The 115343-nt window shown below is 49.0% G+C and carries 98 protein-coding genes, 4 tRNA genes and 2 pseudogenes (2 of these 104 only partly in view); 44 read left to right on the forward strand and 60 right to left on the reverse strand.

Annotated elements, in window-relative coordinates:
- From MESINF_RS04515 to MESINF_RS04525, 3 genes are all read right to left on the reverse strand, one after another.
- Nucleotides 1-1183 carry the 5' portion of a glycosyltransferase gene (locus MESINF_RS04515; protein WP_169698732.1) on the reverse strand. The gene continues 269 nt to the left of window position 1, outside the view, so only the first 1183 of its 1452 coding nucleotides appear in the window; it begins with the start codon at nt 1181-1183; its stop codon lies beyond the left edge, outside the window.
- 3 nt (nt 1184-1186) lie between these two features.
- Entirely contained in the window at nt 1187-2113 is a 927-nt protein-coding gene (locus tag MESINF_RS04520) for a carbohydrate kinase family protein (RefSeq protein ID WP_169698733.1), read from the reverse strand.
- 174 nt (nt 2114-2287) lie between these two features.
- Nucleotides 2288-3223 (reverse strand): radical SAM protein, encoded by a 936-nt coding sequence (locus tag MESINF_RS04525; protein ID WP_169698734.1) that lies wholly within the window; start codon nt 3221-3223, stop codon nt 2288-2290.
- Nucleotides 3224-3538: 315 nt separating this feature from the next.
- Here MESINF_RS04525 and MESINF_RS04530 point away from each other — a divergent pair, with 315 nt between their 5' ends.
- Nucleotides 3539-4630 carry a hypothetical protein gene (locus tag MESINF_RS04530; RefSeq protein WP_169698735.1) on the forward strand — a complete coding sequence of 364 codons (1092 nt, stop codon included), beginning with the start codon at nt 3539-3541 and terminating at the stop codon, nt 4628-4630.
- A gap of 30 nt (nt 4631-4660) precedes the next feature.
- Here MESINF_RS04530 and MESINF_RS13770 read toward each other — a convergent pair.
- The 11 genes and pseudogenes from MESINF_RS13770 to MESINF_RS04580 form a co-directional block, all read right to left on the reverse strand.
- A pseudogene (locus tag MESINF_RS13770) lies at nt 4661-4759 on the reverse strand (radical SAM protein); the annotation flags it as partial.
- A 33-nt stretch (nt 4760-4792) separates the two neighbouring features.
- Nucleotides 4793-6250 carry a formylglycine-generating enzyme family protein gene (locus MESINF_RS04535; protein ID WP_169698736.1) on the reverse strand — a complete coding sequence of 486 codons (1458 nt, stop codon included), beginning with the start codon at nt 6248-6250 and terminating at the stop codon, nt 4793-4795.
- Between the two features lie 157 nt (nt 6251-6407).
- Entirely contained in the window at nt 6408-7859 is a 1452-nt protein-coding gene (locus MESINF_RS04540; RefSeq protein ID WP_169698737.1) for a formylglycine-generating enzyme family protein, read from the reverse strand.
- A 166-nt stretch (nt 7860-8025) separates the two neighbouring features.
- Nucleotides 8026-9498, reverse strand: a complete 1473-nt coding sequence (locus tag MESINF_RS13650; RefSeq protein ID WP_231936865.1) for a formylglycine-generating enzyme family protein — start codon at nt 9496-9498, stop codon at nt 8026-8028.
- A gap of 16 nt (nt 9499-9514) precedes the next feature.
- On the reverse strand, nt 9515-10681 hold the full coding sequence (locus MESINF_RS04550; protein ID WP_169698738.1) for a hypothetical protein: 1167 nt from the start codon (nt 10679-10681) through the stop codon (nt 9515-9517).
- Nucleotides 10668-11564: a hypothetical protein gene (locus MESINF_RS04555; protein ID WP_169698739.1), complete on the reverse strand. Its 897-nt coding sequence runs from the start codon at nt 11562-11564 to the stop codon at nt 10668-10670. The genes MESINF_RS04550 and MESINF_RS04555 overlap by 14 nt, the downstream gene beginning before the upstream one ends.
- Nucleotides 11551-12879 (reverse strand): hypothetical protein, encoded by a 1329-nt coding sequence (locus MESINF_RS04560; protein ID WP_169698740.1) that lies wholly within the window; start codon nt 12877-12879, stop codon nt 11551-11553. Before MESINF_RS04560 ends, MESINF_RS04555 begins: the two co-directional genes overlap by 14 nt.
- Before the next feature lie 377 nt (nt 12880-13256).
- Nucleotides 13257-14525, reverse strand: coding sequence for a group II intron reverse transcriptase/maturase (ltrA, locus tag MESINF_RS04565; RefSeq protein ID WP_169700841.1), 1269 nt, complete (start codon nt 14523-14525; stop codon nt 13257-13259).
- 196 nt (nt 14526-14721) lie between these two features.
- Complete coding sequence (locus MESINF_RS04570; RefSeq protein WP_169698557.1) at nt 14722-14859, reverse strand: hypothetical protein; 138 nt, start codon at nt 14857-14859, stop codon at nt 14722-14724.
- A gap of 997 nt (nt 14860-15856) precedes the next feature.
- Nucleotides 15857-17125: a group II intron reverse transcriptase/maturase gene (gene ltrA / locus MESINF_RS04575; RefSeq protein ID WP_169700843.1), complete on the reverse strand. Its 1269-nt coding sequence runs from the start codon at nt 17123-17125 to the stop codon at nt 15857-15859.
- 196 nt (nt 17126-17321) lie between these two features.
- A complete protein-coding gene (locus MESINF_RS04580; RefSeq protein ID WP_169698557.1) occupies nt 17322-17459 on the reverse strand; it encodes a hypothetical protein in 138 nt (45 codons plus the stop codon).
- Nucleotides 17460-18023: 564 nt separating this feature from the next.
- Here MESINF_RS04580 and MESINF_RS04585 point away from each other — a divergent pair.
- Nucleotides 18024-19292, forward strand: a complete 1269-nt coding sequence (locus tag MESINF_RS04585) for a patatin-like phospholipase family protein (protein WP_169698741.1) — start codon at nt 18024-18026, stop codon at nt 19290-19292.
- A gap of 15 nt (nt 19293-19307) precedes the next feature.
- On the opposite strand, the gene MESINF_RS04590 is transcribed toward MESINF_RS04585, so the two are convergent.
- The 14 genes and pseudogenes from MESINF_RS04590 to MESINF_RS04655 form a co-directional block, all read right to left on the reverse strand.
- The gene (locus MESINF_RS04590; protein WP_169698742.1) at nt 19308-20714 is read right to left on the reverse strand and encodes a rhamnulokinase; all 1407 of its coding nucleotides are present in this window, start codon (nt 20712-20714) and stop codon (nt 19308-19310) included.
- A gap of 6 nt (nt 20715-20720) precedes the next feature.
- Nucleotides 20721-21704: a carbohydrate kinase family protein gene (locus MESINF_RS04595; RefSeq protein ID WP_169698743.1), complete on the reverse strand. Its 984-nt coding sequence runs from the start codon at nt 21702-21704 to the stop codon at nt 20721-20723.
- Nucleotides 21701-22348, reverse strand: coding sequence for a transaldolase family protein (locus MESINF_RS04600; protein ID WP_169698744.1), 648 nt, complete (start codon nt 22346-22348; stop codon nt 21701-21703). The genes MESINF_RS04595 and MESINF_RS04600 overlap by 4 nt, the downstream gene beginning before the upstream one ends.
- A gap of 23 nt (nt 22349-22371) precedes the next feature.
- Entirely contained in the window at nt 22372-23790 is a 1419-nt protein-coding gene (locus MESINF_RS04605; protein ID WP_169698745.1) for an L-fucose/L-arabinose isomerase family protein, read from the reverse strand.
- Nucleotides 23791-23841: 51 nt separating this feature from the next.
- Nucleotides 23842-24876 (reverse strand): LacI family DNA-binding transcriptional regulator, encoded by a 1035-nt coding sequence (locus MESINF_RS04610; RefSeq protein WP_231936867.1) that lies wholly within the window; start codon nt 24874-24876, stop codon nt 23842-23844.
- A gap of 117 nt (nt 24877-24993) precedes the next feature.
- Complete coding sequence (locus tag MESINF_RS04615; protein ID WP_169698747.1) at nt 24994-25749, reverse strand: IclR family transcriptional regulator; 756 nt, start codon at nt 25747-25749, stop codon at nt 24994-24996.
- A gap of 21 nt (nt 25750-25770) precedes the next feature.
- The gene (locus MESINF_RS04620; RefSeq protein WP_169698748.1) at nt 25771-27066 is read right to left on the reverse strand and encodes a TRAP transporter large permease; all 1296 of its coding nucleotides are present in this window, start codon (nt 27064-27066) and stop codon (nt 25771-25773) included.
- Complete coding sequence (locus MESINF_RS04625) at nt 27057-27587, reverse strand: TRAP transporter small permease (RefSeq protein WP_169698749.1); 531 nt, start codon at nt 27585-27587, stop codon at nt 27057-27059. The genes MESINF_RS04620 and MESINF_RS04625 overlap by 10 nt, the downstream gene beginning before the upstream one ends.
- 67 nt (nt 27588-27654) lie before the next feature.
- Nucleotides 27655-28656, reverse strand: a complete 1002-nt coding sequence (locus MESINF_RS04630; protein WP_169698750.1) for a DctP family TRAP transporter solute-binding subunit — start codon at nt 28654-28656, stop codon at nt 27655-27657.
- A 34-nt stretch (nt 28657-28690) separates the two neighbouring features.
- Complete coding sequence (gene dapA, locus MESINF_RS04635; protein WP_169698751.1) at nt 28691-29608, reverse strand: 4-hydroxy-tetrahydrodipicolinate synthase; 918 nt, start codon at nt 29606-29608, stop codon at nt 28691-28693.
- A 342-nt stretch (nt 29609-29950) separates the two neighbouring features.
- The gene (locus tag MESINF_RS04640) at nt 29951-30355 is read right to left on the reverse strand and encodes a DUF4332 domain-containing protein (RefSeq protein ID WP_169698752.1); all 405 of its coding nucleotides are present in this window, start codon (nt 30353-30355) and stop codon (nt 29951-29953) included.
- Nucleotides 30356-30441: 86 nt separating this feature from the next.
- Nucleotides 30442-30902: pseudogene (locus MESINF_RS13775) on the reverse strand (DUF937 domain-containing protein).
- A 779-nt stretch (nt 30903-31681) separates the two neighbouring features.
- Nucleotides 31682-31954, reverse strand: coding sequence for a hypothetical protein (locus MESINF_RS04650; protein WP_169698753.1), 273 nt, complete (start codon nt 31952-31954; stop codon nt 31682-31684).
- 212 nt (nt 31955-32166) lie between these two features.
- On the reverse strand, nt 32167-32637 hold the full coding sequence (locus MESINF_RS04655; protein ID WP_169698754.1) for a GyrI-like domain-containing protein: 471 nt from the start codon (nt 32635-32637) through the stop codon (nt 32167-32169).
- Between the two features lie 635 nt (nt 32638-33272).
- On the opposite strand from MESINF_RS04655, the gene MESINF_RS04660 reads away from it, so the two are divergent.
- The 8 genes from MESINF_RS04660 (at nt 33273) to MESINF_RS04695 (ending at nt 42257) form a co-directional block, all read left to right on the forward strand.
- A complete protein-coding gene (locus tag MESINF_RS04660) occupies nt 33273-34037 on the forward strand; it encodes a DeoR/GlpR family DNA-binding transcription regulator (protein WP_169698755.1) in 765 nt (254 codons plus the stop codon).
- A gap of 28 nt (nt 34038-34065) precedes the next feature.
- Nucleotides 34066-35088: an extracellular solute-binding protein gene (locus MESINF_RS04665; RefSeq protein WP_169698756.1), complete on the forward strand. Its 1023-nt coding sequence runs from the start codon at nt 34066-34068 to the stop codon at nt 35086-35088.
- Between the two features lie 62 nt (nt 35089-35150).
- Complete coding sequence (locus tag MESINF_RS04670; RefSeq protein WP_169698757.1) at nt 35151-36254, forward strand: ABC transporter ATP-binding protein; 1104 nt, start codon at nt 35151-35153, stop codon at nt 36252-36254.
- Nucleotides 36251-37948: an ABC transporter permease gene (locus MESINF_RS04675; RefSeq protein WP_169698758.1), complete on the forward strand. Its 1698-nt coding sequence runs from the start codon at nt 36251-36253 to the stop codon at nt 37946-37948. The genes MESINF_RS04670 and MESINF_RS04675 overlap by 4 nt, the downstream gene beginning before the upstream one ends.
- 11 nt (nt 37949-37959) lie before the next feature.
- Nucleotides 37960-38907 carry an amidohydrolase family protein gene (locus MESINF_RS04680; RefSeq protein ID WP_169698759.1) on the forward strand — a complete coding sequence of 316 codons (948 nt, stop codon included), beginning with the start codon at nt 37960-37962 and terminating at the stop codon, nt 38905-38907.
- 2 nt (nt 38908-38909) lie between these two features.
- Nucleotides 38910-40250, forward strand: a complete 1341-nt coding sequence (gene melA, locus MESINF_RS04685) for an alpha-galactosidase (protein ID WP_169698760.1) — start codon at nt 38910-38912, stop codon at nt 40248-40250.
- Nucleotides 40251-40275: 25 nt separating this feature from the next.
- Entirely contained in the window at nt 40276-41295 is a 1020-nt protein-coding gene (locus tag MESINF_RS04690) for an SIS domain-containing protein (RefSeq protein ID WP_169698761.1), read from the forward strand.
- Nucleotides 41295-42257: a BadF/BadG/BcrA/BcrD ATPase family protein gene (locus MESINF_RS04695; RefSeq protein ID WP_169698762.1), complete on the forward strand. Its 963-nt coding sequence runs from the start codon at nt 41295-41297 to the stop codon at nt 42255-42257. Before MESINF_RS04690 ends, MESINF_RS04695 begins: the two co-directional genes overlap by 1 nt.
- A gap of 673 nt (nt 42258-42930) precedes the next feature.
- Here MESINF_RS04695 and MESINF_RS04700 read toward each other — a convergent pair.
- Nucleotides 42931-43497, reverse strand: a complete 567-nt coding sequence (locus tag MESINF_RS04700; RefSeq protein ID WP_169698763.1) for a hypothetical protein — start codon at nt 43495-43497, stop codon at nt 42931-42933.
- Nucleotides 43498-43772: 275 nt separating this feature from the next.
- On the opposite strand from MESINF_RS04700, the gene MESINF_RS04705 reads away from it, so the two are divergent.
- From MESINF_RS04705 to MESINF_RS04810, 22 genes are all read left to right on the forward strand, one after another.
- Nucleotides 43773-45305 (forward strand): ABC transporter substrate-binding protein, encoded by a 1533-nt coding sequence (locus tag MESINF_RS04705; protein ID WP_169698764.1) that lies wholly within the window; start codon nt 43773-43775, stop codon nt 45303-45305.
- Between the two features lie 76 nt (nt 45306-45381).
- Nucleotides 45382-46356, forward strand: a complete 975-nt coding sequence (locus tag MESINF_RS04710; RefSeq protein WP_197712710.1) for an ABC transporter permease — start codon at nt 45382-45384, stop codon at nt 46354-46356.
- 12 nt (nt 46357-46368) lie between these two features.
- Nucleotides 46369-47244, forward strand: a complete 876-nt coding sequence (locus tag MESINF_RS04715) for an ABC transporter permease (protein WP_169698765.1) — start codon at nt 46369-46371, stop codon at nt 47242-47244.
- A gap of 1 nt (nt 47245) precedes the next feature.
- Nucleotides 47246-48211 (forward strand): ABC transporter ATP-binding protein, encoded by a 966-nt coding sequence (locus tag MESINF_RS04720; protein WP_169698766.1) that lies wholly within the window; start codon nt 47246-47248, stop codon nt 48209-48211.
- Nucleotides 48204-49166: an oligopeptide/dipeptide ABC transporter ATP-binding protein gene (locus MESINF_RS04725; RefSeq protein ID WP_169698767.1), complete on the forward strand. Its 963-nt coding sequence runs from the start codon at nt 48204-48206 to the stop codon at nt 49164-49166. Before MESINF_RS04720 ends, MESINF_RS04725 begins: the two co-directional genes overlap by 8 nt.
- Before the next feature lie 12 nt (nt 49167-49178).
- The gene (locus MESINF_RS04730; protein WP_169698768.1) at nt 49179-50555 is read left to right on the forward strand and encodes a M14 family zinc carboxypeptidase; all 1377 of its coding nucleotides are present in this window, start codon (nt 49179-49181) and stop codon (nt 50553-50555) included.
- 145 nt (nt 50556-50700) lie between these two features.
- On the forward strand, nt 50701-51756 hold the full coding sequence (locus MESINF_RS04735) for a tyrosine-protein phosphatase (protein ID WP_169698769.1): 1056 nt from the start codon (nt 50701-50703) through the stop codon (nt 51754-51756).
- A 94-nt stretch (nt 51757-51850) separates the two neighbouring features.
- On the forward strand, nt 51851-52405 hold the full coding sequence (locus tag MESINF_RS04740) for a phosphatase PAP2 family protein (RefSeq protein ID WP_169698770.1): 555 nt from the start codon (nt 51851-51853) through the stop codon (nt 52403-52405).
- Nucleotides 52406-52408: 3 nt separating this feature from the next.
- Nucleotides 52409-54289: a beta-L-arabinofuranosidase domain-containing protein gene (locus MESINF_RS04745; RefSeq protein ID WP_169698771.1), complete on the forward strand. Its 1881-nt coding sequence runs from the start codon at nt 52409-52411 to the stop codon at nt 54287-54289.
- A gap of 350 nt (nt 54290-54639) precedes the next feature.
- Nucleotides 54640-55470 (forward strand): TrmB family transcriptional regulator, encoded by an 831-nt coding sequence (locus MESINF_RS04750; protein ID WP_169698772.1) that lies wholly within the window; start codon nt 54640-54642, stop codon nt 55468-55470.
- Between the two features lie 15 nt (nt 55471-55485).
- On the forward strand, nt 55486-56559 hold the full coding sequence (locus MESINF_RS04755; protein WP_169698773.1) for a uroporphyrinogen decarboxylase family protein: 1074 nt from the start codon (nt 55486-55488) through the stop codon (nt 56557-56559).
- A 25-nt stretch (nt 56560-56584) separates the two neighbouring features.
- Nucleotides 56585-58897 carry an extracellular solute-binding protein gene (locus tag MESINF_RS04760; protein WP_169698774.1) on the forward strand — a complete coding sequence of 771 codons (2313 nt, stop codon included), beginning with the start codon at nt 56585-56587 and terminating at the stop codon, nt 58895-58897.
- Nucleotides 58898-58920: 23 nt separating this feature from the next.
- Nucleotides 58921-59754 carry a sugar ABC transporter permease gene (locus MESINF_RS04765; RefSeq protein ID WP_169698775.1) on the forward strand — a complete coding sequence of 278 codons (834 nt, stop codon included), beginning with the start codon at nt 58921-58923 and terminating at the stop codon, nt 59752-59754.
- A 12-nt stretch (nt 59755-59766) separates the two neighbouring features.
- Nucleotides 59767-61464 carry a glycoside hydrolase family 13 protein gene (locus MESINF_RS04770; protein WP_169698776.1) on the forward strand — a complete coding sequence of 566 codons (1698 nt, stop codon included), beginning with the start codon at nt 59767-59769 and terminating at the stop codon, nt 61462-61464.
- 62 nt (nt 61465-61526) lie between these two features.
- Nucleotides 61527-62666: a hypothetical protein gene (locus MESINF_RS04775; protein WP_169698777.1), complete on the forward strand. Its 1140-nt coding sequence runs from the start codon at nt 61527-61529 to the stop codon at nt 62664-62666.
- A gap of 136 nt (nt 62667-62802) precedes the next feature.
- On the forward strand, nt 62803-63216 hold the full coding sequence (locus MESINF_RS04780; protein ID WP_231936903.1) for a Fur family transcriptional regulator: 414 nt from the start codon (nt 62803-62805) through the stop codon (nt 63214-63216).
- Nucleotides 63213-64097 (forward strand): metal ABC transporter substrate-binding protein, encoded by an 885-nt coding sequence (locus MESINF_RS04785; protein WP_231936868.1) that lies wholly within the window; start codon nt 63213-63215, stop codon nt 64095-64097. Before MESINF_RS04780 ends, MESINF_RS04785 begins: the two co-directional genes overlap by 4 nt.
- A 4-nt stretch (nt 64098-64101) precedes the next feature.
- Entirely contained in the window at nt 64102-64833 is a 732-nt protein-coding gene (locus MESINF_RS04790; protein ID WP_169698779.1) for a metal ABC transporter ATP-binding protein, read from the forward strand.
- Nucleotides 64830-65663, forward strand: coding sequence for a metal ABC transporter permease (locus tag MESINF_RS04795; protein WP_169698780.1), 834 nt, complete (start codon nt 64830-64832; stop codon nt 65661-65663). The genes MESINF_RS04790 and MESINF_RS04795 overlap by 4 nt, the downstream gene beginning before the upstream one ends.
- Before the next feature lie 96 nt (nt 65664-65759).
- The gene (locus MESINF_RS04800; RefSeq protein ID WP_169698781.1) at nt 65760-66317 is read left to right on the forward strand and encodes a TetR/AcrR family transcriptional regulator; all 558 of its coding nucleotides are present in this window, start codon (nt 65760-65762) and stop codon (nt 66315-66317) included.
- A 345-nt stretch (nt 66318-66662) separates the two neighbouring features.
- Complete coding sequence (locus MESINF_RS04805; RefSeq protein WP_169698782.1) at nt 66663-67460, forward strand: MBL fold metallo-hydrolase; 798 nt, start codon at nt 66663-66665, stop codon at nt 67458-67460.
- Between the two features lie 49 nt (nt 67461-67509).
- Nucleotides 67510-68346, forward strand: coding sequence for an MBL fold metallo-hydrolase (locus MESINF_RS04810; protein WP_169698783.1), 837 nt, complete (start codon nt 67510-67512; stop codon nt 68344-68346).
- Nucleotides 68347-68379: 33 nt separating this feature from the next.
- Here MESINF_RS04810 and MESINF_RS04815 read toward each other — a convergent pair whose 3' ends face one another.
- Together MESINF_RS04815 and MESINF_RS04820 are read right to left on the reverse strand one after the other, a co-directional pair.
- Complete coding sequence (locus tag MESINF_RS04815; RefSeq protein ID WP_169698784.1) at nt 68380-69375, reverse strand: NAD-dependent epimerase/dehydratase family protein; 996 nt, start codon at nt 69373-69375, stop codon at nt 68380-68382.
- Nucleotides 69372-69857, reverse strand: coding sequence for a MarR family winged helix-turn-helix transcriptional regulator (locus MESINF_RS04820; protein WP_169698785.1), 486 nt, complete (start codon nt 69855-69857; stop codon nt 69372-69374). Before MESINF_RS04820 ends, MESINF_RS04815 begins: the two co-directional genes overlap by 4 nt.
- 123 nt (nt 69858-69980) lie before the next feature.
- Between MESINF_RS04820 and MESINF_RS04825 the strand changes: the two genes are divergently transcribed.
- Complete coding sequence (locus MESINF_RS04825; RefSeq protein ID WP_169698786.1) at nt 69981-72068, forward strand: efflux RND transporter permease subunit; 2088 nt, start codon at nt 69981-69983, stop codon at nt 72066-72068.
- On the opposite strand, the gene MESINF_RS04830 is transcribed toward MESINF_RS04825, so the two are convergent.
- Complete coding sequence (locus MESINF_RS04830; RefSeq protein ID WP_169698787.1) at nt 72058-73251, reverse strand: alpha/beta hydrolase family protein; 1194 nt, start codon at nt 73249-73251, stop codon at nt 72058-72060. The genes MESINF_RS04825 and MESINF_RS04830 overlap by 11 nt on opposite strands.
- Nucleotides 73252-73434: 183 nt before the next feature.
- Between MESINF_RS04830 and MESINF_RS04835 the strand changes: the two genes are divergently transcribed.
- Complete coding sequence (locus tag MESINF_RS04835; protein WP_169698788.1) at nt 73435-74367, forward strand: helix-turn-helix transcriptional regulator; 933 nt, start codon at nt 73435-73437, stop codon at nt 74365-74367.
- A gap of 69 nt (nt 74368-74436) precedes the next feature.
- Nucleotides 74437-74784: a DUF3795 domain-containing protein gene (locus tag MESINF_RS04840; protein WP_231936904.1), complete on the forward strand. Its 348-nt coding sequence runs from the start codon at nt 74437-74439 to the stop codon at nt 74782-74784.
- Nucleotides 74785-75035: 251 nt separating this feature from the next.
- On the opposite strand, the gene MESINF_RS04845 is transcribed toward MESINF_RS04840, so the two are convergent.
- The 6 genes from MESINF_RS04845 to MESINF_RS04870 form a co-directional block, all read right to left on the reverse strand.
- The gene (locus MESINF_RS04845; RefSeq protein ID WP_169698790.1) at nt 75036-76049 is read right to left on the reverse strand and encodes a dienelactone hydrolase family protein; all 1014 of its coding nucleotides are present in this window, start codon (nt 76047-76049) and stop codon (nt 75036-75038) included.
- Complete coding sequence (locus MESINF_RS04850; RefSeq protein ID WP_169698791.1) at nt 76046-77383, reverse strand: ATP-binding cassette domain-containing protein; 1338 nt, start codon at nt 77381-77383, stop codon at nt 76046-76048. Before MESINF_RS04850 ends, MESINF_RS04845 begins: the two co-directional genes overlap by 4 nt.
- Before the next feature lie 90 nt (nt 77384-77473).
- Nucleotides 77474-78517, reverse strand: a complete 1044-nt coding sequence (locus MESINF_RS04855) for a beta clamp domain-containing protein (protein ID WP_169698792.1) — start codon at nt 78515-78517, stop codon at nt 77474-77476.
- A gap of 8 nt (nt 78518-78525) precedes the next feature.
- Nucleotides 78526-82764, reverse strand: coding sequence for a PolC-type DNA polymerase III (locus MESINF_RS04860; RefSeq protein WP_169698793.1), 4239 nt, complete (start codon nt 82762-82764; stop codon nt 78526-78528).
- Nucleotides 82761-83291: a crossover junction endodeoxyribonuclease RuvC gene (gene ruvC, locus MESINF_RS04865; protein WP_169698794.1), complete on the reverse strand. Its 531-nt coding sequence runs from the start codon at nt 83289-83291 to the stop codon at nt 82761-82763. Before ruvC ends, MESINF_RS04860 begins: the two co-directional genes overlap by 4 nt.
- A gap of 396 nt (nt 83292-83687) precedes the next feature.
- Nucleotides 83688-83765, reverse strand: a tRNA-Asp gene (locus MESINF_RS04870).
- An 875-nt stretch (nt 83766-84640) separates the two neighbouring features.
- On the opposite strand from MESINF_RS04870, the gene MESINF_RS04875 reads away from it, so the two are divergent.
- Together MESINF_RS04875 and MESINF_RS04880 are read left to right on the forward strand one after the other, a co-directional pair.
- Nucleotides 84641-85927, forward strand: a complete 1287-nt coding sequence (locus MESINF_RS04875) for a peroxiredoxin (RefSeq protein WP_169698795.1) — start codon at nt 84641-84643, stop codon at nt 85925-85927.
- A 353-nt stretch (nt 85928-86280) separates the two neighbouring features.
- Nucleotides 86281-86357: transfer RNA gene (locus tag MESINF_RS04880), tRNA-Cys, on the forward strand.
- Here MESINF_RS04880 and MESINF_RS04885 read toward each other — a convergent pair.
- Entirely contained in the window at nt 86336-86854 is a 519-nt protein-coding gene (locus tag MESINF_RS04885; RefSeq protein ID WP_169698796.1) for a nucleoside-triphosphatase, read from the reverse strand. The two genes, MESINF_RS04880 and MESINF_RS04885, sit on opposite strands and share 22 nt — an antisense overlap.
- Before the next feature lie 354 nt (nt 86855-87208).
- On the opposite strand from MESINF_RS04885, the gene MESINF_RS04890 reads away from it, so the two are divergent.
- Entirely contained in the window at nt 87209-88213 is a 1005-nt protein-coding gene (locus MESINF_RS04890) for a glycosyltransferase family 4 protein (RefSeq protein WP_169698797.1), read from the forward strand.
- Nucleotides 88210-89220, forward strand: coding sequence for a lysylphosphatidylglycerol synthase transmembrane domain-containing protein (locus MESINF_RS04895; protein ID WP_169698798.1), 1011 nt, complete (start codon nt 88210-88212; stop codon nt 89218-89220). The genes MESINF_RS04890 and MESINF_RS04895 overlap by 4 nt, the downstream gene beginning before the upstream one ends.
- Here the strand turns inward: MESINF_RS04895 and MESINF_RS04900 are convergent.
- Nucleotides 89204-90415: a glycosyltransferase family 4 protein gene (locus MESINF_RS04900; RefSeq protein WP_231936870.1), complete on the reverse strand. Its 1212-nt coding sequence runs from the start codon at nt 90413-90415 to the stop codon at nt 89204-89206. The genes MESINF_RS04895 and MESINF_RS04900 overlap by 17 nt on opposite strands.
- A gap of 150 nt (nt 90416-90565) precedes the next feature.
- On the opposite strand from MESINF_RS04900, the gene MESINF_RS04905 reads away from it, so the two are divergent.
- Nucleotides 90566-90640, forward strand: a tRNA-Gln gene (locus MESINF_RS04905).
- Between the two features lie 15 nt (nt 90641-90655).
- Here MESINF_RS04905 and MESINF_RS04910 read toward each other — a convergent pair.
- The 7 genes from MESINF_RS04910 to surE form a co-directional block, all read right to left on the reverse strand.
- Nucleotides 90656-91288 carry a ComF family protein gene (locus tag MESINF_RS04910; protein WP_231936871.1) on the reverse strand — a complete coding sequence of 211 codons (633 nt, stop codon included), beginning with the start codon at nt 91286-91288 and terminating at the stop codon, nt 90656-90658.
- Complete coding sequence (locus MESINF_RS04915) at nt 91285-93843, reverse strand: ATP-dependent DNA helicase (RefSeq protein WP_169698799.1); 2559 nt, start codon at nt 93841-93843, stop codon at nt 91285-91287. The genes MESINF_RS04910 and MESINF_RS04915 overlap by 4 nt, the downstream gene beginning before the upstream one ends.
- Before the next feature lie 52 nt (nt 93844-93895).
- Nucleotides 93896-93983, reverse strand: a tRNA-Leu gene (locus MESINF_RS04920).
- Between the two features lie 66 nt (nt 93984-94049).
- On the reverse strand, nt 94050-94265 hold the full coding sequence (locus tag MESINF_RS04925; RefSeq protein WP_169698800.1) for a heavy-metal-associated domain-containing protein: 216 nt from the start codon (nt 94263-94265) through the stop codon (nt 94050-94052).
- 3 nt (nt 94266-94268) lie between these two features.
- Nucleotides 94269-95201: a methionyl-tRNA formyltransferase gene (gene fmt / locus MESINF_RS04930; RefSeq protein WP_169698801.1), complete on the reverse strand. Its 933-nt coding sequence runs from the start codon at nt 95199-95201 to the stop codon at nt 94269-94271.
- A gap of 5 nt (nt 95202-95206) precedes the next feature.
- A complete protein-coding gene (gene def / locus MESINF_RS04935; RefSeq protein ID WP_169698802.1) occupies nt 95207-95695 on the reverse strand; it encodes a peptide deformylase in 489 nt (162 codons plus the stop codon).
- Nucleotides 95692-96459: a 5'/3'-nucleotidase SurE gene (gene surE / locus MESINF_RS04940; RefSeq protein ID WP_169698803.1), complete on the reverse strand. Its 768-nt coding sequence runs from the start codon at nt 96457-96459 to the stop codon at nt 95692-95694. The genes def and surE overlap by 4 nt, the downstream gene beginning before the upstream one ends.
- Before the next feature lie 109 nt (nt 96460-96568).
- Here surE and MESINF_RS04945 point away from each other — a divergent pair, with 109 nt between their 5' ends.
- Nucleotides 96569-97219: an HD domain-containing protein gene (locus MESINF_RS04945; RefSeq protein WP_231936872.1), complete on the forward strand. Its 651-nt coding sequence runs from the start codon at nt 96569-96571 to the stop codon at nt 97217-97219.
- A 4-nt stretch (nt 97220-97223) separates the two neighbouring features.
- On the opposite strand, the gene MESINF_RS04950 is transcribed toward MESINF_RS04945, so the two are convergent.
- Genes MESINF_RS04950 through MESINF_RS04965 form a run of 4 tightly spaced genes read right to left on the reverse strand, consistent with a single transcriptional unit; the run spans nt 97224 to nt 98824 of the window.
- Nucleotides 97224-97493: an acylphosphatase gene (locus MESINF_RS04950; protein ID WP_169698805.1), complete on the reverse strand. Its 270-nt coding sequence runs from the start codon at nt 97491-97493 to the stop codon at nt 97224-97226.
- Nucleotides 97490-98131, reverse strand: coding sequence for a lactate utilization protein (locus tag MESINF_RS04955; RefSeq protein WP_169698806.1), 642 nt, complete (start codon nt 98129-98131; stop codon nt 97490-97492). Before MESINF_RS04955 ends, MESINF_RS04950 begins: the two co-directional genes overlap by 4 nt.
- 27 nt (nt 98132-98158) lie before the next feature.
- The gene (locus MESINF_RS04960; RefSeq protein ID WP_169698807.1) at nt 98159-98509 is read right to left on the reverse strand and encodes a hypothetical protein; all 351 of its coding nucleotides are present in this window, start codon (nt 98507-98509) and stop codon (nt 98159-98161) included.
- The gene (locus MESINF_RS04965; protein ID WP_169698808.1) at nt 98510-98824 is read right to left on the reverse strand and encodes an SCP2 sterol-binding domain-containing protein; all 315 of its coding nucleotides are present in this window, start codon (nt 98822-98824) and stop codon (nt 98510-98512) included. It abuts the gene before it with no gap.
- Between the two features lie 87 nt (nt 98825-98911).
- On the opposite strand from MESINF_RS04965, the gene MESINF_RS04970 reads away from it, so the two are divergent.
- Entirely contained in the window at nt 98912-101149 is a 2238-nt protein-coding gene (locus MESINF_RS04970; RefSeq protein ID WP_169698809.1) for a glycoside hydrolase family 31 protein, read from the forward strand.
- Here MESINF_RS04970 and MESINF_RS04975 read toward each other — a convergent pair.
- On the reverse strand, nt 101138-103609 hold the full coding sequence (locus tag MESINF_RS04975) for a gluzincin family metallopeptidase (RefSeq protein ID WP_169698810.1): 2472 nt from the start codon (nt 103607-103609) through the stop codon (nt 101138-101140). The two genes, MESINF_RS04970 and MESINF_RS04975, sit on opposite strands and share 12 nt — an antisense overlap.
- A gap of 114 nt (nt 103610-103723) precedes the next feature.
- Between MESINF_RS04975 and MESINF_RS04980 the strand changes: the two genes are divergently transcribed.
- Nucleotides 103724-104650, forward strand: a complete 927-nt coding sequence (locus MESINF_RS04980) for a DMT family transporter (protein WP_169698811.1) — start codon at nt 103724-103726, stop codon at nt 104648-104650.
- Entirely contained in the window at nt 104647-106650 is a 2004-nt protein-coding gene (locus MESINF_RS04985; protein WP_169698812.1) for a glycoside hydrolase family 13 protein, read from the forward strand. The genes MESINF_RS04980 and MESINF_RS04985 overlap by 4 nt, the downstream gene beginning before the upstream one ends.
- A gap of 46 nt (nt 106651-106696) precedes the next feature.
- On the opposite strand, the gene MESINF_RS04990 is transcribed toward MESINF_RS04985, so the two are convergent.
- The 8 genes from MESINF_RS04990 to MESINF_RS05025 all read right to left on the reverse strand — a co-directional run.
- The gene (locus MESINF_RS04990) at nt 106697-108529 is read right to left on the reverse strand and encodes a glycoside hydrolase family 36 protein (RefSeq protein WP_169698813.1); all 1833 of its coding nucleotides are present in this window, start codon (nt 108527-108529) and stop codon (nt 106697-106699) included.
- A 161-nt stretch (nt 108530-108690) separates the two neighbouring features.
- Nucleotides 108691-109170, reverse strand: a complete 480-nt coding sequence (locus tag MESINF_RS04995; RefSeq protein ID WP_169698814.1) for an LURP-one-related/scramblase family protein — start codon at nt 109168-109170, stop codon at nt 108691-108693.
- Nucleotides 109167-110312: a trans-sulfuration enzyme family protein gene (locus tag MESINF_RS05000; protein ID WP_169698815.1), complete on the reverse strand. Its 1146-nt coding sequence runs from the start codon at nt 110310-110312 to the stop codon at nt 109167-109169. The genes MESINF_RS04995 and MESINF_RS05000 overlap by 4 nt, the downstream gene beginning before the upstream one ends.
- Complete coding sequence (locus MESINF_RS05005; RefSeq protein ID WP_169698816.1) at nt 110309-111322, reverse strand: Gfo/Idh/MocA family protein; 1014 nt, start codon at nt 111320-111322, stop codon at nt 110309-110311. Before MESINF_RS05005 ends, MESINF_RS05000 begins: the two co-directional genes overlap by 4 nt.
- A gap of 61 nt (nt 111323-111383) precedes the next feature.
- Nucleotides 111384-112472 (reverse strand): galactokinase, encoded by a 1089-nt coding sequence (galK, locus tag MESINF_RS05010; protein ID WP_231936873.1) that lies wholly within the window; start codon nt 112470-112472, stop codon nt 111384-111386.
- Nucleotides 112469-113428 carry a galactose-1-phosphate uridylyltransferase gene (galT, locus tag MESINF_RS05015; protein ID WP_169698818.1) on the reverse strand — a complete coding sequence of 320 codons (960 nt, stop codon included), beginning with the start codon at nt 113426-113428 and terminating at the stop codon, nt 112469-112471. Before galT ends, galK begins: the two co-directional genes overlap by 4 nt.
- 106 nt (nt 113429-113534) lie before the next feature.
- Complete coding sequence (locus tag MESINF_RS05020) at nt 113535-113774, reverse strand: glutaredoxin family protein (protein ID WP_169698819.1); 240 nt, start codon at nt 113772-113774, stop codon at nt 113535-113537.
- Between the two features lie 131 nt (nt 113775-113905).
- Nucleotides 113906-115343 carry the 3' portion of a DUF2207 family protein gene (locus tag MESINF_RS05025; protein WP_169698820.1) on the reverse strand. 164 nt of this gene lie beyond the right edge of the window, so the window shows 1438 of its 1602 coding nt (coding positions 165-1602); the start codon falls outside the window, past its right edge — the gene reads right to left on this strand; it ends in the stop codon at nt 113906-113908.

The raw sequence follows: 115343 nt of genomic DNA on the forward strand, positions 1-115343 counted from the left end.
CGTTCAAGCTCTCGGATGGACCGCCATTCGATGTGGCAACTACCGGTAATCCGCAGGCCATGGCCTCGATCGATGCAAGACCGAAAGGTTCATACAGAGAAGTCAAAGCAAAGATCGATCTCAACTTGCCAGCGACTCTGTACAGGGCGGCCAGCTCGAGCTGGCTTTCGATGTTGAGAAAGAGAACCTTTTTCTCCACGCCGTTTCTTCTGACGATCTCGATAATCTCGGAAAGAACTGCTCTTTCGGGGTCATCTGTCTTTTCGTACTCATCGTACGGATTTTCCATGCCCCTCACGACTATCAGGAGATTACTGGCTTCATTCAATGCTATATCTTTTGAAAAGGCCCTTACGAGGCCAGTGTGGTTTTTCTTGGGTTCCAGTCTGCTCGAGACGATTATCAGGGGCAGATTCTGTCTCGAAGGCTCCACAAAACCTTTCAAAGCTGAAGTTAGCTTCTCCTCGACACGTGCGTCCAAGTCGGTAGGTTCCGACTTGAAGATCGAAGTGTTCACGCCGGGGGGCACGACTCTGAATTTGGAATCATCCCCAATATTGACGAAATCCCTGTAAAGCCTGTGGCTGTACTGCTGATAACGCTCCATTGAGGTGGAAACAAAGTTGACGGCCGAACACTTCATGGCAATTCTTTCGGCAGCTATCCGGTAAGAAAAATTGTATTTCTCTTCGAGACGGGCTCTATCTTCACCGGCCTGGAGAAGCTTTTCGAGCTTCTGTGCACCGAGCGAATGAGCGGTGAAAGAATAAGGGATACCTGTATCCTTGAAAAGCATCGCTCCGACCAGGCCGCCATCACCGTAATGGGCGGTTATAAAGCTGGGCATGGTTCTGTCCTGACGGTAGAAATCGATTATCCCCTTTCTAAACTGGTCCAGATATGGCCAGAGCTTTTCCTTTTTCAGGAAGCCTTCGGGCCCGAACGGGATTCTTATGATCCTCACATTTTCGACACCGGGATACGAATCCATATCGCCCGCGAACTCCGGCCAATCGGGGTCCGTTATTCTTCGAGTGATTATATCGCAGCTGATACCCAGTCCGGACATCGCGACGGCCAGTTCTTTGACATACACGAGCTGTCCACCAAAATCGGGATGGGTTGTCCAGTAACTGTCGCGCGAGTCGAAATTCCCCTGTGGATTGATAAATGCTACTCTCATGCTTCAACACCTCTCATAAATCGTCTTTAATTCCTCGATCGCAGGGAGTTGCGTGTCTTTTCCTTCGTGTTCTATTCTAAAGGCGGCACACATGTTTCCGTACCGGGCTGCCCCGAAGATATCTTTCCCATCGAGCAATCCCCTGTATAGGCCAGACCAAAAGGCATCTCCGGCACCGGTAGTATCGACGACCCTTCGAGCGCAGGGAGCGATCTCTTCGACCCTGAAACCGTTCGAGACGACCGAACCGCGCTTGCCGAGAGTCAGTATCACGTTTTTCGCCCCAAATCCGTGAAAGAGGTCTAAGTACTCTTTCGGTTGCATCTCACCGAAGATATGCCGCGCGTCGTCGTCTGAGGGCTTGACAATGTAAATATATCTCAACATCTCCTTGATGAAGGCAGGTCCGTCGTGTCCATACTCCCAGAGAACCTTCCGATAGTTGGGATCGAGCGAGATCTTTATCCCTTTTTCTGCAGCTTTCTTAACAATTGAGACGGTCGTCTCGCGGGCCGGTGAAAGGGAGAGTGGCCAGGAAGTGAGATGAAGAAACTGCACACCATCGAGAAACCGATCTATCTCCAAGGGAGGCTCCAGCATAAAATCCGCGTCGCGCAGGGCCAAAAATTGCGGAGTCGAGTCGGACCGCGATACTATCACGAACGAAGTGTGCCTCCTTCTATCAAGTTGAATGTATGAAACATCGATCCCCTTCTTCGAAAGAAGATCGATATAGGCACGGCCAAAGGGGTCGTCCCCGACTCTTGAAAGTATAGTGGAATCGACATCGAGATCGCGCAGATTGAAAACGAGGTTGCCCGGCGAGCCTGCAAAGAACCTGTTGAAGCTCTTCGCCCGTGAAAGATCGCTGACCTGTGTATCGGAGATAAAATCTATGAGTAGCTCACCGATCACCGCAACTCTTCCCAACGGAAAGCCCTCCCTTCCATGATTCAAGTTTATCATTATGGCCGACAAATACGTAAAGCCTTTGCAGTGACTCATCGGAGGCATATCATAGAAGACGGGTAATTGAAAGAGTAGATCGCTTTTAAGATGAGCCAAGAAAAAGGTTTGATGTTGCAGAACGCTATCCTTTTCCTTTTATAAGATCGACCTGTATCTGTAGAAGATTTTCCCGACGTATTCACACCTTTCCACATCGCCTCTAGAAGATAGTTTTTCAAAAAAAACTTCGGCCGAACCCGGACCGAACCGCGAGCGAAGAAGGCTTTCTATATCTTCTTGCGACATGGGGTGCCGCTTTATGATCTCGATAACGGTGCTCTCCGCATCACTTTCGCGCGATAGAAAATTGCTAACTGGCATATTCTCGATGCTCGTAGCACCCAATAATTCACGCGCAAGTTTCAAAGTAGCGATATCCGGTATTTTGACGCCATCTTCGGCCGGTGGTCTTGCAGGAACATTTATATACACTCTCTCCGTTTTGACTCTGGAAATACGCTCCTTCAAAAGCATAAGAGACTCTTCGTCGTCGTTATAACCCTTTACGAGCATGACCTCTAGCCATAACTCTCCGTCGAACTTTCTGGAAAAGTCCACCAGGCCTTCGTAAACCTCTTCATACTCGAGCTTTCCGAGCGGTCTGTTGATGCATCTGAAACTTTCCTGGTCGTAAGCGTCAAGTGTCGGCATCACGATATCGAAACCAGAGATCTCGTCCCTGAGGTCTTCGTCGAAGAGAAGCGATCCGTTGGTGATCAGCACGAGTGGTTTGAAAGTCAACTTCCTGATCGCTTCTGCCAGTTGATCAAGGGGTCTGTAAAGTGTGGGTTCGCCCTCGCCCACGACAGTTACAACGTCGAAACTCTCATCGCCCTTCTCGTTCACGAAATCCCTGACCTGGTTTATTATCTCCCCGGGAGGGTAGAAACTCGTGCGGGTGTTAGTCATGTTTGTCGTTCTTCCAAGCTGGCAATAAATACATGAATAATTGCAGGTCTTGAAGGGAATCGTTGACACGCCCAGCGACCTGCCCAATCTCCGCGAAGGCACAACACCGTACACGTGAGTCATGAAAGCAACCTCTCTTTACAACAAAAGATCCATAGATATTATATCACCACATATATGTCTGAGACATATATTTGTAATCATATCTTTTACATTGAAAAAGAGAGCTTGTTGCATCTGTAAGGAAAGACTATAAGCGATTTTCCGGATGTTACTGCGGAAAAACTTTTAGTGGAGAATGGTTGTTTGTACGAACAAAATGTTTACTGGTTGGGTATGAACATTTTTCCAATTCTTCCTTTCTCGATGAATAACGACTATTTCTTAAGTCAAACATATAAGTCTAGATTGTAGAATTGAAGTGAATGGAGGTGGATTATGAAAAGATTGGCTTTAGCGACGCTGATAGTTTTTTTCTCCAGCATGGCGGCAGCCTTTTATGGTAGTTTTGGAGGAGAGAGGAGCGAAGAACTTCTCGATGTTATTAGAGTTTCCGATACGTTCATTGCTGTGGGCTTCTCCGAGCATTACGAAGAACCTTATATCGAGACGCTAGCGATTAAGCTTGACCTGGATGGAGGAGTTTTGTGGACAAAGGAGTTCGGTAGCATGGGCGATGACCTGGGGAGATGTGTTGTCGCGATAGACGATAACCATTATTTCTTGGTATCGCGAACCGAAAGCGCTGGAAATGCAAAACTCCTAATAGCTATGATTAACGGGGAAGGCGATCTCATATGGCAGAAGAACCATGGTAAGAACAGTGATTATTCTCCGTGGAGCGTCATTAACACCGGAGATGGCTTTGTCGTTGCAGGACAGTGCGCTACCGATAGGAATTACTTTCAGGCCAGTTTATTGAAAATTGAAACCTCCGGTAAAATCGTCTGGGAGAAGGATTTCGGCAAGAATGATTTCGACGCCGCGATCGATGTAATTCTGCTTTCAGATGGAAAATTGCTCGTTACGGGATATAGCTGGGTCGAAGATCATCAGTACCTCTGGCTTGCAAAACTGGATTCAACGGGAAGGCTTATCTGGCAAAAGCTTTTGGGCAAAAAGGATGGGTTGCATCTCGAAGGAAGGGGTCTTGCCGAAGTCGAGAACGGTTATTTGGTGGCCGGTGTTGCGAGCGATTTTTCGGGGTCGGCCTATATTGCTAAGGTTGATCCATCGGGAGAACTTCTCAACGAGGTCTTTCTAGACGATAAATTCCCCGCCGTTCTGGCGCTTGCAAAAGATAATGAAAGCTATGTTGCGCTACTTTCATTCGTAACCGTCGCTGAGGAAGGATTTGGACTGGTTCGAATCAACGAGGACGGAGAGATCATACAAGAGAAGGTTTTCAAGGTTGGATCTTTCGAGCCGCATTCGTTCGCCAGACTGGATTCGGGTAAATTTCTCGTGGTCGGAACGAGATCAAATGACTCAAAAGGAAGACAGGCTTACTGGACATCGGCAGAATTCTAAGATTACCGAAGAATCGCTGAAAGAGCTGCTATAAATACAGGGATAATTGCAGGTCTTGAAGGGAATCGTTGACACACCCAGCGACCTGCCCAATTTTTGCGAGGGCACAACACCGTATATATGAGTCATGAAGAGCACCCCCCATATTAAATAGAGCTCAAATTACTGCACCGTCCTGCAAATACGGAAGCCCAGATAGTGGCTCGTGTAAGTAGGGGTGTAGAAGCTGCGGTAAGCCACACGCGCGACCGCCTCAATGTTGACCCAACTACCGCTACGATACACCCGGTTGGAACCATTGTTGCTATTATAAGAGTTTGTCTGTGCCGAGCTCGAGTATGAAACATACCAGTCACTACACCACTCCCATACATTTCCAGACATATCATAGATCCCCAGCTCGTTAGGTAACTTCTTCCCAACTTCCTGTGTCTTGCTTCCCGAGTTCGAAGTGTACCAGGCTACGTCATTAACGTTGTCGCTGCCAGCAAACTTGTAACCCCTGCTCTTGTTCCCTCCTCTTGCCGCGTATTCCCATTCGGCCTCTGTCGGCAGTCTGTAGCCTACTACCTTCGACGGATCAGTCGTTATCCTTCCGTCTTTATCCAGCAGATTTCCGTTGCTGTCATACGCCTTCGGAAGTTTCTCCTTCTCGCTCAGCCAGTTGCAGTATGCTACCGCATCGTTCCAACTGACGTTAATTACAGGTCTGGTTTCCCTTCCCCAGTTATTGTCGGATGGCTTGCTTCTTCCTGTTGCTTCACAGAAAATGTCGTATTCTTCGAAAGTCACTTCATACTTGCCTATATAGAAGTCATATGTGAAAGTCACTGTATGAACCGGTTTCTCATCACTATATCCGTCTCCCCATGTATCTCCCATCGTGAAACTGCCTTTCTCCACAAGTACCATGTTTTGAAGATCATTAGTTGCTACCTGAGAAGAAATCGGTTCTATGTCTCCAGATGTGTTTTCTTTCAAGAAAACAATGCTCTTTATCTTTCCGGGCGATACTCCAAGCTCACTTCCAGACAACAACCTGAACACTATGAAATCATCCTTTATCGTTCCCTTTATCTCAGATCCACCTTCAAACTTCACTTTCGTAAGTACGTTCCCGTCTCCCTCGAACTCCATGCTTATGAGGTTATCCGTCTTTATCTTGATCTCTGCATATGATGATTGCACTGTTGCCTGAGTAGATAGTACCTCTCCATAGAACTGATCTCCTGTCTTGAGTGAGACATGTACTATGCTCTGATCCACAGTCCGTTTCTGGTTATACATGTCTATCCTGCTTATGAAATCTTTATGGAACTTGAGGGGTGACCCTTCGAACTCAAGTGTGATGTACTCATCCAGAAGAAAACCGCTGAAGGTTTCTCTCTCATATACGGTAGAAAGAGTAGTAGCCATGCTTCCTGGTGCTGGGAAGACTATCTCTTTCACGAAAGTGACCGGTATCTTGAACTCCCCGTAGTCTGTTATGAAAGAGATACTCTCCATGCTTATCTCACATTCGATCACATCTCCATTCCTCATCTGGATTCTAGCTCCCGTATTCGCTATTACCAGAACAGAGAGCAAAAGGACCGAGACTACTATCATGGCTTTCTTCATTTCTCTTCCCCCTTCTTGACTCAAGGCTTTCATAGCAGTTGAATAGTCCGGTTTCTCATTATCTGTGTCTTCTCGCGCTTGCGGGCTACTCCGTGCCCGGCGCTCGAAGCCACAGTAAGCAGTAAAGGGTAATAACGTAAAAAGGCTAAAGTGTAAATCAGGGCACCGTCCTGCAAATACGGAAGCCGAGGCCGTAGTACGTGTAAGTGGGGCTGCTGTTGCCGCGAAGCGCTACCCGCACGCGCGTCGCAATGCTGTTCCAGCTACCGCCACGAAGCACCCGGTAGGAACCACTATTGTTATACGGATTCGTCTGTGCAGAACTGGAGTAGCTTCCCTTCCAGTCGCTGCACCACTCCCACACGTTTCCAGACATATCGTACAGCCCCAGCTCGTTAGGTAACTTCTTTCCAACTTCCTGGGTCTTGCTTCCCGAGTTCGAAGTGTACCAGGCTACGTCACCGACGTTATCGCTACCGGAATACTTGTATCCGTTGCTCTTGTTCCCACCTCTGGCTGCGTATTCCCATTCGGCTTCGGTCGGCAACCTGTAACCGACGACCTTCGACGGATCGCTCGTTATTCTTCCGTCTTTGTCCAGCAAATTCCCGTTATTGTCATATGCCTTCGGAAGTTTCTCCTTCTCGCTCAGCCAGTTGCAGTATGCTATTGCATCCCACCAGCTCACGTTTATTACAGGTCTCTTTCCCCTTCCCCAACCGTTATCAGATGGTTTGCTCCTACCCATAGCCTCACAGAAAGCGTCGTATTCGTCGAATGTAGTCTCATACTTGCCCATGTAGAAGTCGTAGGTGAACGTGACCTTGTGGGTTGGTTTTTCATCACTTTCTCCTCCACCCCACGTGTCGCCCATCGTGAAACTGCCTTTATCTACAAACACCATGTTACCTGAAGTCTGAAAGAAACTTGAAGAGGAAACCTGAATAACTCCGGATTCTGTTTTCTTTAGAAACAGTATGCTCTTTATCTTTCCGGGTGATACTCCAAGCTCGCTTCCAGATAACAGCCTGAATACTATGAAATCATCCTTTATCGTTCCATTCATTTCGCTGCCATTATTGATCTTTATCTTTGTCAGTACATTCCCTTCTCCTTCGAACTCCATTCCTTCTATGTCCTCTGTGGCTATTTCCAATTCTACATACGATGTCTGTATCTTTACAACGGGAGAAAGCATCTCTCCATAGAACTGGTCTCCTGTCTTCAGATATACCTGAACGAGTTCTTGAGTGATTATCCGACTATCGTTGTATATGTTTATTCTGTTTATCGCATCTTTATGGAATCTGATTGGATTGCCAAGCAGTGAGATTGATATGTACTCGTCCAGAAGAAAGCCACCGAAGGTTTCATTGGGAAAGACCGTGTTCAGAGTCGTTACCCTATTACCCGGAGCAGGAAATACTATCTCTTTCACGAAAGAGACCGGTATCTTGAACTCCCCGTAGTCTGTTATGAACGAGATGTTCTCCATGCTTATCTCACACTCGATCACATCTCCATTCCTCATCTGGATTCTCGCCCCTGTATTCGCTATCACCATAACAGAGAGCAAAAGGACCGAGACTACTATCATGGCTTTCTTCATTTCTCTTCCCCCTCTTGTTTACCAAAGCTTTCAATGCATTCAAATGGTTTAGTTTCTCAGTATCTGACTATTATCTGCGTCTTCTTGCGCCTCTGGGGCACAAGCCCACGCCCCGGCGCTCGAAGCCGCAGCACAGGGTAAAAATGTATAAAGGCTAGAGTGTAAATCAGGGCACCGTCCTGCAAATACGAAACCCGAGGTCGTTGTACGTGTAAGTGGGCGAGTAGCTGAAGCGAATCGCTACCCGTACGTCCGTCGCATTGCTGCTCCAGCCACCGCCACGAACCGCCCGGCGGGAACCGACAGTGCTATTGTAAAAATCAGTCTTCGCGGTACTCGTATATGAGGCATAGTAATCCGAACACCATTCCCATACATTTCCGCTCATATCGTATAAACCCAGACTGTTCGGCTTTTTCATGCCCACCGGTTGAGGTTTTTGTTCTGAGTTAGATGAATACCATGCTATTTCGTCTATATCATCGCTTCCCGAGTATCTGTATCTGTCTTTATTCGGTCCACCTCTAGCCGCGTATTCCCATTCCGCTTCTGTCGGCAATCTATATCCGATAACCTTAGAGGGATTTGTCGTTACGTTTCCATCTTCATCTAGGAAGTTTCCCTCGTTATCATATGCTTTTGGAAGGCCTTCTTTTTCGCTCAACCAGTTGCAATATGCTATCGCCTCCAACCAGCTGACATTTATGACAGGTCTCTGGCCTCTCCCCCAGCCTTCATCTGAAGGTCTCTGCATTCCAGCGTCTATGAAGAAGTCGTCGTACTCATCGAAAGTGACTTCATACTTACCTATATAGAAATCATAAGTGAAGGTAACTTTCGAAAGAGGCGTTTCTTTGCCATCCGATATATCCCCGAGAGTGAAACTGCCTTTCTCCACAAGCACCATATTGTGGGGTATCTCTACAGGTGCTTCCTCCCCGGGAAGAAAATCGGGAAACTCTTTTACTTCCGGCGCTTCGGCCAGCTCCATAGTAGAGAAGTCTATTGCTCTGATCTTTCCCGGGGCTATACTGAGCTCTGCCCCGGAGAGTAGCCTGACTACTATGAAGTCGTCTTTCACGATACCTCGCATCTCAGAACCACTTTTTAGGGTCGTTTTTGTGAGGACATTACCTTCTCCTTCGAATTCCATCATGGTTATGTTGTCCATACTCAGCGTAAAAATACCATACGATGTTTGAACGCCGAGTTCTTGCGAGAGCATCTTTGCGTAGAATTGCTCGCCGGTTTTCAGCATTACCTGAACGGCTCCCCCGGTTATCTCCTTATCCTCTACCAGGAGCTCGACCCAGCTAACGGTGTCCTTGTGAAACCTTACAGCCATGCCTTCAAATTCGGCGTTGATATATTCTTCCAGAAGGAAGCCCCTGAAGATCTCGTTTTTGTGGATAGTCTTCAGAGATGTGATGATAGTCCCGGAGGTGGGGAAGACTATCGCCTTAACGAACTCCATCGGCATTTGGAACTCGCCATAATCACTTATGAAGGAAATTCTATCCATTGTGACGTTACACTCGATTATGTCGCTGTTTCTCATACGCAGTCTCGCCGGTATAGAAGCTCCCAGGAGCGCGGTAGCGCAGATCAGCATTATCACAACAAAGATTATTCTTCTCACGGAAATCACACACCTTTCAGAAATCGACGGATATCTTCTTCGCTTTCTTGAGGAGCTCCTTATTCAGTGTTATTCGCCATACAAGCCTCTGGGGCTGGACGTTGATCTTCAGGACTCCCGGCTCTATGTATAGTGGGGCAGGGGCTATGATTACCTGGTTACTCTTCTGGCCTGTATAAATCATCCCAAGCCCTGGGGCATTGAGAAGCAGACCACCCTGAGCAAGATTTTTCAAATCACTGCTGAAGAGAATACTTCCCATTTCATCTTTCAAAGTGAGAAGAAATTCGTAACTCCGAATAGAATCGACATGTCTTTTGAACTGCTCCCAGACTGAGTACTCAATATCGTCTTTCGCTGAAAAGAAATACGTTTTTAGAGATATCTTTCGATCATTTCTTTCTTCAAGAACCCTAACAACGTACCGGCAATCCTGATCGTTAATGAGGCTGGATAGTTCCACTCTCAGCCAGCTGTCTGCCTGTTCGAGTTTCATGGCCTGTGTTATCTGTTTTGACGCTACCATATCCAAGATTTCCGAAAGCTCATTTATCAGGCCTTTAAAGCTTTCAACATCCGGTTCTAGATCTACCGTTACTTCCAGTACTGCATTTTCATCGTCGGTGCTTACGATAGCTGTGGTTATTTCGCCAATCCTCCAGAACCCTTTTGGAGTATCGAAATCGTTCAGAATGGATTCAGTGAGTTTCGCTGCGTTTTCCACCGTCTGTGTATTTGCTTCGAAGAGTGCAAGCAATTTGTCACCCTGGAAATCTTTCACACCTATCCTGTTCCTGAGCATGGTAGCTTCGAGTGCCCTGAGCCTTACATTCGCAATTATCGTAATCTCAACCATCCCAGATAACTCAGAAATGGAGGTTATTTCGTAGTCTTTTATGTATGCTCTGCTGAAGGTCAAAATGTTTTCCTTGAACTCTTCGGTGTAAACAAGACCCGATGCGTCTATTGTGAGGCTTGAATCAAGACTTGAGTAAGATCTGACCAGGATTCCCGTTGCAAGCTCAAGCGAATGTTTAATCGCGTTATCCGTCGCCTCTTCAAGAGTGTTTCCGTAACCGATCGCCACAATCTCAACCGTATCGTCTGTACTTGCAAATACGGGTAAAGTAATGAGGATCGCTATTATCAATAAGAGATATTTGTAGCTATTATTTTTTGTCATACTCTTCAAACCTTTCTTCAAGAGTCTTGTTCAGTGGATTTACCTGCATTCCGTATGCCCAGTAACTGAAGGCCTTGTCTCTCTCATCGACAATTATAAATATATCTCCGGCAAGAAGGAATTCATCATCTCCAAAAGCTTTGGCCGAGAAGATTTCTCTGGCATCTTCGGGGAGTTTGTTTATTATCCTGGCGGCTTTTTCTTCATTTCCGAGATGGATTTGTACAGCCGCGCCGTAGAGCCAGACTCTCCACATGCTTATCTGACCTATTTTCAGAATGGCTGCATTTGAGTCGATATAATCAATAACATCGGCCGTATTCTGCAGAGGTTCTGTGTCAACAAGCACATCCAGTCTTTTTATGTAGTAATCGATGAATTTATTTATGAGACCATCGGGCTGGATAGCTAGATTGTTTTGCTTCACGATCACTATCGTGCCAACCCATTCGTCACCGGAAGCCAGACGTATGAGCTCCGTGCTGGAGACCGAAATGAGCAGGTTTTTCAAAGAGTACGGCAGAAAGTAGAGGTTTATTATTTCGCTCAGATTGTGAACCCTGGAAAGCTGTCTTAAAAAGGGAATTGCAACCGATCTGGAAGCGAGATCCCGGGTTGTGTCTTTTATGCCGTCTCTGGTGAGCGGCTGTTCTTCTCCTGTGAAAAATGAGAAAGAGACTCCCACAAGGGAGTCTCCGTAAGATATTCCGCCGCAGTAAAAGCGATTTATAGTGGTCAGGCTCTTTTCCAGATCGCCAGCGATTTCGTTTTCGAGGCCCGCAATTTCGGTTAACTTCAGTAAAGCTCCCGAAATCGAAGCAGATAATCCCACCCCGGCCAGGAATACTATCAAGGCAATAGAAAAAAATTTAGTACTTGTCATCACTGCTCACCGGACCGGTCGGACCTTGAGGGTTCTCGCTCGTTCCACTCTCTTTCTTTTCCCCTGTCGTGGTTTCTTTTATCGGCTGTTCAGTAACAACTGGTTTTCCTTCCATGGCTGCAATTATTTGCTGCATAGGCAATTCTAGCTCCGGGTAGTAAACAGCTATAGCAAATACCCATCCATAACCGTTCTTCTCAATCGACTCTTCCATAGCTATCCTTATCATAGTTCCCGCCGGTACAATACCAGATGAAACTGACTCGTAGTTCTTATCTCTACTGAACAAGTTGAGAAACTCGCTTGACATGGTCTCAGCGACGCTGTCGGATCTTGAATTCCTTAGTTCATCGGCTTTAGTAATTACTTCATCCATGTTTTCAAACTCTGCCCGGAGCGTCCTTTCTTCAAATCCGCTCTTCCAGATATTTATGTCTCCCTTCAAGATATCTACCAGAGTTTGTGTAGCTCTCATTCTTGCAGTTTCGATTGCAGCTTTTTTGTATTCGTTAGCCAAGACTTCGTTGGAACTGTGTCGCGCAATCGCCGAACCAAAAGCGACTACAGCCGTTGTGCCAGCTTCGGGGACATAAATGACTTTTCCCCCAATAGGGGGAACTATACCGGCTTCAATATCGTTGAGTATGAACTGGAGGGAAGTCGCAAGATCCGCAGAAGAAATCACTCCATCTGAAACCTGGTTAACGGCGGCGAGTGTCTTCGGAGAAATCACGATACTCACATAGACTTTTCCACTCTTCTCGCCAGCTATGTCTTTAACTTCGTAAGTCACATAACCCCTGAGCATAGCCTCTACTACCTGCTCAACCTTTTCAAACTGAAATTCGTAGAACCCACCAATATTCTTTTCCGTGTCGTCTAAAGATACTATAGAACTCTCCAAAGCCTTTTTCTTTCGGGTGAAATAACCATTCAACCCTTGAGCCAGATAGCCCTTGGCAAGATAGTAAGCGGTCATGTAAGCTGCTCTCTTCGCTATCAGGGTAGCGTTTATGTTTTCATACACACTGTAGCTGGAAGTTGCCCCGGCAATATAGCCAGTTCCTGACGGAAAGACTACCGCCTTGAATCCATCTCCCTGTTGCTCTTCCCAGATAAGTTTTGAAGCATAATTAAAACCATCCTGAAGATCAAGCGAAACCACTTCATCGTCTGCGCTGCTTGTAACCGACGCTGTTTCACTCAGTTCAGTCGATCCACCCTGGACAGGTGGGAGAAAATCATCCACACTGATAGCCAATGCACAGGAAATCACCAGTAAGAAAAGAGAAACCAGTACCAGAGCTTTTCTCATAACGTTACCTCCCTATGTTAGATAGAAGAACCTTGTATACAAACTATGACAAATGATCCTACAAAAGACTTAAATAAGAATCAGTCCGGCAATCTAGAATCAGTCGATATACTTTACAGAAAAAGATAATGATTTTTTCGTAACCAATAATATGATAGCACCTTCATATACTATTTCAGCATTAATACTTAGTACGGTTTTATCTTTTTGGGAGTCTTAGGGAGGCCTTAAAACAATAGCCAGTCGCCTCGGGAGACTGATCTGCTTTCTAACAGTTGTTAGCGATAGATTGTGCTGTTGGCAAGAGCGATCGAGTAGGAGAGGGGCGGAGCCCCTCGTCCTCTCACAGAACCGTGCGTACGGGCCTCGTACACGGCTCATGGATCGAGTATCGGATACTTCGACAGGGGATGATAGTACGATGTCATATCGAATAAGTTCATCTCTTCAAAGAACCTGTTGGGAATGGCGTAATTGACTGCTTTTGTGTGAGAAGAGCGCCATTTGTTCATTCTCAAATTGACTTTCTCTTCCCATCCAGCCCTTCTAAGGACTCTGTTCAGTTTCTTTGTGCTCTTCCACTGGTGTAGTATGATGGCTCTAAGCCTTCTCCTTATCCAGCTCAAAAGCCCTCTCAAGGTAGATTGTAAGTCTACTATCCTGAAATAGCTGGCAAATCCTCTCAACAGTGGATTTAGCTCTTTCACTATTTCCTTTACCGGTGTGCTCTGGTTCCTTCTTGTAAGTCCCTTGACCTTTCCCTTGAACCTTTTCAATCTGGATTTCTCTATCCCAACTCTCTCGCCTTTTATTTCGAAGCCAAGAAAGTGAAAGCCCTCCTCCAGTGTTGTGATTCTCGTCTTGTTTCTGTTGACCTTGAGCTTCATGTCAATCTCCAGTATGTTGATCGCGATTGCCAGAAACTCTCGGGCTTCTTCCTGGGTTTTCGAGAAGATTAATATGTCGTCTGCATATCTGACTATCCTTATTCCTCTGGCTTTCATCTTCTGGTCGAACTCGTCCAGGTAGATGTTCGCCAGCAGGGGACTTATTACACTACCCTGTGGACTGCCAGTTTCTGTTGCCTTCCAGACTCCATCTTCCATTACTCCGCTCTTCAGCATTGCGCGTATGAGTTTGAGTATCTTTCCATCACTCACTCTCTCTGCTACGGAGTCTATTATCTTCTCATGATCCAGAGTGTCGAAACATTTGCTCAGGTCAAGTTCCACTACATTGCACAGACCGTATTTGGATGCAAAAGCTTTCGCCTTCTCCACCGCCTGCCAGGCATTTCTTCCCTTTCTGTAACCGTAACTGGAGGGGTGGAATCTTTCCTCGAATATAGGTTCCAGTATCTCCTTGAGAGATTGTTGTACCACCCTGTCTCTCACAGCAGGTATTCCCAATTGCCTTGTTTTACCATCTGCTTTTGGGATTTCTACTCTCCTGAGTGGCATGGGCATGTACTCACCGCTCTTGATTTCTTCGGATAATCTCTCGATTTCTTCGAGGAGTTTCTCCCCGAATGATTTTACGGTTACTCCGTCTATCCCAGGAGCTCCTCTGTTGGAGTTTACCCTGTGATAGGCTTTCAATAGGTTCTTCTTCGAATAGACTTTGTCGATTAGACTGTAATACTTCATCTCTTTCTCCTGCATGCTCCCTTCCAACAGCTCCAGCCTCAGATATTGTTGCGACAATTAATGACTGGCTTCTCTACCCTCCCGGGAATATGTACCTTGTCTTTAACTGTCTGACCTAAGTCTCTTCACTGTCTTCCGATCACATTTCTTCGATCCTTCTCCCCTTCGCAAGTGATGGAGCCTTTCGACCTCATCATCACCCCCTTGGCTTATAGCCAAGGTCCCTTCTCCTTTCGGAGAGGTTCTTCACTACTACGGGTTCATCTGCCATCCTCCTGAGCTTTCCCTTAACTTGGATCTCCTCCTTGCTAACGGTTACCCCTTTCGGACTCATGAGGACTTCCCCGGGTAAGATACACCACTTTCATCCGAATCCTGCCATCCGAACCTTTACAGCTGGAGTCAGGGCTTTCCCTTATCTCGCAGGGTTACCCTCTGTAACGGCCATCTCTGGTTCACTTTCGTTCAGTTCCGGACTTTGCCTCGGGCTTCCTTCAGATTCACCGTTACCAGTGACACCCTTGCCTCTGGCTAATGCTTCTTTGACTCCCCACATTCGGGTCTTTCACCCTATAGTTGTGTACCATGCCGGGCGCACGGGATTCTGAGTCAAGCTCAGAATGACGGGAAGGGAGTAAGACTGTCATCCCGTAGTGTCCCCATGGAGCCTGCCCTGAAATGCTCCTATTCAGGGTCATCCCGTAGTGCTCCTATACGGGATCTCGCTCTTACCAGGAACCAACAACGAACAACCAACAACCGCTCTTATCATCCCAATATGGTTCTCGCTCAGAAGAGCCGTCCTTCGTTGTTCGTCCCAGATCATGGACCCGTCCTTGGAAGAGGAGTTTCTCGTTCCGACGCTGCGAGTCCAGGTTCCTCGCTCTTGGTTCAAGACAGAGGAAAGAGCGGGATTCTGAGTCAAGCTCAGAATGACGGGAAGGAAGGAAAGACTGTCATCCCGTGGTGTCCCCGTACTGTCATCCCGTAGTGTTCCTATACGGGATCTCGTTCTTACCAGGAACCAACAACGAACAACCAACAACCGCTCTTATCATCCCAATATGGTTCTCGCTCAACGGTTGGATCACCGACGATACGCACGTCGGTTTCTCCAGTTTCCATCCCACTATGGTTCTCGCTCAGAAGAGCCGTCCTTCGTTGTTCGTCCCAGATCATGGACCCGTCCTTGGAAGAGGAGTTTCTCGTTCCGACGCTGCGAGTCCAGGTTCCTCGCTCTTGGTTCAAGACAGAGGAAAGAGCATCGAGTAGGAGAGGGGCGGAGCCCCTCGTCCTCTCACAGAACCGTGCGTACGGGCCTCGTACACGGCTCATGGATCGAGTATCGGATACTTCGACAGGGGATGATAGTACGATGTCATATCGAATAAGTTCATCTCTTCAAAGAACCTGTTGGGAATGGCGTAATTGACTGCTTTTGTGTGAGAAGAGCGCCATTTGTTCATTCTCAAATTGACTTTCTCTTCCCATCCAGCCCTTCTAAGGACTCTGTTCAGTTTCTTTGTGCTCTTCCACTGGTGTAGTATGATGGCTCTAAGCCTTCTCCTTATCCAGCTCAAAAGCCCTCTCAAGGTAGATTGTAAGTCTACTATCCTGAAATAGCTGGCAAATCCTCTCAACAGTGGATTTAGCTCTTTCACTATTTCCTTTACCGGTGTGCTCTGGTTCCTTCTTGTAAGTCCCTTGACCTTTCCCTTGAACCTTTTCAATCTGGATTTCTCTATCCCAACTCTCTCGCCTTTTGTTTCGAAGCCAAGAAAGTGAAAGCCCTCCTCCAGTGTTGTGATTCTCGTCTTGTTTCTGTTGACCTTGAGCTTCATGTCAATCTCCAGTATGTTGATCGCGATTGCCAGAAACTCTCGGGCTTCTTCCTGGGTTTTCGAGAAGATTAATATGTCGTCTGCATATCTGACTATCCTTATTCCTCTGGCTTTCATCTTCTGGTCGAACTCGTCCAGGTAGATGTTCGCCAGCAGGGGACTTATTACACTACCCTGTGGACTGCCAGTTTCTGTTGCCTTCCAGACTCCATCTTCCATTACTCCGCTCTTCAGCATTGCGCGTATGAGTTTGAGTATCTTTCCATCACTCACTCTCTCTGCTACGGAGTCTATTATCTTCTCATGATCCAGAGTGTCGAAACATTTGCTCAGGTCAAGTTCCACTACATTGCACAGACCGTATTTGGATGCAAAAGCTTTCGCCTTCTCCACCGCCTGCCAGGCATTTCTTCCCTTTCTGTAACCGTAACTGGAGGGGTGGAATCTTTCCTCGAATATAGGTTCCAGTATCTCCTTGAGAGATTGTTGTACCACCCTGTCTCTCACAGCAGGTATTCCCAATTGCCTTGTTTTACCATCTGCTTTTGGGATTTCTACTCTCCTGAGTGGCATGGGCATGTACTCACCGCTCTTGATTTCTTCGGATAATCTCTCGATTTCTTCGAGGAGTTTCTCCCCGAATGATTTTACGGTTACTCCGTCTATCCCAGGAGCTCCTCTGTTGGAGTTTACCCTGTGATAGGCTTTCAATAGGTTCTTCTTCGAATAGACTTTGTCGATTAGACTGTAATACTTCATCTCTTTCTCCTGCATGCTCCCTTCCAACAGCTCCAGCCTCAGATATTGTTGCGACAATTAATGACTGGCTTCTCTACCCTCCCGGGAATATGTACCTTGTCTTTAACTGTCTGACCTAAGTCTCTTCACTGTCTTCCGATCACATTTCTTCGATCCTTCTCCCCTTCGCAAGTGATGGAGCCTTTCGACCTCATCATCACCCCCTTGGCTTATAGCCAAGGTCCCTTCTCCTTTCGGAGAGGTTCTTCACTACTACGGGTTCATCTGCCATCCTCCTGAGCTTTCCCTTAACTTGGATCTCCTCCTTGCTAACGGTTACCCCTTTCGGACTCATGAGGACTTCCCCGGGTAAGATACACCACTTTCATCCGAATCCTGCCATCCGAACCTTTACAGCTGGAGTCAGGGCTTTCCCTTATCTCGCAGGGTTACCCTCTGTAACGGCCATCTCTGGTTCACTTTCGTTCAGTTCCGGACTTTGCCTCGGGCTTCCTTCAGATTCACCGTTACCAGTGACACCCTTGCCTCTGGCTAATGCTTCTTTGACTCCCCACATTCGGGTCTTTCACCCTATAGTTGTGTACCATGCCGGGCGCACGTGATTCTGAGTCAAGCTCAGAATGACGGGAAGGAGGAAGGACTGTCATCCCGTAGTGCTCTTATACGGGATCTCGCTCAGAAGAGCCGTCCTTCGTTGTTCGTCCCAGATCATGGACCCGTCCTTCGTGCAGTTCCTCGTTCCGACGCTGCGAGTCCAGGCTCCTCGTTCCTGGTTCAAGACAGAGGAAAGAGCGGAGATGGCGGATCGGAGTCCGGCATGACGGGAAGGAGGAAGGACGGTTCCAGTTAGGGTGGTATTTGTCCTCGCTTCAGATAGAATTGAATCGAGGTGATTGCGGTGGGCAGAATCGAGTTCTCGGAAAGGCTATTAAAAAAGGAAGAACGGATCGAATTCAAAGGCAAAATTGGACTGGTTCTTTCAGGAGGCGGTGCCCGCGGGTCATATCAGATAGGTGTCTGGAAGGCTTTGAAGGATTCCAGGATCGAGATCGGAGGAGTTTACGGAACTTCGGTGGGCGCTTTGAACTCCGTCGCGATTTCCATGAACAAGTTTCGCGACACACGCGACCTGTGGCTGAAGATCAACATGGATAGAGTCGTCAAAGGAAGCTTCAGCAACAACCTTGTGGGAAAGATATTCGAAGCCTTGAAAGCCGGTGGTTTCGATGCTTCTCCGCTCAGGGAAAGTTTCAACGCTTTATTGAACGAAGAAGCCGTTAGGAAGAGCAAGATCAATATGGGAATAGTCGTCTTCTCTCTTACGGATATGGAGCCAAAAGAGCTCTATATAGAGGATATTCCCTCCGGCCATCTGGCCGATTACGTTCTTGCCAGCGCGAACCACCCTGTCTTCAGAAGGGAGACTATCAGGTCAGAGAAATTCATTGATGGCGGAGTTTACAGAAACATTCCGGTCAATATGGCAATCAACAAGGGCTTCAAGGAGATTATCGTAGTCGATCTTGGCCCCAAGAGGCTGCGGGATATGCTTTCGCTCTCTTCATTAGAGAGATCGGAGGAGATCACCCAGCTTGTGATTACGCCGACCGAGAACTACGGTGATGTGCTGGATTTCGACCCTGAGGTTTCGGCAAACTATATGCGCGAAGGTTATCTCGACTGTTTGAAAGCCCTTGGCCTTGTGAAGGGCGAAAGGTACTACATTCACGCTCCTGACGATGCTTTCGGTGCGGCCCTTTTGACCATGACAAAACCCAAGAAAGTGGAAATGCTGAAAGTTTTCGGTATAGAACCCTGGCAGACGGAATCGACCCATCACTTCTATTACGGTCAGTTGTTGCCTGTTCTGCAGGATTTCTTCAAATCAACGGTACCCCTAGATACTGTGATCGCCCTTCTGGAGAGCATGGCGAAAATCGCCGGATTACCACAACTGACACTTTATTCGATTCCCTCGATGATGGCAGAAATAGCGGACTGCGATATCGACCTCTTCAAAGGTCACAGATATAACGATATAGATGTCGAAAGAATCGCGAGGCTCATCAAATTTGCTGTTGACAATTTTGTGCCGGAAAAACTGGAGGGAAGTCAGTACAGAGCTTTCAAAGAGGGGTTCGCAGAGCTTTTTCCCGAGCAAGAGTAGTGTTCGACTGTCTTTTCAAGGGTTTCGCGGTTCGTAAGACCGCATTTCGAAGGATCTTTTCAGCAATTCGATCGATTCTCGGAAATCCTTCAGTTCGCCGAGTGCGAGCATCTGAACGATTATGTTGCCTATCGCCGTACCCTCTGCCGGTCCGGCGGTGACGGGAAGACCCGTGAAATCGGCTATCAGCTGGCAGAGCAGTTGGTTCTTGACTCCCCCGCCCACTATGTGAAGCCCGTCGAGCCCGCCGGTAAACCTTTCCAGCTCTTTTCTGGTCAGCTCCGTCATTGCCGCTATGCCTTCCAGAGCCGTTCTTACTATTTCACCCCTGGTGGAAGGTATCGGACCATTTTCGGCGCACTCCTCAAGAATCGCCCTTTCCATGCTTGCCGGTCTCTTGAAACGTGGCGATTCAACGTCTATCTTTCCGGAGAACGGTCTTGCCTCCCCGGCCATACGCACAAGCGAGGGGTAGTCCAGCGACGGGTCTTTCGCTTTCCACTCTCTAAGAAGTTCCTGCACCAGCCAAAGCCCCGTGGCGTTTTTCAAAAGCCTGTATTTGCCTCCATAGCAGCCTTCGTTGGCGAAATTCAGTTCCAGCACTTCTCTGTCGCGGACTGGTGCGTCAAGCACCACGCCTTCAAGACACCAGGTCCCCGCGCTCACGAACATCGTTCTCCCGGAGAGGGGTATGGAAGCGACAGCCGAGGCGGTGTCGTGGGTGGCCGGGAGAACGACTTTCAAAGTGGTGCCAAGTTCTCTGGAAAGCGAGGGTGTAAGTCTTCCGACAACGGTGCCAGCCGGGACGATCGGGGTGAATATATCCGGCAGTGAAAAGAAGTCTATTATTTCTTCGCACCAATCTCCGACTGCGGGGTCGAAGATCTGGGTGGTGGTCGCGAAAGTGAATTCCGTTAGTTTCTCTCCACTCAAAAAGTAAGAGATCAAGGAGGAAATCGAAAGGAGAGAGTCGGCCTCTTTTAGAGCGCTATAACCTCTCCTTTTCATCGAAATGAGCTGAAAAAGCGTGTTGAACGGTTGGAACTGCGTCGGGGATCTCTCAAAGAGCCAGTCCCTTCCGGCGAGTCCGATGGCGTACTCCATCGAATCATCGCCGAACATATCCCTGTAATGTCGGGGATTGCCCAGAAGCTCTCCGGAGCCGTCCAGCAGACCGAAATCCACCCCCCATGTGTCCACGCCTACGCTCTGGAGCTCGACTCCGGAGTCGATTGCCTTGATGATGCTCTCCAGAGTGCTTTCATAGAGCGACAGGATGTTCCAGTGAGTCCGTCCGTTTACGGAAATCGGTCTGTTTGTAAAGCGCGAAACCTCTTCGATCGACAGTCTATCACCGTCGTATCTGCCGATGAAGGCTTTGCCACCAGAGGCACCGATATCGACAGCGAGAAAACCTTTCAAGCGGGATCACCTTCGATGGGACTGAAGAAATTCCCCGATCTCGTTCCCGGATGGCATGGCGTTTGCCGCTCCGTACCTGGTCGCTACGATCGCCGCGCCGGCGTTGGCGAATCTCAAGACCCCTCCGAGCGTTTCAAAGTCAAGGGCTTTGAACTGTTCATCCGTGAGCGAGTAGAGTCTGGATATGACGGCAGCCATGAACGAATCGCCGCAGCCGGTCGTCTCAGCCACTTCGACCTTGAATCCCTCCTCGCTTATGAACCGTCCCTGCCAAAAGGCCACGGCTCCTTTACTGCCGAGCGTGACCAGCACCAGCTCGTCACGACCGACCCCCAGGCTCTCAACCGCCTTTTCAACGCCGCCTTTTCCCGCTATGTATTCCAGATCCTCGTCGCTCAATTTCAGGATATCCACCCGGCGCATTATCTCCCTTAGCTTTCTTCTGAAGATATTATGATCGACGACCGCATTTTTTCTCACGTTCGGATCGAAAGAGGTTCTCACTCCAGCCTTTTTGAACCTCTCGAAAAGATCGATATAGGTAGAAGCCGACGGCTCATCCAGAAGGGCGATGGAACCGAAATGAAAAAACGAGAAACTCTCGGGTGAGAGGTCCTTCAACTCGTCTTTGCGCAGCGATATATCCGCGGCGTGGTCTCTGTAAAATCTGAACTCGGGCTTTCCTTCGCTGTCAAGTGCTGCGAAGGCTAGCGTGGTTTTGGTTCCGCTTTCTCTGACTATATAATCGGTCCTTATCCCAAGTTCATCCAGATATTCGATAAGAGACTCTCCGAACTCATCGCAACCGATCTTCGAAAGAAAGGCCGTGGGAACTCCGAGTTTCTGAAGACCTGCCGCTATATTGAAAGGTGCACCACCCGGTCTCTTTTCGAACAGGGTGGTGCCTCCCAGCCCCTGCATGCGGTCTCTTGAGATAAAATCGTAAACTATCTCTCCCGCACAGAGAACCGGTTTGGATTCTTGATTCATAGTTTGAAGTCTCCCTCGAATCTGTTCAAATCATCGGCAGGGAAGCTTCCCTTAATGTACTCTTCGGCGATATCCACGGGAAGAGTGAGGTCGTGAACTCCCAGTGCCAGTAACAAGTTGGCGCTCTCTATATCCTTTATGCTGGCCGCTATTATGTGCGGGGCGTTGGAGTGCCATCCTCCGACTTCGAGCATCTCTTCGATTCTTTCCTCAGCGTCTATACCGGACTTTATCATTCTTTCGTAGTAAACGGCGACGTACTCTACTTCCATGCTCAGTGCGGCATAGTACTGCTGAACGGTATAAACGGCGGTCGCACAAACCCCAACACCCATTTCGTTTAATTCGGGTACGATGGCCGAAGCCTTTTGGGGGTCCCAGGGAAGCTTTATGGTGAAGATTTCAGGGTCGAAGTCGCTCTTCTTGAGGAACTCTCTTACTTTCTGGATCCAGTTGCTGGAGAGTATACTTCCCTGCACGAAGTGTCTCTCGCCGGGAACTTTTGAAAGGAACTTCATGGTGTCCATCATTCCCCAGCCCGGTCTATCTCGTTTTATTATCGTCGGGTTTGTTGTTAAGCCGGCAAAGACCGGTTCCTTGACCAGTTGAACCGCTTTCTCGCATATTCCATCTATGTATATCATCTCAGTGTCTCCTCCCTTCCAGTTTACTCTCCGAGTATCTGGTAATCGATTCCCTTTATATCACAGAACTGTACGAGTTCTTCAACGTAATCTCCGTACACCCCGTGGATGTGGTTGCAGGGGTAGTACTTGAGGAATGTGTCCATATCAGTATCGAGTTTGACATAGGCATGAGGCCACTGGATCTGAACTTCCTCAGAGAGTTTCTTCTCCTGTGCGGCCGAAAGCTTGACAAACTCTCCAGGCACGATGGTCATCACATACTCTCCGTCCTGCCTGGCCAGCCTTGCCAGAGTCACCCTGCCCGGTGCGGCGAAATGCTTGACGGCAGCTCCTCCGGCGGGGAAGTAGAAATCTTCGGGATAGAACACCACGTTCTTCAGATTCTCTTCGGGATTGAGAGATCTGCCTGCGAAGTAAGTCGCGTGGGTGCCGGAATTACAGAGATCCAAAAGATTCTCCTCTTCGAAGTAGTGTCGAACGTCCGCGAAGAGGACCGGTTCCTGTGCGATGTGTTTGAATATCTCCATCGTGAGGGCTCCGTCCATATCGGTCTCGGTAGCCGCGACAATCGGGTCCTTCATACCGTGCCAGTCGTAAGGATCGTTCAGGAAGGCCTCGACAACGTCCATGGTCGCGTAATTGTTGGTCATCTCCGGCTGGCCTTTGAAGCCGACGAAGTCCAGTTCGTACTCTTTTATTATATCCACAGCCGCTTCGTACAGCGCGATCTGTTTCTCAAGTTTTTCCGGCGTCAGCTGCTTGCCGTCGTATTCGACAGTTGCGAGTTTCTCGAGCCACTCTCTGGCTTTCTTCGTGACCTCTTTAGAGACCTTTTCGGCCCTCACTACGAGCTCGTACTGGTCGATCTGTTCGACGTCAATTCCGAACTCTTTGAGCCATTGGTCACCGTTGGAGGAGGCAGTGTACATACCCATTGGGCGGCCGCCGAACATCCCGTACCTTTCGCCCTTCAACCTCGCCGCGGCCGATGCCGCCCTGACGAAGTGCATCACTTTTTCTATAACATCAGGGTCCTCGGGGTTTCCCCAGACTCTTTCGGGAGTTATTCCTACCTGCTCCAGAGCTCCTGCAGCAGCTAGAAGACCTACCATGCCGGGGTAGGCCGGGTTTATCTGACCGTACGCCAGATACGGACCGGGGGCGTACAGAGAGGCCATCACCGTCAGATGGGGCCAGCACCAGATGGCGTAGTTGAATATAGTCGCCTCGACTTCGGCCTTCATCATCTCTTTTCCGGCCTTCTTTGCAAGCGATGGCTTCCAGACTATCTCCGAAGCCACTACGACCTCTACCTCGCCCGTGGCTTCGAGCGCTCTCACCAACCGGCTCTGGAACTCTCTGTTCATATCGATGAGATCTCTATGCACGAAATCTCTACCGTCGGAAAACGTAATAATCCCTACTCTTCTCTTCTTCATGCTCCTCCTCCTTTTATGCCTTAAACAGTGGCGATCATCATAACCGTTTTACTATTTTCCTGCCGGAGAGGCCACAGAACACCTTTCCAGTAGCTCGGCCTTCAACACGACCCTGGTCTGCTCCCCACGGTCCCCGTCTATCCTGCCGAGAAGTAATGTGGCGGCTATCTTCCCCATATCCACGACAGGCTGTCTGATAGTCGTCACCGGTGGATCTATGAGCTCATTCAGAGATGAATCGTCAAAGCCCATAAGGGAAAGATCGGCCGGTATATCCAGGCCGAGTTCACGGGCCGCCCTGACTACCGTCTCATTCAGGTACTGGTTGGTGGATATCACTGCCGTCGGTCTATCGGCAAGCGTCAATATCGACCTCAGCTTATCTAACGAGACGGAATAATTCACCATGTCCTCCAGAACCCACCTGTCGTCGGGATGTATTCCCAGAATTGCACAGGCCTTTTTGAATCCCGAGTACCTCTCTTCTATCGTATAGATACCTCTTTTATGAAGACAGAGCGCAATTCTTTCGTGGCCACGATCTTTCAGATAGAAAACACCGTTCATTATCGCCTGCTCGTTGTCAAGGGTCACAGAGTCTATGTTGCTAATCCCTTCGATGAGCCTGTCGTAGAAGACCACGTGAATTCCAGAGTTCATAGCCTTTTTGTAAAAGGTACCGTTGTTGTTTCCCTCCCTATCCTGATAAGGAGAAGAGATGATGCCTTCCACCCCGTGTTCCATGAGCCACCTTATATATATCTCTTCTTTTTTCGAATCCTCACCCGTGTTACAAACTATGAACTTGAATTCGCGTGGAAAGAGGACCGTTTCGACTCCACCCATGAACTCCAGGAAGAAGGGATTTCTAATATCGGAAACGATGAGACCGATAGTCTTGGTTTTTCTTGTTCTCAGGGACTTTGCGGATGAATTGGGGACATAATTCAACTGTGAAGCAACTTTGCGGATCCTTTCGCGGAGATCGCCACCGACGCCCGGTCCATTCGACAGAGCCCTCGACACGGTCGAAGGCGATATTCCGAGACTCTTTGCGATGTCTTTGATCGTAGTTTTTCCGGCCACAACAAACCTCCGCAAACGTTTGCGTACAATTGCATTATACAATCAACCTCCATGAAAAGCAAAGATCTTGATTGTACGGTCGGATTTCCAGCTGATAGCGACTCGTGGCCGGCAATTTCAGATATCGGCCCTGTAACCTAGGGCGAAGGAGATTCTCGAGACCACTTCCCTCAACAATTTTGAATATCGTTCAATGATCTCCTCACCCATTCTGAAGGCCGGACCGGAAATACTTATGGAGGCGACAACTTCTTTAGAAGAATCGAAAATCGGTGCACCTACGCAGACAACGCCATCTTCGTTTTCTCCGCTATCGATTGCCGTTCCCCTTGATCTGATATTCGCAAGTTCTTCTCTCAGAGCATCTTTGTCTATGATTGTTTTCGAAGTGCGACGAACCAGCTGCAGCAAATTCACCAGTCTTTCGCGTTCGCTTTCAGGGAGAAAGGCGAGAATCGCCTTTCCAACGGCAGTACAATAGAGCGGGGCCCGTTTTCCAATGAATAGCTTGGTGTGCAGAGACTTCACGCTTTCAAATCCTTCAATTGAAACGACTTCAGTTCCGTCGAGGATTCCCATATGAATCGTTTCACCGGTTTGCTGATGAAGCTCTTCCATCTCGGCGAACGCAACGTCTTTGAGTCTCATAGAGGATAGATATTGGCTGCCCAATTCGAACAGCCTTATCCCAATCCTGTAAGAAGATGTCGAGCGATCCTTCTCAAGGATATGCTCTTCGCACAGAGCCTCTGCGATTCTATAAACTGTCGCCTTTGGAAGGCCGCTTTTTTTTGTAAGGTCGTCAAGACTCAACCTGGATTCGGAAAGGTTGAATGAACTGATTATTTTTACTATTCTTTCGACACTCTGCATCTTCAATCCCCGTTTCTAAATTCAATGTGCGTACCCCAATAACCTTGGAAGCCACAGAACAAAATCCGACCAGTAAGTTATTATTACCAGTCCCATAACTTCGATGGGTATCCAGTATTTTAGCATCTCTTTAAAAACCTTCCCAACGGGCGTTTTGCTTATAGCACTTGTGATAAACCCGGTTTGCCCATAAGGGGGCGTGTCAAGCGCCAGCATCAAATTGAAGGTAGTTACTATTCCGAAGTGAATGGGGTCGATTCCCACAGCTTTGACGAGCGGGAAAACTATTGGTATCACTACCAGTTGTATGACGGATACGTCGAAGAACATTCCGAGAATGAAGAAGAGAACGTTCACGCTCAGCAGCAGAACCCAGGCGCTGGAAAGAAATCCCATATTGACAAATGCATTTGTTAGCAACGAAGGTATCTCCTCCCTCGCAAGCACATATTTCACAACGAAGGCTCCGGCAATCATAAAACTTATGGCGCCGATGTTATAAACGGTTCTGAGCATTATTTTTCTCAATTTTTTCAAACCAAGTGTACGATAAATAAATATACTGACTAGAATCGAATAGGCAACAAGAACGGCCGCTGATTCTGTCGGGGTGAAGATGCCGCCATAGATCCCCGCAAGCAAGATCACAGGCGCAAACAACGCCGGTAAAGATCTTAAGAAGCTCTTGGCGAGTATTTTCAAAGGATACCGCTTTCCCACCGGATAGTTTCTCTTCTTCGATAGATAAAAGACCATCCCGGCTTCCAGGAGACCTAGAAGAAGTCCCGGCACAACCCCGGCAATAAACAAGTATCCCAAAGAGGTGCCGGTAAGCATGGCGTAGATGACCATGGGAATGCTCGGTGGGATGAGAGGAGCGATCGTGGCAGATGCACAGGTTACAGCGCAAGAGAAAGGCCCGTCGTAACCGTCGTCCATCATGGCCTTGATCTCTATGGTTCCAAGACCCGAGACATCGGCAATTTCCGAACCGCTCATTCCAGCGAAGATTATGCTTGCCCCAATATTCGCGTATGCAAGACCCCCGCGCATACCTCCGAGAAGTTGCTTCAAGAAGCCGAATAACCTATCGGTTATCTCCGTATCGTTCATAATGTTCGCGGCGAAGATGAACATGGGAACTGCCAGGAGAACATCCTGCGCCCTCAGCTCAATAGCCATTATGTCCAGAAAGATCCCCAGGTCCATACCAGAGGTAACGAAGTAAGCGAAACCTCCCATTATCATTCCAAACGCGATCGGGTATCCGAGAGCGAAGGTTATACCGAATATTAAGAAGAACAGTATCAAACCCATGGTTCAACCTCCCTCGGTAAAGCTTTCCCGGAGAATAACTCTATGAAGCTTTTAACGATCCAGATCACGTTGTGAATGAAAGTGAGGATCATGAATATTGGGAAACATATGAATAGATAAGTCCAGGGAATTCTCAAAACTTCGGACTTGATGATCTTATAGAAAAATACATCACCAAGTACGGGCATCAGTGTCACTATCAACATTATGCAGAAAAATAGATCGAACAGTATCTGTAGAATCAACTGGACCTTTCTGGGAAGTTTTAAGAATATTATATCGAACTTTATGTGCGCATCGAACTTCCTGGCGTAAGGCGCACCGAGAAATATAGTCCAGATGAAACTATACTGAGCTATCTCAAATAACTCAGGTGAAGGACTGCTGAAGACATACCTAAGTATGACCTGAAAGAAGACGCTGAGGAAAAGTAATCCGAGAAACAGCACTCCACCCCACGATTCTATCAAATTCAGCAAGATTTGAACTATCTTGAAAAATACCGAAAAGAATTTCTTCATGGTAATCCCCCAACGAAAGCAGCCTGGGTCCGGCCACAGGCCGGACTCAGGTGATTCTCATCAGAAACTAGTTCGTAGGATAAGATTGGATGGTTTCGTACATTCCTTTACCCCAAGCCTTATCGAATTTCTCCTGAGAATAATACTCCCTGGCAAATTTCATGAAGGCTTCTTTATCGGGCACAATTATCTCCATCTTGTAGTCGTCAACAAACTGCTTGAGCAGTCTAGATTCTTGCTCCAGTACGAGGTAGTTCATGTAGTATCGGGCAACTTCAAGCGCCTTAATAATATAAGTCTTATACTCAAAGGGAAGCGATTGCCAAAACTTTTCATTAATTACCGGGTTTATCATTCCTATTGAGTGATCGGTTAGAATTATGTACTTCGTAACCTCGACGAATAGCGCCGATAAGTCGGTCGGGAGTGGATTGTCCTGCCCGTCTATCGTCCCAAGTTTCAACGCTAAATAGACCTCGCCGAAGCCCATAGGTGTCGGATTGCTTCCAATAGCTTTACCCATGTCCATGAAAGCCTCGTTGTTTGGCATCCTTATCTTCATGCTTTTCAGATCTTCGGGCTTATAAACCGGGCCGGCCTTCGCGGTAGTGTTCAACTGTCTCATTCCGAGGTACCATGTATCAAGAACTCTCATTCCGGTCTTGGATGCCAACTCTTCGAACCAGGCCTTTACCATTGGGCTGTTCATGACCGAGTACATGTGATCTAGGTCTTTGAAGATATAAGCTGCATTCAGTACGCCCATCTTCGGCATATTACCCAGATCGGCGAACCATGATGGAGCACCGTCGCCTGCCATTTCTAGGTCTCCCCTCATTACCGCCAGAAGCGATGTTTGCTGATCTCCAAGTTGACCCGAATGGAAGACTTTGACAACTATCTTTCCCCCGCTCAGGTTCTCGACAACCTCTGCAAACTTGTTCATGGCGAGGACCTGCGGTTGAGTCGGTGCGGCGACTGTGTTGAAACGAATGGTGTAAGTATCACTAGAGGCAAAGCAAACGCACACTACTAAAAAAATGAATGATGCAAAAAACCATCTTTTCATTGCCAAACCCCCTTTTGTTTTTAGTTTCTGTAGCTCAGGAAATCTTTCCGAATTTTCTCAGAGTATCTTTTAAAACAGCTACCTCGTCCTCTTCTATTTCCATGAGAGGTGGTCTAACTCTCGAGACATCCAGACCCGAGTGAAGCGCAAAGGCCTTCTTAACTGCGGGCAAAGGATTCGTCAGGCGTCTGTTTCTACCAAAGAATGCGCTGAACAATTCATAGAGTTGTTTAAAACTATTTGATGCTTTTATCGCATCGCCAGAAAGAAATTCCTCTATCATGCTTCTCATCATGTCGCCTATGACATGGGACCCACCGCTTATAACCCCGATTCCCCCCTGGCTCATCACGGAAAGAACCATTAGATCGTCTCCTGAATATATAGCCAACTTTCCTTTAGTCGCTTTCAGAAAGGCCGAAGTCTGCAATGGGTTGATTCCGGCTTCGTCCTTCACGGCTATGATGTTCTCAAATTCCGTAAGCTTCGCCAGAGTTGCAGGTTCGATATTTGAAGCCGTGAAAAGCGGAATATTGTACACCATTATCGGCAGATCTGTAGATTTGCAAACTTGAGAGAAGTGATAGTATATTCCTTCCTGAGTGGGATGACAGTAATAGGGCACGACCACCATTGCCGCATCGTAGCCTAATCTGGCAGCTTCTTTGGTAAGCTCAACCGTTTCATGTGTATTTGCCGTTCCCGTCCCCGCAATCAACGGAATCCTGTTACCGACCTCTTCTTTTACCTCGGCAAAAAGCCTGACTTTTTCTTCAAAGCTCATCGTGTAAAACTCACCGTTTGTTCCCGCTATAACAAGTGAATCGCAGTATTTCCTATCGATCAAATAGCTGGCTATTCTTCTCGTTTTTTCATAATCGATGGAATAGTCTTTTGCGAAAGCCGTGCTCATTGGTATAAGGATTCTTCCAAACTTTCCCACAACATCCATGAATATTCCTCCTATATATTTCATTCAATGGAACAACATTTCTTTTAATGAAATTATACTCATTCACTAAAAGAAAACTGAGACCGATGAGGTTCGAATACGAACGATTTAGAGTTACAACGGTCAAAAGAAAGGCGTGGTTCTCGAATTCCTATCCATTAATTGTCTGTACTCATTGTTTATCAGGATCGTATATACGAAATTGTAGAAAACTAGTTCAGTCAAGATCTGGCCCAGGATGATCTTAAATGAAATTGAAAAAGAAAAGGTAGGACCCAGAGGTCCTACCTTTCATGCCCGGATTACCATAAAGTGTCAGGAAGATCGAATCATCGAACCCGATCAGTATTGAAGAACTCGAGGTAGTTTTTTGGCCTGCTCCACCCACTTTATGATCTGCTTTTTGGCCGGAAGAGCCTCAACCAGTTTCTCCTTTTCGTTAACCTCGATCATCTTCAAATAAAGGTTCTCGGGGTTTCGCTTCGACAATTCCGGTACGGTATCGACTCCAACGGCTTCCAGAAGTTTGGAATACTTACCGCCTACCCCGCGAATTCTGATCAAGTCGGCATGATTGGACCAGGTAAGAATCTTCTCTTCAGGAATCCCGGTTTTCTTTGTGAGTTCTGTCCGGGCTTTTTTTGTTGCACAGGCTTCTAGAAGAGATTCTACTGAAACTATGCCAATCGCTTTCAACTTATTCTCGATTGCGGGTTCGATTCCCCTAATTATACCCAGTTTTGTCACAGACTCTCCTCCTCTCTTAAAACGTATTGAACATAGACAGATACGGATTTTGTTAGTTGATCAGCCGCTTGCTATTTGCACTGAAATCATTTCTTCTTGAACATCTTCCCGAACAGGTTCCCCACATCGTCGATAATGTTTCCATCTTTGTTGCCGTCAAGAAAGCCGGCCGCCACTCCCATCATTCCGCTGTTTCCCTGACTGGCAATGTTAGACAACAGACCGGTTATTCCAGAAGCGTCAAGGTTCTCTTTCTTCTTTTCCTGCCCGAGGAAACCCATCAGAAGCGGAGCTAGCTGAGACATTAGGCCGGCAACCTGATTCGTTTTCAAGCCGGTCTCTTTCGCAAGACTTTTCTCAACCTGTTTTTCCTTGCGGAAAATATGTGACTGAGCATTTTTAAACCGTCATCTTTATTTACTCCGTTCAGAAAACCGGTAATATCGCTGACATTGTCATCCTTGTGTTGGTCCAAAGCCTTAGCCAGTGATGCGGCACCTTCAGTAGTGGAGGAGTTTTTTAGCAGCCCCTGAAGAAATGTCGGCAATCCGATCTCTGCAAGCCTTTACACCTTTTCAGGGCTTACACCAACAGACTCGCCTAATTTCGCTGCCGTACTTTTTTCGCTTAGCTGCTTGGAAAGCGTATCGAAAAGGCTCATCTTTTTCCCCCTTTTTAAAAATAAGTAACATCAAACTTATTATACTTCTTAATTCAAAATTGCCATAGCTAATGAGAGAGGTTCGAAAAAGCCAGGATCTGAAACCTCATGGTGATCGATGGTTGACACGTCATTAAGAGAGTAATAGCGTTAAGAACAGTCCTTCGTAGTTCTTCGATCGTTTCAGACCTCTTACCCTACCCCGTACAACTAATCTATTATTGAGAGAAGGCAAGACGGACGATATGCGAGGATTCTTGTCTTCTGGTGAACGAAGCGAACTACTAATGCACTCCTTTCCGTTTTCTGGTTAAGGACCACGTGATAAAGAGAATCACATCTGATCGCTGCCTGATCGTGCCGATGCCCTGAATCAATCTTATTTTTATGGCAGATGGCGCGACTATGGACTAGCTTACCCAGGCCTAACTCAAAGGTAAGTGGGCTAATTTGTCAAAGTTCACTATATAGAGAGTTGGTAATTTCTACACCTTTTGACATGTAATTCGACAAGACGAAGAAGAAATTGCTGAATGAATTCTGGTACAGTTCAATACTTAAATATTGACTGACAGGGTTTTGAAGTCTGTTGTCCCAGATCTTATTGTCAAAATAACAAGGGCCCTTTTGGGCCCTTGATTTGAGTTAGTAGGGGTTTTTAGCAGTTACAGCTGTGCCGCTTTTCCGAATCCTCTGCCTAGTCCCGGTCCCTTTATACCAGAGGCGCCATGCCTGTAGCCTGTTCCGTCCTGCGCATTCTTTAGTTCTCTTACACCGTCGTTCGGGCAGTTGTCGTTGATTCCGTCGCCATCAGCATCCACGAAGTTTTCACAGGTTGGCTCCTGGACTCTCTGCATCGCTTTCGTTCCGTAACCTACTGCCAGCGTCATTCCAGCAATTAGAAGAACCGCTATTGCAATCAACACTATCTTTTTCATTTCTTACACCTCCATATGATTTTTAGTACATTCCCAGTCTACGGCGCGCTTCTTAGAGTCAGCTTAACAGCCGCTTAGAGATTGCTTAGAGATTTGAAGAGCCTTTATTGCGGTTAGAGAGATAACGAGAAGAACGAGATCCCGTATAGGATCACTACGGGATGACAGTACGGAACCACAACGGGACGGCGGTTATTTAGGTGTGGTGTCTCTTATTCAGGATTTTTAAGGGGCATTACTATCTTTGTGAGGTGCTGGCTTTCTGGAAATTCTGGACCGTTATAATAATGCTCATAAACTACTCCGGTGGGAATGAATCCGTTCTTTATTATCCATTCGGCCATCTCGCTGTACACCGATTCCATCTGGGCATAAGGACCCATAAAGATAGAGAAAACGTTCAAGCCCTCGGGAATCGATCCCTGAACGATATCACCCCTTCCGGGAAGTTTCGATGAGACGGGAAAACCTATCTCGACATCGAGATTTTGCGTATCCATGTTGTGATAGGCAACGAATGGGATATCTGCCGGAAATTCTCCCAGTTCGCCGAGATAAGCCGTGATCTCTCCGTAGCTCTTTCCTATCAGTCCGGGTAGATTTTGAACGCTCGTCGTTGCACGTACTACAAGCGTTGACTGTTCGCTCCGTTTCAGTATTCCGATCGTAGATACCCTTGGCATTTTTGTCCCCCTTTGCACCTCGTTTTGAAGTGCCCTTTGTAGTATCTATTTCTCGAATCTCTAAGCTGTTCGATTATATGCGGCAACTACATTCAGAATACTACATTTCTCTGGAATTTCCACAGACCCAAAGATCGAGCGCCGTTTAGTATTTCGGGTATATCACCACGTCGCTTTTGAGAAAGTCCCAGGCTGGGTTGTTTCTTGAACCCTGAAGCAGCCTCGATATCTTCCCAATGGACTATCCTTTTCTAAAATCTAGTTTTCGCATATACTCTTTGTCAACCATCATGAGCATCTCCTTGTCCCCGCTTTCTTTTTGTGTGTGCTTAAAGAATAGCAGGGTAAGTGGTACTCGGGGTGGTCCATTTTTCGATTATCGTTCTTCTTCTATGTAGTCCACTTTCAGTTTACCGTTACACACCCAAATGCCTCATAATTTCAACTTACAAAACCTAGTATTACAGCGTCAGATATAGCTAGATATAGCTAGACGATTTTAGCTAAGTTAGATTGGCTTTCATAGATAATAATCGAATGAGAATAGATTTTCATAATTCTTATCGATCATATATAATCATGAATATACTAAAAATATAATCATTTATGACTTTATATGACTAGGAAAGATTTCTATGCTCACAGATGAAAGAAAACTGAAGATAGTTGATTTCTTAAAGAGGCACCAGGCAGCAACTACCGAAGAACTTGTAAATCACTTCGCCGTATCTGGTAGCACCATCAGGCGAGATCTAGATTCACTTGCGAAGATGAAGCTTATAGTTCGAACTCACAACGGTGCAATGATATTGGCTCCAAACGTTGATAGAAGTTTCGCAGTTTCGTACAACATAATGAAAGACGAGAAACGACAGATAGCAAAAGCTGCAGCGAAACTTATAAATGAGAAAGATTTTGTGGCAATCAGTGGCGGTTCAACTGCTTACTATCTTGCTGAACAGCTAATAAGCTCGCCCATTGGAGACCTAACAATACTCACAAACTCTATTAATATTATGACGCTGATATTAGAGAGTAACAAATCATTCGATTTGATCGTGGCGGGTGGAGTGCCTATGAAGGGCTCTTATGAATGCGTCGGGGAGATAACTCTGAGCACAATCAGGCGTTTTAACATAGATAAGTTCTTTATGGGCGTCAACGGAATATCAATCGAAGGGGGAATTTCCTTTAACAATCAAGAAGAAGCGGCTGTTGCTAGAGAAATCTGTAACCGGTCGAGTAAGGTTATAGTGATTGCCGATAGCACGAAATTTGGGATCACAAAGAGAATGAAGGTAATGGACATTGAAGATGTGGACATTTTCGTTACCGACAAGCTTGATAAGAAGCGAAAGGAGGAATTTGAAAAGGTAATCCGCACATTAATAACTAATTAAGCTCCAAATCCTTTAGAGGAGGTTTAGTATGAAGAGAACGATTCTGGTTATGATGATTATGGTTCTGGTATCTGTTTTTGCGTTTGCAGTATCTCTTGAAAACAAGCTGATCATCTACACCTGCCATGGTGAAGAAATGCCCGGGGCCTTCAAGCAGTACTTTGAAGAGGCTTATCCCGGTGTAACCGTTGAGTTCCTGGCGATGGGTGCTCAAGACATGTATGACCGCGTCAAAGCCGAACGCAGCAATCCCCAGGCGGATATTCTATGGGGTGGACCGACAAATATCTTCCTGCTTGAAAAGCAAGATGGACTACTCGAGAAGTATGTTCCATCTTTTGACAGATCTGTTCCTAAAGAGTATAAAGACGTCGATGGGTTTTTCTACGGTCAATTCCTTACACCTCCAGCGATAGTCTATAACACTGAAACTCTTGCCGAAAAGGATGTGCCTCAAGACTGGGACGACTTACTAGATCCAAAGTACAAGGGTCAAATAACGATACGCTATCCTCTAGCTTCGGGAACGATGAGAACGGTTTACTCTGCGATGATATGGAGGTACTACAAAGTCGATGGCAATCCCCAGAGAGGTTACGAATGGCTTAAAAAGCTCGATGCAAATACCAAAGATTACACTTCACACTCTTCGGTAATGTTCACGAACCTTGTCAGGGGACTTGCCAAGATAAGCATATGGAACTTCTCGGATGCAATGCTACAGAAAACTCTGAATGGATATCCATTCGGTGTTGTACTCCCCAAAAGTGGAACTCCTGTAATAGTAGACAATATAGCTATTGTAAAGAACGCCAAGCACCCTGAAGCTGCAAAGGCTTTTGTCGAATTCGTCGGGACGAAACAGTCATCAGTGATGATGGCACACCAGTATTTCAGAATACCTGTAAGAACCGATGTCGATAAGGCGGTTCTTCCTTCATGGATGAAGGTCGAGATAGTGCCCATGGACATCGATTGGGTGGCTTTTGCTGAACTCTCCCCAATGTGGATGGAGTACTGGGACGAGAACATAAAGGGAAGAGGCAACTGATATATTTTGGCCGGGTACCTTGAGTACCCGGCATATTTGTAATCAATATTGGAGGGAGAGCAATGGCCAAAGTCACTTTTAAAAACGTCTCGAAGAGATTTGAAAAAGTTATCGCCGTCGATAATGTGAACTTCCACATAAACGACGGTGAGTTTTTCACTCTTCTGGGCCCTTCCGGTTGCGGTAAGACGACTACTCTTAGAATGGTTGCTGGTTTCTACTACCCCAGTGATGGGAAAGTCTTCTTCAACGATAGGGATGTTACTTATCTTGTTCCCGAAGCCAGGAATACAGGAATGGTTTTTCAGAACTACGCTTTGTTTCCTCATATGACAGTGTATGAGAACATAGCGTACGGGCTTCAAGTAAGAAAAATTAAAGGGAAGATTATGAAAGATAAGATATATGATGTTCTGAATCTAGTTCAGATGAACGGTTACGAAAACAGGAAGATCGCTCAGCTCTCGGGTGGACAACAGCAGCGCGTTGCACTTGCAAGAGCTTTGGTGATAAGACCCGATATTCTTCTGCTGGATGAACCTCTCTCCAATTTGGACACAAAACTGAGGAAAACCACTTCTGAAGAGCTCAGAAAGCTTCAGAAACAACTCGGTATAACTGCAATATACGTAACTCATGATCAGGAAGAAGCCTTCTCCGTTTCGGATAGAGTCGCTGTCTTGAACCTTGGCAAAATTCATCAGATTGATTCTCCAACGAGGATATTCAACTATCCTGAAGACAGGTTTGTAGCAGAATTCCTCGGTAACGTCAACCTATTCGAAGCCACAGTATCAACAATAGATAGCGAAAATATAACTCTGTCTGTTCCATTCTCTGAAAGAGCCATCGTTGCGAGCAGAGCGAGACAGCGACAGGATTGGACTTTCGCCATTTCGGAGAAAGTTGACGTGATGATCCACACAAACCAGTTGCAGCTGGTGAAGAAATCCGAAGGGACTAATCACATTACCGGACGACTGCTTATGAAAATGTTCAATGGGTTGATCTGGAATTTTGACGTTGAAACGGTTAATGTGCAATGGCGAGTCTCTCAATTCAACTATGCAACCGTGAACTACTCTGATTTCGTAACCGGTCGGGAGGCTTCTCTATACCTTCCTCCAAGGGAGATTTATCTAATCAAGCGGAGGGAAGGGGTATGAAGCTTCTTTCAAGAGAGAGATTTCGCTACTGGACCGCACTCCCGCTTTTTGCAGTGCTCGTGGGTTATATTCTTTATCCGCTGATCCGTGTTTTTATTGAAAGTCTTACAGACAGATCGGGAAATCTGTCGCTTGCCAACTACATAGCCTTCTTCGATCCACAGCGTCCATCAAACATAGAAGCTCTACTTACAAGTCTTGGGCTTGCCTTTGCTTCTGTTCTGGTAGCGGCTCTGGTAGGAGTTCCTCTTGCTTTCCTTCTAACTAAGTATCGCTTCCCTGGAAGCAGGATATTGTCAAGTCTCGTGATTATTCCGATGGTCTTTCCTCCTCTTATTAGCGTTTTGGCCTATATATTCCTTTACGGCGAAGCTGGTTTTATACCTCGCGGCCTGCAGAATCTGTTTGGCTTGAGCAGCCCACCATTCTACATAAAGGGAATCGGAGGCATTCTAGTCATACATGCATATACAATGTTCATTTACTTTTATATGCTAACCTCTTCAGCTTTGAAAAAGATCGATTCATCAATAGATGAAGCTGCCAGAAATCTCGGAGGTAAGTTCTGGTTCAGATTCCGAAAGATAACCTTTCCCCTCATCACACCGGGTCTGGTAGGAGCTTCCTTACTAGTCTTCATGATAGCAATGGCCTCATTCAGTGCACCGTTTCTACTTGGCGGCAGAAATAGATTTCTCAGTCTGCAAATATACATTTCTAAACTCAACGGGAACATGGAAATGGCCGCAACGCAATCAACGATACTGGCCTTAATATGTTTTATCTTCCTTTTATTTATTAGATATGTTTCTCAAAAAAGAGACTATAAGATGGTTTCAAAAGGTGTAAGCAATGCCACTTCAGATATTAAGAGCAGGTTAGGAAAGTGGGGAGCAATGACAATATCTATCTTGATTCTTATTATGTTGAGTCTTCCCCAGGTGACTCTCCTTATAATTTCGCTTGTACCAATTGGCACATGGACGCACCAGACTTTTCCTCCGAAATACTCTTTTATCAACTACATTGAGATCTTCAGTAATCCGAGATTCTTCAATTCTATAAAGAATAGCCTTATAATGTCTTCGATAGCCACTCTTGTTGCAGTAATTATCGGCAGTCTCGTAGCATATTTCCTTTCGAAGAAAGATTTTAAGTCTCGCTGGGCAATGGAAATTCTTGCCATGCTTCCCTGGGCCCTTCCGGGAACCATCATCGCAATCAACCTCATAATAACATTTAACAGACCCACCTTCCTTACCGGTGGTCAAATCCTTGTAGGCACATATTTCATCTTGCCTATTGCATATATGATAAGGAACATACCTCTTCTGGTAAGGTCGACGTTTGCAGTTTTTGAACAGCTAGACGAATCTCTCGAAGAGGCCGGAAGAAATCTTGGAGGGAACTGGTTCTATGTGTTTAGAAGGGTGATTTTCCCAAACATTCTACCCGGAATAATCTCCGGGGCGTTGCTAACTCTTGTGGCAAATATTGGAGAATTCACCTCTTCGGTAATGCTCTATACTTACCATAACAAACCGATGTCGATGGAAATTCTCGACCAGATGCAGAGATTCAACTTTGGTGCTGCAGCAGCACTCGGAATTCTTCAAGTAGTACTGATGGCAGCTGTAATGCTTATTACAAACAGGTACCTCGGAAACAAGCGAGGTGCGGTGGTCTACTTCTAGGGAGGCTATGGATGCCCTATAACGGTTTTAGAATACTCGATTTTCACGCTCACTTTCCTACAAACTCTGGAGAGAGGCTTAATGCTTCGCTCGAGGATGAGTATCTCGATAGATTCGACAGCGAAAAACTGAAACACCTTTCAGCGCTTGGTTATGCTACTGAAAAAAAGAGGTGGGCGGCCTGGAACATGCAACCTCCTTTCAAGGAGAGGCTTGAGGATACCGAGATTATGAAATTGTGGGATGAGGACAGAAAAAATAAGAACATTGATGAAATAGTCTTTGTTACTGGGGGTGGAAATGAGAACCTCTCGGCACTTGTAAGCGCATACGAGAATTTCTCCGGTTTTGCCCATCATAGTCCTGAAGAAAAGGATGCTCCACTCAAGCTCGAAAAAGCAATAAAGGATTTTGGTCTGAAGGGATACAAGATTCTCGCTCCCACAGTTGGGATACCTCTTAACGACAGACGCTTCTTCTCTTTGTGGCAGAAGGCCGAAGAACTAAAGATTCCAGTTCTTATTCACTTTGGCATCTTCGGAGGCGGGGCTGGCTACGCAGGAAGGCTGAACTGCAATCCTCTAATTCTAGAGGATGTTGCGAAAGGTTTTCCTTATTTGAATTTCGTTATTCCTCACTTTGGAGCTGGATATATGAGGGAACTTCTTTTACTTGGATGGAGCTGCCCTAACATCTATACGGATACATCAGGCTCCAATCAGTGGATCAAATGGTTACCCTACGAAATGGACAAAAAAACTGTTCTCCGTAGGTTTATAGAAACTTTCGGTACGAGAAGGGTAATATTCGGCACTGACTCCTCATTCCTTCCGAGAGGTTTCATAATCGATTATCTCAAAGAATGGATGATTATCGTGAATGAATTAAATTTGAAAGATGGCGATATTGCAGATATATTCTACAACAACGGCCATCGTCTCATATATGGTGGTGAGTAGGTTTGAAGATATCTATAATCGGTGCCGGAAGTATAATATTCACCAGAAAACTCATTAAAGACTTGCTTTCGTACCCTGATCTGCGTAATGTAAAGATCTCTCTAATGGATATAGACAGCGAAAGGCTTGATATCACCGGAAAGATCGTTGAAGAGCTAATTATAGAAGCCGGAAGTAACACTAGGATTGTCAAGACAACCGATCTGGAAAGCGCTGTCGAGAAATCGGATTTTGTAATCAACACTGTACAGATTGGTGGTCAGGCCGCCACAGAGATTGACTTCGACATCCCCGAAAAGTACGGCCTCAAACAGACTATAGCCGATACACACGGTGTCGGTGGTATCTTTAGATTCTTGAGAACAGTTCCTTTCTTGAGAAAACTGGTAAGCGTAGTAGAGAGAAAGGCACCGGGAGCTCTATTGATAAACTTCACGAACCCTATGTCTATGTGTATGTGGTATATAAAGTCTATCAGCGACCAGCCAGCAATTGGATTGTGTCATTCAGTGCCACATACAGTGAGGCAGATAGCTGGATACATTGGCCTTGATAGCCGCGATATCAACTTCTCAATTGCAGGTATTAATCACATGGCCTGGGTTTTAGAACTCTCAGACGGAGGAAGAGACCTGTATCCATTATTAAGAGAAGCAATGGAGAATCCGGCAATCTCCGCTATGGATCCAGTCCGTTTCGATATAATGAAGAGATTCTCATACTTCGTTACGGAATCATCCGAGCACATGTCCGAATATGTGCCGTTCTACATAAAGAATCCTGCGGAAATCGACAGGTTGAAGATTCCCATTCGCGAATACCTGAAACGCCTTGAGAGACATGCAAAAGCCTACGAAATCTACAAAGATGTGTATATAAAGGGATTGACTTATAGAAAAAGTGAGGGGGAAATCCTTTACCCGCAATACTTCGGCGCAGAGACTAGCGCCGAAGAGGCGACAAAGGAATATGCTATTGAGATAATCGACTCGCTTGTGAATTCCCACACACGCGAAGTTTACGCAATTGTAGAGAACAGAGGAGCTATCGAGAATCTTCCCTTTACTGCACAGGTCGAAGTTCCATGTATCGTCAACGGGAATGGGATAAGACCCGTCTGCATTGGAGCGCTTCCCACTCAGCTAGCAGCCCTGAATATGTCACAGATTCAGGTACAGCAACTTGCTGTCAAGGGCGCGCTGGAAGGGTCGAAAGATTGCATAAAGTATGCGCTGATGCTTGACCCCCTGGCATCTTCCATACTGACAACAAAAGAGATTTCCGATATGACAGAAGAGCTGTTCCAGGCGCATGCTGTCTATCTTGACGAAATTTTTAATTGAAGGGCAATGAAAGGGGATTATAGCATTGATAACAAAAAAGGAAATTCTTGAACAACCGCAGAAACATAAAATTGTTGCAGCGAGATACAGTGATCTCGCCAGGCCTTTAATAGATCTAATAAATCATACTAACCCTAAATCTATCGACTTTGTCGGATGTGGGACTTCTTATTTTCTCGCCATGGGCTGCTCAATGCAACTTGAAAGGCTCTCACGAGGAAAAATTAGATCGTCTTTCTATAGTGGTTCGGAGATAATGCTAGGTCTGAAACGTCCGGCGAAAAATAGTCTGCTGGTTGGGCTATCCAGATCAGGTTCATCTTCGGAGACTATATTGGCTCTACAAAAAGGTCGTTCAATAGGAAACACAACCGCTTCGATAACATGCGAACCGGGAAGCGAGATGCGAGGAGTATCAGATATCTCCGTTGAACTTGATTTTATCAATGAAGAGGCCATAGTGATGACGAAGTCCTTCACGTCTATGGCCTTTTTCGTGAGTGCTCTTGCTCGGGAGTTATTCGTTCCAGAACATCTGGATGATTATCTTCTGGCAATTCCAGAGTCTTCAAGTATCACTCTTGAAAACTCCCGGAAACTCATTAATGGTTACTACATCTTCGATATAAACCATTTTGTTTTTCTGGGTTACGAAGAGTATTTTGCGGCTTCAATGGAAGGACTGATAAAAGTGACAGAATCATCTCTTATAGAGGCCGACTGCTACCAAACACTCGAATATAGACATGGTCCGAAATCGAAGGTAAGACGCGAAACACTGGCGGTAATCTCCGTGAACCCTCTGGCGACCAACGAAGAATTGTCTGTGGCAAAAGAGATAGATCTTCTTGGCGGAAAATCAATCATAATCTCCGGCGAACATATGCCTGAATTTGATCAGATAAACACGTTCTACCATGGAAAGGATTTTGGTGATTGGTTTCTCAGAGTAATACCCCTCCAGTTGTTAGGCATAGAGAAGGCCCTGGCTAAAAAGCTTGATCCAGATAACCCAAAAAATCTGACAAAGGTTGTAAGACTATAATGGAATATTTTCTAGGTGTAGATGGCGGGGGTACCCACACAAGGTCGCTAGTTGTTTCGGAAGACCTATCGGTAATCGGCAGTGGTTTTGCTGGTCCGGCAGATATCCTAAGTATGGGCAAGGATAGTGTCCGTAATAACCTAGTGCATGCGATTGAAGCTTCTCTTGCTAGTGTAAACATAAGCATCGAACAGATAGTGAGCTCATGTTTCGGTATGCCAACTTACTTGGACGGTGTTGGTACGGACGAAGCTATTAACTCTCTTATAAAAAAGGTATTCCCTGGACTTACTGTAATTGTGAACGATGTTCAACTCGCACTTGAAGCCTCATTCCCGATGAAAAGTGGTGCGATAATGCTCAGCGGCACAGGTGCCATGCTCATGTTTAGGAACGCATCCAATGAGATTCATAGAATAGATGGTTGGGGAGAACTAGCTGGTGATATGGGAAGCGGTTACTATATAGGCCTCAAAGCACTGCAAACAGCATTCAAACAATTTGATGGAAGGATCAAAAACAAGAAACTTTTAGAAGCAATCATGAGAGAAATTGGTGTTTTTGATATAAGAGAGGTAATAAATCATAGCTTTAACGGTTCAAGAAAACTCGTGGCAAGCCTTTCAAAAATTGTGTGTTCTGTTGCCAATGAAGAAGATGCTATCTCAAAGGCGCTTCTGGAAGATGCTACCAACGAACTTCTGATTACTATTTTTGCAGTTAAGGATCTCACAGATTCTCTGCCAATTGAAATTGCCCTCTCTGGTGGCGTCTTTAAGTGTTCTTATCTAAGAGAAAGAGTTGAGAAAACAATTCTGGCAGATAAAGATCTGAAACTTGTGAATTCGGAGTTTGACAACATATGGGGAGCAATCTTCCTCGCAATAAGCAATGTAAAAGATCGGAGATTTTTGCAAGATTTCATCGATAAACTCAGGAGTTTATCAGCACATCATAAATAGAGTTGAACTCGAATACCCAAGAAAATACATTTGAATTCAGTGGGAGAAAAGCCTTACGAAAAGGTAGAAAAAAACAACTGGGAATAATGCTCATTCTTCCGCTTATGTATAACCTGATAATTATGAATCTTAGTTCACGTAATATCTGACGATGAAAGACGTGTAAATCATAAAAATACCACGCTTGATCTATTACACCATATCTAGTAAACAAATCAGCACAATTGAGGTAATCCAGAATAGAATCGTTGAGCACGAACTTCGAGAAGGCAAGAATAACAACCGTTAGAAATAGTGCCGTTATTCTGGGCAAGAGATCATCTCTGCCACCTTTTCTGGGAGTTTCCACTCTGAACACCTCTTTCATTTTCTGAAAGAGCCTCTCTATCTTCCATCGCTTTGAATATGTCTGTTAGTGATTCTCTCCCAGCATCTGAATATCCCCTTTTTGCCTGAGATTATTCAAATGTTAGTCCACAATTTCTCCCAATGCTTTTTTCACATTTTCTACCGGCGTTTTTCTTATTTTACTGTTGATGTCGACACCTCGTTTTGAAGTGCCCTTTGTAGTATCTATTTCTCGAATCTCTAAGCTGTTCGATTATATGCGGCAACTACATTCAGAATATTACATTTCTCTGGAATTTCCACAGACCCAAAGATCGAGCGCCGTTTAGTATTTCGGGTATATCACCACGTCGCTTTTGAGAAAGTCCCAGGCTGGGTTGTTTCGAAAGTCGAAGGAGAATCCCCTGAAATTAACCGTCAGCTTCTCGAGTTCTACGCGGTTTTTTACTACCATCTTGTCGGTATATATGAAAACCCTGATTTCTGAGTCGCCTGCAACGCTAATAGTCTCGGTAATTTCAAAGCCTTCATTCAGAAGTACGAGGATCGAGACCTTCATTTCACTTATGGTTATGTCGAAGGAGCCAAAGGTGATCGCACGGTCCGTGTTGTTTCTGATGTTCATCACGAAAACGGGATAACTTCCGTCGGCCACGACGAACCGGTCTCGATACATAGATCTAGAGCGATCGTGCTGGGCGGCCGAACCATCCGTGTTCATCATCCAGCAAAAGAACTCTTCGTCCACCGGATGGCAAATGGCGGTCACGGTTCCATCTTTCCGATACAGATAGGCGCCCTGTCCGATGATGTCGAAAGCATGAACCGCACTGGCCAGAGACTGCGGATACAACGCCATTAAAGAACTTATGAACGAGATCTGAAAAAGCAAGACGGGTATCCGGTTTCGTGATCTTTCTAGTTGTCCTCTCATGAGAATATGATACACCGATCCGCAATATTTAGCTTATGAAACGATATTCGCCAAATAAAGTTATTTATGTTCTTCCATCGCTCATATACTCTCGATAACTCATCTAAAGTTCCGATTTCATAACTTTATAATTACCAATGATCCTGTCGGTCGTTGTTGTGATAGTATGATTAGCAAAGTTGGGCAAATTCTTCAGAATTTTCCACATCATTTCTACCAAGGGGAGGTGCTCTATGAGAAAGTTATTTGTGTTCCTGCTACTTTCTACCTGTTTCTTCGCGGCTTTTGCGCTCGCGGCTCAAACACTGGTGGTCGCCTATATGGGCGATCCTATATGGTTCAATCCTTGCGCCAAAACCGACGACTACGGCGCGGCTATTAACAGAAACATCTTCGATCAGCTAGTTGCACAGGATGTCAATTATGATCTGGTTCCCCAGCTGGCGACCAGTTGGGAAGTCTCCGAAGACGGTAAGGAATACACGTTCTATCTGAGAAAAGGTGTGAAGTGGCATGACGGGGAACCCTTCACTTCCAGAGACGTTAAGTACACGCTCGAATCTATCGTGACAAATAAGGGTTCGGCTTACAACAACGTGGCGATGATCACGGAAGTTGTCTGTCCAGATGATTACACCGCCGTGGTCAAGTTGCAGGATCCATACGCTCCGTTTATTCCCTTCCTTGCATGGTACGGAACGCAGATAATGCCGGCCCACCTGTACGAAGGAACTGACTGGAACGACAATCCGGCCAACCAGAAACCGGTGGGCACGGGACCATTCAAATTCGTCGAGTGGGTCAAGGGAGACCATGTGACTCTCACCAAGAACGAAGAGTACTGGGGTGAGGGACCGTATGTAGATAGGCTGATCTTCAAGATCATTCCCGATCCAAACACCGCTCTGCAGGCTTTCCTGAATGGCGAAGCCGATATCGACCAGAACAGGCCTGGCTTCAATACACTTTCGATCCTCAAGATGAATCCCGAGGTCAACGTTGTGATCAATCCCTCTCCGAGTAGATACTATCTCGGATTCAACCTCACCGATCCAGCAAGACCGACGACCAACCTCAAGGTCAGGCAGGCTATCTCCTGCGCGATAAACAAACAGGCCATCGTCGATAAGGTTCTCGGCGGTTTTGGAGGGATCGGTGAATATTTCTACACTCCGGCCATTCCATGGGCTGTCGATACTAATGTTAAGGCGGCCCTTTACGACCCGGCCAAAGCCGACAAACTGCTGGACGAGGCGGGTTACACAAGGGGTAACGACGGCTGGAGGTTCGCGCTCGATCTTCTCTACTTCCAGGGCGCCGATTGGACTGACATGGCCGCCGTTATCAAGGAGAACCTTGAAAAAGTCGGTATAAAGGTCAACCTGGGCGAATACGAGATCGCCACATGGATCGAGAAGGTTCTGAACGCGCACAACTACGATATCGCCCTTCTCAACGGTTTCCAGGGCCCCGATCCGGCGAACCTCACAATGAGGGTGGCGACCGGCGGCAGTCTAAACATAATGGGCTATTCGAACGAAGTCGTCGATTGGAACCTCAAGGAAGCGGCCAAGATCTCTGATATCGAGCTGAGGAAGCCTTACTATTACGCGGCCCAAGCGCAGCTGGCGGCAGATGCTCCCTTCGTTCCACTGGCCGAAGTTTCATACATTTACATCTTCAAGACTTACGTCGAAGGAATGGATATAGAGAATCCGGGAAAGATAGGTACCGGAAGTTACGCGTTGACCAAGCTCAATTTCTAGCAGGCTGAACTTTCAGGGGCGGTCTTTCCGCAGCCCGGACGGATCGCCCCGCCTGTTTTTTTCTGGAGGTGTTACTTTGTCTTCCTTTGCGAGATATATCATAAGGAGAAGTCTCAGTATTGTTCCCATGGTTCTCCTTATCATTGCTTTGAATTTCTTCATTATCCACCTGGCCCCGGGCAACCCGGCGCAGCTCATCTCCGGTCTCGAACAACCCTCCGTAGAAGTGGTGAAGGCTCTCGAGGAGCAATACGGTCTGGACAAGCCGCTTGTGCTTCAGCTGGGTCTGTATTACAAGAATATCTTCCAGGGAAACCTCGGTTATTCCTTCATATACGGCACCAGCGTGAACGGACTGATCGCGGAGAGGATCGGCGCCACGATTTTACTCACGGTTTCGGCGGCAGTGATAGCCTTCGCTCTCGGAACGCTGATAGCGGTCCTGGTGGGTCGAAGAAAGACCAGGATACTTGACTCGATCTTCTCCGTTCTTTCCTACGTTTTTTATGCCATGCCCTCCTTCTGGCTGGCGCTCGTTATGATACTCCTCTTTTCTTCGACCTTCAAATTGTTTCCGACTTCGGGGATGTTCAACGTCAGGGCCAGTTACGAAGGCTGGGCCAAGATATGGGACATTCTGCACCACCTTTTTCTTCCCTGCCTGACTCTGGCTCTGATCCAGATTCCAGTTTTCTTCAGGGTTACCAGGTCCTCTATAGACCAGGTCAATCAGGACGAGTACATAACGACGTTTACCGCTATCGGCCTTCCTCGGAAAAAGATATACAGGAAGTACGTTCTCAAGAACGCCATATTACCGGGGATCACTATCTTCGGCTTGACCCTCGGATATTCAATAGCCGGCGCGGCGCTCGTGGAGATCGTCTTCGCATGGCCCGGAATGGGCAGATTGATGCTGGATGCGGTCTTCAGAAGGGATTATAATCTGCTGCTCGGTATCTATTTCGTGATGGCCGTCTGTATCTGTGTGGCCATACTTCTCACCGATGTGGTTTACGCGTTTGTAGATCCCAGAATAAGGTATCAGTAGAGGGGTTTTGTTATGATAGTAGAAAATCAAATCTCGTTGAGCAAAAGAGAGAATAAATCACTTAAATACGCGAGGAGTTACTTCTCCAGCGTCAAGGGGACAATAGGGTTCTCGCTGTTGCTTATCTTTGTCTTCATGGCGATCTTTGCGCCGGTGATCGCGCCTTACAGCCCCGACGAGATGACAGACGACGTTCTCAAACCGCCGTCGGCCAAACATCTCTTCGGAACCGACCACCTGGGAAGAGATATTTACAGCCGGGTCGTCTTCGGCTCGAGGATCTCGCTTTCAGTAGGCTTCGTAGCGGCCGGCCTTTCGGCCGTGATCGGTGTTTTGATCGGCTCTTTCTCGGGCTTTTACGGAGGAATCACCGACGATATAGTGAGCAAGATAGTGGATACTTTTCTGATGATCCCATCCTTCTTTTTGATTCTGATCATCGTCTCGATCTTCGGAAGCAACATACTCTACATAATGTTCGTGATAGGACTGACCACCTGGCCGGGAAATGCCAGGCTCATGAGGGCTCAGGCGCTCTCGATAAGGGAGCGGACCTTCATCATGGTGGCCAGATCGACCGGTGAGTCCAGGATCAGGATACTGTTCGGTCACGTTATCCCGAACGGCGTTTTTCCTGTGATAGCCAATTCGGCTCTCCAGATGGGCGGAGCCATACTGACCGAGGCCTCGTTGAGTTTTCTCGGTCTGGGAGATCCGAACCTCACCAGCTGGGGAAAGTTGATCTTTCAGGGAAGGCCGTACATGACTTTTGCGCCCTGGATGATAATCATTCCGGGTATCTTCGTCGTCCTCGCCGTTCTGGCTTTCTCTTTCATAGGAGATGGCCTCCAGTTCACGTTCAATCCCAAAAACAGGAAGGGTGAATAATATGCCTTTGCTTCAGATGAAGAACGTGAATATAAATTACAGACTGAAGAACAGACAGGTGAGGGCCGTGCGCGACTTCACGCTGGATATAAACGAGGGAGACATAGTAGGAGTGATAGGCGAATCGGGATCTGGAAAGAGCACGCTCGCACACGGTCTGATGCGTATTCTCCCGGGAAATGGTTACTTGGAGGCTTCGACGATTACTCTTAACGGCAAGGATATACTGAACATCTCCGATAGCGAGTTCAGGAAATTGCGCTGGGTGGAGATGTCCATCGTCTTCCAGAAAGCCATGAGTGCCCTCAGCCCGGTACACAAGATATTCGGCCAGATGTACGATGCCATTCTCGCCCATAAACCCGAGACGGGAAAAGAAGAGGCGATCAAGAAGCTGGAGAAGCTACTGGCGGTGGTCAACCTGCCCCGCAAGGCGCTCGATATGTATCCCCACGAACTGAGCGGGGGAATGATGCAGAGGATGATGATATCTCTGGGCCTTATATTCAACCCGAAATTGGTGATTCTGGACGAGGTGACCACTGCGCTGGATGTTATAACCCAGGGTCAACTTTTGGATGAAATCAAGAGACTGGTCAAAGAGTTCGGCCTGACGGTCATGATGATCACACACGATATAGGAGTTGTGAACGAGCTCTGCACGAAGATAGCGATTCTTTACGCCGGCGAGCTCCTCGAATACGGCGACGTGAAGGATGTCATCTTCAAGCCTCTCAACCCCTACACAAAGGCGCTCGTAGAGTCCCACCCCGATCTCAATCCGCATGGCGGCGGACTGAGGGGTATTCCCGGCACACTCCCCGATCTATCGAACCCGCCGGAGGGGTGTATCTTCTACGACAGGTGCACCTGCAGATTGGATCGTTGTAGAGAAGAAAAGCCGGAGTTGAGGGATTTCAACAACAGAAAAGTGAAGTGTTTTAAGGCCGGTGAGTTTAATGGATAAAGATATTCTACAGGTCAAAGATCTTGTCAAGTACTTCCCTGTTAGAAAGTTCGGGAAGAAGCAGTATGTGAAGGCCGTCGACGGTTTGAACTTCTCGATAAAAGACGGCGAGATATTCGGCGTTCTCGGCGAGAGCGGTTGTGGAAAGACGACGCTCGGGCGCGTGATCAACAGACTGGAACACGAGCAGAGCGGGACGATCGAGTTCATGGGCGGGACGATATCCGGCAAAGAATACAGGAAGGATCGCCATTTCAGAAGAAGGATGCAGATGATATTTCAGAACCCATACGACTCTTTCGATCCACGGGTGATAATATACAGAAGCATGGACCTGCCCATGAAGATAAACGCGGTCGAGTCCGACGGCAGGAAGAGGCTGGAGAGAATAATCGAGACGATGAACCACGCCAAACTGACACCGGCCGAAAGTCTCCTCACCAGATACCCGCACGAGTTAAGCGGTGGCCAGCTCCAGAGGATATCCATAATACGCTCGATGCTCCTCAATCCGAAGTTCATAATCGCCGACGAATGCGTCTCGATGCTCGACGTTTCTGTGAGGGCCGGCGTTTTGAATTTGCTTCTAACGATTCAAAAAGAGCTGAAATCTTCGATGCTCTTTATCACGCACGATATCTCCGTTGCAACGTACCTATGTCAGAGGATCATGGTCCTCTACGCCGGAAAGATAATGGAGATAGCCTCGAGCGACGATATTCTCAAAAACCCCCTTCACCCCTACTCGAAGGCGCTCGTGTCTTACTCGCCGACCATAAGCAAGGAAGAGAAGATGAGATACACCATAACCGGGGAGGTGGTGACTCCGATCGATCCGCCCCCGGGCTGCAGATTCGCCTCCAGATGTCCTATCGCCAAGGAGGAGTGCACCGAAAGAGAGCCTGAACTGAGATATATTGCTAATGATAGACAGGTCGCATGTCATTTCGTATGAATGGAGGTCATTATGGACGCTATCAAGGAAGTAATCAAGAACGTACCGGAGTACACTTTCTTCAAGACGGTCGATGAGCTGAACGAATCCAGCAGGGAACTGGCCGAAAAGCACCCAGAAATCGCCAGTTTCTACCAGATCGGGAACTCGATGGCCGGCGATCCCATCTACTGTTTGAAGATCGGAAAAGGCTCGAAGGCGATACTCATGTATGGCTTTCCCCACCCTAACGAACCGATAGGCAGCATGGTGCTGGATTATCTCTCCTGGCAGCTGGCGGAAAACGAGGCTTTCAGGAATAAGTTCGAGGATGTCAGCTGGTACATAGTCAAGGCCGCCGACAACGACGGGGCGAAGCTGAATGAAGGCTGGTTCAAGGGTCCATACACGCCGCTCAACTACGCGCTGAACTTTTACAGGCCAGCCGGTTACCAGCAGGTGGAGTGGACCTTCCCCATCAAATACAAGACGCTCGATAACAACGATCCGATTCCCGAAACGAAGGCACTCATGAAGATCATAGAAGAAGTGAAACCGATCTTTATATACAGCCTGCACAACGCCGGTTTCGGAGGAGTTTACAACTACATCTCCGAGGACGCCCCGATTCTCTACCCGATATTCGAAAAGGCCTACACCGATCTGGACATCCCCGCGGCCCTCGGGGAACCCGAGATGCCCTACGCGGTCAAATTCGCCGATGCCGTTTACAAAATGCCGACGACCGTTGACACTTATGAATTCTACGCCGCTAACTCCGATAAGGATCCGGCCGAGATCATTGGCAAATGCGGAACCTGCAGTTACGATTACGGGAGACTCTTTAACGAGAAGGTCTTCGAGCTTGTCTGCGAAGTCCCCTATTACTACAACCCGAAGATAGAAGACCTATCTTTGACAGAGTTCGTGAGGCGTGACCTAGTTCTGGCAAATCTGGAGGATATGAAGTCTAATTATCAGAAGATCAAAGATATCTATTTCCCACTGAAGGAGAAGATAACCATAGAATCTCCCCTGAAAACGGCCCTCGATCATTTCATCGAATCGGCCGACAAACACCTGCCCGTGCAAGAAAACTGGGCAAAGACTGCCAAAGAGCTGGACGCAAAAGCGACTGTGGCCGAAGCCTTCGACAACGGGCCAGTCTCGAAGACTTACAAGATGCTGATGTGGGGTATGTTGAGAAGAATTTTGCTCCTCAACTTCGAAAAGACTGGCGAGCGTGAATTGAAAGAGGCCGCGGAAAAAGTGTACAAACAGATGAAGGAGATGAGCGACGCTCTGGAAGGCGAGCTCGACTATGTGGTGATACCAATAAAAAAGCTGGTGCAGATCCAGCTTATGAGCGGACTTTACGCGGCATTGTACGCCATCGAGAAGAACTCGTAGTAGAAGCTGTGCTTATTTTCTGATTCCCGCTCCATTTTCTGTGGCGGACCCGATAACCGGGTCCGCTTTTTTGTTAGAATTCTATGATGATATAATTGTCTTGCTCAGATTAAGTTCAACTTCATCAACAGGCAGGAGGTGCGAGATGCTAAAGAAGTTCGTTTTGATCTGTGTGCTTGTTGTTCTCTCCGCAATGGTATTCGCGGGAATAATAGGCCACGTGAAGGAAGTGGACAAGTACGGAAACGTGCACACGGATATACCGGTGGAAGCTGTCGTTTATGCGGCCATAGAAGCCGGCGATATGGTCTCGATCGGGATCGGGGAGACCACCATTGTAGTCCCGTTCGTCACCACCTACGGCGATGTGGACAGGGGAAGCGCGCTTGCTAGATACTCCGGCGATCACGTCCTTCTAGCCATCAATTACGGAAACTTCGCCCAGACTTACGGCCTTGAAGTCGGCGAAATGATTAGAATGGCCCTGGTTGAAAAGGGCGCCTACAAGGAAGAGCTCGAGATACGCCACCTGGTGAGGACGGATCTGCGGAGCGATTACGCGAGCGACGAGGTTTTCGCCAACTTCAGGGAGGTTACGATAGGAAATATTGCCCCCCACAGACTCTACAGGTGTTCTCATCCATCCATCGACGATCCCAGGGCACCCTACGCGGCGGCCCTTGTGGAGGCCGCTGGCATAAAGACCGTGATCAATCTCTCCGACTCCGACGAAGAGCTGGCGGCCAATTATGCCTATTCACAGTATTACAGATCGATCGGCGAGGCGGGGAATTTGATTAACCTGAACATGGGAGTCGATCTACTCAGCGACGAATTTTCCCAGAAGCTCAAGACGGGCCTACTTTTCATGATCGAGAAGGAACCGCCATACCTGGTGCACTGCGTTGAGGGCAAGGACAGGGCCGGGATGGTTGCAGCCCTTCTTGGGGCGATAATGGACGCGAAGACCGGCGAGATATACGCCGATTACGTCAAATCTTACGAGAACTACTACAAGGTCGCGCCCGGAACGCTTGCCTACGAAGCCGTTGAGGGGATCATAGCCGATATATTCGTCGCGATGAACGACGGTAATCCTGTCGATGACTCCAACATCAAAGAGGTCGCGCTTAACTATCTGAAGACTAGAGTCGGACTGAGCGATACCCAGATAGCCGCTCTGCAGGCCAAGTTGAAGTAATACAAAACCCTTGAATTATCGAAGGCGGCCCACCGGGCCGCCTTTTTCTGTTGTATAATTGGCCTGATTTTAACCTGTTTGTCGGGAGGTTTCTATGTGGCATGGGTTGAATGGGCTGGAGCTCTCTTTGATGAACTGGCTGGTTTCGCCGATCGAGGGAGCTTTTATGGACTTGTTGATGTCTTTCTTTCTCTTCCTGGCCAGAGGCTCGCTGGTCTGGATTCTTCTGACCGTTTTTCTATTCTTCGATAAGAGGTACAGAAGAACCGGCTATCTGACTTCGGCCGGTCTGGCGATTGCGCTTTTACTGAGCTTCGTAATCTTGAAACCGATTCTCGCCAGAACCAGGCCCTTCCTCCTGCTGGAAGGGTACAGCCTTATATTCCCTATGCCCGAGACATATTCCTTTCCTTCCTCGCAGGTCACGGTCGCCTTCGCTTATGTGGTGATGACCTGGAAGAGCGTGAAGTCGCTGAGAATACCGGTTCTCACGATCGCTTCGCTCGTTTCGCTTTCCAAGATATACGTGTACTTCAACTACTTCTCCGATGTGGTCGCGGGAGTCTTTCTGGGCGTTTTCTGCGGCTGGTTTGCCGTGAAACTCTTCGAAAAGTACACCGTGGTGAGACCGGAGCTTCCCGAGAGGTGAGATATGAGCTTGAAGAGACTCCTCTACGGTAGCATCGTACCACGGGGTTGGCTCTTTGAAGAGGCAACGCGAAACTTGAAGGGCCTGGTCGGAGAACTCGACGATCTTGTTCCGGGAATAATCAGGGACGACGAGATCTATGGCCGCAACAGATTGACCGGTGCTGTGAAATCGAAAGATCTCGGGACCGTGGCCCAGGATCAGGAGTGGGAGGTACAGTACCTCTGGTGGAACAGTGAGTCGCAATCCAACTGGCTGGACGGACTGATAAGACACGCCTACCTGGTCGGAAATGCCATATACATAGAGAAGGCGAAGAAGTATTTGTACAGGGTTCTTATGGCGCAGGACGACGACGGGTACATTGGTATCTACGCCAGAGACCTCAGATTCGACTTCAAAGGAGAGAACGGCGAACTCTGGGCCCAGGCGACCTTCCTTCGCGCCGCTCTGGGTTATTATGAACTCACCGGAGAACGTGAAGTACTCGAGAGAGTGATGAGAGCTTTCGATCTTACGATGAAGGTCTATTCGGAGAGAAACCCCTTCGACCTCGAGAAGGCTTACGCCGGCGCCAGTCACGGACTGGCCTTTACCGACGTCTGTTACGGACTCTTCGGATTGATAGGGGATGAGAAGTACCTCCATTTTGCCGGCCGGCTGGTCGATTTCTACAACCGGGCCCGGCTTTCGGAGGAAGACATAAGGGAGGACAACCTCCTCGATTACGATTACAGATTCAAAGGGCACGGTGTTCACACCTACGAAGGTTTGAGGTCTTTGATCATAGCCAACATGCCAGACGGACGGTACAACCGCGCAATAGAAGCGTATCTTCACAGATTGAACTTCATCACGACTCCTTCTGGTGCTCCAATAGGCGATGAATGGATCTGGGGAAGAAGCGCCGATGCTACGGAGACGGGGTACGAATTCTGCTCGATCCAGGAGCTACTCCACAGCTATCTCACTCTTCTCGAAGCGACGGGCGATCTCCGCTGGGCCGACAGGGCCGAATGGCTTTACTACAACGCGGCACACGGGGCCGTGAATCCCTGCAAAAGCCAGATAGCTTACTGCAAGAGCGACAATTCGTACGCAATGAACGGTCATGCCGGCGGAAGGGGAAGTGAGAACGATCTGCGCTACAAATACTCTCCCGCTCATCAGGATGTAGCCGTCTGTTGTGCGCCGAACGCCGGCAGGGTACTTCCCTATTTCACCGGTTCGATGTACATGAAGAGTAGTCACGGCCTTCTAGTGACGCTCTACGGACCATCTAGAGTCGAGACGTCGGTCGATGGAATCGCCGTCACCCTTGAACAGATCACATCCTACCCCTTCGACTTGAACATCGAACTTCGCGTAACCGCCGCCGTGCGAAGCGACTTTAAGATCCTTCTCAAAAAACCTTTCTGGGCCGAAAAGATGAAAGTTGAAGCCGTCGGTGCAAAGATCGAAGATTACGTTGATTCGATCGCGGTTTCGAAAGATTGGAAACAGGACAGAATACTCATTGAGTTCACAGGCAGAATAAACGAGCGCCTTGATCTTAAGGGCGAAGTCTATTATTCTTACGGACCACTCCTTTACGCGATGGAAATCGAATCGATAGAAAAGACCGGACGCCTTTATGGCAAGGGCTTTGAAGACAGCCTCTTCCTGCCGAGAGACCGCTCCTGCCTTGAACTTTGCGCAACGGAAAAGACACTCGAAAGCCTTACCGTATCAAGCGATAAACATTCCGGGGACTTCACAGATCCGCCCCTGGTGAGCGGAAAGTTTCTGGATAGAAGATCCGGCGAAGAAAAGACTGTATCCTTGAAACCAATAGGCTCGACGATACTCAGAAAGACAACCTTCAAAAAGTGTACATTTCTGTGACTCTTGAAGAGCCGTCCTTCGAAAGAGAGGGAGAAGAGAGAGTAAAAGAGAGAGATTGAATATATGTGAGAATTCTCGCCTTCTAGTGAGCGGAGCGATCTCTCGAGCTCTTTCTTTAGTGTTTTGTCAACGCGCAACCCACCACTCACCATGTTCCTCTTACTATCATCTGAATTCATGATTTTTCTAGATACGGACTCGTTTAATGATGATATTACGCAATATCCCTCCCCCATTCTTCCAGACCGTCTCCCAAGGGCCGTAATAGCCGGATGAAATTTACATCCATGATGCTACAATGATAGTAGTAATGGCTATTACTACTAAGTGATTTTGACTGGTGGTGGCTTATGAACGAGCTGAAGATACTGAGGGAATTGGGTTTCTCGCTCAACGAGGCTAAATGTTATATTGCACTCCACAAGAGCAGCCCAATGACCGGTTACGAGGTCGCTAAAAAGGCCAAGATAACCCGGACCATGGTCTATGACATCTTGCAGAGGCTGGAGAGAAAGGGCAGCATCAATGTGATAGAGGGTAACCCGAAGTTGTACTCGGCCGTGAGCTACAAAAAACTTATCGCCTCTCTCAGGAAGGATTACACGGAAAAGCTCGACGATCTCGAGAGTTCCCTGGAAAAGATCACTCGCGAGGTGGATGCCGACAACTATATACTGAACCTCTCCAACCACGCCGAGATGCTCAACCTCATCGCGAACGCCATCAAAGAGGCGAAACGGGAGATCTATCTCTCGCTCTGGGATTCAGAGGCCGCACTCTTCGAAAACGAGCTTAGAGAGGCCAACGGAAGGGGTGTGAAGATATATATTTTCTCCTTTTGCAAGATGCCCTTCGATTTCGGCGTCCAGTTCACCTACAAGATGAAAAACGCGAACATGAACTTTCCAAGGCGCAGGATAATAGCCGTGTTTGACAGAGAATTCATGGTTATGGGCGAGGGGAATTCCAACATAAACGAGATAGGTATAACCACGCGCAATATCATGCTTATGGAGATGTCTATCGACCAGATGCTTCTGGATATTATACTTCTCTCCATCTTGAGGAAGGGAGGGTACATCTGGGACGGGATCGATGTCGGGGAGTACTACGACAACGTCCAGAAATTTTTCAAATCAATAGAGTTGCCGGTCGATCTGCCTTTGAGGGTAGATGAGTGATAAGGAGTGAATACAGTGTTTAGGGAATTGGATCATTATAAACCCGATATCGACAAAACGATAGCGATGATGGAAAAGACTTATGAAGACGCGCTTAGCCACAGCGGAGGCAACGTCACGATAAGGGCCCTCCCCGGGTGCGACGTGGAGCATTATTCCAGGCTCGATCTCACCCGCTACAATTACAGGGACGATATCGGCCTGTACGCGCGCGACCTTTGCGGTCTTATGAGCGAATCATTCGAGAAACGCAGAGCCGTCGATGACAACATGATACCTTCGGTTTCACCGGTTCTGGGGATCGGAGATTATTCGGCCTTCGTATGCGGGGACATAGAGTTTCACAAAGATACGAGCTGGTCAAAACCGGTACTGGGAGAGATAAAGGATTTCCGGAGGCTGCCCGAGATCGGAACTTCCTTCTGGTACGGGAACTTTCTGGACATCTGCGAGGAGATACTGAAACTCTCCTCCGGCGCCGGCATTCCATTCATGAAGGGCTTCTTCTCTCCGCTCGATCTTGCAGCCGCACTCAGGGGAGAGGCGATCTACACCGATTTCTACGAGTCTCCCGAAGAGCTGCACGAACTCCTCAATTACTGCGCCGATGCAACGATAAAATTCGCCGAAGACGTTTACGCGCTGGCCAGGAGGTACCTCAGTGGTAGCAAGTATGGGATGTGGTTGATCGATGAATGCATATATATGTCGGAGGATATCGCCTGCATGATATCTCCCAGGTTGTACAGGAAGTTCTGCGCGCCATACACACAGAGAGTCATCGATCATTTCGGCACCGGTCATATGCATTGTCATTCAAGAGCGCTTTACCTGGTGAAAGAGATTTGTTCGCTCGAGAAGGTGGCCAGCCTCTGGATCGCCACCGATCCCAATCAGCCGAGGCCGATAGACAATATAGGACGACTCGTGGAAGATTCGCGCGGTGTTTGTCTTGCCATCGACTGCGATTCCTTCGATGAGATAGTGGCGAACATGGAGACGATGAAAAGGGGGAACGTCTCTATCTGCCTCCCGGTAGAGGGAGTGGAAGAGGCTGTGAGGGTTACCGAGGAGTTCGAAAAGCTCTGAAGATCGTGTGCGAGGGGATAGTCCTATGAGAGGGTTCAGGTTCGTAGTCATTGTTCAGGCCGCCTTGCTGCTGGGTGCGACGCTTTTCGCGGCTCCAGGCGGTGACGGTTCGACCATACGTATCTGGTTCAGCCATATCGAACCGGAAAACCTTGCCATGGTCGCAATCGCCGAGGAGTTCACCTCTCTTACAGGGATCAAGGTCGAAGTGATTGGCCGACGCTCAATATTCGACGCTCCCAGAGATCTGGCTAACAATGCGGAACTCGACGATCGGCCGGACATAATCCTGATGCAGGCCCCGGATATTGGCAACATGGTCGCTTCCGGGCTGATCGTGCCCCTGAAAATAGACGACGAACTCAGAAAGCGTTATCTCGATGCGACTTTCGAAGCCTTCACCTATAACAACAGATGCTACGGTATAGGTTATTCACTAGATACTTCCGGACTCATATACAACAGGGACCTCATAAGTGAGTCGGAGCTGCCAGAAACCTGGGACGACTTTTTCAGGATCGCTGAGGCTCTCACTTTGAGAAACGGCGATGGGAAGATAGTTCAGTACGGTACCCTGCTCAACCCAAAGGACATGTGGTTCAACTACCCTATAATAAAAGACTACGGAGGCTACTACTACGGCAAGGCACCCAACGGCGATTACAATCCCTACGACGTCGGTTTGGACAATGACTGCATGCTAGATTACGTGAACAAAATGAAGGAGCTGCAGAAGAAGGGATTGACACTTGCCAACGAAAACGGTACCGAAAGCCATATATCGGCCGAATTCGCCAACGGGAGGGCCGCCATGATACTCTACGGTCTCTGGAACGCGTCGATCTACCAGAGCATGGGTATCAATTACGGCATCGCTCCTCTGCCTAAAGGGCGAAACGGAGAGGTTTCCAAACCACTGGCCACGGTTCAGGGTTTTGTAGTTAACAGGTTCACCAGAAACATGGAGGCTGTGGAGAGCTTTCTGGAGTTCGTGCTCAGGGACGAGAACCAGCAAAAGCTTATCGAGGCCGGTAACAGGGCCGAAAAGAAGACGGGCGAGAGGAACCCTTGCAATATCTCGGTCATCGAGAGCGATTACGTGAGCAAGGACCCGATACTTTCATCTTTGAGCGCAATAGGATTCAACTGTGAACCCTTCCCGAACATACCCGAAGGCACGATCTGGTATAACTACACCTCGACGGCCTTCAGAACTATTTTCTACGGGGACAAGTCGGGGAATCAGGTAGATGCGAAAGAGAAGTTGACCGAGCTTGCCAACAAGATCAGGGGCGATGTGGCCGTCATGAACAAAGTCCCGGAGAAGATAGAGATACCCTCCGGCTATCTTGTCTTTTTCACCTCGCTCGCCGCGGCAGCCTTCGTTTTTTTACTGGTCTGGCGAAGGCGGCTCGCCTCAACGGACACGGTAGGGGATAGTTATGGCAGAAAGGAGAGCTTCGTGGCCTGGCTGATGTTGGCACCGCTCTTCTTTCTCCTTTCGATGTTCTACATCTTCCCCGTCTTTCACAACATATACCTCTCGCTGACCAATTACAGTGGCATCAATCTGAGAGACTACGGAATCGTCGGGTTTTCGAACTATGCGGAAATCTTCTCGACAGGTATCAACGGCCTGATATCGATGATAATCTGGACCGTCACCTTCGCGGCCACGGTTGTGGGGCTCTCTTTTCTGGCCGGGACAATGCTGGCGGTGGTCCTGGATAAAGTCAAGGTGAGAATTGCCAAGATCTACAAGATCGTTTTCATACTCCCCTGGGTAGTGCCAAGCGTTATAACACTCCTGATGTGGCGTGGAATGCTTGAGAGCGACGGGCTCGTGAATCGTATGCTCGGCATACTGGGCATGCCATCCGTTCCGTGGCTCACGAGTTCCTTCTTCGCAAAGTTGAGCTGTATATTCGTCATGACCTGGTTTTCCTTTCCATACTTCATGGTTATCTCGTCGGGTGTGTTGAAGTCTATACCGAGAGACTACTACGAAGTGGCGAAGATAGCCGGAGCGGGCAACACATTCATATTCTTCAAGATCACAATGCCGCTTGTGTTCAAAGCTCTTTTTCCCATGATGATAATGTCGTTCATAATGCAGTTCAACCAGTTCGGAGTCTATCTATTGACCCAGGGAGGTCCCCCGGGCGATGTCCTCGGCTCTCCCGGATCGACCGATCTGCTGATAACCTATGTTTTCAATACGGCCTTCAACACCAAGAGATACTCGCTGGCGGCTGCATATTCGGTGATAATCTTCTGTTTCGTCGGGTTGTTCGCCTTCGTATCTCTGAAAATAGGAAAGAGAAAGATGTACGAGTAATCCCAGAGCGAGGTGGTGATACGGTGGGTTGGACAAAGGCGAAGACCGGCAGGGTATTTATCCATCTATTTCTGGCCGTGCTGGCCGTTATTACCGTGATACCCTTTTTCTACGTTGTGATCATATCCTTCGGTAAGAACGTCATAGATACCGGCGCCTTCGCGATCACGGAGCTTACGCTGGACAACTACGCGAGACTTTTCGGCGAGACGCGCTTCGTGAACTGGATAGTGAACTCGCTCCTTCTAGCAGCGGTTACGATGGTTGTGGCCGTTTTCGTCGTCTCGATCTGTGTTTATGCCTTCTCGAGGTTGAGATTCTACGGTAGAGTCGGACTGTTCAATTTCATCCTGCTGGTTCAAATCTTTCCATTGACACTGTCGATGGTCTCTATCTTCAAGATCTTCGTAGCACTCGGCCTTCTCAACAAACTGGAAGGATTGATTCTTGCCGACTCGGCCTTCGCTTCGGCCGGCCTAGTGATACTGGCCAAAGGGTACTTCGACACTATCCCTTACTCGCTAGATGAAGCGGCTATGATCGATGGGGCCGGCAAGTTCAAGATTCTGACCAGTATCACGCTGCCTCTGGCAAAACCGATGATAGCCATCGTTGCAATACAGAGTTTCGTAATTGCTTACAACGAATACGTCATCGCCAGCACTGTGATGACTCAAAAGCTAGAAGCCATGCCACTGGCAGTTGGACTGCAGAGTATGATAGTCGGCCAGTTCGGGATCAACTGGAGCGTTTACTGCGCTGGCGCGGTGCTCGGAAGCATACCCATGCTCGTGCTGTTCTACTCGCTTCAAAAGTACTTTATAGGCGGATTGACCGAGGGAAGCGTGAAGTCATAAAAGGAGACAGAGATGGAGAGAGCCGCTATTTACCACATATCCGAACACAACTACGCCTACGCCGTCGACGGCGACACTCTGGCTGTTAGATTGAGGGCGAAGAAGAACGATCTGGAGAGAGTCGTGGTCCATTACAAGAACCTCTATGACCACACATCCCGGCCAAAAGAACTCTCCATGGAGAAGATACTCTCGGACGGGATCTCCGATCTGTTCGAGGCGAGAATCATTGTGAAGGAAAAGAGATTTAAATATTACTTCGAGCTTTTTTCACCGGGGGAGAGAATCTTCTACACTTCCGACGGCTTTCTCGAGTCCGTCGATGAGAAGAACTGCTTCTTCTACCCTTACATAAACGACGACGATATTTTCAGGCCGCCCTCATGGGCCGAAGGGGAGATTATTTACCAGATATTCGTCGATAGATTCTACGACGGAGACCCTTCCAACAATCCGCCTGGCACGATCCCGTTCGGTACGCCTCCGGGCAGAGAGAGCTACTACGGCGGAGATCTAGAGGGGGTCATCCTGAAACTCGATTACGTGGCCGGTCTGGGGGCCAAGATCATCTATCTAAACCCAATCTTTCTCTCGAACTCTTACCACAAGTACGACATAGTCGATTACTACAGCATAGATGGCACTTTTGGAAAGGCCGAAGACCTCGCGCGGCTGGTGGAGGCGGCACACGAAAGGGGTATGAAGGTGGTTCTAGATGGAGTCTTCAACCATTGCAGTTCGTCCAATCCTCTTTTTATGGATGTCCTCGAGAGACAGTCGGAATCAAAATACAGGGACTGGTTCTGTATAAAACGCTTCCCGATAGACGCGAGCGGCAAGAATTACGATACTTTCGCCGGCCTCGTTCCCGGGATGCCGCGACTGAACACGTGCAACCCCGAGGTGATACGTTACATAACCGATGTCGTTCTCCACTGGACTAAGCTCTTCAAACTCGACGGCTGGCGCCTCGACGTCGCCGACGAAGTATCGCACTCTCTCTGGATAAATCTCAGGAGAGAACTGAAGGCCCTCTCTCCGGACATTCTCTTGATCGGGGAGATATGGAACCATTCCTCCCGGTGGTTACAGGGGAGAGAGATGGACACGGCCACCAACTACAAGTTCATGAGGGCGCTGCACGAATTCGTCGCGGGCAAGATAGAGGCGCACTCATTCTGGGAAAGGGTTAGCGCCAACAAGATGCTTTACAGATCCTGTCTGTACAACTATCTGGTCAATCTGGTGGGCAGCCACGACACAACGAGGTGTAGAACGATCCTGGGAAGCGATGAACTCCACGTTCTGGCGATGGCCGTCAATTTGGCATTCGAGGGCATGCCGCTGATTTATTACGGAGACGAAGTCTGCATGGAGGGTGGTTTCGATCCGGATAACCGCAGAGCGATGAAATGGGAAGACGTGAATAGCGATTGCGCGAGAAGGATAGGAGAGCTGTCACGTTTCAGGGCGGGGAGTATCGTACTGAAGAAAGGTTCAATTACCCCCATAGAGGTCGGCCGGAGAATTCTGGCCTTCTGCAGGGAGTTCGAGGGGGAGCGGATTTATTTCGTGGCCAATTTCGATGGGAGAGAGTGCGTTCTCGAAGGTCCCTGGAGAGACGCACAAGTGAAACTGGGGGAGGGTTCTCTCGAAGACGGGAGACTCACACTCGAGAGCGGGAGATATGTCTTACTGGGCTATAAATGACATCCGGTCAATCCGACAGGATGACAACAGCACTCGAAGGAACATAAAAGGGAGGTAGGAAAATGGGAAGAAAATTGCTTAGAGTCTTTGGACTGGCTGTGGTCCTGTGTATGCTGCTGGGTTCATCCACCTTGCTGTCACAGAGCTATTACCTCGGCACGAGTGCCAACGGTTATCAGGTGCCGCGTGACGGCGGTCTCAAACTCGAGCCGATACCGGGCAAAGAGAATTGGTACGCGATTACGATCGATTTCAACGAAGACAACAGGGATCCGATGTACGACGGCCATTACTACAAAGTCACAGACGGGACGTGGAATGCCGACGGTTGTTGGGGAGTGGATAACTACGCCTTTCAGCCGGCACCGGTGAAGAAGCTGAAGGACGGTACGGTGGTCGGCCTGGGTTCGATCTATATCCAGGAGAACTGCAGGCTCCAGATACTGTTCGATGCTAATACCAAAACAATCTATGACGACTACCTCCAGAGATTCCCGACGCCGAGGATCTACGGAGATTTCAACGAAGCGATGGGTAGAGGCGCCAACTGGAGCATGACGGACGAAAGTGCGCTGGTGCTTACCGATCCTAACGCCGACGGTGTATTCAACGGCTTCTACAAGTTGCCTGCCTATACCGGAAGCGGAGACGGCTACATGATGGTAACGGTTCTGTCCACCAGGTTCAACACGCAGTATTATTTCTTCGGGGCCGTCGAGCAGTACAAATTCGACGGAACGCCTGCCGGTATGGGCATGGCGAGTTATCTAAAGCCTCTGGTCGATACGATCTACGAATTCCAGTACGACGGTTCGACCCACGTAACAACCTTTACAGAATGCGTGACCGATCAGGTTGTGCAGCTTCCCTTGCCTGTTGTATACGGGGATTTCAATGGCTGGAACATAGAGGGGCCCAAAGCCATCACCCTCGCGAAGGATGGAGAGAACACATACTCGACAGTTCTGAAGCTTCCGGCTTACACCGGCGAAGGATCGGGCTACATGATGCTGGTATGTCTCTCCAAAAAGTTTTACAACGACCAGTGGGGAATGAGATGGGGAGCGGAAGAGCAGTACATATTCGACGGAACCCGGGCCGGAATGGGCCAGGTCAGCTATCTAAAACCGTCTGCGGAGACCTCTTACAAACTAACCTACAACTCCCTGACTCACGTAACCACAGTCGAAGAAGTGAAGTGAAAGGATCCGAAATCTTGCAGGCCCGGCTGGGTACTACCCACCCGGGCCTTTTTCTTTTCGAATACCCGCTTGACAACACACAGTGTCCGTGTGAAAATATATTGCAAATGATTTGCGCAAAAATATGGCAAGGATGGTGTTGGTTTTGAAACGACTGACGACCCTCAGGAAGAGCGTTCTGGATATAATAGACAGCTCGAGCGCCCCGCTGAACGCCGAGAACATACACGGCAAGTTGCGAGACCGGCCCGATCTTTCGAGTGTTTACAGAAGTCTCTCCTTTCTCGAGGAGAGGGGATTGATCAGATCGGTCTCCTTCGAATGTGAAACACGGTATTATTTCGGGGCCGGAAAGGAACCGGTCCACTTCATACACTGCAAGAAGTGTCACAGGACCGAGTCATTCCACGGATGTTTCGCCACGGAGTTGGAAGAGTCGGTCAGAGACGATCACGATTTCACGATCACCGATCACGTCTTCTATTTCATAGGCATCTGCGGTGATTGCAAGAGAAAGATGATGGAAGAATTGGAAGGAGGAAAACTGTGAGAAGAGTTATACCGTTCTTCTTGTTGATTCTTCTCGTCGCGACTTCCGTTATCGCCTTGAAAGTCACGACGACCATAAATCCTTATTACATGATTGTACGGGACATAGTCGGGGATAGGGCCGAGGTGAGTCTTCTGATCGGACCGGGACAGAATCCCCACGTCTTTTCTCCTACAATTTCGGATGTGAAAAGGCTGAACGAGGCCGATCTGGTGGTGGCGAACGGATTGGAGCTGGAGGTCTTTCTAGAAAACACGCTCGAGGAGCTTACTAGAAAGGGCAAGAGAGTTCTTCTGGCGGGAGAATCGGTTCCTCCGTCACTTCTGAGCGAAGAGGAGGATGGAAATGGTGAAGCCGCCACGCTCCACAGTCATTCGATCAACCCACACGTCTGGCTCGATCCGCTCTTGCTGGTTGACTACATAATCCCCGTGATCGTCGAGACCTTGACAGAAATAGACCCGGCTAACGGCCTTTACTACGGTGAAAACGCCGAAAAGATCTCCGGGCGGTTGATGTATTTCTACGGAGAGGCCGGAATGTATCTGGAGCAGTTCAGGGGCGGTGTGGTCATTGTGTCCCATCCCAGTTTCTTTTACTTTTTCGACCGTTTCGGGATAATGCTTGAACCCATTTTCGAAGGTGTGGGTGACGAACCGTCGATACAGGAGTTGAAAAGGCTCATCGATTTCGCCAGATCCGGGAAAGTGATAGGAATCTTCTCGGAGTACCAGCAATCGAAGAGGTCCGTGGAAATACTGACCAGAGAGACCTCCGTCGGGAGCGGTTCGCTCGACCCGCTGGGTATTTCGAGAACCGACATAATAGACCATTTTCGCTGGAATTTGGAGGAGATGAAAAAAGCCTTTGGAGAGAGATAGAGATATGATACTTCAAGTTGAGGACCTGTCATATAAAATTGGTTCCACATGGATACTGCGAGGCGTCTCATTCAACCTTTCAAGGGGCGAGTTCGCAGGAATAATAGGCCCGAACGGTGCGGGGAAAACCACTCTAATAAAGGCTATAGTCGGCGACCTGAGCGATTACGCCGGCAGAATAAAGGTTACCGGCCGGGTGGGATATCTCCCACAGAATCCCGAAAGAAACAGGGACTTCCCTATAAGCGTCAGGGAGGTGGTAGCCATGGGTCTCTACAAAGAACGCGGCCCCTTTAAGCGTTTCTCAAAGAGCGAGTGGAACAGGGTCGATGCTCTCCTCAAGACGACGGGAATAGAGGAACTAGGAAAGAGGAGAGCCGGAACGCTTTCGGGAGGAGAGTACCAGAGACTTATGCTTGCCAGAGCGCTGGTCTCCAGTCCGGAGCTCCTAATACTGGACGAACCGGAGGCCGGTGTGGACGAGATGGGAAAGTCTTCCTTTTACCGCCTTCTGGAAAAGCTGAAAAACGAGAAAAACATGGGCATACTCATGGTCAGCCACGATATAGGGATGGTCTTCGAGGCCTGCGACACGATCATGTGTATCAACAAGACGCTACACTGCCACACTTCTGCCGATATGATCTCTCCAGAACAGCTACAATCGGCCTTTTCCAGCGATCTAGATCTTTTCATACGCTCAAGAGACCACTTTGAAAGGGAACACAGATTATGATAGCTCAGTTCATAGGAGACGTTGTAAGTTACGAGTTTCTAAGAAACGCGATGATCGCCGCAATCCTGGTGAGTACCCTGACGGGTATTTTCTCCAGCGTTGTGGTGTTGCGAAAGATAGAATTCATAGGCGACGGAGCGGCACACGCGACTTTCGGAGGGATAGCCTTCGGCCTGCTGCTCGGCGCCAATTATATAGTTATGGCCGCCCTTACTGCCGTGGTCTTCGCGGTCGTGGTGAGTTACTTCACCAGGAGGAACAGGCTGTCCGAAAGCAGCGTCATAGGCATGCTTCTTCCCCTTTCGATGTCGCTGGGAGTCATCGCCCTCTCTTTCGTGAGAGGCTACACTCCTGACGTGATGGGCCTCTTCTTCGGCAACATACTGCTAGTAACAGCGGCCGATGTCTGGCTGCTGGCCGGCGCGAACCTGGGCACTGTAATCTTCTTCTCGCTATTCTTCAGGGAGATCCTTTACTACGCCTACGACGAAAAGATGGCCAGACATTACGGCGTCCCCGTGGCCTTCGTTCATTACGGAACGCTTATCGGTATAAGCTTGAGTGTTGTAAGCTCCGTGAAGATCGCCGGGATAATCCTGGTCACTGCCTTCCTCATAATTCCAGCGGTTTCGGCCAGGCTTCTCGCCAGATCTCTCAGATCGATGATCTCGATCTCGGTCGCTCTCGGGGTTGTAGCCAGCGTGCTCGGGATGTTTTTCTCCTACATTCTGAACATGCCCCCCGGTCCGGTGATAGTGGTTCTGCTGTTCATTCAATTCCTCTCCATACTTTCTGTGAAAAAACTGTTTGGCTCGAAAGAAAGCGATTAAGAGGGGCCGGTTCATCTATAATGGTTGACTTACAAAGTTTATTGAACTATAATTCATTTAAACGAATGGCAGTTCATTAAAAAGAAGTTGATACTGGTGCCTAAAATCATAAGAGACGTTGAAGAAAAGATACTTAAGGCCGCCTGCGAGCTCTTTCAGGAGAACGGTTATCGCAACTGCGACATGAAGTCTATAGCGGCGAAGGCCGGCACGGCAGTCGGAAATATTTACAGATACTACCGGTCCAAGGATGAACTCTTTGTTGAATCTATGAAGTCCTCGCTTATGACCGAGATAGATCTGCTAGAAAGAACCGTCGATTCTTCGCAATCGGCCAGAGAAAAGCTATTGAAATTTCTGGAGGGTCTTTACGGAATAATGGAGAAAAAGATAGATCTTTTCGAGGAGTATGTGACCGAGAGGGAGACTTTGCCAGGAATAAACCTCGAGATCCTTCTAGAAAATAGGCTGGTAGAGATTCTCGGCGAGCTGGAGTCCATTCCGGAAGGGTGTGAAGACCGTGCGGCCGTCTGTCTTATGGTGAGCATACTGGTGATGTTGAGGCACTTCCCAGGAGAAGGTGAAAAGAACCTTCGCTTTATGGAGTTTATGCTAAATGGTCTTCTAGTGAAACACGAGGTGAGAGATATATAAGAGGTCTGGACATCTTTTGTATTCGTCCGGCGGGCTTAAGATACCGAAAAAATCTTCGATTTCCTCTTCATAAAACATTTCGAGAACGAACTTCGCCTTTCGCAAGTGACACAAACGCTGTCGCAAGATACACATCGGGTGCCTGGGACGATATACGCGGGCAATAATACTGGCCTGGAATATGATAGCAATTACGGAATGTCGGACGAATGTGCTAATATGGTCATAGAGTCCAACCAGGACAGGTGTCTCGACTGGCGGCCGATGAAGAACTACAGCTCCGATGGTAGGTAAACTGGAGCGGGATAGGTCGGCTGCGGTTATGAAAATCGCGGAGGTGCGACGATGAGGATCACGGTTCTCTGTAACGATAAGGCCCTCGAAGGGTTCAGATCGGAACATGGCATTTCGTTGCTGGTGGAAGACCGCGATAAGATTTACCTCTTCGACACCGGATCGACGGACGTTGCCGTTTATAACGCTATAAAGATGGGTATCGATCTCTCGAAAATAGACGCCATAATCATAAGCCACGGCCACGACGATCATCTTGGCGGTCTTGCCAACTTGCTGAGACTCACCGGAGGTAAACCCGTTTACGCCGGGAACGGCGCTTACATCCATAAATACAGCGACTCAACCTTCGGCAGTCCGGTTTATGGCAGGGAGTTCTGTGAAAGTCTCGGTGCTTCTTTCAAATTTGTTACCGAAGACCTCGAGCTTTACGATGGAGTGTTTTTGTTGACGGCAGTCCCCTTCGAAACCGGTGAAAGACCTCAAGAAAAGTTCAACATCATGGTCAACGGCCAGAGGAAACGAGACCTCTTCGAAGACGAACTGACACTTCTTATAGTAATCAACAGCAGGGGAACGGTTATAACCGGTTGCTCGCACAGGGGTATAGGTAACATACTGAACCGGGCCGGCAGGTACTGCCGTGTGAAAAACGTTGTGGGCGGTCTCCATCTTGCTCACAAGAGCCTTGCGGAACTCGACGGGGATATCGATTACCTTAAGAGATTCAATATCGAAAGTTACCACATAGGTCACTGTACAGGCGATAAAGCCATCGAGACTATAATGAACAAAACCCCGGCTACCGTTGAGGAGCTCATGGGCGGCCAGATATTCGAGGTGTTTTAATTTTTGAATATAGATCTAGAATCAATCATGTATTCAGTCGGAGGAACGTATGCAGATACTTTTTCTTGGAACCGCGGCCTACGAAGGTTTTCCCAATCCATTTTGCGAAGGAGACAACTGCTCTGCCGTAAGAGGGGGACGGTGCGAATCTTTCAGATTGACCTCGGCGGTGTTGTTGAACAACGATCTACTCATCGATTTCGGGCCCAACATAATGGCCGGCACTCAAAAGAGCAATGTAAGTCTTTTCAATGTGGCGACTTTGCTGGTTACACACTCTCACTCGGACCATCTCTATCTTCCCAACTTCGGCTTCAGGAAGATTCCCTATAACCGTTCTTACGAGCGATTACCGGTGATGACCGTTCTCTCGAACTCCACGGTTCTGGGCAGAATCGCCGAGGCCACTTATTACGACCCGGAAAAAACGGTGCTTCTGGAGGCCTCCCCCTTCGAGAAAATGAAAGTCAACGGCTACACGGTAACTCCAATACCCGCGGTTCACAAGGCTGCCGAGGGCGAGACGCCGCTTATATATATAATCGAGAGGGATGGAACTTCGCTCTTTTACGCCACCGACACCGGTCCCCTAGACGACGAATGCATGGAGAGAATCTCGAAGACTCTCACCAAACCTGTGGACATGATCGCCCTTGATGCGACCATGGGACTGTTGGAGAGCAATATCTTCCCGTACCACCACAGTTTCTATCAGCTTATAGATACCGTCAGAGCGATGATGGAATTCAATATACTGAACGACGGGAGCAGGATTTACGCGCACCACTTCTCCCACGCTGCCAATCCTCCTCACGAAGAACTCGAGAAGCTTTACGCTTCGCACGGCATAAGCGTTACCTTCGATGGATTGAGGGTGGAGCTGTGAAGTTCCGCAGAGACTCAACCGGCCGGGAAGAGCTCACCCGGATGCGTGTCTGATGATCCCGTAACTGTAAAGCCATTCCACGGCGTCTCTCAAAGACTCCGAGACCTTCCTGGGAGTGTGACCCAATGCCTTGGCCGCCTTTTCGTGGGAGTACCTGTAGTTTCTCGTAAGCGTGTGAACCGTGTAGGGAGTGAAGCAGGCTTTGCTCTTCGATAGCATGTAATAAATAGTGGTCAAGGCCGAAAGAATGTATGCTGTGGTGCTTCTGAGAAAAGTACCTACCCTCTTTATTCCCGTAATCTGGTGGAGTATGTCGGTAAGCTCTCGAATCGAAACCACCTCGCCGCCAAGAATATAGACCTCTCCCGCTTTCGCTTTCTTCGAGGCTTCTATCTCGGACTTCACCACGTCGCGCACATCGACGAAATCGAATGATCCTTCGATCCCCACTCTCAACTTGCCCGAGGCGAAGAGTCTTATCATGTTTCCCATTTCCGACAGCTTATAGTCGAAGGGGCCTATGATCCCGGTCGGACAGAGCACGACGGCGTTCAGTCCCTCTCTTGCGGCCGTCAAAACACTGAGCACAGCTTCGGCTTTGGATTTCCCGTAAACCCCACTAGTGCGTGCAGGATTGAAGGGGACGTTTTCATCTATGAGACTCCCGGGTTCCAGCTCGGTGAAGGCATGGATCGAGCTGGTGTAGATCAACTTTTCCACCCGCTGAACCCTGCAGGCGTGGATCACGTTTTCCGTGCCGCCTATGTTGACGCCTCTTACCTGCTTCTTCATCGTGGGCATTATTGAGATGAGCGCGGCCAGATGATAGACAATATCTATTTCTTTGCAGGCAGCGATCACGAAGTCTCTGTCCCTTATATCACCCCGAAGTATCTCCACTCCGGGAAGATCGATCATAGAGACATCCTCTCCGGGAAGAGCCATGGCCCTTACTCTCTCGCCCTGGTTCACCAGCTCCTTGACGAGAACGTTGCCCACATGGCCGGTAGAACCCGTCACCAGTATCACGGCTGAGCACTCCCGCGGTTGCCGGTTGTGTCGGCGTACCATTTTTCGACGACGATGCCAGTTATTCTCTCGAAGCCCTCGGTGATGATCGCGAGATCTTCGGGACTGACGTTCTTCACGAAGATGGCGATCAGCTCCGAAAAGCTTGACAGGAAGCTTCTATAAAGAGCCGAACCTTTTTCTGTGAGATTGATCATGATTACCCTTCGGTCTTCCCCTGAACGGACTCGAGCGAGGTAACCCTTTTTTTCCATATCGTCCACAAGAAGAGTGATGTTACTCTTGGTCATAGAATATTCCTTCGCCAGCGAAGACATATTCTGTGGCCCTTTGAGTGCGACATATAAAAGGATGTAAAGCTCTATCGTCTTCATTTCTTCTGCTTCTATACTGAAAGAGAAGAACTTCGTGAAGTTCCTGATTAAATCGAAAACGGCCTCCAGTATCTTTTCTGGACTGATTTCCTTACCTCCCCCACTCATTGCTACACCTCCTCTGAAGTAATTATAACAGTTTAATAATTTAACTATCAACAAATTTTACTGTACATAAACATCACTATTCTAATAAGAATAGTAAAATTCTACTAAAGGGGGCCGTCCGTTATGATCAATCGAAAGATCTCTCTATTCATAATCGTTCTGTTCGCAGTTGCCACGGTGGTGATGGGTCTCTTTCTTCTGAAGTTGGAGATCAATGTATCCAGCGAATTTCTTCTTCCAGAGGAGTCCCCTTCCAGAGAAAATATGAGGAATATGGAAAGCCTTTTCGGAAAAGAGAAGCAGATCATCCTAGTGGTCAAGACCGACGGTCTCTTCGAGAGGGAAAACTCTCTCAAGATCTACGACTTTCTCCAGAAACTCTCCTCGATCGAAGGAGTCGTGAGTTACAACTCTTATCAAGATGCGGCCAAAGTAAGCCTGATAGGAGGCACGAACGTCCAGCCTTACTTCAAGGAAGGTCTTCCGGCGGAAAACGCCCGCGAGATACTCGACAACCCGCTCTACATGGACAACCTTCTGGATGAGGGAGGAAAAGTTGCGCTCATACCGATAAACGTGGCGGACGGAGCCGATGTAAAAGCCATCTTGAAAGTGGCCAGCGACTCGCTCGAGGGCATGGAGTTCCACGCCAGCGGCGAACCGGTAGTCGATGAGGAGTTGAACGGTTCTATTCTATCGCTCATGGTGGTATATCCCCCTATCCTCTTCGGCCTCATTTGCTTCATCTATTACCTGCGGTTGGGAAGCTTTCGCGCGGCGGTAATCCCTTCGATCCTTTCTATCATCGCCGCCCTCTGGACCTACGGGTTGGGTGTCATTATCGGTTTCGATATCAACATTCTTACATCCACGGTGGGGCTTTTCATAGTAATCATATCTTCGTCTTACGGGCTTCATTTCATAGATAGATATATCACCAACAGGAGGATCCTGGAAAGGCATCTGGCTCTCAAGCGCACCGTGCGCGAGGAACTCATCCCGGTCTTCCTCTCGGCGCTCACGACGGCGGTCGGCTTTCTGACATTTCTTGTCAGTAGCCTGGAAGCCTTCCGGCAACTGGGTATAATGGTTTCGCTCGGAATTATGTTGAGCTCGGCGCTGGTCCTGGTGGCACTTCCAGCTTTTATCTTTTTCGTAGATCTTCCTGCGGCCGCAAGAAAGCTCCACTTCAAGGGCCGAACACACGACAAAACAATAAAGGCAGACAAAATCATACTCATCGCGATCATCATCTTTTCGGTCATCTCGCCCTTCTTAGTCTCTAGAATTGAAAGGAACTTCGACCAGTTCGATTATTTCAGGAAAAGTTCTACGATCGTGAAGTCTGCCGAGACTATCAGAGAGGAGTTCGGCTGGAATATGCCTTTTTACGTCGTTTTGAACAAGAACAGCCTCTTCACCGGTAGCGATGCACAGACCATATCGAAGCTAATAGTCGAAATAGAAGAACTTCCCCAGGTCAGGGGAGTTTCCTCGATAATGGATGTCTCGAAGGCCTTCAACATACCGCTGCCACTACTTCAGCTGTCGGCGCGCAGCGGCGATCTACCCGTTCAGCAATACATGGTGGGCAACTCGATAAGACTACTGGTCAAGACTCCAAACACCGATGCCGTCAGTTCCCAGCAACTCGAAGATGAATTGAAAGAAATCCTCAAGGATTACTCTCAGTACTCTCCATATGTAGCCTCACCCCTCTTGATAATATCCGGTGTCAACAGCGAGATCCTCGCCAGCCAGGTGAGCACGATCGTATGGGCCCTGATAGTTATAACTCTGCTCCTGATAGTTGTCTTCAGGTCCTTCAAGTTGGCGTTAGTGTCGGTTCTGCCGATCGCCTTATCGGTATTCTTCAATTTCTCTTACATGGCTATACTGGGCATTAAGCTGGAGATTTCTACCGCAATTGTCGCGGGAATACTGCTTGGGATGACCATAGATTACGCGATCCATCTCGTCAACAGGTTCACAGAGACGAAAGATATATACAGGGCTAGACAGGAAGTCAGGCCGGCGATATTTTCCAACACCTTAGCGCTGGCGGGGGGCTTCGCAACACTCGTGTTCGCTCCTCTGAGGTTATTTTCTGGGCTTGGATTGCTTCTTGCCATCGGCATGGTTACCGGCGCCATTCTGACTCTCGCATTGATACCACATACAATCAGGAACTCGAAAAAGCCTATTCGTTGATCTGCCTGTCTCCTATGAAGAGCTTCACATCATTGCGAGAGAGTAAAGTCTCCAGGAACTCCTTTTCTGACCTCTCGCCGAAGGCGTACTCGAGAAAACTGTTTATGGATTTGTATAGGTATTCCTCGCCACCGCTGGTCATGAAAGTGCCGGTGAAGCCCAGGTAATGGGCCAGCGGCGACAGATGGTCCAGCATCGCAAAATCCGGGTGGTTGGCGTTAGGTAGCTTTAGGAGATACGGTTTAACCTCACCACTATTTGTCAGAAGGTGAAGATTCCCCGCCTCTTCTCTCTCCAGCCAATTGCCAGTTTCCATAATGAGAGTCGGTATATTCATCCCCACCTTGAGTTCATCGTCGGTCATTACGAAGAGCGCCGGGTCGAAGGAGATCAGCGCATCGATTCTCTTCTCAAACAGCGAGAGGAAATGAACCACGCCTCCACCGCCGGAATGACCGAAGACCGCTATTCTATCGGTATCTAAAAAGCCTAACGGGAGCCTGTCACCGTCGGCCATGTTTTCCAACTCATCGATAACGAAGGAAAAATCGTCGGCCATCAGTTCCATACCAAGCCTTACGCCCTCTTCGAAGCTATGTGCGCCGGGAAATTGTTCGGCCCTCTCTCTGGAAAAATGAACCTGTGTACCATCGGAGAACTCCACGACGGCCGCCGAGTAAGGGTGTTCGATACCTATCACCACGTATCCCCTGCTGGCGAGATACTCCGCAAAAGAGAAGTAGAGGGGTACGATGGCCGGAGTACCGGGTGAAAATATCACCACGGGAGCACCACCTTCGATCATGAGAGGTTTGGCTTCAATGTAGGAGTTAGATTTCACAGTTCTGAGGTGCTGGAAAATAATCGCCGGCAGATCGTAGTTGCTGGCCAGGCTGTTTATGAACAAAGGAGCGTTCCTGAGCCAGGGACTTCTCCTGTTGCCAGACGTGTCTGCTGCCGGGTACCAAACATCCACGACCAGCCTCCTGGACATGGTAACGTCGGCGAAGGGGTCCTGTCTGGATTTGTCTTCGAGCTCGATTATCTTCAATCCCACATCGTACCTGCCTCCGGGAGAGGGCCATGTCACGGTTGGAAAGAGATAAACCATCAGACCGACGATGGCTGCCAGAGAGAGTCCTATGAGAATACCGGTATCTATATTTCCCTTTTTTCTCTTCACAAGTATCACCTCAACTCAATTATCGCATAAAAAATATCGGAAAACAGCGCCTCGACAAAACCATAGCAGAAATTACCATTATGATCGTTGATTTGCGGCCGTATCTGATAGCGCGGTTCATATACTGTAAAATGATGAGAGAATACAGTTGTTCACGAAATCAGTTAGTCTGGAGAGACCTTTATGAGAGTGGAGAGATTGCTGGGAATCACCATAGTCCTGCTTGGCAGGAGAAGGGTTCCGGTTCGCGAATTGGCCGAGAGGTTCAGCGTCTCGTGCAGGACGATACACAGGGATCTCGATGCACTGTCGATGGCCGGTATCCCCGTGGTCACGGTTCGCGGAAGCGGTGGAGGCGTCGAAATAATGGAAGGATACAGACTCTCCAGCACCCTCTTTAACCAGGACGAACTGCTCTCGTCGATCGTCGCCCTAGAAGGACTGGGAAAGGCTCTCGACAGCGGCTCCATAACGAGCGCGCTCGAAAAGATAAAGGGGCTTCTCTCGAGAGAAGAGCAGGAAAGTATAGAGAAGGGAAGATCTCTCTTTCTGGATATCTCGCCATGGTTCTCCAGCAAGATAGAGGAACATATGCTGTCTCAGATCAGAGAAGCCATTTCGAAAAGCCTTCTTATCTCCTTCAGATACATGAACAACAAAGGCCAAGAATCGACCAGAAGAGTGGAACCCATGTCGCTCGTTTTCAAAGGCTATACATGGTATCTTTACGGGTATTGCCTGCTAAGGGACGATTACAGGTTCTTCAAGCTCTCCCGCATGGATGAACTTGAGATAACCTTGGAGAGTTTTATGCGCAGGGAGAAAGAGCTCGAAAAGAGGCGCGTGGAAAATTCCATCGACTGGCAGGAAAAACTGGAAAGGATAGTCATGAAGATCTCCTCGAAGGTCCGGGCAAGGGCCGTAGATATTTTTGGAAGGAAGGCAATCAAATTTATACCCGACGGCACCGGACTTGTGGAGGTTTTCTGGCCGCTAGACGAATGGGTATATTCTACAATCCTCTCTTTTGGAGCGGATATAATCGTTATCGAGCCCGAGTCTCTCAAAGACGAGATAAAGAAGAGACTGATATCCTCATTGAATAGGTATACATAAATTCCAAATATGACTAACTTATGTCATATTATTTCTGATATTATCCTCTCGGAGGTGATCGATGTGAAGATGTTAGCTTTCTGTGGAATCGATTGTGCGAATTGTCCAGCATACATCGCGACTTTCGAAAACAACGACCGGTTGAGGATCGAAACGGCCGCAAAGTGGTCGGAGATGTTTCGCTCTTCCTTAAAGAAGGAAGACATAAACTGTATGGGTTGCCACAGTGGCGGCCCTTTGTTCTCCTACTGCAACGAATGCGGGATAAGGAAATGCGCGCTGGAACAGAAAATCAAAGAAACTTGCGCCGAGTGCTCCGATTACTCCTGTCAATTGCTCACAGAGTTCCATAAAATGCTTCAGGACGAAAAGAAGCTTCTCGACAGGTTGCACTCGGAGATAGAAATGCGCAGCTGAACGGGGATATCGAGTCTCCCCGGTTCCGGCAAAAAATATTTAAGCCGGATATTCGAGAGAACGGGGGTGTGTCCATTTTGGAAAGAGAACGTTTCGATCGTTCGAGGAAATCAGCTAAAGAGTTCGGTGGCGTAGTGTATATATCTTTCGCCGCACCGGAAAAGAGATACTCTGCCATTACAAATATCCGATTAATTTAGTCATAAACCGAAAAAAGGCCGGAGACTCTTGAAAGCACCCTCCGGCCTTTTTTATTTCCTAGGGTTCCACTCTATGCCGGGCTTAATCGTTTCCAGTAGTCTCAATTTCCTTCTGGCTTCCTTTATACCCATCTTCTTGAGTATGAACTTGCCCAGGGCGTATTCGAAGGGAAACCACGATACATGGCCTATAGGGATTATGTACCTTCTGGGTCTTTTGAAAGCCTCCCACAACTGTTTCCTCGTCTGGTAGGGAAGGGTTTTGTCGAAGAGCGCTTCGATCATGGTCACCCTGTTCCGGTCGCTGAACCCGGCGTAGGCTAAAGGGTCTATCTTGAGGAGCGGGTGGAGATCGGATTCAATCAACTGCCTGACGCTGGAGAATTCACGCAACCTGTTAACATCTCTTTTGAAGCGTTCTTCGAGACGCTTCTCATCGTTTAGAAAGCCTTCCGATCCCAGCCCTCTGGCGAATGAACCTCTCAGGGATTTGAGAACGGGAGAGCCCCATATTATCCGGGCCATGTTGCCGCCGACCGTCATCAGAATCATGCTCTTGATCCTGTCGTCCAGAGCGTTCACTATGGTTGCCACCATCCCTCCCAGACAGTAACCGAAGAGACAGTTGTTGTCCCACCAGATCTTCTCCTGCTGAAGAAAATCGATCGTCGAGAGTGTATCCACGACCGCCTGTTCCCAGAACTTCACGAGTCTGGACAGATCATGGGAGAAGTAATCTTTGCCGCTCGTGGAGCCTGAGGCGGTTCTGGTGTAGTTCCCCGGGAGGATCATTACTGTGGCCTGAAGCCCGGCGCTAGCCAGATGGCTTCCCATCCAGAAGAGAAAGGGTATATTCACAGTTCCCAGGCCGTGTAGAATAATTATGGAGCCGACCGGGTTCTCTCTGGGCGAGAAGTGATAAAGCTCGACATTCTCGCTGCCCTTTGCACTGTTGACGTATCTGGAGGGATATCTGATCAGCGAACAACGGTAATGTTTTCCCTTGAATATATATCCGCTGGAAAAATCTATTCTCTCTTTAATGTAAGAAAAATCCGGAATCATATTTCAACCCTCTCTACGCGTCCACATAGCTCCCGGCAGAAGCCGTCGTCGTCGCTGATTATCACGGCGATCTTGCCGGCTTCGACGATTCTCTGAAGCAGACAGTTCAGGACTTTCAACAGCGATGGATCCAGTCCGATCGAAGGCTGTAAGAAGATGAAGAGATCGAAGGCTTTGAAGCCCATCTCTGCGAGTTCCCTGTCCTGGGTCGTTATGAGGGGGAGAAAGTTCTCGGCCAGTCCCATGGTTGCCAGATACTCTCTGACGGAGACAGGTGGCTCCCTGTTGACCAACGCCCATTTCTTGAAGGACCGGCGGAATTTGAAACTCTCCCTTTTTTGCAACATCTGACAGATCACGAAGCCGTTGTTTTTGTAGTTGGTTCGAAAGTACACCCTGTGCGAAGAAGTTTTACGGGCGAAACGCTCGAAGAAGTTCTTGGCTTCTTCGAATATCGGGACGGCGTTCTCTCTGAACGGGTTCTGACGGGTTATCGCCCTGGTGATCTCTCTCATCCCCTGTCTGCTTTTACAGAGCAGGCAGACGGTTTCTCCCTTCGTCAATCTCAAGATTTTGCCGGTGCCAGCCAGATCCTCCACAACGATGAAGGGCTCGCCGGATCTGTTTTCGATAGGCGCCGGAGGTAGCGGACGAAAATCCGCAAGGAGTTCGTCGGCATTTTCAGCCGTAACATCTATGAGTCTGCCGCGTTCGATTATCGAAAGAGAATCACCCAACGACATGATCTCGGGGTCAACTGTGGTGAGAAGCACGGAAATTCCTTCGGCCGTAAATTCTCCCAGGAGTTTCAGGGCTCTCTTATGGAGAGGTCTGGACAGACCCGTCAGGGCGTCGTCTATTATCAGCAGAGAGGGTTTCGATGCGATGGCTGTGGCTATTTCGAGGAAAAATTGAGAGTCGCGATCTATTTCCATCGCCTTTTTCGAAGGATCAATTTCAAGACCGACCCTCTCGAGTATGGCTCCTGCCAGCTGGTTCATCTTCTTTCTACTTGTCAGGAACTGGCCGATGCCCAAAAAGATATTTTCGGCGAGCGTGAGGTCCGGAACCAGCATATATTCCTGGTGAACCATGGCCATTCCCAGTTTCCTCGCATCTTTGAAGCTTTCGATCTCCACCTGATGGCCCTCGATGTACAGGCTACCGCTATCGCGCCCGAGCTGGCCGGTAAGGATCTTCACAAACGTCGATTTGCCTGAACCGTTCAGACCCCCTATCACGTGAAGCTCGCCGTGTTTTATGTTGAAATCTATTTTATCCAGAACCTTGTGGCCATCGAACGACTTTTCGATCGCTCTGGTTTCAAGTATCAAATCCACCACTCCTGTGACTGTTGCCAGGGATATTACTATACTACCACTCGCGGCGGTTTCGAAAAAGTTCTACGGTGAATTTATTCTCCATCAGGGTTGAACCAGAGGGATCAGGAGATACTGTCCGCTTTCGGGACTGCCGACGAGCAGGTTCTTCTCCTGTATCGAAAGGTTGAGCGCCTGGGCCTTCATTCTCGAAAGTACCGAATGCAGTCTGTGAGGGTCGATCTGAACGACGAAGCTGCCTCCGGAAAAGCTCGAGGCTATCGACTCATAGCGCAGGTTGGCGGCTTTTAGGTAGAAGCTGAGAGTCGAGTTTTTCGAGATCATCAGCACCGAGAAGCCCTTTCTGGAAAGTCTTGTGATCTTTCCCAGCGCTATCAGTAGTTCTCTCCTCTCCACCCTGTGTCCACAGTTGTTTCTTATCAGCGAAATCGGTGGAGAGAAAGTAGTTTCATCGGTGCAGACGGAGAACAGTAGCGGTCCGACCTTGAAGCCGAGTTCGGATATTCCGACCCCGGTGTCTATCTCTTCGACCTTCAACTCCTCAAAGGCCTTTACCAGATGGCGAACGGTAACGTACGGGATCGAAAAGGCGAAACCGTACCTGGGCAGGGATTCTATAGAGGCTACCAGAACCAGCTTGCCGGCGGCGGCGGCCATGTAGGTCTTTTCTTCTTTCGAAAAGATCTCGATCGAATCTCCCTCCATTGAAGCTGCCGAAACGAAATCGAGTCCGTCTCTGAACTCTTTCAGCGAATAGCGGAAGGAGAATTCGAACTTTCTCTCCATGAGCGGCAGTTCTTCCGTCCGCGTTCTGTCGAGAGTAAGCGTCTCGGAACCCGTTGATATTTTGATCTGGCTTCCGTCCGTTGAGAAAGTAATAGTAGTATCCCTTTTGCCCGTCTTCAGAGCCCTGGCGTAATCGATCGGAACTGTGTACACACCAGTGAAGGGATCGACCTCGATCGGGGAAGAGAACTCGAGCTTGGCACAGCCGTCGCTCGCGAAAAACTTCAGGCCCCGCCTGTGATAGATCTGGAAGTGACGATAAGTGGGCTCCACCGTTCCGGTGACCCTGTTCAAAAGGTCGATGAGTCTGGAGTACTCTTCGGAGTTGATCCTGAATTCCATCGGCCACCTCAGAAAAGCGTTATCTGTTCTTTCTCGGGAAGCCCCTTGAGGGCTCCGTACTTTCTGAGCATCTCGATGCTGGTTTTGTTGAGCGATGTCCTTCTCATTAGGTCCTCGACGGAGGAGAAAGGTCTCTTTTCCCTCTCCATATCGATCGACATCGCGGCTTTGTCTCCCATGTTCTGGAGGCGATTGAAGGGTATCCTCAGCATCTTCCCCTCGATCTCGAACCGGGTGGGATGTGATTTCATGAGATCCACGTTCAAGAAGCCGAAGCCCCTGAGAAGCATCTCCATGACCACTTCCAACAGGGTTTCTTTGGCCCTGTCCTTGACGTTCCTGTCCTGTTCGGCTCTCAATCTGAGTATCTCTTTTTTGATCGAGTTCAGATCGGAGGTGCAGAGGTCGATATCGAATTCGTCGCCCTTTATTGAAAAATAAGTGCTGTAAAAGGCGAGTGGATGATGGACCTTGAAGTAGGCCACCCTGTAGCCCATGCTCACGTAAGCGGCCGCGTGTGCCTTCGGAAAGAGGTATTTGATCTTCTTGCACGAGTTAAGGAACCACTCGGGAACCTTCAGTGCCCTCATCGCTTTCTCGTCCTCTTCTTTGAGGCCTTTTCCCTTCCTGACTTTCTCCATGATCTTGAAGGCCTGGGCCGGTTCCATTCCCCTGGATATCAGATAGTTCATTATATCGTCGCGGCAGGCGATTACCTTCGAAAGGGTTGCCTGGCCGGAAGTGATGATGTCTTTGGCGTTGTTGAGCCAGACGTCAGTCCCGTGGGAGAGTCCGGATATTCTCACCAGCTCTCCGAAGGTGGCCGGCCTGGTGTCGGTGAGCATTCCCCGGACGAAACCCGTTCCAAATTCCGGGATACCCAGAGTCCCCATGTCCGTGCCCAGCTCCTGCGATCTGATACCGAGAGCCTTGACGGAGGAGAATATGGACAACGTGTCGCGATCGTCCATCGGGATGTCCTCGGGGTCTATTCCGGTTATATCCTTTAGCATTTTGATGAAGGTGGGATCGTCATGGCCCAGAGCGTCTATCTTGACGAGATCATCGTGGATGACTTCATAGGCGAAGTGGGTCGTCAACGTGGCGCTTTTCGTGTCGTTCGCCGGATGTTGAACCGGCGTGAAATCGTGTACGTCCAGATCCTTGGGGACGATCATCAGTCCTCCGGGATGCTGTCCGGTGGTGCGTTTCACTCCGCTTATTCCCCTTGCGATTCTCTCCTGTTCGGCCTTTCTGAAGGTTTTTCCGCTCTTTTCGCTGTAGGCCCTGACGAAACCGTAAGCCGTTTTCTCCGCGAGCGTGGAGATCGTGCCGGCTCTGAAAACGTGGTCCCTTCCAAACAGCTCTTCTATGAAGGCATGAGCCCTTTCCTGGTATTCGCCGGAGAAGTTGAGATCTATATCGGGCACCTTGTCTCCCTCGAATCCCAGAAAAGTCTCGAAGGGGATACTCTGGCCATTCTTCTTCATCTTTCGCGAACAGGTGGGACAGAATTTGTCCGGTAGATCGTAACCGGATTCGATATCGGTTTCAGGAAAGATCGAATTACCGCATTCGGGACAGAGGTAGTGAGGCGGCAGCGGGTTGACCTCGGTTATCCCTATAACGTTGGCCACCAGCGAGCTACCGACTGAACCTCTCGAACCCACCATATAACCGTCTTCGTTAGATTTCTGCACCATCTTCTGGGCGATCAGGTAGAGAACGGCGTAACCGTGGCCGATTATCGCGTTCAACTCCTTCTCCAGACGTTTTTCTACTATCTCCGGAAGCGGATTACCGTAGATCCTTCTGGCGTTCTCCATGGTGAGTCTTCTTACTTCGTCTTCCGCGCCCTCTATGATCGGTGGGTGTAGCTTTCCCCGAACGGGAACTATCTCCTCGATAAGCGAGGAGATATATCTGGTGTTATCAATCACTACCTCACGCGCGATGGCCTCGTCCTCGAAGATCTCCATGGCTTTGGCCAGCATCTCTTCGGTCGTGTGGAGGTGAAGGTCCGGCTGGTTCTGAAAATTTTCGTAATCCTGCGCCGCGTTTATCGCCGCCCTGAAAATCTTCTCGTGGGGTTCCAAGAAGTGGACGTCGCCGGTCATTACGACGGGTATGTTGAGTTTCTTTCCGACTTTGTAGAACTCTCTGTACATATTCTTCAAAGTCTCTGCGGATATGTTTGCCTCTCCCTCGGTCGAATCGACAGTATCCAGAGGCATCACCTCGATATAATCGTAGAACTTGGCAATCTCCTCCAGTTCATCGGTGTTCGCCCCGGAGATGTAGGAACGCGCGAACTCGCCGGAAATACAGGCCGTGCCTATCAGCAAACCTTCACGCAGTTCGTTGAGAACGCTCTTGGGAATTCTCGGTTTCATGTAATAGTGCTCTGTGTGTGAGACGGTCACGAGCCTGTAAAGATTTCCCAGTCCCTTCTTGTTTCTGGCCAGAATACTTATGTGGATGGGCTTGAGGGAGTTCAGGTTCAAGTTCTTCCTGAGTCTGTCGAGCTCGGCGACTTTCTCGACGCCCCTCTTTTTTGCCATGGAGATGAACTTTCTGAGGACCTCCGAGGTGACTCTGGCATCTTCGCTGGCCCTGTGATGCTCGAAATGGCCGAGCTTCAGCTTTTTGACTATGGAGTCCAGCGAGTAGCTCTTCGATTTTATGAGGCTTTTAGCGAGTGCTAGCGTGTCTATGCAGGGCATTTCCCAGTCCCCTCCGAAATGCTTCTTGACCGTGTTGCGCACGAAACCGTAATCGAAGAGGGCGTTGTGGGCCACCAGTATGGCGCCTTCGCAGAACTTTATGAATTCCGGGAGAACGGTCTTTATCTCTTGCGCGCTCTCCAGATCCTCGTTTGTTATTCCGGTTATGCTGGTGATCAGTGAAGAGACCTCTTTAGACGGTTTGACGAAGGAAGAGAAGGTGTCGATTATCTCGTTGCCCTCCACTCTCACGGCGCCGATCTCTATTATTTCGTCCTCTTTGGGGTTCAGGCCGGTCGTCTCGAGGTCGAAGACCACGAAAGAAGCTTCCTCCAGCGAGAGGGTCTCGTCTTGAAGGTTGTACAGGATCGGCTCGGAATCGTTTATCATGTAGCCTTCCATGCCGAAGATGGCCTTTATTCCGGCCTTCTTGGCCTCGAAGTAAAACTCTGGAATCGACTGCACGATTCCGTGGTCCGTTATGGCGACGGCGTCATGGTTCCACTCTTTCAGGGTCTTTATAAGGTTTTTGGTCTCTACCACGGAATCCAGTGCGCTCATTTTGGTGTGAAGGTGAAGCTCGACCCTTTTAACGGGAGCGTTGTCCTTTCTTCGCGCAAGGCTGGTTCTGACGATATCCCGGGGCACCAGGACATCCTCCTTCAGCCACGTGTCGGTTTCCATCTTTCCCCTGACGGTTATTTCGTCACCGTCTTCGAGCTTGGTGGAGAGGTTTTTCGCATCTTCGCGCGTGATCTTCACGCTGAGAGAATCTGTGTGATCTGTGAGATTGAACATGAGGACAGGAAAGCGGTTGTTACGGAACTCGAGCCCGAAAACTTTTCCACTGACTACCAGGTCGCTCTCGTTGCCTATAACTTCGCTCATAGGTCTGGATACGGCCTTTATTTCCCTGCCAAGCAGGATTCTCTCGACGGTCGCAGGTTGGGGTTCCGGCTGTTTTTCGATTTCCCTCTCAAGGGTAACGGTTTCTGCAAGAGCCTCCGCTTCGGCTTCTGGCATCTCCTCAAGAGTTATCTCGAAAGGTATCTTGGTTCCGGCGACCTTTTCTATCGCCATCCGAATGTCGGCCTTCTTTGAGTTTATTCTCTGAAGCGAGAAGTGGTCGCCCACCGTTATGGTGATCTTGTTTCCATCGTATTCGATTCTCGAAGAGGAAAGGTACGAGCTGGCTCCGTTGGTCCACTTTAAGATCTCTCTCGGGTCGAATTCCGCGGCTCTGGAAGACGGCCCGGCCGGTTCCTCCGTGGTGTTTTCCCTGAAGGTCAGCTGTATCCTTGACTTTAGCTGGGCGGAGGCGATTCTCTGGAATTTCGTGCGGAGAAAGTCCTTCAGATCGTCGGGGGTCTTCCCGCAGAAGATAAAAGTGATCTCCTTTTTCCCCGGGTTCAGTATTATGTCCGAGAGCGTGCTGTCTTCGCACTGACAGTCCGGGTAGAAGCCCAGAACGTTCTCGATAATCCGGGATGCTGGCAGGTTGATCTCTCTTATCTTCAACTTCATACGTTTCTAACACCTCCGGGAAATCTTCTCGATGAAATATGACACCAGGCAACGGCCAGTGCGTCGGCCGCGTCGTCGGGTTTGGGCGTCTCACTCATGCCGAGAAAGGCCTTCAGAGTTCTCTGGATCTGTCCCTTTTCAGCCTTCCCATAGCCGGTTACGGCCATTTTTACCTGGTGTGGAGTGTATTCGTATATCGGGACGCAAAGCCTTCTGAGGACCAGAAGTATCACCCCTCTGGCCTCCCCGACCTCGATGGCGGTGGTAACGTTTCTGAAGAAGAAGAGCTCCTCGACCGCCGATTCGTGTGGCGAATACTTCCTCGTAATCGCTTCGAGCTCATCGTATATCTTCAGAAGCCTGTCGGGAATCGGTTCGCCGGATTCTGTCTTTATCGCACCGTAAGCCACAAGATCTACTCTGGACGCGCGGGCCTCGATTATTCCATAACCCAGAGTTCCAAAACCCGGATCGATTCCGAGCACTCTGACAGGATCGGACAACTTCTGCACCTCCAGTTCTATCATTCTAACGCCGGAAATTTGTTTAGGCCTTCCAAACTCTTTGTGGCAGTAACCCTCAGGGGTTTGACATACTTAGAGTCTTTCCAGAAGCCAATTACAGAGAAAAAACCGGGTTTACAAAGTTTCTTTTATAATACGAAAAACATAATTCTGATCGCCAGCTTTTTTGTATCAAACATTTTCGATGCTTTATGAGCACACCGCTATCAGAAGGCGAGCGGGCACTTTGAATAAATCTCCGGGGAATCGGACACAACCCTTCACGGACTAATTTACATTCTATCCCTCTTTACAGTGAAGAATGTGAAGAAGGGGATCTTTACTGTTGAGGCTGTGTTTAAAACCGGGTACAAACCGCCTCATGAAGAAACAAAAAAGAGAGTCCATAAGGACTCTCTCTGGCGGGGACGACGAGACTTGAACTCGCGGCCACCGGTGTGACAGACCGGCATGATAACCAAGCTTCACCACGTCCCCGAACAGATATCATTCTACATTAACCCCGGCTATCTGTCAATAGCCCCGTGTCCTGATGATCTTTGACTGCAAAGGAAAAACCACGAGATAAGGAGAGAGGGCGAGACGGACTAGAAGAACGAGATCCCGTATAAGAACACTACGGGATGACAGTGTGGCGGCATTACGGAATGACAGTCCCTTCCCGTCATCCTGACATACTCCTGGTCAGGATCCCGGTCTTCGCGAAAACCGGGACAGACGTCAGGAGCCCGTCACTCACCATTTTCGGGGTTTTTCCTCCCTTTCCGTCATTCTGAGCTTGACTCAGAATCACGGTTTTCTAAGGAGTGGATCCCGGGTCGGAGCCCGGGATGACAGTATAGGAGCATTACGGGATGACATGAGTGGCGCACTACGGGATGACCCTGAATAGGAGCCCTGAATAAGAGCATATCAGGACAGGCTCATCAGGGCAGGCTCTCCCTTCCCGTCATGCCGGACCCCGATCCGGCATCTCCAGCCTTGTAAAGAGCAAAGAGTCGTCCTTGGTTGTCCCAGAACATGGACCCGTCCTTCGAAAAGAGCCTTCTATAATGGATCTTACCCACCATCCACAACTCGCAACGCACCACGTATGAGTCCGGTGCTGTGCGTTCAGGTTCTTCGTTGGTTAAGGACCAGTCTTATGAAGTGTTCATGTGATAATCAAAAAAAAGAAGCTAATTAAATCATATCGTTTCTAACTTACTGTAACTCATTGGTTTCGTACTTTTTGTTATATAAACCGGAATGATATAATTTTCGTAATTGAAAAGGCTAATTTATCCAATTGCGAAAATATAATTCACAATTTCGTTCTGATCAATAACATATGAATTAAGGAGATGATTCGTATGGTTAAAAAGGTAGTGATCTTGCTTGTCGTTTCGTTGATTTCGTCGGCGATGCCTCTTGCCGGCACTCTGTCCGGTTACCTTACGGAACGGATGGGCTGGACCTACATCGCGAGCGGAAGCGATGTCGAAATGAGTATGTATCCACCGGACGGAGTGAGGGCGCTTGAAGATGAGCGTATTTTCTATGGACAGATCAAGATCGGCGATTCGACCGTCAACATAGCGATCATGGACATCGAACCTCCTATCCTCTGGATCGACAGCGATTACGACGGCTGTTTCCTTAACAACGTTTCGATATGCGGCCAGTATGGAGGGACAGTTATCAATGAAAGACGCACCTATAAATTCAGTCATCAGTTAAGGGTCGAATATCTTTCCGACGGGAAATCGTCTTACATGACACAGGATCTTGAAATTCACGCGATCCTTCCAAAAAAGGAAGGCGTCGAAGTCGACTACTTGCTCATGAGTAGAAGGGAAGGTTTGCTGGAAGTCGACGGAGAGCTGATCGGAATCGCCCTTTTTCCTACCGCGCCCGATGGCCTGGCCGATAAGATAGACGAAGTGTTCATCGGAATAGATCTAGACAGAGATGGAACTATAGACATGGTTCACAAAAACCACGAGCTTTTCGAAGCGACCAGCGTCATAAGAATCAACGATAAGAACTACAGAGTAAGCGAGATCAGCAGAGACGGCAGAAAAGTCACGTTCGAGCAGGTCGATGAAGATGCCCGGAACAAGCCTCTGTTGAAAAAAGGTTCTACCGCACCCCTGTTCGAAGCCAGAGACATATACGGAAAGAGCTTTTCCATGAGCGATTATCTAGGAAACCCCATAATCGTAGTCGTGACTTCGAAGACACCGCTTGAAGTTTTCACCGGCGGAGTTCCATGCGCTACAGGTGATTGCGAAGATACTAGCAGAGAAGAGAAGAGGCTGAGCAGCCTTTTGAATGAACTTGTCGCATGGAACGAGTATTCCACAAAACCGGAAGTTGAGCTCTTATGGCTTTACTCCGGCGACGAAATCAGTTCTGCAGATTCTCTCGGCGAATACTCCTGGTTGCACCTGATAGCCGATAAATCGGCGGTGGAACTTTACAGCACACCCCTGTCGAACGGAATGTTCCTGATCTCAAAGGATGGCAGAATAGCCTATCTGGATGATTATGTCGTTCAGGCGGGCGACCGTTCGATTCCCGTATATCCGGTGTTCAGAATTCCCACTTCCGGGATGACGAGTTCAAAGTGGTTCAGGGAGTTCGTATATAACGATTGATTTTTCCACGGGCTTGATAAAAGCGCATGAAAAGATAGCGGTGTTAAGTGTTTTAGATACGGCAAACGTAAAAGTATGGAGCATACTTTCAAATAGCCGTTCATAGTGTAGAAAAAGAGTGCTAAATCACTTTGCTCCCTTCAGGTTGGACAAATTCGGGCTTGGGTTTCCTGAAAATAGACTGTATCATTAATTTGCAAAGGATGTCCCCGCGTCCTGTTGCGAGTTGGTTCCAGGCCCATAATATTTGGAGCCAACCTCCCTCCTGAAGAATTTTCCACCCCGAGGGCCGCCGAAAGCGGCCCTTTTGTGTTGAATTGATGGAAATTACATGCTAGAATTATACCCGTCAAGGCGACGTAGCCAAGGGGTCAAAGGCGGAGGTCTGCAAAATCTCTACTCAAGGGTTCAAATCCCTTCGTCGCCTCCAGGAGAGGACGTGTTTGTCCTCTCTTTTTCTACCTCCCTGAGGAGTCTGTTGAGTATCTCGTCCCTGTTATCGACGGTCAATTCTACGCTCCTTATTCCCATGGATCTCTTGAGGTGGTCGATGAAAGAGTAGTTTCCCTTCCGAAGAACGCAGATGCAGTTTTTCGAACGTCTTATGGCCGCCACCACGGCCTGCTGGAATTCTGGAGACTCCTCTTCAAGATAGCCTATTTCGTCCATGATAAGGAAGCAACTCTCAGGTATCTCCATGGTACCGAGCTCTCTCGCCGCCTCTTTGAAGCCTTCTTCGATTATCCTCAACCTTCCTGAATTTCTCTCGCCGATCATGAAGGAGAGGCCGTTTAGAAAGTGGAGGAACAACCTCTGGCCTTCCGGCTCGAACCTTGTCTCGAAGCCCTTCACATTTACAAGGGGCTTTATTTTCTCTACTAGATAGGTCTTGCCCACGTTCCTTTCACCTGTAACGAAGTATTTCATCTCATTCCCCCAGTTCAATTACTATGGTCCGGTGGACCAGCTGACAATTGGAAAGAAACTAACGGTGTTTCAAAAATATGGCATCTGATGTAGAATACCAGAGAAAAGGTGGATAGACGTGCTTTTGTAAGAGAGTGCGCTTTTCTGGGTAATATTTACTTTCCTGGAGTGCATGGTGAAACATGAAAGCGAGTTATCACCTCACATTGAGAAAGTGTAATTGCTATCGACACGTTTTCAGTATAATTCGATTCTTCGCATTAGTCAATTTGCCGGGAGGCTTTCGCAACCGATCATATTTTTTTGAAGTTGAGAGCATTTGAAAGGAACCTGGCAAATCGGTTGGAGGTTTAAATGAAGGTTCTGCTTTATTCCGAAGGAAAAAAACTCTTCAGCAAGTCCGGCGTGGGAAGGGCCTTGAAGCATCAGATGATAGCGCTGGAGAAGGTTGGGGTCGCCTACACAACCGATGAAGAGGATAATTACGATCTGGCTCATATAAACACTATCGGTCCGGGCGGGGAGAAGGTGCTCAAAAAGTCCAGGAAGTCCGGTTTGCCTGTCATCTACCATACGCACACCACGTTCGAAGATTTCAGAAATTCCTTCATGTTCTCTAATTCTCTGGCCCCTCTTATAAAGAGAAGGATAAAGAGGCTCTACTCTTCCGCCGATTTTCTGATTTCACCCAGCGAGTACACCAGGGACCTGGTTAGGGGTTACGGTGTGAATCTTCCCATAAAAGTCATTTCTAACGGCGTAGACAACGAGAAGTTCACCAGAAATGCCTTCCTGGCAGAATCTTTCAGAAAACAGTACGGCATAGAGGGGCCGCTGGTTATCTCTGTGGGGTTGCCCTTCTCGAGGAAGGGAGTTGTAGATTTCTGCGATATCGCAGCGGACAAACCGGATATTAGGTTCTTCTGGTTCGGCGCAAAAATCACCTCTCTTCTTCCCGCAAAGATAAAGAAATTACTCAACCATCCTCCGAAAAACGTTATCTTCCCGGGCTTCGTTCCGCAGGAGACTATCATGGGCGCCTACTCGGCCTGCGATGCCTTCTTCTTTCCGAGCTACGAGGAAAACGAAGGGATCGTCGTCCTCGAAGCATTATCGATGGAAGCACCTATATTGATAAGGGATATACCCGTTTACAGAGGCTGGATGAGGAGTGAAGAGAACTGTCTGAAGGGGAGGGACAACCGGGAGCTCTCATTCCTTCTGGACAGACTGGTAGCGGACAAAAAACTCGCGGGAAAACTCACTTCCACTGGAAAGGAGACGGCTCTGGAGAGAGATCTTTCGATAATCGGCCAGAAACTCAAAAACACTTACCTCGAGGTTCTGGAAAAAAGATGAAGAGATCCAAAAGAAACTTCCTGATCGCGCTGTCGCTCAGTGTGGTGATCATCGTCGTTATACTGGGCGCCACCGATTTCAGAAAGTCGATCTCCTATCTTTTAAACGCCAAGCCCCTGTGGATAGCCCTCATCTTCGGCCTCTCCATCGGTAGCTGGTTTTTCGAATCTCTGACGCTTAAGATCTTCGCGGTTATGAGATCGCTTTCCGTTCCGCTCACGTACCTCTTCAAAATAACCGTGATAGGAACCTTTTTCAACGGGATAACACCGTTCTCTTCGGGCGGACAGCCGGCACAGATAGTCATCATGCAGCGTAGAAACATATCCGTCGGCGAATCGACGGCCATGCTGGTTTCCAGGTTTCTAGTCTACCAGAGCGTGATCACGGTCCTCGGAGTTATAGCCATCTTCGGCGCCTATCCGGTGGTTTCGGGCAAAATCTCGAATCTGGCGGTTCTTTCTATCTTCGGGTTTTTGATAAACAGTGCCGTGCTCTTCTTTTTGGTTCTCTTTTCTCTCAGTCCCAGGTTCACGGCTAAGGCGATAAGCATTATAGTGAAAATTCTGGGCTGGTTGAGAATAGTGAAAAACGTCGGTCTGGCGACAGAAAAATCACTGAAGGAGCTGGGCTTTTTTCACTCTTCAATGTCGGAACTCATGAAAAGGCCTTTAGTGCTGATTCTGGCCAGTTTGGCCACACTTGCCCAGTTGATCTGTATGATCTCCATCCCGTACTTCGTGGCCCTGTCGATGGGGATCGAGATGAACTACTTCGAGATCACGGCCGTTCAGTTGATCCTCTTCCTTGTTGTCTCGCTCATACCGACGCCCGGTGCCAGCGGCGTTTCCGAGGGCGGGTACCTGCTCTTCTTCCGGCCTTTCTTCGGTGAAAGCATAGGTGCCGCGCTTTTGGTGTGGCGGTTCTTCAGCTACTACGTGAACATAATATTTGGCGGGCTGGCCACGGCTCACGAGATAGGTTTCAAATCTAAACTTCGTTCCTGAGAACTCTCCCGTAGAGGTCGAGGGTCTTTTCGGTGTTGGCCTCGGCCGAGAAATCCAGGGAGATCTCTCGCGACCTTTCCGACATTCTCTTCCTCATGGAGTCGTCCCTGAGAACCTCTATGATAGCTTTGTAGAGGTTGTCTTTCGAGGGGCACATGAAACCGTTATCGCCGTCGAAAACCATGTTGGCGATGCTGTCGTCCTTGTAGGCCACCACCGGAAGGCCCGAGGCCATAGCTTCCAGAGTGACCAGACCGAAGGTCTCCGTGTGAGAGGCGATGATGAAGAGGTCGCTGCTCTTGTAGGCCAGAGAGATCTCGGTGGGCCATTTGAGGAATCCCGTGAAATGCAGATTCCTTCCCACACCCAGCGCGACCGAAAGTTCTTTCAGCTGTGTTCTCAGCGGGCCGTCGCCCACGAGCAGAAGGTGGGAGTTGGGAATCTCCCCGTTGACACGGGCGAAGTTTTCGATAAGTTTGTCTATGCTCTTCTCGCCGCCCATTCTGCCGACGAAGATCATCACCGGATCCTCCTCGCCGATGTTGTACCGGTTTCTAAAATTTCTCCGCTCTTCTTCTGATATCTCTCTTTTGAAGGGTGTGAGATCCACTCCGTTTGGAATTACCTCTATATGCGAGGTGACACCGTACGTCTCAAGAAGTTTCTTGATTTTTATTGAAGGGGCTATCACCGCCCTGTTCCTGTCGCAGAAGCGTTTGTCCTGCTTTCTTATATATACCCTCAGAATGGGTTCCATGAAGGGGATGTAGTGAACGTACTCCTCCATCATGGTGTGGTAAGTCGTGACACCGGGCAGGCCGAGTTTCGAGGTGACTAGGTTGGCCAGATACCCGACTATTATCGAGGTGTGGGAATGTATTAGATCGATCTTTAGGTTAGATATGATCTGAATCAATTCCCGGTAGTTCGTTGGAAGACCGATTCGATGCTGTTTTTCCCAGGGAAACCTCAGAGAGGGTACCCGATACACATTTTCCTGACTCGTGGCCTTCGGGTGATCGACCGTGAAGATATAGACGTTGTGCCCCCTTTTCTGGAGATTCTCTTCGAGCATCTTTATCATCGTTACCACACCGTTGACCTGCGGCGCGTAAGTGTCACTGAACATCGCTATATTCATAAAGTAGTCGCTTTTGAGACCCATGAACTCATTCGCGGGATGAAAAAGCGACATTACCTCCTTTCACATAATAGCGTAGTTTCCGAAACACTTAGGCTAGTCAACTACGGGTCAAGCCCGCTACTTCACTCGTGGGTGGTTGACCAGAAGTGCCTCCAGATCGCTTGACACCAATTGCCTTGTGCTTTATAATCTTTACTGTCTTGGGAGATCGTCCAATTGGTAGGACAGCGGACTCTGGATCCGCCGATGGAGGTTCGAGTCCTCCTCTCCCAGCCAGGGGCCTTCAAGGCCCTATTTTTTTGCTTTCGCGATCGAGAAGAGCGTGATTTCTTTAACGCCTTCCTCTCTTAAGACTCTAGCACATTGCCCAACGGTTGCACCAGTAGTTACGACATCGTCGAAGAGTATTATTTTCCCGGTCGAAAGCTCTCTCTTGACACGGAACTTGCCCTCTACGTTGCCATGCCTGTCGGCCAGTTTGAGACGCGATTGTGGCGACCTCCTACCTGTCGCCACAAGAACATCTTCGATCTTCAAATCCAGGTCTCTGGAGAGTTTTTTCAATATGAGGTGGTTTGTGTCGAAACCTCTTCTTCTGAAGGCATCGACTGTTGTTGGAACTGGTACGACCGTATTTACGTCCTCTCCGAAAACCAGGAACATTTCAAGGAGCATTTTCGAGAAGAGGTCGGCCATTCTCGGTCTGTCGCCGAACTTGTAGGCGTGAATCATTTCTCTGAGCGGGGTGTCGTAACTCCAGTAAGAGTAGGCCCTGTCTATATGCGCGAGCTTAAAAGAGGCCATGATAGGTCCTCTGATCAGCTTTTCGCACTCGCCACAGAGAACGGCGCCCAATTCGATCTCGCAGTTGCAGACTTCGCATCTGTTCGGGAAAAAGTGCGAAATCACCCTCGAAATCTTCAAAGCCACTCTTCCTTTTTCAAACTTCTCAGCCGGGTAAAGATCTGGTTGCTCCTGGCGCTCTTGATCTCTATGCCCGGCGTCATTGATGCCAAAAGCTTCTTCGAGTATGGTCGGTCGGGATCGACTAATCTCGCGTCGAGCACTATCACCACCCCGTGATCCCTTTTAGATCTTATTAGTCTTCCGATACCCTGTCTGAAGGCGGTTATCATCTTCGGGTAGTAGTACTTGTTCATGCCCTCCGAAGGGTTGCGGGGCCCGTAATGCTTTATCCTCGCCTCTATCAGAGGTTCATCCGGTCTTTCGAACGGGAGTTTATAAACGATGAGCAACTTGAGTTGTTCGCCGGGGAGGTCTATCCCCTCCCAGAAGACCCTGGTGCCGAAGATGACCGATCTCTTCGAATTTATATGCTCGGCCAGCAGGATTGCCGGGCTGTCGTTTCTCTCCTGTATGTTGACTGTTATCCCTTCCAGGTTTTTCTCGATTCTCGCGGCCGTCGTTTTCATATCGTCATAAGAAGTGAACAGGACGAGAGATCCCCCGCCCACGATGCTCAAGGCGGTCTCGATAAACTGGGAGGCGCTTTCCAAATAAGAGAGCGAGTTTGGCCTATAATCGGGCATATCCGACGGCACGAAGAATTTCAACTGCTGGGTGTAGTCGAAGGATGTACCGAGCCTTATGGCAGGATAATCCTCTCTGGCGCCTATCACGCGCCTTGCGTAGTTGAATCCGTCGCTGCCCTTGCTGTAAACCCACAAGGTCGCCGAGATGAAGATCTTGACTTTCACATTTGGAAAAACGCTGGACATGATCCTGTCGTTCTGAACGGGCGAGGAGGTTATCTTCAATCCGTTTCCGTTCAATCTCTCCTGTTTGTGTATATAGACGACTTTCGAGCTCTCCATCGCCGTTATGCCGGCGATCTGTCTGGCCCACTCGCGCAGCTCGGCATGCAACGCCTTCAGGATTATGGAGAGCTCTTCCCCCTTTCCCTCGCTCTGTTCCCGAACATCCTCGAGCATCTGTATCGTCTGACCGGAAACAGCGATGTGTATCTGGAGTCTGTCGGCCATCTTAAAGAGAATTTCCACCAGTTCCGGAAGGGTCTCTTTCGTGAAAGCCCTCTTCTCTCCACTCGAAAGTGTTCTACCGCGTTCGACCAGTTCCCGCATTATGCCTTCCAGCTCTTCGGTCGCCGTGTTCATTTTTGCCCAGAGTTTTCTGAGAAACTCCTCGTCGAAGTGTCGCTTTAGAAAACCGAAACAGCTTCTCACGGATTTGATGACCTTCTTGAGCGAAGAGACTACCTCGGCCGGGTCAAGTGTGAAACTCATGGCCTGGGTCAGCGAGTTCTCCACCTCGTGAGCCTCATCCACGACTAGGTATCTGAAGGACGGCAGGAGGGTACCGAGTGCTTCGAAATCCTCTTCTTCCCCGTCCATGATCCTGAGGTTCGCCTCGCTGAAGAGTAGAGAGTGGTTGGTGACGACTATATCGGCGTTCCTGGCGTTATCGCGGGCTACATAATAAGGGCAGGCATCGTACAGCGGGCATAATCTTCTTGTACAATCGAATCTGTTTCCTGCCAGAGTCATCCTTGTGTCGTCTTCTAGCGCTAGCGAGTCGAGATCTCCGTCGGGTGTGAGAATGGACCAGAGAATAACGCCAAAGATCTCCCAGGCGGTGTCGCGCGCTAACATGCCGTTCGAAACGATTCGGAGGTTCTCGTAAAGTTTGCGCAGGCAGAGGTATCTTTCCCTTCCCTTGAGGGAGACCGATCTGAGGTCTTTGAGGTTCGGTAGTTGTTTTATTACCGGAAGATCTTTCTTTACTAGCTGATCTTGCAAGACCCTGGTCCTTGTCGCGACGACGGCCTGATTTGTGGTGGATACGCAAGCATAAGCGATCGGGGCCAGGTAGGCCATACTCTTACCGGTGCCAGTTCCGGCCTCGATCATGATACCGTTTTCATTCACTATCGATTCGGCTATCTCGAGACTCGCCATGAATTGCTCCTGCCGGTATTCGTATTCTGGCAGGAGATCCTGCAGGAGACCGCCTTCGCTGAAGACCAGACGGATGGCCTTCTGGATATCTATCCTCTGGGCCTTCATCTCCCTCCGTTCGACCAGTTCCAGAGAGGATGAGATGGAATCCTCCCAGGGCTCGACCACCTTGCTCATCTTCAAAAACTTCTGGAGGAAGTTCCTCAGCCCTTCTCTGCCGGGGAGTCTTACGAGGATTGAGGTCAGACCTTTGGGGAGTTTTTTGAGTATCTCCGAGTACTCTCTTATACGGTCTTGAATGTCCTCTGCGGTCGCCGCGGCGAGGAAGTTCTTCAGGAACCTCTCATCTACCGAATACTCTGTGAGCTTTTCAGCATCGGCCAAATCGGGAATAAAAAGGCAGCCGTTTCCCAGACCCTTCATGTATCCGTCGAGCTCTTCAATATCGAGCGAGACGAAGGGCTTTTCCTGGTCCATGTGTCTCAGCGATACCCTTTTTCTAGAATCTCTCCTGAAAACCTTTCCTAGCAGGATATCCTCCAAAATGCACCTCTCCGAAAACCGAAAAGAAAAACCGGGCCTAAACCCGGTTCGGTGGTGCCGAGGGCGGGACTTGAACCCGCATAGGCTAAACGCCCACATGGACCTCAACCATGCGTGTCTGCCAATTCCACCACCTCGGCAACTTCACGAGAAAAATTATAACTTGACCGGATTCCTTTGTCAAGAAGCCACAACGCGGATAAAGCTCATACGAGCATTTCGAAACCTATCTTGAGAAGTTCTTCTCTGATTATGTAACGATCGATTATCGCATTCTCGTATTCGATCTCGAGAACACCACTGCTCGCATCTACCTGGACGTGTACGATGCCATCCATCGAGCGGAGTTTATTCGCTATCTTGTCGGCTTCATCCTCTTTAACGAGGTTTTTGACCTGAAAGAGCCTGACAACTCTCGGCAAAGTTCATCCCCCCAAAACCATACCTTTTCCGAGCAATCTTCCACTCAAAGCATCCATGGGACGCATCTTTTTCTTTCCGGAAAACTGCACTAACGATATGATAACACTTCCCGATCCGCAGCTCACAACTATTCCAGAGTCATCTATCTCGACGATCTCTCCATCGACTCCGGCAGTTTCTTCCGCTCCTGGTCGCGCGCCGAACAGTTTGATGATTTCTCCCCCCAGAGAGGTCCTGACTCCCGGGGCGGGGTCGAAGGCTCTGATTTTGTTAAAGACACGCGTGGCGCTGGAGAAATCTTTCAACAGAAGATCTTCGGGAAGTATCTTCGGTGCGAAGGAGGCCTCTTCGTCGTTCTGTGGTATCAGGAAAGGTCTATGGCTATCTAGAGAGCCGGCGAAGTCCAGAAGCATTTTTATCCCGAGAGTCTTGAGCTTTTCAAAGAGCGTACCAAAATTGTCGGATATCTCTATATCTATCGATTCGGCCATGGCGATCGGACCGCTGTCCATGCCCTCATCTATTTTGAAAATCGTGATCCCGGTCTTGGTCTCGCCGTTTTCCAGCGTCCGCTGAATCGGGGCGGCACCCCTGTATTTGGGAAGCAGCGACGCGTGAACGTTATAACATCCAAGTGAGGGGAGCTCGATCACTCTTTTTTTCAAGAGCTTTCCGTAGGCTACCGTTATTATAACGTCGGGCGAGAGCTTACACAGAGTATCGAACCCGTCTCCGGTGTTGACTGAATCGGGCTGAAAGACAGGAATACCGTATTTAAGTGATACCAGTTTAACCGGAGTGGGCATCAACTTTCGGCCGCGGCCTTTAGGTCTGTCGGGCTGCGAAAAGACACCCACTACGTTGTAATTGCTTTGCAGCAATACTTCCAGGTGGGAGGCCGCGAAATCCGGTGTCCCCATGAAGACTATTCTCATGCGGTCTAGACTTTCTCCCTCATTATCTGATTCAGTTTGGATTTTAAAAGTGCCCTTTTAGCGGCCGAGAGATGATCTACGAAGAGAACTCCGTCGAGATGATCGGCCTCGTGCTGAACTATACGCGCGGCGTACTCGGAAAGCTCTTCCTCGTGGAAGTTGCCCTCTACATCCTGATAGCGGAGTCTGACTCTCGAGGGTCTGAATAGATCGGCGTAGATACCGGGAATGCTCAGGCAGCCTTCCTCCATCTTTACTGTCTCTTCGCTCTTCCAGAGAAACTCGGGATTGATCACCACCCTGATTCCTTCGCCCGCATCGTAGACGAAGATCCTTTTAGAAATGCCGACCTGCGGAGCAGCCAAACCTACGCCGTCTTCGACGTACATCGTTTTGCTCAGCTCCTCGACGAACTCCCTCAACTTTTCATCGAAGACCTCGATTTTTTTGGCAACGAGGCGTAATAAAGGGTTCCCAATGTAAATCACTTTCATATCTTTTCCCATCCCTTTGACTGTTCCTTCAACTCTTCGAAGTAATCTTTATCGGTCATTATGGCGTGGAGGGGCGTGATCGAAACGTAGTTCTCTTTTACCGCGCAGAAATCGCTGTCCAGAGAGCATTCATCCTCGACCACTTCTCCGAATATCCAGTAGTAATTGTTGCCGTAAGGATCTTTCCGCTTCTCGAAGTAGTCTTTGTACCTCCTACGACTCTGTCGGGTTATTCTCCACCCCTTCAGGTCTTCCCTCTCTACCGACGGAACGTTTATGTTCAGGGCGGTGAATGGGGGCATCTTTTTTACGTCGAACGTCTCGAGAAATTCGAGCATAAAATCGGCGGCCGTGGAATAGATGGGGTTGCTCCAATCGCTGCTCGATACGGCGATCGAAGGCGTGTCCATAACGGCTCCCTCCAAAGCGCCCGATACCGTTCCCGAATAGAGAACGTCTATACCCATGTTCTGTCCCTTGTTTATTCCGCTGATAACCAGATCGCGCTTGATTTCCGAAATCGCCAGGAGACCGAGCTTTACACAGTCGGCCGGGGTCCCGTTGATCGCGTAGCCTATCATTCTGTTGCCGACTTTCACTTCCTTGGCCCAGAGCGGTGTCCTTATGGTTATGGCGTGTCCGGTGGCGCTTCTCTCAACGTCGGGAGCTACAACCAGAACGTTGTGCCTTTCCGAAAGTCTATCGGCCAGTTCGATTATCCCCGGAGACATTATTCCATCGTCGTTGGTAATTAATATATTCAATATACTGCCTCCTCTCACGTCTTCATACTGTTCTTGTAGTATTATTTTACAATATCGAACAGGACTTTTCTGGTAAGGTCGGGGTCCAGTTTTATGTATGGAGAGGAAATTGAAGATAGCGCAGTTGTTTGAGAGACACCCCGAACTCGAAGAGATCTACGGGCTGGTTCGGATCGCTTTCGAAGCCTCTCGCGATCCGGCCCACGACCTTTATCACGTCGTCAGGGTCACAGAAAACGCAGTCGAGATAGCGCTGGGAGAAGATGAATCGGTGGAGATCGCCGCCCTTGCAGCCCTCCTTCACGATATAAAGAGGCCGTCCGAGGATATAGATGGTCTCGATCATGCCACCGAGGGAGGCAAGTATGCGCTTAAAGTGCTTCTGAGCATGGGATACGCTTACGACATAGCCTCGGAAGTAGCTCTATCTATAAGAGACCACCGTTTTTCATCCGGGAGGGAGCCCGGAAGTGCTACCGGAAAGATTCTCCAGGACGCGGACAGACTCGACGCCATCGGGGCGATCGCGATCGCGCGTGTCTTCTCCTATTCGGGAAAGGTAGGCAGGCCGCTCCATTCACCAGACCTGTCGCCGCGCGACCGTTATGAAGGGTTCTCCACGAGCGCAATAAACCATTTCCACGAGAAGATCTTGAGGATAACCCCCGAAAGTTTCTGGACAGGCACGGGCAGGGAACTGGCTCGGGAAAGGTACGAATTCACCGTCGCCTTCGTGGAGAGGTTTCTCAAGGAATGGTGAACTTTCAGTACCTGACTTCGAAGTCGGTGAAATGCTGCTCGGGGAGTTCTTCGATCAGGCATTTCGAAATATTCGCCCGTATGGGACCGCGATCGACCTTCTGAATGAACTCGTCGATGGAAGCGTCTTCGCCGGTGCCCACTATTTCGACGCTACCGTCGTACTCGTTCCTGACATATCCGGTTATTCCCAGTATTCTTGCAGTGTGCAGGGTGTAGTATCTGAAGCCCACACCCTGGACCCTGCCGTAAACTCTTATCCTGACGGTTCTCATAAACCCAGCTCTTCACCGACGAGCATCACCGTGTATCTCCCCTTGCGCCGGCTGGAATCGCTTACGGTCACATAAGTTCCGCAGATCCTTTCGTCGCTCGTACAGTCCATGCAGAAGCCTGTGGCCGTGCAAGGGGTGTGGAGATTCAATCTTTTCGCGTTCATAGGCGCTATGAATTTTATCCTTTCGATAGCCGAATCAATGTCGCCGACGACTTTGTTCATGCCGACAACGAGAATGACCCTTTTCGGGCCGAATAATACGGCCGCCACACGGTTGCAATTGCCGTCCAGCAGGAGTATCTGTCCGTCGAGCGTGATGGCGTTCGCGCTACATAGATAGAAATCCGCCCAGAAGGCCTTTCGCAAGATCTCCTCTCGCTCTCCGCTGTCCGACACCGCTTCGCGGTCCAGATAGTTGTAACTACCCGATTTTAGAAGATCCCTCGCACCCGTCTCTTGAAGGGTGAGCGATCCGCCGGAGGCAACAGTCGAACCTGCGGGAATCAGCTCCACGAGCCTGGGAACGACCTGCTCTCTCGAGGGAAGATAGACGGCCTCTATAGATCTTTTTGCGAAGTTTTCTATCAACTTCCCGGCCAGTTTTTCATATTTCCAGTTCAGGAGACTGTTACGCATATTTCACCCCTTTCAAGAATAACCCGGTTAGAAGGTTATGACTGTTGCGCCCCTGTCTATGTAAGGGGCCAGCGGGACATGGTTGCTCATATCGCCGTTCAGCGGTAATCCTTCACTTTCCGCGATTTCCAGAGCGCCCATCATCTTCGAGCAGCCATAGCATACGGCCTTGATGAGCCCTTTGCTTTTCGCCTTGTTGTAGAGAGGAAAGAGAGGGTCGCTCTCCTGAGTTATCTCTTTAAGCAGAGATGGCGACTGCCCTTCGAGGACCACTGAAACGTCGAAACCTTTTGCGTGCATATCCAGCGCGTTCAGAAGGGCGTGGAGAAAACAGGGCTTTTTTCCTTCGAATGCAAGTATCAGGACTTCTTTAGCCATTCATACACCTCCTAACAGTTTGCTCAGTTTCATAGCGTGAGAAAGATCGCCCGATATCTTTATCCTGCCGCTCATGAAAGCCGAAAGCGGACTGATAGAACCTTCTAATACATCTCTGAAAGTTTCGATGTCGGTTTCTACAAGGCAATCGGATTTTTCACCGTTCAGGAGTATCTCCGCCCTGCCCGAGGCTATGACGACCGCGAACTCCTCCGGATCTCCGTCATTGATACGGAAGGAAAAACATCCCTCGATACCTTCCAGAGTTTCGGGATTCAAATTCCCGATTTTTTCTAACGCATCTTTTAGAGTCATAAACTCCTCCTCGTTTTTGCTGTCAGAAAAAGTCTATCATCTTGTCGTAGAATTGAGAGTGATATCTGTCGAGATTGGGGGATAAATATGAGGAGAAGCTTTTACCGTTACGCTGATTCTGTTTTGAGAGTCGCCGTTGAAAAGGATGAAGCGGTTATATACCAGACCGGTGCGGTTATAACCTCTCCTTTAGAGGAGCTTGAGAGCGGCAGGGCTAACGGTTTTATACCCGGGATAGATTTCAGTGCGACCGGCCGGCCGGGCTCGATCTCCATTGAGGAGTCCGCAGAGGGTTTCGTAATCGTGATGAAGCTACGGGAAGATCAGGGAGTCTTCGGGCTCGGTCAGGAGATCGGTCCCCTCAACAAAAGGGGAAGGATATACGAGATGTACAACACTGACGACCCCGACCATTCACCTTCTAAGACGCGCCTTTACTCGACCCTACCGGTCTTCTATCTCATATCTCCGGAAGGGTGCACGGGTTTCTTTCTCGATCACGCCGGTTACTCGAAATTCGATGTTGCCTTCGAAAAGAGAGACACGCTACTCATAAACGTGGAAGGGAAGGCCTTCGATCTTTACGGAATGTCCGGGACGCCCGGGGAGATTATAAAGAAAATCTTCGGGCTGACCGGAAAGCCGTTGTTCTTACCCGTATGGTCACTCGGCTTCCAGCAATCGAGATGGTCCTACCCCGACGAGGAGAGCGTGATGTACGTCGCCTCTAAGATGCGCGAAAAGGAGATCCCCTGCGATGTGATCTATCTCGATATAGACTACATGGACGATTACAAGGTCTTCACCTGGAACGGTGAACGCTTTCCCGATCCCCGTTCCGTGGTTAAGAGACTCAAAGAGATGGGCTTCAAGGTCGTAACGATAGTAGATCCGGGTGTCAAGGCCGCAGAAGGGTACAGGGTCTTTGAAGAAGGCAAGAGAGAAAACGTTTTCTGCAAAAAAGAAGACGGCCGGGACTTCAGGCCGGCGGTGTGGCCTGGCGAAGCGAGGCTTCCGGACTTTCTGAATTCGAAGGCGAGAAGATGGTGGGGAGATCTGTACAGGGAGTTCGTGGAGCTTGGCATCTCCGGTTTCTGGAACGATATGAACGAGCCTTCGATCTTTTACACGGCCGAGTCTCTCGCCAATCTCTCGGAGATGATGAAGGGTCTCAAAAACGACGGCGGTATCGAGACGGATTTTCTCTTCGGAAAGGTGCTCTCTTTGAAAAAGTACTACGATCACGGTCGGGATTTTTACCAGGTTGACGATGCCGGCGTCAGACATCTCCATAGAGACGTCAGAAATGTTTACGGTTTCAACATGGCCAGAGCGGTTTTCGAAGGTCTGAAGAGGATCAGACCGGAACAGAGGGTCTTCAGCATAACGCGCTCCTCCTACGCAGGGATTCAGCGTTATGCGATCCTGTGGACCGGAGACAACGAGAGTCAGTGGGAACAGCTTTTGAGCGAAATAAAGATGGTTCAGTCGATATCTCTCGCCGGGGTTAGCTTCACCGGCTGTGATGTCGGAGGCTTCGGAGGAAATTGCCACGGCGAACTGCTGGCCAGATGGACACAGTTTGGCGCTTTCCTGCCTTTCTTCAGAAACCACAGCGCCATGGGCACCAGGCCGCAGGAACCATGGGCCTTCGACGATGAGATCGAAAGGATAGTCAAAAAGACCGTGGAGCTCAGATATTCACTCCTCCCCTATATCTACTCCGTTCTCAGGGATTCGAGCGAGGGAAATTCTCTGATGATCAGGCCTCTGGTCATGATCTGGCCGGAAGATAGAGACACATACCAGGCCGACGATCAGTACATGTTCGGTCCTTCGCTAATGGTCGCTCCCGTATATACCCTAAACGCACGAGGGCGACACGTTTACCTCCCCGGCTGCGACTGGCTGGACCTCAACAGTGGAGAGATCGTCCGGAAGGGTCATCATTGGGCCGAGGCTCCACTGGACACGGTCCCTCTCTATTTGAAGGAAGACTCCCTCTTAGTCTCCACAGAACCTTCTCAGTATCTGGAAAGCGCTGTTTGGAGCCTAATCGAGGTAAAAGGTTTCGTCAGGAACCGGACCGTCTTCGATCTGTACGAGGACGATGGCACGAGCGAGGCTTACACCCGTGGCAAGTATTCGCTGAAGAGGATCACGGTGGAAAAGCTGGACGACGGGATCCTCGTGGATATCTCCCCACAGGAGGGCGAGCTGAAACTCCCGGCGAGGAAAGTATCTATCGAGATAACAGATGGAGACAAGAACTACAGGACAACTCTGATCGATTCTAGCGGGGGCGTGAGGATATCAATAAAGTAGCTCGAAATCGAAGTAAGGCAGCAATCTGTCACCTTCCAGCATCAGGCCGGCCTTCACCTCGAACGGGTATGCCGCATAGAGAAAAACGGTTTCTATCTTATAAAGGACAAGACGCCACGACAGTTTCGAACCCAGGAGAATATCTATCCTACCACCGAGTCCCTCTTTCGAGAGGTGTACGAGGTTGAAGAAGTTGAGGTTTCTCCTGGAGAATATGTAGTCTGAGCTCACGGAGAGACCGACAACGATGCCGGAATCGTTTTCGAAGCCCCAGAGCTTCACCGGAATCACGGAAGAGTTTTTGCCCAACGTGACTCTGGAGAATATCTGCGAGCTCAATTCGAAATTGCTTCTCGTCCATTCCAGATTTACGTTTATGCTTGCATCGGCTACGTTAACCGAGGTTGTCTGAGTGTCTCTCAAGGTGAAGGAGGTCTTTAAATAGGCCTGACCTCCGTAAAGGGGCGAGGCATCCTCTAGCATGACGTTCAAAGAACCGTAGAGCTTCAGCGGGTATTCCAGCCCAACCTTCCAGCCGAAAGAGAGCTTCGGGGTGAGAGGGTACTGCCTGTATATATCCAGATACGCCTCGGGTTTCAACCCGGTCAGCTTCGCCTTTCCCACGAAATCGACGGCCAAATAGTTGCTGCTCGACAGCTGAAGGTGCAGTCCCGGTTCCAGTGTTTGGAAGTTCAAGGAACCACCGGCGATTAAATGGTTGTTGAAGGTCGGGTCGGAGAAGAGCAGAGATACACCTTCAAAGGGAATTACCGAGATGAAACGCCAGCTGTTGAAACCGTCGTACCGTTTCCCTGCCTCAATGGACCGTATTTCTTCTATTTCCAGAGTGCCTTGAGGGGCCGATCTCGCCTCCGACAAAGTCACATCGCTTTTCAAGAGTTTCAAGCCATTAAGCTGACCGGCCGCGATCACGGTGTTTCTAACTCTCACGGGATCTCTGACGTACCTGGAAAAACTGGCCTGGCCTTCCATGGTTCCACCAGATCTGAAGAGGAAAACGTCACTGGCGAGTTCCCTCTGAACAGAGATTAGAAAACCGTCGGAGAAACAGCTTCCTATCTCAAAATCACTCTCGAATTCGTAAAAACTCAGTTCATTCTCTCTGAAAAGATAGAGAGCCAGGTACTTTCTCCCCTCGAAATTTACCCTGAAAGCTATCTGTGTTCCGTCTGTGGTTGCCCTCACCGTACTTATCTGAACACGACTATCTGGCGCAACGAAGATATCCGAGGTTCTGTCGTTTCTCAGCGACAGTGTCTGTACCTTCAGGACCCCCTTCTCGTTTTTCAATACGGCCAGACGTTCTTTGCCGAGAAATTCGAGACTAAGTATGCCCGAATGTTTTGTCCTGGTCAGCTTGCCGTCTTTGAAAATGTACAGTCTGGCCTCCGATCCGTTTTGCTTTTCGAGCAGGACGATGGCGACTTCATTTTCGAAGACGGAGTAGTCCAGTATCTCCATGGTGGTACTCAGAAGCTCCACACCGTTGCCATTGAGGGAGAAGTAGCCCCTGTCCTTGTCGTGGACGACGTAATACAGTTTACCGCCGCAGGATTTGGGAGAGTACTCTTGAAGCGTCTGTGAATTCTCCGTAGGGCTGTTGTAAAGAGATACAGGTCCGTCCAGATCTAACGTCTCCCTTCCATGGGCTATAAAATCCTCTTTCAGTTGTGGGTAGCTCCTGCCGAAAACGATCGAAAAAGCCGGTTCGATCCCTGCCAGACCGAGAATCCCCGATTTCAGATTGGAAAACTCCCGGAGCTTTTCCTCGCCGTATCGATCGGCAAGATACATAAGAAAGGCGAATCCGAAGTTATAGTAGGCCTCCCCACCGACCGGGCCGTATCCGGCGACGATGGTCTCCTCGGAAAAGGGCGTCTCAAGCACTAATTGATCTTTGAGGAAAGAGACTCTCCGGTAGTCGTAACTGTCGGCCCGCAGGAGATGGCTACCGAATTGGGCGAAGCCTTCGGAAAGCCACATCGGCTGTAGCACACCGGGAAGATAGGCTCCGGACAAGTATTTTCTGATCAGAGAGCCGAAAATTCCGTTCGAACTCAACTGAAAAATATGGCTCAATTCGTGGCTTATAACCGTTCTTAGCCAGTATTTGTCCTCTCTGTGAACATAGTTCAGACCGATCGTGATGGAATTGACCGAATCGATGAGGGGATTGGCCAGACCGTTGGGATCGTCATCGTAACCCCACAGAACGATGGCAATCTTCCTAGAGAGATAGTTTCCGAAGAACCGACTGAGTAGAGTGTAACTCTCCTCGGCTATCTCTTCGACCAATGGAACGCTCTCTTCTATCTCGGGGTGGTAGATGTAAATGAAATGTTCTGACTCGTATTGGTACCAGTCAAAATCCCTGAAGGTATATCCGAAAGAAATCACGGTAAAAAGCAGGAAAAAGGATAGGAAAAACTTTCCGGACAATTGTAAAGCACCACCCTCTGGAATATATGAATCTGTACTACTATTATAGACTATGATGTCTATCTGAAGTGCCTGAAAGGTTATTCGCACAATAAAATCCCTTGAGGTGTTCCAATGACGGAAAATTCTGGAAGTAAAAATGCGGCTTACTTCGCGGGTATCGGTTCTTCGGTGATCTTTGGTCTCTCCTTTCTTTTCACCAAGAGCGCGCTCGATTATACCAATCCCGTGTATTTTCTCTCCTACAGGTTCTTCGTAGCCTTCATCACGATCAGCTTTCTGAGAGTGTTTGGAGCGATACGCGTAAGACCCTACCGGAAGGTTTTCAAAGAGCTTTTCTTCCTGGGACTGGTCCAGCCAGTCATGTATTTCATTCTCGAAAACGCCGGCGTCTCTCTGTCAACCTCATCGGAAGCCGGGATACTTCTATCGACTATCCCGATCTTCGTGATGATACTTGCCAGGATATTCCTCAAAGAGAAGATCGCGCTTCCGAGAGTCCTCTCGATACTCACCGCTCTGGCCGGAATACTTCTGATAACCGCCGGGAAGGGTCTTTCGTCGGGCGGAACGATCCTGGGACCAGTGCTTCTTCTGGGGAGCACCCTTACTGCGGCCATGTACAACATCCTATCCAGAAAGGCTTCCACAAAGTTCACCCCCTGGGAGATAACCTATCACATGATGACTACGGGTTTTTCGACCTTCTTCACCATGGCGTTTGTCCTTTCCATTATCAGAGGAGAGCCGTTAGAGTATCTATCTCAATTCTTCGTGCCGTCGGTTTTCAACGCGGCCCTATATCTTGGGACACTCTCATCGGTTGGAGCCTTTTTCCTGATAAACCTCATGCTTTCAAGGCTGGAGGCGTCAAGGGCTACGGTTTTTGCATATCTATCCACAGTGGTATCTCTACTTGCCGGTATAATTGTGAGGGGCGAGAGGTTTCTAACGGTACAGATTTTTGGAGTGGTCCTGATACTGTTCGGTGTATGGGGAGCCAACGCCCTAAGCAGGAAGAGATTGGAGGGGATGAAATGAAGGCAAAGATTTCTCTGATTTTCTTTATGATACTTGTAGCCGGGTTTCTCTACGCCGTGCAGTTCTTCGTGAATCACGATTCTACCCCTTTACTGAGCGTGGTGGAAACGGGAGAGGTAAGGTCGATGGAGCCGCTGGAGAACAACTGGTGGTGGGTGGAAATCCAGCTACAACCGGGAGTTTACCATTACTTCTTCGAGTCTGGCGGGGAAAGGTTCACCGACCCGGGCAACTCCCGCACCGCGATGGTCGACGGGCAGGAAGTATCCATAGTTACGGTCGGGGACGATTCCATCAGGCATATCATAAGCGACAGGGACTACTTCAACCCTGTAAACGAAGGTGAGATTTATCTGGCCGTTTCAACTCCATCGGATGGAGACTACCGTGTAGTGGCCGTCTCTGGAGGGGAGAGATTCGAGCTGATATACTCCAGAGACTTCGGGAATATCAGATTCTACCGGTCCCGGCCGCTCGCTCTCGAAGAGGTGAGTTATTACTTCGAAATCCACCGGGGTGAGGAAACCCTCTTTCTCGACGCGACCGGCCTGAAAAACTATCTGGAAAGACCTTTCGAATTTTCGCTCCAAGCGCTCCCGGTTAGTTTCTTCGACACGCCCGAATGGTCGAAGGGCGCGCTTTATTATCAGATCTTCCCCGAGAGGTTCGCCAATGGAAACCCCGGCAACGATCCCGAAAACGTTCAGCAATGGTACATAGATACGAAGACGGCCAATCTCGGCGGAGATGGTTTCTTCGGTGGCGACCTTCAGGGGATAATCGATCGCTTCGACCATCTTCTCGGGCTGGGTGTCGAGGCCATATATCTCAACCCCATCTTCGAGAGCCCTTCCAGTCACAAATACGATACGCAGGATTATATGCGAATAGACGACAACTTCGGGGACGACGAAATCTTCGAGGAACTCTCGTCGCTGGCCCACGATCACGGGATCAGGCTGATACTCGACGGAGTCTTCAACCATACCGGCTACGATTTCTTCGCCTTCAAAGATCTCAGGGAAAGCGGCGAGAGCTCTCCCTACAAAGACTGGTACTTCGTAAAAAGCTTTCCCATAAGGAAGGTAAGGGATAGAGCGCTGTCGTACGTGGGATGGAACGGCTACGCCTACATGCCGAAAGTCAACTCTCTCAACCCTCAGTGGCAGGACTACATAAAAAGACTGGTCGAGAAGTACGACATCGACGGAGTAGGCGGCTGGCGACTGGATGTCGCGACCGAAGTGGCTCCGGAATTCTGGAGCGATTTCTTCAGGCCTTTGGTCAAGAGCCTCGACGAAGAGATGATACTTGTCGCCGAATTCTGGGGAGACGCGAAGTCTCTCCTTCGGGGAAAGAGCTTCGACTCGGCCATGAATTATCCCTTCAAGGATGCCGTCGTGGAGTACGTATTCAGGGCTGGCAACTCGGCTGGCAGATTCGTGGCCATGACCAATTTCTATCTGAACGCTTACCCGCCGCAGACGCTCCACTCCCTCTGGAATATACTCGACAGTCACGATACGGAAAGGATAATGACGCTGGCCTTCAATCAGAGAGATCTCATGAAGATCGCCGTAGCCATTCAGATGACTTTCATCGGGAGCCCGGTGATATATTACGGCGACGAGGTAGGCATGAAGGGCGGAAAGGACCCCGAGAACAGGGCTCCCATGATCTGGGACGACCAAAGGTGGGACATGGAGATCTACAATTTTTACAGAAAGCTTATAGAGATCAGAAAGACTCATACGGCTCTGAAAACCGGCGATTACTCGGTGCTGGCAAGCGAGGGGCCGGTGCTCGGTTACATCAGATCCCTCGGGGAGGATAGGGTGATCGTCCTGACCAACCCTTCGAGGGAACGGGCGACTTTCACCGTGTCCCTCGAGGGAAGATATGTAGAAAACCTCACCGGCCGGGAGTTCGATTTCAAGCCCGGAGCTTTCGAGATACCCCCCACAACTGTCTGGATACTTACGCCGGCCGGCGAACGATAATCGGAAGCACCTTTATTCAAAGCAGGTAGAGAAGGCTCGGACTCTCTCACTCTTTTTCCGTGTAGTAGTTGAACTGTCTGCCGTCCTCCCTGATCTCGACGATTTTCTCGAGTTCTCGGGCCCTGGTCTCGACCCTCTCCAGCCAGATCTTTCTGGGGAGAAGATCGGCCTCGGTCACTGAAGGGGTTACTCCGGACCATTCCCTGTAATAATCCTTGATCTTTATTCCGTGTCTGGGTGTATCGGTAAGGTTGACGAAGGCCGTTACGTTGTACTTTCTTGCGGCCTTAGTACAGGCCGCAAAGACTCCGTTCATACCGTCGAGAAAGACCCTGGGCTTGCCCCCGGTAAGCTCGAGCGCTTCCTTCAACAAAGAAATTCCCTCCCGGCTCACCAGTGACATATCGTCGCTGGTTAGAATCATGCCGTCAAGTAGGCCGACCGAAAGCGCGAAGGTCCTTTTCTCGTCGGTGGTCAGTTCGCAATCGCGGAGTATTATGGTGTCGGGATCGTTCAGCCAGAGCCTTCTGTGCATGAAGGAACGTGTGAAGGCGTTCCTGATCGAGAGTTTCGCGCTCGGGATACCAATATCCATCACATCGGCCCTCCAGGATGGCGCGGTATCGGCTCCGATACGCATACCATCGACGAATCCGACCGAAGGCAGCAGGGGCGCACCGCAACCGAGTATAAAACAGTCGCTTCCGAGCGCCTCTCTTATTATCTTCAGGCCGGTTCTATAAGCCTGCACAGGTGTGCGTGAAGGGTCAAGCCTTTCGCCCGGGATTGCCCCGGCGAACAGGAAATCGATCTTTATATAATCGAACCCGGCCTCCCTCAAGCGTCTCATGGTCTTATAAAGATGTTCGGCGGCTTCGGGGTGGGTGACATCCAACGCGTAGATATTCTTCTGCCAGTTTCTGTAAGCCAGCTTAGGCTTTCCGTCCAGTCCACGGACCAGCCAATCTTTATGGTTGGAAAAGATTTCCGAAGTCTCCGAAACGCTGAAGGGCGCCAGCCAGAGGCCGGCGGTGAAACCGCCCTCCTTTATCATGGAGGCGATCTCGTCGAGCGAGGGGAATTTTTCGTTAGTTTCGAGCCAGTCTCCGATATCTTTCTGGTAGCCGTCGTCCAGTTGAACCAGGCAATAAGGTATAGCCTCTCTTTCTCTTATCTCTTTGAGGAGAGCGACATTTCTCTCGAGTTCTTTGAAGTCTATCTCCGTGAAGTAATTGTACCAGCTGCACCATCCGATACCGTTGAATTCCTTGAAGCTCACACCGTTGTATTCTTTTATCCTCTCCGCGTAGGCCTCCAGCATTTCCCAGAGGTATCTACCGTGAAGAATCAGCAGCTCCTCTATCTCTATTTCTTCACCTGCCCCGATCGCCTTGTTGAACAGCTCTATCCAGACATCTATATAGTATTCTTTGTCGTTCCAGGTGAAATAGGGATGAGTGATCGAGCAGGACAGGAAGCCGGCGACCAGCTCGTCGGTTGCGACGAAATAATCGCTGGGTCTCACATCGTTTCTTAGAAGCCCCGGTATGGGCGTCGCCGAAAAGAGGCTACTGCCGGTAGAGTCAGCGAACTGGACAAAGGGTTTCACCACCGGTTGTTCCCAGTACGCTTTGAAGGGGAACCACGACTGCCAGTTGTTGTAATATATCGGTTCGTTGACTTCTTCAATTGTCAGAAGCTTCATCGCACCGATCTTCACGCTCGAAGTTCCGGTATTTCTCAAAACAGTCTTAAGCGCTGTTTCGCCTGCTGATCCCGATAAAGAATAAGCTACCTCGATATCTCCGTGCTTGAGGGTGAACTCCGTTTTCTCACCGGGGAAAATACTTTCTATACCGGGAATTTTTATCTTTAACAACTCTCGATCCCTCCTTTCCGGCTTTAGTGATAATTATAGGCTAGAGTCATTTTCTGTTGAACTGTATCTACAGCCTCTGATAGTCCAAGAGACGCGGTTAAAGGCTCCGATCGAGACCAAGAAAGACAATCCTTTTCACAGTGACGATTATTTGACCTCTATCAGTTCTTCCTGTCGTGAAGAGTCTGATCGATCACTATCACCAGGGCCAGTATGAAGGCGGGCTCTTCACTTTCGGCCACATCGACACCGTAAGTGTCGCTCATAGAAAACCACCGTTTAGAGACCTCGGCCGCCAGTTTCCCGTCTTTGACTATGCTGAAATTGTGAGACCAGGGATCGCCTTCGATCTCGAAGTTACCGTAGATACTGCTTATCGTGAACTTAGGCCTCAAAAGGGTGAAAGTCTTTTTCACCGTTGCCGCTGCCCTTCCCGCGAAATACAGTGTGTACTCGGGCAGTAATCTCAGCAGTTTCTGTTCGATGAAGCAGAGCTCGTTGCCGTTCATATCTTCAAGCGAGAGCTTGTTCCCTATGGAAAAGACTCTCCCCCTCACGTAGAAATGTGGAACTCCCTTTTCATCTTCAATGGTGAAGTGATCGCTGATCGAAAAGATCCTCTCTCTGACCTTGTATATCATCGCACGCACTCCTTTATCGCCCATTTTATGTCCTCTATAAGGTCCTGTATGTCTTCTATTCCTGCCGATAGCCGGACCCCGCCGGGGGAGATGCCAACTTCAGCCAGTTCGGATTCTTTGAGGGAGGCGTGACTGGTAAGCGAGGGGACGGTAACGAGAGATTCAACACCGGCCAGACTGGTGGCTTCCTGGAAGATCGAGCAGCTTCTCATGAACCTCTTGGCCGTTTCTCTATCCCTCATCTCGAAATAAACGACCCCTCCAAACCCCGGGCAGTTCTCGTAACAGGCCGGAACATGGCCCAGGCCAGGATAGGAAACCCTTAGAACCTCCGGTTTATCCTTCAGGTAATTGGCGACGGCCAGAGCGTTTCTGTTGTGGATCTCCATCCTCGGGCCCAGAGTTTTCACGCCGCGGTTGACAAGAAAGGCATCGAAGGGGGCCCCATTTGTTCCGAACTGGACCATCTTTCTTCGCACCTTCGACTCTACCTCTGGATCCTTGAAACCGGCGAACCCGGCCACAACGTCGGAATGACCGTTGATATACTTGGTGAGGCTCTGAACGTCTATATCGGCCCCGAACTCAAGAGGCCTGAAATTGTAGGGAGAGAGGAAGGTATTGTCAACGACCAGAAGGGCGTCGCTCGATGAGATTTTGGCCTTCACGGCCTCGATGTCGGTGAGAATAAGGTTAGGATTCACCATCGACTCGACATAAACGATCTTGGTTCTTCCGTCGAGCAGACCCGTTATCGACCCGTAATCGGACTGATCGAACCTCCTCACTTCCACGCCCTCGTCCGGCAACTCCCTGAGCAGGTTCTGCGTACCGCCGTAAACATTTTTCGAAACGACGATGTTGTCACCGTGTTTTAGAAAAGAATGAAAGATCGTCGTGATGGCTCCCATACCAGAAGAGAAGAAGACGCCACCCGTACCCGCGAAGAGCGATGCCAGTTTGCGCTCCAGAACACCTATGGTAGGGTTTCCCACTCGGGTGTAAAATGTCTCGGATCTTTCGCTGGCGTACTTGGCATCGTCGGCCAGGAAGTTGGAAGTCTGAAAGATAGGCATGGTTACGGCATCCTTCACTTTCTCCTCTTCACCCCCGTGAATCGAACGCGTGTTGAATCCCTTCATCGTAAATCACTCCCCATCAGCAGTCCGCCTACGCCGACTATTTTTCTTTCTTTCGATGACAGCAATCCCGCTTCTACTATCGCGAGATCTTTTAGAGCCTCCAGCACGCTTCCGAGAACGTTTTTCTGACCGTTGAGTACGCGATAAAAGTCCCTGAATTCCTCAACGAAGCCGTCGGATTTGTTGACGAGAATCCTCTCCTTGCGATTGCCGGAAATCGTGAGCTCGGCCATATCTTTATCGATCGAGATCATCGCCTCATCGCCAACTATATCCAGCCGATTCCTGGCGACCGGAGAGCCGTAGAAGACCGAATAATCTCCAGTGACCCCGCTCTCCAGCCTGATGTTGAAAATGGCGGTGTCCTCCGCTCCAAGAAAATCGAAATTTCTCGCCGAAAAGCCGCTCACCTCAAGAACCTCTCCAAGCACCGCTCTCAGAGCCGCCATATCGTGCACACCACCATCGGAGATAAAACCGCCTATATGTTTGGGCGACTGGCGCCACCCGGTCTGGACGTACTTGTTGTCCCTCCCGAAAGCTACCCATTTCTGCCAGCTAAAAACGACAGGTCTTCCGATTTTTCCCTGCGATACCATCTTCGCGGCTTCTCTGTAAACGGGGATATGCCTGTAGTTTTCGGCTATATAGACCATCGCCTCTCTCGAAAGCGCGAGCATTTCGGTTGCTGCCGATATGTTCGGAGCGACGGGTTTTTCGCATATTACAGGCACTTTCGCCTCTACGGCTCTCTTTATCATGCCCGGGTTCAAAGATATCGGCACGGCCAATACCACGGCATCTATCTCCCCTGAGCCCAGCATATCGTCGTAACTTCGGAATATCCGTGGGTTGGTTCCGACGAGCCGGGCAAAATCCTCGGCCTTTTCCACGGTTCTGCTGTTAACGGCCGTTATTTCGTACAGCTCATCGAGTTTTCGCAGGGCAGGCAGGTGTAACTCCCTGGAGGCAATCCCCGCCCCTACAATTCCAAGTCTCACCTTAGTCATACTTACCTCCCGCACTCTGCTCTTAGATTTCCCGGATGCGCCGTTTCATTCCTCAAAAGGCTTATTCTCCTATCTCTCCCGCTCCGCGGGAGGGCCTGACCTCGTAAGCGTCCATCGCGATATTGAACTCTTTGAAGTATCTCTCCCTGACAACCTCGACAATCTTCTCCCGCTCGCTCTTTTCGCATAGAGCCAGGACGGAACCGCCGAACCCCCCTCCTATCATTCTGGCACCTGAGACACCGTTCAGATTTCTGAGAGTATCGACTATGAAATCGATCTCTTCGCATGAGACCTCGTAATCGTACGCGAGAGACTCGTGAGATTGAACCAGGAACCTGCCAAGGTTTTCGTAGTTCGAATTGGCGAGTGTCTTGACCACTTCGAGTACCCTCATGTTCTCGGAGACAACGTGCATGGCTCTCCTGTAATAAAGATCTTCCATTTTCGGTCTGGCGCTGAAAAGATCGACCATCGATACATCCCGGTAACTCTTCTTGCCGAGTATTTCCAGGGCCTTTCTGGCCTCCTCCCGGCGCGAGTTGTACCCGCCGCTCAGAAGTTCGTGATGCACCTTCGAATCGAATACAACCAACGAATAGGCCCCCAGCTCCAGCGGAAGGTACTCGTACTCCATGCTGACCGTATCCAGAAAGATCGCGCTGTCCTGCCTTCCCATAACGCTCGCGAATTGATCCATGATGCCACACTGGACGCCAACGAATTCATTCTCGGCTCTTTGCGATAACCTGTACCTTTCCTCATCGGTGAGAGAAAGACCGAAAACTTCGTTCAGGGCCGTTATAGTGGCGACTTCAAGGGCGGCCGAACTCGACAGTCCTGCCCCCTCGGGCACGGTCGATTCAATCTCGATCGAAAGCCCCCCGAACTCCACTTTCTTCACGCTTTTGAGAACATGGAAGATTCCTTTCACATAATCTCCCCAATTTCCTGCCGGTTCTATCTCTCCTTCTCCGAAAGTGATCGCTTCTCTACCGGCGGAGCTCAATTCGATACGCTCCCTCCCGGTCCTTTCTATGGACAGGGTGACGTACCTGTCGATCGCGGCCGGTAAAACATAACCATCGTTGTAATCGGTGTGTTCGCCTATGATGTTTATTCTTCCAGGGGCCCGGAAATAACGCTTCAAATCTTCACCTCCACCTTTCTCAGAAAATCTGCTATCTCTTCCGGTTCGGCGGGATTGACGAACGCCCAGGTGCCTGTCTCGACACTCGCCATCCATTTTAGTTTATCTTTTGCTCTTTTGGGCGGATAGAATTCTATGTGGAAATGGTAAGAATCGTCATAGGTCCGTCCTGTGTTCACCGGCGGATTGTACAGGGTCATCATATACGGAAACTCCTGGTTGTATATGGAGTCGTAGAGTCTCACGGTGTGCCTTATCGAGTAAGCCAGATCCCTTTTTTCCGACGCGATCAGATCGATCACCGAGGCAACGTGTCTCTTTGGATAGAGATGGACCTCGTAGGGAAATCTGGAAAAGTACGGAACGACCGCCATGAACCCGGCCGTTTCAAATATGGTGTTCCGGCCATAACTCTCATCCTTTAGGAGGTCGCAAACCAGACAGGAACGGTTTGCGAGATAGTAATCCGTGAAAGAGTTGGCCTTGAGCTCGAGACGTCTGGGAATGAACGGAAAAGAGTACAGCTGGCCGTGCGCATGCTGGATAGAAGCTCCCACTTCCTTACCCCTGTTCTCGAAAATGAAGATCGATTTGATATGTTGAAAGGAGGAGATTTCCAGATAACGTTCGCACCACATCTCCACGAGCTTTTCAAGTTGAGCGAGTTCCATGTTGGGGACAGATAAGCCGTGGGAGGAAGTGTACATTATCACCTCGCACTTTCCAGCGGGTAGCCCGTTCCTGAGAAGCCTCGAATCGGGCTGGAAAACATCTTCGATCAGCGGGGAGAGTGCCGGAAAGCGGTTGTCAAAAGTGGCAAGATCATATCCGCCATGGAACTCAAGCGAGTTTGGACAGACTGGACAGTTATCCACAGGTTGAGTAGGTCTTTCGTTGGTGGCGGAAGATACAATTACCCATTCCCCCACCAGAGGATTGAATCTGAGTTCCTGCATCTTAATCCCCCTTTTATTATTATGTCATTGACAGAATAACACCGCGGTCAAAAAAAATAAAGCGGACTTAACGTCCGCCCGGTTCAATTATCAAGGTAAAGGCCTATCAATGAGTTCCGAGAAGGCTGTCTATTTTGTTCTTGTCGAAACCCACTATCACATGGCTTCCTATGGTGATTACGGGAACACCCATCTGTCTACTCTTTCTGACCATCTCGTCTGCCTTTGCTTTATCCTTGCTCACATCGTAGTCTTTGAAGGGAATCCCATTGCTCTTGAAATAGTCTTTCGCTCTCTTGCACCAGGGACATGTGGGAGTAGAATAAACAACTACTTTCGCATCCATTTTCTCACCTCCATATACCCCACTAGGGTATCATTCATAGATATTATAAAATGATCTGGCTGGTCGTGTCAAGTGCTTACTATCAACTTATTTAGCTCAGATGAATTCAAAGAAATCAACTGGAATGGCTTTCATTCCTTCGGTTTAGTAAGAAGTAACTCGAGTCTCTGGAGTGTCCGTAAAAGCTCGAGCTGCCTTTCACTCAATCTCTTTCTGTCGGCCAGGAGAGTTTGTAGATGACCCAGAGCCACGAGCTTTTCGAGATCTTCATCCGAGAACTCCTGCTTGGCCAGAATCTCTTTCTCCGCATTCTTCCACTCCATATAGAACAACCGGCCCGAGGGAGTCCACCGTCCGAATATACTCTTTGGTATCATCAGCAGAAACCATCCGAGACACCAATCGGCGTACAGAACGATCGAAAGCACGAGCGTCTCGTCGGGGAAGGTCAGGTAAACCTGCCAGTTCGCGAAGAGGTATTTCAGTATCAGCGACCAGGTTATCAGGAAAAATATCGAGAAGACCGACATGACCGTAGAGCCGAGGTGCTCGTAAAACCTCCCCGAGCGTACAACCTTCATGGCGTGTTTCTGCCAGAAACCGTAATGCCTGTTAAAGGCTTCGATCCCCTCGCCTTTGTGTTCCTGGTCGGGTATCTCGACCTCATCCTTTCCATCGCTTCCGAGAGATTTGATCGCCTGTATTGCCCACTGCTGTTGAGTAGGCATGGTGTTGTTTTTGACGCTGGTCAGTATAGTCCTTCCCTGGAGCTTGATCTGGCCGCTGTTGTGCAATTCGAGTATCGTGGCGAGGAAACCGTCTCTGTCCACCTCCTGAAAGGGATTCTTCACGATTGCGTTCAGCAGGTAACCAGGGGCCGAGTCGATCCTATGGCCGATCTCAGTCTTTATCTGCGGCTCTATACCGAAGAGGATGAATGTGAAGAAAAGGACAAAGATAGGGACGGCAATTTGAAAGCCAATCAGACCGGAAAGAAAGGCCTGCTGAAACATGCTGGTCTCGTTTTCCTTTTCGATCGAGCTCCTGCTGATGGTAGTATTGATGGCCGTGGACATACTGTTTCCTATACTCCTTGGAAAGACCACCATTATCTCGGCCGAAGCGCTTGAAAGAACAGATTTCATGCTCAGCAATACCCTGTTGCCTTCTATGGTGATTTTTGCTTCCTTGTAAGGTTTAAGAAAGATGCTTTCGGTCGTGATCGTCCTGGCGATCTGTTCGGGTAATTCCAAAGAGAGCGAGATGTTTCTGGTCATAGCATCGGAATTTGGCTCCCAGAAGCGATAGCTGAGTACGGAGACGTCGCTGCCGTTTTCAACTACTCCTGAAAGTCTGTAGTTGGTGCTGGCGGTAAAACTTTCCACATCTTCGTTCACGAATATTCTCACATCGAAGCCGCCCGGCGAGGAGGATACTTCCCTGACTACGCCGGTCGTTTGATCGACCTGTACGTTGAAAGATTCGAGAACGGCCGGGTAGGAAAGGTGAAGCCTCTTAGAAGCAGTCCGGTTGTTTCTGGAAAGTTCGTACAGCGACGTTTCTGATACA

Source organism: Mesotoga infera, assembly GCF_900157305.1.
GTDB lineage: Bacteria > Thermotogota > Thermotogae > Petrotogales > Kosmotogaceae > Mesotoga > Mesotoga infera.

Excerpts from the sequence above, each read along its gene's own strand:
- MESINF_RS04605 (WP_169698745.1), bottom strand. The coding sequence starts at position 23,790 with ATGAAGAAGAGAAGAGTAGGGATTATTACGTTTTCCGACGGTAGAGAT.
- MESINF_RS04795 (WP_169698780.1), top strand. The coding sequence starts at position 64,830 with ATGATAGCTCAGTTCATAGGAGACGTTGTAAGTTACGAGTTTCTAAGA.
- MESINF_RS04835 (WP_169698788.1), top strand. The coding sequence starts at position 73,435 with ATGAGAGTGGAGAGATTGCTGGGAATCACCATAGTCCTGCTTGGCAGG.
- MESINF_RS04735 (WP_169698769.1), top strand. The coding sequence starts at position 50,701 with ATGCTAAAGAAGTTCGTTTTGATCTGTGTGCTTGTTGTTCTCTCCGCA.
- MESINF_RS04720 (WP_169698766.1), top strand. The coding sequence starts at position 47,246 with ATGCCTTTGCTTCAGATGAAGAACGTGAATATAAATTACAGACTGAAG.
- MESINF_RS04705 (WP_169698764.1), top strand. The coding sequence starts at position 43,773 with ATGAGAAAGTTATTTGTGTTCCTGCTACTTTCTACCTGTTTCTTCGCG.
- MESINF_RS04900 (WP_231936870.1), bottom strand. The coding sequence starts at position 90,415 with ATGTCGCTTTTTCATCCCGCGAATGAGTTCATGGGTCTCAAAAGCGAC.
- MESINF_RS04855 (WP_169698792.1), bottom strand. The coding sequence starts at position 78,517 with ATGGAATTCAGGATCAACTCCGAAGAGTACTCCAGACTCATCGACCTT.
- MESINF_RS04950 (WP_169698805.1), bottom strand. The coding sequence starts at position 97,493 with ATGAGAACCGTCAGGATAAGAGTTTACGGCAGGGTCCAGGGTGTGGGC.
- MESINF_RS04840 (WP_231936904.1), top strand. The coding sequence starts at position 74,437 with ATGTTAGCTTTCTGTGGAATCGATTGTGCGAATTGTCCAGCATACATC.
- MESINF_RS04530 (WP_169698735.1), top strand. The coding sequence starts at position 3,539 with ATGAAAAGATTGGCTTTAGCGACGCTGATAGTTTTTTTCTCCAGCATG.
- fmt (WP_169698801.1), bottom strand. The coding sequence starts at position 95,201 with ATGAGAATAGTCTTCATGGGGACACCGGATTTCGCGGCCTCCCACCTG.
- MESINF_RS04715 (WP_169698765.1), top strand. The coding sequence starts at position 46,369 with ATGATAGTAGAAAATCAAATCTCGTTGAGCAAAAGAGAGAATAAATCA.
- MESINF_RS04660 (WP_169698755.1), top strand. The coding sequence starts at position 33,273 with ATGCTCACAGATGAAAGAAAACTGAAGATAGTTGATTTCTTAAAGAGG.
- MESINF_RS04695 (WP_169698762.1), top strand. The coding sequence starts at position 41,295 with ATGGAATATTTTCTAGGTGTAGATGGCGGGGGTACCCACACAAGGTCG.
- MESINF_RS04680 (WP_169698759.1), top strand. The coding sequence starts at position 37,960 with ATGCCCTATAACGGTTTTAGAATACTCGATTTTCACGCTCACTTTCCT.
- MESINF_RS04825 (WP_169698786.1), top strand. The coding sequence starts at position 69,981 with ATGATCAATCGAAAGATCTCTCTATTCATAATCGTTCTGTTCGCAGTT.
- MESINF_RS04620 (WP_169698748.1), bottom strand. The coding sequence starts at position 27,066 with ATGGGTTTGATACTGTTCTTCTTAATATTCGGTATAACCTTCGCTCTC.
- MESINF_RS04985 (WP_169698812.1), top strand. The coding sequence starts at position 104,647 with ATGAAGGCAAAGATTTCTCTGATTTTCTTTATGATACTTGTAGCCGGG.
- MESINF_RS04570 (WP_169698557.1), bottom strand. The coding sequence starts at position 14,859 with ATGAGTCCGAAAGGGGTAACCGTTAGCAAGGAGGAGATCCAAGTTAAG.
- MESINF_RS04970 (WP_169698809.1), top strand. The coding sequence starts at position 98,912 with ATGAGGAGAAGCTTTTACCGTTACGCTGATTCTGTTTTGAGAGTCGCC.
- MESINF_RS04550 (WP_169698738.1), bottom strand. The coding sequence starts at position 10,681 with ATGACAAAAAATAATAGCTACAAATATCTCTTATTGATAATAGCGATC.
- ruvC (WP_169698794.1), bottom strand. The coding sequence starts at position 83,291 with ATGATAGAACTGGAGGTGCAGAAGTTGTCCGATCCTGTCAGAGTGCTC.
- MESINF_RS04995 (WP_169698814.1), bottom strand. The coding sequence starts at position 109,170 with ATGATATACAAGGTCAGAGAGAGGATCTTTTCGATCAGCGATCACTTC.
- MESINF_RS04535 (WP_169698736.1), bottom strand. The coding sequence starts at position 6,250 with ATGAAGAAAGCCATGATAGTAGTCTCGGTCCTTTTGCTCTCTGTTCTG.
- MESINF_RS04790 (WP_169698779.1), top strand. The coding sequence starts at position 64,102 with ATGATACTTCAAGTTGAGGACCTGTCATATAAAATTGGTTCCACATGG.
- MESINF_RS04650 (WP_169698753.1), bottom strand. The coding sequence starts at position 31,954 with ATGAAAAAGATAGTGTTGATTGCAATAGCGGTTCTTCTAATTGCTGGA.
- MESINF_RS04725 (WP_169698767.1), top strand. The coding sequence starts at position 48,204 with ATGGATAAAGATATTCTACAGGTCAAAGATCTTGTCAAGTACTTCCCT.
- dapA (WP_169698751.1), bottom strand. The coding sequence starts at position 29,608 with ATGGATGTTGTGGGAAAGTTTGGAAGAATCCTTATACCAATGAGCACG.
- MESINF_RS04665 (WP_169698756.1), top strand. The coding sequence starts at position 34,066 with ATGAAGAGAACGATTCTGGTTATGATGATTATGGTTCTGGTATCTGTT.
- MESINF_RS04675 (WP_169698758.1), top strand. The coding sequence starts at position 36,251 with ATGAAGCTTCTTTCAAGAGAGAGATTTCGCTACTGGACCGCACTCCCG.
- MESINF_RS05020 (WP_169698819.1), bottom strand. The coding sequence starts at position 113,774 with ATGGATGCGAAAGTAGTTGTTTATTCTACTCCCACATGTCCCTGGTGC.
- MESINF_RS04845 (WP_169698790.1), bottom strand. The coding sequence starts at position 76,049 with ATGATTCCGGATTTTTCTTACATTAAAGAGAGAATAGATTTTTCCAGC.
- ltrA (WP_169700843.1), bottom strand. The coding sequence starts at position 17,125 with ATGAAGTATTACAGTCTAATCGACAAAGTCTATTCGAAGAAGAACCTA.
- MESINF_RS04745 (WP_169698771.1), top strand. The coding sequence starts at position 52,409 with ATGAGCTTGAAGAGACTCCTCTACGGTAGCATCGTACCACGGGGTTGG.
- MESINF_RS04965 (WP_169698808.1), bottom strand. The coding sequence starts at position 98,824 with ATGACTCTAAAAGATGCGTTAGAAAAAATCGGGAATTTGAATCCCGAA.
- ltrA (WP_169700841.1), bottom strand. The coding sequence starts at position 14,525 with ATGAAGTATTACAGTCTAATCGACAAAGTCTATTCGAAGAAGAACCTA.
- def (WP_169698802.1), bottom strand. The coding sequence starts at position 95,695 with ATGAAAGTGATTTACATTGGGAACCCTTTATTACGCCTCGTTGCCAAA.
- MESINF_RS04630 (WP_169698750.1), bottom strand. The coding sequence starts at position 28,656 with ATGAAAAGATGGTTTTTTGCATCATTCATTTTTTTAGTAGTGTGCGTT.
- MESINF_RS04600 (WP_169698744.1), bottom strand. The coding sequence starts at position 22,348 with ATGATATACATAGATGGAATATGCGAGAAAGCGGTTCAACTGGTCAAG.
- MESINF_RS04805 (WP_169698782.1), top strand. The coding sequence starts at position 66,663 with ATGAGGATCACGGTTCTCTGTAACGATAAGGCCCTCGAAGGGTTCAGA.
- MESINF_RS04890 (WP_169698797.1), top strand. The coding sequence starts at position 87,209 with ATGAAGGTTCTGCTTTATTCCGAAGGAAAAAAACTCTTCAGCAAGTCC.
- MESINF_RS04670 (WP_169698757.1), top strand. The coding sequence starts at position 35,151 with ATGGCCAAAGTCACTTTTAAAAACGTCTCGAAGAGATTTGAAAAAGTT.
- MESINF_RS04775 (WP_169698777.1), top strand. The coding sequence starts at position 61,527 with ATGGGAAGAAAATTGCTTAGAGTCTTTGGACTGGCTGTGGTCCTGTGT.
- MESINF_RS04740 (WP_169698770.1), top strand. The coding sequence starts at position 51,851 with ATGTGGCATGGGTTGAATGGGCTGGAGCTCTCTTTGATGAACTGGCTG.
- MESINF_RS04770 (WP_169698776.1), top strand. The coding sequence starts at position 59,767 with ATGGAGAGAGCCGCTATTTACCACATATCCGAACACAACTACGCCTAC.
- MESINF_RS04955 (WP_169698806.1), bottom strand. The coding sequence starts at position 98,131 with ATGCGTAACAGTCTCCTGAACTGGAAATATGAAAAACTGGCCGGGAAG.
- galT (WP_169698818.1), bottom strand. The coding sequence starts at position 113,428 with ATGCAGGAACTCAGATTCAATCCTCTGGTGGGGGAATGGGTAATTGTA.
- MESINF_RS04980 (WP_169698811.1), top strand. The coding sequence starts at position 103,724 with ATGACGGAAAATTCTGGAAGTAAAAATGCGGCTTACTTCGCGGGTATC.
- MESINF_RS04595 (WP_169698743.1), bottom strand. The coding sequence starts at position 21,704 with ATGAATCAAGAATCCAAACCGGTTCTCTGTGCGGGAGAGATAGTTTAC.
- MESINF_RS05005 (WP_169698816.1), bottom strand. The coding sequence starts at position 111,322 with ATGACTAAGGTGAGACTTGGAATTGTAGGGGCGGGGATTGCCTCCAGG.
- MESINF_RS04750 (WP_169698772.1), top strand. The coding sequence starts at position 54,640 with ATGAACGAGCTGAAGATACTGAGGGAATTGGGTTTCTCGCTCAACGAG.
- MESINF_RS04540 (WP_169698737.1), bottom strand. The coding sequence starts at position 7,859 with ATGAAGAAAGCCATGATAGTAGTCTCGGTCCTTTTGCTCTCTGTTATG.
- MESINF_RS04885 (WP_169698796.1), bottom strand. The coding sequence starts at position 86,854 with ATGAAATACTTCGTTACAGGTGAAAGGAACGTGGGCAAGACCTATCTA.
- MESINF_RS04625 (WP_169698749.1), bottom strand. The coding sequence starts at position 27,587 with ATGAAGAAATTCTTTTCGGTATTTTTCAAGATAGTTCAAATCTTGCTG.
- MESINF_RS04615 (WP_169698747.1), bottom strand. The coding sequence starts at position 25,749 with ATGCAGAGTGTCGAAAGAATAGTAAAAATAATCAGTTCATTCAACCTT.
- MESINF_RS04960 (WP_169698807.1), bottom strand. The coding sequence starts at position 98,509 with ATGGCTAAAGAAGTCCTGATACTTGCATTCGAAGGAAAAAAGCCCTGT.
- MESINF_RS04895 (WP_169698798.1), top strand. The coding sequence starts at position 88,210 with ATGAAGAGATCCAAAAGAAACTTCCTGATCGCGCTGTCGCTCAGTGTG.
- MESINF_RS04580 (WP_169698557.1), bottom strand. The coding sequence starts at position 17,459 with ATGAGTCCGAAAGGGGTAACCGTTAGCAAGGAGGAGATCCAAGTTAAG.
- MESINF_RS04810 (WP_169698783.1), top strand. The coding sequence starts at position 67,510 with ATGCAGATACTTTTTCTTGGAACCGCGGCCTACGAAGGTTTTCCCAAT.
- MESINF_RS04560 (WP_169698740.1), bottom strand. The coding sequence starts at position 12,879 with ATGAGAAAAGCTCTGGTACTGGTTTCTCTTTTCTTACTGGTGATTTCC.
- MESINF_RS04555 (WP_169698739.1), bottom strand. The coding sequence starts at position 11,564 with ATGACAAGTACTAAATTTTTTTCTATTGCCTTGATAGTATTCCTGGCC.
- MESINF_RS04820 (WP_169698785.1), bottom strand. The coding sequence starts at position 69,857 with ATGAGTGGGGGAGGTAAGGAAATCAGTCCAGAAAAGATACTGGAGGCC.
- MESINF_RS04760 (WP_169698774.1), top strand. The coding sequence starts at position 56,585 with ATGAGAGGGTTCAGGTTCGTAGTCATTGTTCAGGCCGCCTTGCTGCTG.
- MESINF_RS04655 (WP_169698754.1), bottom strand. The coding sequence starts at position 32,637 with ATGCCAAGGGTATCTACGATCGGAATACTGAAACGGAGCGAACAGTCA.
- MESINF_RS04525 (WP_169698734.1), bottom strand. The coding sequence starts at position 3,223 with ATGACTCACGTGTACGGTGTTGTGCCTTCGCGGAGATTGGGCAGGTCG.
- MESINF_RS04875 (WP_169698795.1), top strand. The coding sequence starts at position 84,641 with ATGGTTAAAAAGGTAGTGATCTTGCTTGTCGTTTCGTTGATTTCGTCG.
- MESINF_RS04730 (WP_169698768.1), top strand. The coding sequence starts at position 49,179 with ATGGACGCTATCAAGGAAGTAATCAAGAACGTACCGGAGTACACTTTC.
- MESINF_RS05000 (WP_169698815.1), bottom strand. The coding sequence starts at position 110,312 with ATGAAGGGATTCAACACGCGTTCGATTCACGGGGGTGAAGAGGAGAAA.
- MESINF_RS04860 (WP_169698793.1), bottom strand. The coding sequence starts at position 82,764 with ATGAAGTTGAAGATAAGAGAGATCAACCTGCCAGCATCCCGGATTATC.